Source organism: Synechococcus sp. HIMB2401 (genome assembly GCF_042883245.1).
In the GTDB taxonomy this organism is placed as follows: Bacteria; Cyanobacteriota; Cyanobacteriia; order PCC-6307; family Cyanobiaceae; genus Parasynechococcus.
The window spans coordinates 110597-220840 of the sequence record NZ_JBDJKK010000004.1; the positions used below are offsets into that span (position 1 = coordinate 110597).

At 61.7% G+C, this 110244-nt stretch carries 124 protein-coding genes and 2 tRNA genes (2 of these 126 only partly in view); 61 read left to right on the forward strand and 65 right to left on the reverse strand.

All coding sequences use genetic code 11. The features are described from left to right. Positions 1-684, reverse strand: partial view of a glucosamine-6-phosphate deaminase gene (locus tag AAXE93_RS10005; RefSeq protein ID WP_390130448.1) — the 5' portion only. It extends 84 nt beyond the left edge of the window; only the first 684 of its 768 coding nucleotides appear in the window; its start codon is at positions 682-684; its stop codon lies beyond the left edge, outside the window. Next, positions 644-2131, reverse strand: a complete 1488-nt coding sequence (locus tag AAXE93_RS10010; protein WP_390130450.1) for a SpoIID/LytB domain-containing protein — start codon at positions 2129-2131, stop codon at positions 644-646. Before AAXE93_RS10010 ends, AAXE93_RS10005 begins: the two co-directional genes overlap by 41 nt. A gap of 5 nt (positions 2132-2136) precedes the next feature. Here AAXE93_RS10010 and rnz point away from each other — a divergent pair, with 5 nt between their 5' ends. Then, on the forward strand, positions 2137-3096 hold the full coding sequence (rnz, locus tag AAXE93_RS10015; protein ID WP_390130452.1) for a ribonuclease Z: 960 nt from the start codon (positions 2137-2139) through the stop codon (positions 3094-3096). 73 nt (positions 3097-3169) lie between these two features. Continuing rightward, on the forward strand, positions 3170-3682 hold the full coding sequence (psbV, locus tag AAXE93_RS10020) for a photosystem II cytochrome c-550 (RefSeq protein ID WP_222929014.1): 513 nt from the start codon (positions 3170-3172) through the stop codon (positions 3680-3682). A gap of 49 nt (positions 3683-3731) precedes the next feature. Here psbV and AAXE93_RS10025 read toward each other — a convergent pair whose 3' ends face one another. From AAXE93_RS10025 to serA, 4 genes are all read right to left on the reverse strand, one after another. Next, a complete protein-coding gene (locus AAXE93_RS10025) occupies positions 3732-4118 on the reverse strand; it encodes a hypothetical protein (protein WP_115010139.1) in 387 nt (128 codons plus the stop codon). A 99-nt stretch (positions 4119-4217) separates the two neighbouring features. Beyond that, positions 4218-4517: a ferredoxin gene (locus tag AAXE93_RS10030; RefSeq protein ID WP_006043345.1), complete on the reverse strand. Its 300-nt coding sequence runs from the start codon at positions 4515-4517 to the stop codon at positions 4218-4220. A 155-nt stretch (positions 4518-4672) separates the two neighbouring features. Continuing rightward, positions 4673-5560 (reverse strand): 50S ribosomal protein L11 methyltransferase, encoded by an 888-nt coding sequence (gene prmA, locus AAXE93_RS10035; RefSeq protein WP_390130456.1) that lies wholly within the window; start codon positions 5558-5560, stop codon positions 4673-4675. Further along, positions 5560-7146: a phosphoglycerate dehydrogenase gene (gene serA / locus AAXE93_RS10040; protein ID WP_390130458.1), complete on the reverse strand. Its 1587-nt coding sequence runs from the start codon at positions 7144-7146 to the stop codon at positions 5560-5562. The genes prmA and serA overlap by 1 nt, the downstream gene beginning before the upstream one ends. 106 nt (positions 7147-7252) lie before the next feature. Between serA and AAXE93_RS10045 the strand changes: the two genes are divergently transcribed. From AAXE93_RS10045 to AAXE93_RS10070, 6 genes are all read left to right on the forward strand, one after another. Next, positions 7253-7753 (forward strand): hypothetical protein, encoded by a 501-nt coding sequence (locus AAXE93_RS10045; protein ID WP_390130460.1) that lies wholly within the window; start codon positions 7253-7255, stop codon positions 7751-7753. Further along, positions 7753-8529, forward strand: coding sequence for a photosystem II S4 domain protein (locus AAXE93_RS10050; RefSeq protein ID WP_390130462.1), 777 nt, complete (start codon positions 7753-7755; stop codon positions 8527-8529). The genes AAXE93_RS10045 and AAXE93_RS10050 overlap by 1 nt, the downstream gene beginning before the upstream one ends. 72 nt (positions 8530-8601) lie before the next feature. Further along, positions 8602-8673: transfer RNA gene (locus AAXE93_RS10055), tRNA-Val, on the forward strand. A 42-nt stretch (positions 8674-8715) separates the two neighbouring features. Continuing rightward, the gene (gene murD / locus AAXE93_RS10060) at positions 8716-10101 is read left to right on the forward strand and encodes a UDP-N-acetylmuramoyl-L-alanine--D-glutamate ligase (RefSeq protein ID WP_390130464.1); all 1386 of its coding nucleotides are present in this window, start codon (positions 8716-8718) and stop codon (positions 10099-10101) included. A gap of 85 nt (positions 10102-10186) precedes the next feature. Continuing rightward, the gene (locus AAXE93_RS10065) at positions 10187-10633 is read left to right on the forward strand and encodes an EVE domain-containing protein (RefSeq protein ID WP_390130466.1); all 447 of its coding nucleotides are present in this window, start codon (positions 10187-10189) and stop codon (positions 10631-10633) included. After that, a complete protein-coding gene (locus tag AAXE93_RS10070; RefSeq protein ID WP_390130468.1) occupies positions 10617-11345 on the forward strand; it encodes a hypothetical protein in 729 nt (242 codons plus the stop codon). The genes AAXE93_RS10065 and AAXE93_RS10070 overlap by 17 nt, the downstream gene beginning before the upstream one ends. On the opposite strand, the gene AAXE93_RS10075 is transcribed toward AAXE93_RS10070, so the two are convergent. From AAXE93_RS10075 to AAXE93_RS10090, 4 genes are all read right to left on the reverse strand, one after another. Next, positions 11297-11542 carry a DUF2811 domain-containing protein gene (locus AAXE93_RS10075; protein ID WP_390130470.1) on the reverse strand — a complete coding sequence of 82 codons (246 nt, stop codon included), beginning with the start codon at positions 11540-11542 and terminating at the stop codon, positions 11297-11299. The two genes, AAXE93_RS10070 and AAXE93_RS10075, sit on opposite strands and share 49 nt — an antisense overlap. A 313-nt stretch (positions 11543-11855) precedes the next feature. Further along, positions 11856-12227: a DUF1818 family protein gene (locus tag AAXE93_RS10080; protein ID WP_390130472.1), complete on the reverse strand. Its 372-nt coding sequence runs from the start codon at positions 12225-12227 to the stop codon at positions 11856-11858. A 10-nt stretch (positions 12228-12237) separates the two neighbouring features. Beyond that, positions 12238-12465 carry a DNA-directed RNA polymerase subunit omega gene (locus AAXE93_RS10085; protein ID WP_025362489.1) on the reverse strand — a complete coding sequence of 76 codons (228 nt, stop codon included), beginning with the start codon at positions 12463-12465 and terminating at the stop codon, positions 12238-12240. Positions 12466-12507: 42 nt separating this feature from the next. Continuing rightward, a complete protein-coding gene (locus tag AAXE93_RS10090) occupies positions 12508-12792 on the reverse strand; it encodes a hypothetical protein (protein ID WP_114989486.1) in 285 nt (94 codons plus the stop codon). A 62-nt stretch (positions 12793-12854) separates the two neighbouring features. On the opposite strand from AAXE93_RS10090, the gene AAXE93_RS10095 reads away from it, so the two are divergent. The 3 genes from AAXE93_RS10095 to AAXE93_RS10105 all read left to right on the forward strand — a co-directional run bounded on the left by AAXE93_RS10095 (position 12855) and on the right by AAXE93_RS10105 (position 15628). After that, entirely contained in the window at positions 12855-14429 is a 1575-nt protein-coding gene (locus AAXE93_RS10095; RefSeq protein ID WP_390130475.1) for an Hsp70 family protein, read from the forward strand. Between the two features lie 101 nt (positions 14430-14530). After that, positions 14531-15376, forward strand: coding sequence for a hypothetical protein (locus AAXE93_RS10100; protein WP_390130477.1), 846 nt, complete (start codon positions 14531-14533; stop codon positions 15374-15376). 30 nt (positions 15377-15406) lie between these two features. After that, positions 15407-15628 carry a ferredoxin-thioredoxin reductase variable chain gene (locus AAXE93_RS10105; protein ID WP_115010087.1) on the forward strand — a complete coding sequence of 74 codons (222 nt, stop codon included), beginning with the start codon at positions 15407-15409 and terminating at the stop codon, positions 15626-15628. Here AAXE93_RS10105 and pyrR read toward each other — a convergent pair. Continuing rightward, positions 15612-16163, reverse strand: a complete 552-nt coding sequence (pyrR, locus tag AAXE93_RS10110) for a bifunctional pyr operon transcriptional regulator/uracil phosphoribosyltransferase PyrR (RefSeq protein WP_114989567.1) — start codon at positions 16161-16163, stop codon at positions 15612-15614. The genes AAXE93_RS10105 and pyrR overlap by 17 nt on opposite strands. A 107-nt stretch (positions 16164-16270) precedes the next feature. On the opposite strand from pyrR, the gene gpmI reads away from it, so the two are divergent. Together gpmI and secG are read left to right on the forward strand one after the other, a co-directional pair. Next, positions 16271-17908 carry a 2,3-bisphosphoglycerate-independent phosphoglycerate mutase gene (gene gpmI, locus AAXE93_RS10115; protein ID WP_390130478.1) on the forward strand — a complete coding sequence of 546 codons (1638 nt, stop codon included), beginning with the start codon at positions 16271-16273 and terminating at the stop codon, positions 17906-17908. Beyond that, the gene (secG, locus tag AAXE93_RS10120) at positions 17908-18138 is read left to right on the forward strand and encodes a preprotein translocase subunit SecG (RefSeq protein WP_006849683.1); all 231 of its coding nucleotides are present in this window, start codon (positions 17908-17910) and stop codon (positions 18136-18138) included. Before gpmI ends, secG begins: the two co-directional genes overlap by 1 nt. 277 nt (positions 18139-18415) lie before the next feature. Here secG and AAXE93_RS10125 read toward each other — a convergent pair whose 3' ends face one another. The 3 genes from AAXE93_RS10125 to groES form a co-directional block, all read right to left on the reverse strand. Further along, entirely contained in the window at positions 18416-18796 is a 381-nt protein-coding gene (locus AAXE93_RS10125; protein WP_390130480.1) for a hypothetical protein, read from the reverse strand. A gap of 194 nt (positions 18797-18990) precedes the next feature. Next, positions 18991-20625, reverse strand: a complete 1635-nt coding sequence (gene groL / locus AAXE93_RS10130) for a chaperonin GroEL (protein ID WP_006851861.1) — start codon at positions 20623-20625, stop codon at positions 18991-18993. A 77-nt stretch (positions 20626-20702) separates the two neighbouring features. Next, on the reverse strand, positions 20703-21014 hold the full coding sequence (gene groES / locus AAXE93_RS10135) for a co-chaperone GroES (protein WP_006850452.1): 312 nt from the start codon (positions 21012-21014) through the stop codon (positions 20703-20705). A 223-nt stretch (positions 21015-21237) separates the two neighbouring features. On the opposite strand from groES, the gene atpD reads away from it, so the two are divergent. Beyond that, on the forward strand, positions 21238-22701 hold the full coding sequence (gene atpD, locus AAXE93_RS10140; RefSeq protein ID WP_115010090.1) for a F0F1 ATP synthase subunit beta: 1464 nt from the start codon (positions 21238-21240) through the stop codon (positions 22699-22701). A 74-nt stretch (positions 22702-22775) separates the two neighbouring features. Continuing rightward, positions 22776-23186, forward strand: a complete 411-nt coding sequence (gene atpC, locus AAXE93_RS10145) for an ATP synthase F1 subunit epsilon (protein WP_115010091.1) — start codon at positions 22776-22778, stop codon at positions 23184-23186. Between the two features lie 169 nt (positions 23187-23355). Here the strand turns inward: atpC and AAXE93_RS10150 are convergent, their stop codons facing one another. Then, complete coding sequence (locus AAXE93_RS10150; RefSeq protein WP_390130484.1) at positions 23356-23871, reverse strand: 30S ribosomal protein PSRP-3; 516 nt, start codon at positions 23869-23871, stop codon at positions 23356-23358. 54 nt (positions 23872-23925) lie between these two features. Here AAXE93_RS10150 and AAXE93_RS10155 point away from each other — a divergent pair, with 54 nt between their 5' ends. After that, positions 23926-24696 carry a TIGR01548 family HAD-type hydrolase gene (locus tag AAXE93_RS10155; RefSeq protein WP_390130486.1) on the forward strand — a complete coding sequence of 257 codons (771 nt, stop codon included), beginning with the start codon at positions 23926-23928 and terminating at the stop codon, positions 24694-24696. A 41-nt stretch (positions 24697-24737) separates the two neighbouring features. Here AAXE93_RS10155 and AAXE93_RS10160 read toward each other — a convergent pair whose 3' ends face one another. Next, positions 24738-26063 carry an aminopeptidase P N-terminal domain-containing protein gene (locus tag AAXE93_RS10160; protein ID WP_390130488.1) on the reverse strand — a complete coding sequence of 442 codons (1326 nt, stop codon included), beginning with the start codon at positions 26061-26063 and terminating at the stop codon, positions 24738-24740. 87 nt (positions 26064-26150) lie between these two features. Between AAXE93_RS10160 and AAXE93_RS10165 the strand changes: the two genes are divergently transcribed. From AAXE93_RS10165 to ald, 5 genes are all read left to right on the forward strand, one after another. Then, positions 26151-27149: a CNNM domain-containing protein gene (locus AAXE93_RS10165; RefSeq protein WP_390130490.1), complete on the forward strand. Its 999-nt coding sequence runs from the start codon at positions 26151-26153 to the stop codon at positions 27147-27149. Beyond that, entirely contained in the window at positions 27146-28441 is a 1296-nt protein-coding gene (locus AAXE93_RS10170) for a GTP-binding protein (RefSeq protein WP_115131911.1), read from the forward strand. The genes AAXE93_RS10165 and AAXE93_RS10170 overlap by 4 nt, the downstream gene beginning before the upstream one ends. A 1-nt stretch (position 28442) precedes the next feature. Further along, positions 28443-29024, forward strand: coding sequence for a nicotinate-nucleotide adenylyltransferase (locus tag AAXE93_RS10175; RefSeq protein WP_186513894.1), 582 nt, complete (start codon positions 28443-28445; stop codon positions 29022-29024). After that, positions 29024-30709: an NAD+ synthase gene (locus AAXE93_RS10180; RefSeq protein WP_390130493.1), complete on the forward strand. Its 1686-nt coding sequence runs from the start codon at positions 29024-29026 to the stop codon at positions 30707-30709. Before AAXE93_RS10175 ends, AAXE93_RS10180 begins: the two co-directional genes overlap by 1 nt. Before the next feature lie 71 nt (positions 30710-30780). Beyond that, a complete protein-coding gene (gene ald, locus AAXE93_RS10185) occupies positions 30781-31920 on the forward strand; it encodes an alanine dehydrogenase (protein WP_114989499.1) in 1140 nt (379 codons plus the stop codon). Here ald and AAXE93_RS10190 read toward each other — a convergent pair. The 14 genes from AAXE93_RS10190 to AAXE93_RS10255 all read right to left on the reverse strand — a co-directional run bounded on the left by AAXE93_RS10190 (position 31917) and on the right by AAXE93_RS10255 (position 41582). Then, positions 31917-32345, reverse strand: a complete 429-nt coding sequence (locus tag AAXE93_RS10190; RefSeq protein ID WP_390130496.1) for a YchJ family protein — start codon at positions 32343-32345, stop codon at positions 31917-31919. The two genes, ald and AAXE93_RS10190, sit on opposite strands and share 4 nt — an antisense overlap. After that, a complete protein-coding gene (locus AAXE93_RS10195) occupies positions 32345-33397 on the reverse strand; it encodes a DUF3326 domain-containing protein (RefSeq protein ID WP_390130498.1) in 1053 nt (350 codons plus the stop codon). Before AAXE93_RS10195 ends, AAXE93_RS10190 begins: the two co-directional genes overlap by 1 nt. After that, entirely contained in the window at positions 33394-33519 is a 126-nt protein-coding gene (locus tag AAXE93_RS10200; RefSeq protein WP_390130500.1) for a hypothetical protein, read from the reverse strand. Before AAXE93_RS10200 ends, AAXE93_RS10195 begins: the two co-directional genes overlap by 4 nt. Positions 33520-33575: 56 nt before the next feature. Next, on the reverse strand, positions 33576-33905 hold the full coding sequence (locus tag AAXE93_RS10205) for a 2Fe-2S iron-sulfur cluster-binding protein (protein ID WP_114989502.1): 330 nt from the start codon (positions 33903-33905) through the stop codon (positions 33576-33578). A 32-nt stretch (positions 33906-33937) separates the two neighbouring features. Beyond that, a complete protein-coding gene (locus AAXE93_RS10210; protein WP_390130503.1) occupies positions 33938-34648 on the reverse strand; it encodes a TIGR02466 family protein in 711 nt (236 codons plus the stop codon). Positions 34649-34751: 103 nt separating this feature from the next. Beyond that, a complete protein-coding gene (locus tag AAXE93_RS10215; RefSeq protein ID WP_390130505.1) occupies positions 34752-35702 on the reverse strand; it encodes a F0F1 ATP synthase subunit gamma in 951 nt (316 codons plus the stop codon). A gap of 13 nt (positions 35703-35715) precedes the next feature. Continuing rightward, entirely contained in the window at positions 35716-37236 is a 1521-nt protein-coding gene (atpA, locus tag AAXE93_RS10220) for a F0F1 ATP synthase subunit alpha (RefSeq protein WP_114989504.1), read from the reverse strand. A gap of 58 nt (positions 37237-37294) precedes the next feature. Then, positions 37295-37843, reverse strand: coding sequence for an ATP synthase F1 subunit delta (gene atpH, locus AAXE93_RS10225; RefSeq protein ID WP_115131801.1), 549 nt, complete (start codon positions 37841-37843; stop codon positions 37295-37297). Continuing rightward, positions 37843-38325: a F0F1 ATP synthase subunit B gene (locus tag AAXE93_RS10230; RefSeq protein WP_390130508.1), complete on the reverse strand. Its 483-nt coding sequence runs from the start codon at positions 38323-38325 to the stop codon at positions 37843-37845. Before AAXE93_RS10230 ends, atpH begins: the two co-directional genes overlap by 1 nt. Beyond that, complete coding sequence (locus AAXE93_RS10235; RefSeq protein WP_390130510.1) at positions 38325-38789, reverse strand: F0F1 ATP synthase subunit B'; 465 nt, start codon at positions 38787-38789, stop codon at positions 38325-38327. Before AAXE93_RS10235 ends, AAXE93_RS10230 begins: the two co-directional genes overlap by 1 nt. Positions 38790-38858: 69 nt before the next feature. Then, positions 38859-39107: an ATP synthase F0 subunit C gene (gene atpE, locus AAXE93_RS10240; protein ID WP_006851467.1), complete on the reverse strand. Its 249-nt coding sequence runs from the start codon at positions 39105-39107 to the stop codon at positions 38859-38861. A 170-nt stretch (positions 39108-39277) separates the two neighbouring features. Then, positions 39278-40003, reverse strand: a complete 726-nt coding sequence (gene atpB / locus AAXE93_RS10245) for a F0F1 ATP synthase subunit A (RefSeq protein WP_006852023.1) — start codon at positions 40001-40003, stop codon at positions 39278-39280. Positions 40004-40027: 24 nt separating this feature from the next. Then, positions 40028-40366 (reverse strand): hypothetical protein, encoded by a 339-nt coding sequence (locus AAXE93_RS10250; protein WP_114989508.1) that lies wholly within the window; start codon positions 40364-40366, stop codon positions 40028-40030. A gap of 46 nt (positions 40367-40412) precedes the next feature. Continuing rightward, on the reverse strand, positions 40413-41582 hold the full coding sequence (locus AAXE93_RS10255) for a class I SAM-dependent methyltransferase (RefSeq protein ID WP_390130514.1): 1170 nt from the start codon (positions 41580-41582) through the stop codon (positions 40413-40415). Positions 41583-41728: 146 nt separating this feature from the next. On the opposite strand from AAXE93_RS10255, the gene AAXE93_RS10260 reads away from it, so the two are divergent. From AAXE93_RS10260 to AAXE93_RS10275, 4 genes are all read left to right on the forward strand, one after another. Continuing rightward, positions 41729-44680 carry a phycobilisome rod-core linker polypeptide gene (locus tag AAXE93_RS10260; RefSeq protein ID WP_390130515.1) on the forward strand — a complete coding sequence of 984 codons (2952 nt, stop codon included), beginning with the start codon at positions 41729-41731 and terminating at the stop codon, positions 44678-44680. A gap of 406 nt (positions 44681-45086) precedes the next feature. Beyond that, a complete protein-coding gene (locus AAXE93_RS10265; protein ID WP_114989510.1) occupies positions 45087-45572 on the forward strand; it encodes an allophycocyanin in 486 nt (161 codons plus the stop codon). A 39-nt stretch (positions 45573-45611) separates the two neighbouring features. Continuing rightward, positions 45612-46100 carry an allophycocyanin subunit beta gene (gene apcB / locus AAXE93_RS10270; protein ID WP_114989511.1) on the forward strand — a complete coding sequence of 163 codons (489 nt, stop codon included), beginning with the start codon at positions 45612-45614 and terminating at the stop codon, positions 46098-46100. A 5-nt stretch (positions 46101-46105) separates the two neighbouring features. Beyond that, positions 46106-46306, forward strand: a complete 201-nt coding sequence (locus AAXE93_RS10275) for a phycobilisome linker polypeptide (RefSeq protein WP_006851140.1) — start codon at positions 46106-46108, stop codon at positions 46304-46306. A 57-nt stretch (positions 46307-46363) separates the two neighbouring features. Here AAXE93_RS10275 and AAXE93_RS10280 read toward each other — a convergent pair whose 3' ends face one another. Beyond that, positions 46364-47170: a TlyA family RNA methyltransferase gene (locus tag AAXE93_RS10280; protein ID WP_390130519.1), complete on the reverse strand. Its 807-nt coding sequence runs from the start codon at positions 47168-47170 to the stop codon at positions 46364-46366. A 96-nt stretch (positions 47171-47266) separates the two neighbouring features. On the opposite strand from AAXE93_RS10280, the gene AAXE93_RS10285 reads away from it, so the two are divergent. The 4 genes from AAXE93_RS10285 to AAXE93_RS10300 all read left to right on the forward strand — a co-directional run bounded on the left by AAXE93_RS10285 (position 47267) and on the right by AAXE93_RS10300 (position 50887). Then, on the forward strand, positions 47267-47467 hold the full coding sequence (locus tag AAXE93_RS10285) for a hypothetical protein (protein ID WP_390130521.1): 201 nt from the start codon (positions 47267-47269) through the stop codon (positions 47465-47467). Positions 47468-47651: 184 nt separating this feature from the next. Further along, on the forward strand, positions 47652-48815 hold the full coding sequence (locus AAXE93_RS10290) for an FtsW/RodA/SpoVE family cell cycle protein (protein ID WP_390130523.1): 1164 nt from the start codon (positions 47652-47654) through the stop codon (positions 48813-48815). A 54-nt stretch (positions 48816-48869) separates the two neighbouring features. After that, complete coding sequence (locus tag AAXE93_RS10295) at positions 48870-49583, forward strand: cytochrome c biogenesis CcdA family protein (RefSeq protein WP_390130525.1); 714 nt, start codon at positions 48870-48872, stop codon at positions 49581-49583. Between the two features lie 5 nt (positions 49584-49588). Then, entirely contained in the window at positions 49589-50887 is a 1299-nt protein-coding gene (locus tag AAXE93_RS10300; protein WP_390130527.1) for a cytochrome c biogenesis protein ResB, read from the forward strand. On the opposite strand, the gene queF is transcribed toward AAXE93_RS10300, so the two are convergent. After that, on the reverse strand, positions 50875-51264 hold the full coding sequence (queF, locus tag AAXE93_RS10305; RefSeq protein WP_390130529.1) for a preQ(1) synthase: 390 nt from the start codon (positions 51262-51264) through the stop codon (positions 50875-50877). The two genes, AAXE93_RS10300 and queF, sit on opposite strands and share 13 nt — an antisense overlap. A 125-nt stretch (positions 51265-51389) precedes the next feature. Here queF and AAXE93_RS10310 point away from each other — a divergent pair, with 125 nt between their 5' ends. Next, positions 51390-51728, forward strand: coding sequence for a P-II family nitrogen regulator (locus AAXE93_RS10310; RefSeq protein WP_006851285.1), 339 nt, complete (start codon positions 51390-51392; stop codon positions 51726-51728). 224 nt (positions 51729-51952) lie between these two features. Then, positions 51953-53248, forward strand: a complete 1296-nt coding sequence (gene purB, locus AAXE93_RS10315) for an adenylosuccinate lyase (RefSeq protein ID WP_390130532.1) — start codon at positions 51953-51955, stop codon at positions 53246-53248. On the opposite strand, the gene AAXE93_RS10320 is transcribed toward purB, so the two are convergent. Beyond that, positions 53206-53922, reverse strand: coding sequence for an SDR family oxidoreductase (locus tag AAXE93_RS10320; protein WP_390130534.1), 717 nt, complete (start codon positions 53920-53922; stop codon positions 53206-53208). The two genes, purB and AAXE93_RS10320, sit on opposite strands and share 43 nt — an antisense overlap. Positions 53923-54005: 83 nt before the next feature. On the opposite strand from AAXE93_RS10320, the gene AAXE93_RS10325 reads away from it, so the two are divergent. After that, positions 54006-54221: a Nif11-like leader peptide family natural product precursor gene (locus AAXE93_RS10325; RefSeq protein ID WP_226413585.1), complete on the forward strand. Its 216-nt coding sequence runs from the start codon at positions 54006-54008 to the stop codon at positions 54219-54221. 118 nt (positions 54222-54339) lie between these two features. Continuing rightward, entirely contained in the window at positions 54340-54474 is a 135-nt protein-coding gene (locus tag AAXE93_RS10330; RefSeq protein WP_255441776.1) for a hypothetical protein, read from the forward strand. A gap of 10 nt (positions 54475-54484) precedes the next feature. Here the strand turns inward: AAXE93_RS10330 and AAXE93_RS10335 are convergent, their stop codons facing one another. Further along, the gene (locus tag AAXE93_RS10335) at positions 54485-54904 is read right to left on the reverse strand and encodes a DUF2808 domain-containing protein (RefSeq protein ID WP_390130536.1); all 420 of its coding nucleotides are present in this window, start codon (positions 54902-54904) and stop codon (positions 54485-54487) included. A 19-nt stretch (positions 54905-54923) separates the two neighbouring features. Beyond that, positions 54924-55193, reverse strand: a complete 270-nt coding sequence (locus AAXE93_RS10340) for a hypothetical protein (RefSeq protein WP_390130538.1) — start codon at positions 55191-55193, stop codon at positions 54924-54926. Positions 55194-55399: 206 nt separating this feature from the next. Here AAXE93_RS10340 and AAXE93_RS10345 point away from each other — a divergent pair, with 206 nt between their 5' ends. Then, the gene (locus AAXE93_RS10345) at positions 55400-56122 is read left to right on the forward strand and encodes a glycosyltransferase (RefSeq protein WP_390130540.1); all 723 of its coding nucleotides are present in this window, start codon (positions 55400-55402) and stop codon (positions 56120-56122) included. Positions 56123-56475: 353 nt separating this feature from the next. On the opposite strand, the gene AAXE93_RS10350 is transcribed toward AAXE93_RS10345, so the two are convergent. The 4 genes from AAXE93_RS10350 to AAXE93_RS10365 all read right to left on the reverse strand — a co-directional run bounded on the left by AAXE93_RS10350 (position 56476) and on the right by AAXE93_RS10365 (position 59575). Next, positions 56476-57885, reverse strand: a complete 1410-nt coding sequence (locus AAXE93_RS10350; protein WP_390130542.1) for a hypothetical protein — start codon at positions 57883-57885, stop codon at positions 56476-56478. A gap of 493 nt (positions 57886-58378) precedes the next feature. Then, a complete protein-coding gene (locus AAXE93_RS10355) occupies positions 58379-58843 on the reverse strand; it encodes a hypothetical protein (protein WP_390130544.1) in 465 nt (154 codons plus the stop codon). Between the two features lie 89 nt (positions 58844-58932). Then, entirely contained in the window at positions 58933-59190 is a 258-nt protein-coding gene (locus AAXE93_RS10360) for a hypothetical protein (RefSeq protein WP_390130546.1), read from the reverse strand. A gap of 19 nt (positions 59191-59209) precedes the next feature. After that, a complete protein-coding gene (locus AAXE93_RS10365) occupies positions 59210-59575 on the reverse strand; it encodes a hypothetical protein (protein WP_390130548.1) in 366 nt (121 codons plus the stop codon). A 948-nt stretch (positions 59576-60523) separates the two neighbouring features. Between AAXE93_RS10365 and AAXE93_RS10370 the strand changes: the two genes are divergently transcribed. Together AAXE93_RS10370 and AAXE93_RS10375 are read left to right on the forward strand one after the other, a co-directional pair. Further along, positions 60524-60997 (forward strand): hypothetical protein, encoded by a 474-nt coding sequence (locus AAXE93_RS10370; protein WP_390130550.1) that lies wholly within the window; start codon positions 60524-60526, stop codon positions 60995-60997. After that, complete coding sequence (locus tag AAXE93_RS10375; RefSeq protein ID WP_115131790.1) at positions 60997-61224, forward strand: hypothetical protein; 228 nt, start codon at positions 60997-60999, stop codon at positions 61222-61224. The genes AAXE93_RS10370 and AAXE93_RS10375 overlap by 1 nt, the downstream gene beginning before the upstream one ends. A 512-nt stretch (positions 61225-61736) precedes the next feature. Here the strand turns inward: AAXE93_RS10375 and AAXE93_RS10380 are convergent. The 4 genes from AAXE93_RS10380 to AAXE93_RS10395 all read right to left on the reverse strand — a co-directional run bounded on the left by AAXE93_RS10380 (position 61737) and on the right by AAXE93_RS10395 (position 67641). Next, positions 61737-64523 (reverse strand): Ig-like domain-containing protein, encoded by a 2787-nt coding sequence (locus AAXE93_RS10380; RefSeq protein WP_390130553.1) that lies wholly within the window; start codon positions 64521-64523, stop codon positions 61737-61739. A 184-nt stretch (positions 64524-64707) separates the two neighbouring features. Further along, positions 64708-65064 carry a hypothetical protein gene (locus AAXE93_RS10385; protein ID WP_390130555.1) on the reverse strand — a complete coding sequence of 119 codons (357 nt, stop codon included), beginning with the start codon at positions 65062-65064 and terminating at the stop codon, positions 64708-64710. Between the two features lie 360 nt (positions 65065-65424). Continuing rightward, entirely contained in the window at positions 65425-65856 is a 432-nt protein-coding gene (locus tag AAXE93_RS10390; RefSeq protein WP_390130557.1) for a cupin domain-containing protein, read from the reverse strand. Between the two features lie 825 nt (positions 65857-66681). Next, positions 66682-67641, reverse strand: coding sequence for a tyrosine-type recombinase/integrase (locus AAXE93_RS10395; RefSeq protein ID WP_390130559.1), 960 nt, complete (start codon positions 67639-67641; stop codon positions 66682-66684). Between the two features lie 438 nt (positions 67642-68079). Between AAXE93_RS10395 and AAXE93_RS10400 the strand changes: the two genes are divergently transcribed. Next, positions 68080-69222: a class I SAM-dependent RNA methyltransferase gene (locus AAXE93_RS10400; RefSeq protein ID WP_390130561.1), complete on the forward strand. Its 1143-nt coding sequence runs from the start codon at positions 68080-68082 to the stop codon at positions 69220-69222. Here the strand turns inward: AAXE93_RS10400 and AAXE93_RS10405 are convergent, their stop codons facing one another. After that, entirely contained in the window at positions 69223-69609 is a 387-nt protein-coding gene (locus AAXE93_RS10405; RefSeq protein ID WP_390130562.1) for a phage holin family protein, read from the reverse strand. Continuing rightward, positions 69609-70031, reverse strand: coding sequence for a YqjD family protein (locus tag AAXE93_RS10410; protein WP_115131782.1), 423 nt, complete (start codon positions 70029-70031; stop codon positions 69609-69611). The genes AAXE93_RS10405 and AAXE93_RS10410 overlap by 1 nt, the downstream gene beginning before the upstream one ends. Positions 70032-70090: 59 nt before the next feature. Between AAXE93_RS10410 and AAXE93_RS10415 the strand changes: the two genes are divergently transcribed. The 3 genes from AAXE93_RS10415 to AAXE93_RS10425 all read left to right on the forward strand — a co-directional run bounded on the left by AAXE93_RS10415 (position 70091) and on the right by AAXE93_RS10425 (position 75213). Continuing rightward, on the forward strand, positions 70091-70447 hold the full coding sequence (locus AAXE93_RS10415) for a hypothetical protein (RefSeq protein WP_115131781.1): 357 nt from the start codon (positions 70091-70093) through the stop codon (positions 70445-70447). A 50-nt stretch (positions 70448-70497) separates the two neighbouring features. Next, positions 70498-74106 (forward strand): chromosome segregation protein SMC, encoded by a 3609-nt coding sequence (gene smc / locus AAXE93_RS10420; protein ID WP_390130564.1) that lies wholly within the window; start codon positions 70498-70500, stop codon positions 74104-74106. A 90-nt stretch (positions 74107-74196) separates the two neighbouring features. Further along, a complete protein-coding gene (locus AAXE93_RS10425) occupies positions 74197-75213 on the forward strand; it encodes a PRC-barrel domain-containing protein (RefSeq protein ID WP_390130566.1) in 1017 nt (338 codons plus the stop codon). Positions 75214-75238: 25 nt separating this feature from the next. Here AAXE93_RS10425 and msrB read toward each other — a convergent pair whose 3' ends face one another. The 3 genes from msrB to AAXE93_RS10440 all read right to left on the reverse strand — a co-directional run bounded on the left by msrB (position 75239) and on the right by AAXE93_RS10440 (position 77043). Next, the gene (gene msrB / locus AAXE93_RS10430; protein WP_390130568.1) at positions 75239-75640 is read right to left on the reverse strand and encodes a peptide-methionine (R)-S-oxide reductase MsrB; all 402 of its coding nucleotides are present in this window, start codon (positions 75638-75640) and stop codon (positions 75239-75241) included. Positions 75641-75668: 28 nt separating this feature from the next. Beyond that, positions 75669-76952, reverse strand: a complete 1284-nt coding sequence (locus AAXE93_RS10435; RefSeq protein WP_390130570.1) for a glycosyl transferase — start codon at positions 76950-76952, stop codon at positions 75669-75671. A 9-nt stretch (positions 76953-76961) separates the two neighbouring features. Continuing rightward, positions 76962-77043 (reverse strand) — tRNA-Leu (locus tag AAXE93_RS10440). Between the two features lie 119 nt (positions 77044-77162). On the opposite strand from AAXE93_RS10440, the gene accC reads away from it, so the two are divergent. Then, a complete protein-coding gene (gene accC / locus AAXE93_RS10445; protein WP_390130572.1) occupies positions 77163-78509 on the forward strand; it encodes an acetyl-CoA carboxylase biotin carboxylase subunit in 1347 nt (448 codons plus the stop codon). A gap of 2 nt (positions 78510-78511) precedes the next feature. Here the strand turns inward: accC and AAXE93_RS10450 are convergent, their stop codons facing one another. Then, a complete protein-coding gene (locus AAXE93_RS10450) occupies positions 78512-78832 on the reverse strand; it encodes a YggT family protein (protein ID WP_244275843.1) in 321 nt (106 codons plus the stop codon). A gap of 89 nt (positions 78833-78921) precedes the next feature. On the opposite strand from AAXE93_RS10450, the gene psbX reads away from it, so the two are divergent. The 4 genes from psbX to AAXE93_RS10470 are packed head-to-tail and all read left to right on the forward strand — an operon-like array spanning position 78922 to position 81035. Beyond that, on the forward strand, positions 78922-79044 hold the full coding sequence (gene psbX, locus AAXE93_RS10455) for a photosystem II reaction center X protein (RefSeq protein WP_006851281.1): 123 nt from the start codon (positions 78922-78924) through the stop codon (positions 79042-79044). A 49-nt stretch (positions 79045-79093) separates the two neighbouring features. Then, positions 79094-80026 carry a Ycf66 family protein gene (locus tag AAXE93_RS10460; RefSeq protein ID WP_390130575.1) on the forward strand — a complete coding sequence of 311 codons (933 nt, stop codon included), beginning with the start codon at positions 79094-79096 and terminating at the stop codon, positions 80024-80026. Positions 80027-80031: 5 nt separating this feature from the next. Next, positions 80032-80562: a TolB family protein gene (locus tag AAXE93_RS10465; protein WP_390130577.1), complete on the forward strand. Its 531-nt coding sequence runs from the start codon at positions 80032-80034 to the stop codon at positions 80560-80562. After that, positions 80559-81035, forward strand: a complete 477-nt coding sequence (locus AAXE93_RS10470) for a TolB family protein (protein ID WP_390130579.1) — start codon at positions 80559-80561, stop codon at positions 81033-81035. Before AAXE93_RS10465 ends, AAXE93_RS10470 begins: the two co-directional genes overlap by 4 nt. On the opposite strand, the gene AAXE93_RS10475 is transcribed toward AAXE93_RS10470, so the two are convergent. Genes AAXE93_RS10475 through AAXE93_RS10485 form a run of 3 tightly spaced genes read right to left on the reverse strand, consistent with a single transcriptional unit; the run spans position 81036 to position 83617 of the window. Further along, on the reverse strand, positions 81036-81236 hold the full coding sequence (locus AAXE93_RS10475) for a chlorophyll a/b-binding protein (protein ID WP_114988677.1): 201 nt from the start codon (positions 81234-81236) through the stop codon (positions 81036-81038). A gap of 9 nt (positions 81237-81245) precedes the next feature. Further along, positions 81246-83222 carry an ABC transporter ATP-binding protein/permease gene (locus AAXE93_RS10480; protein WP_390130581.1) on the reverse strand — a complete coding sequence of 659 codons (1977 nt, stop codon included), beginning with the start codon at positions 83220-83222 and terminating at the stop codon, positions 81246-81248. Between the two features lie 53 nt (positions 83223-83275). Continuing rightward, positions 83276-83617 (reverse strand): histidine triad nucleotide-binding protein, encoded by a 342-nt coding sequence (locus tag AAXE93_RS10485; RefSeq protein WP_390130583.1) that lies wholly within the window; start codon positions 83615-83617, stop codon positions 83276-83278. Positions 83618-83693: 76 nt separating this feature from the next. Here AAXE93_RS10485 and AAXE93_RS10490 point away from each other — a divergent pair, with 76 nt between their 5' ends. Further along, positions 83694-85241 (forward strand): YifB family Mg chelatase-like AAA ATPase, encoded by a 1548-nt coding sequence (locus AAXE93_RS10490; RefSeq protein WP_390130585.1) that lies wholly within the window; start codon positions 83694-83696, stop codon positions 85239-85241. Here AAXE93_RS10490 and AAXE93_RS10495 read toward each other — a convergent pair. The 4 genes from AAXE93_RS10495 to def form a co-directional block, all read right to left on the reverse strand. Beyond that, complete coding sequence (locus tag AAXE93_RS10495) at positions 85235-85384, reverse strand: hypothetical protein (protein WP_006851286.1); 150 nt, start codon at positions 85382-85384, stop codon at positions 85235-85237. The two genes, AAXE93_RS10490 and AAXE93_RS10495, sit on opposite strands and share 7 nt — an antisense overlap. A gap of 80 nt (positions 85385-85464) precedes the next feature. After that, positions 85465-86094 (reverse strand): DUF3747 domain-containing protein, encoded by a 630-nt coding sequence (locus AAXE93_RS10500; RefSeq protein WP_390130588.1) that lies wholly within the window; start codon positions 86092-86094, stop codon positions 85465-85467. Between the two features lie 50 nt (positions 86095-86144). After that, positions 86145-86342, reverse strand: a complete 198-nt coding sequence (locus tag AAXE93_RS10505) for a hypothetical protein (protein WP_006850702.1) — start codon at positions 86340-86342, stop codon at positions 86145-86147. 3 nt (positions 86343-86345) lie between these two features. Beyond that, complete coding sequence (gene def, locus AAXE93_RS10510; RefSeq protein WP_115009393.1) at positions 86346-86951, reverse strand: peptide deformylase; 606 nt, start codon at positions 86949-86951, stop codon at positions 86346-86348. A gap of 49 nt (positions 86952-87000) precedes the next feature. On the opposite strand from def, the gene AAXE93_RS10515 reads away from it, so the two are divergent. Beyond that, the gene (locus AAXE93_RS10515; RefSeq protein ID WP_390130591.1) at positions 87001-88938 is read left to right on the forward strand and encodes a S9 family peptidase; all 1938 of its coding nucleotides are present in this window, start codon (positions 87001-87003) and stop codon (positions 88936-88938) included. 101 nt (positions 88939-89039) lie between these two features. Then, positions 89040-89213, forward strand: a complete 174-nt coding sequence (locus tag AAXE93_RS10520) for a hypothetical protein (protein ID WP_390130593.1) — start codon at positions 89040-89042, stop codon at positions 89211-89213. A gap of 6 nt (positions 89214-89219) precedes the next feature. On the opposite strand, the gene AAXE93_RS10525 is transcribed toward AAXE93_RS10520, so the two are convergent. Genes AAXE93_RS10525 through AAXE93_RS10545 form a run of 5 tightly spaced genes read right to left on the reverse strand, consistent with a single transcriptional unit; the run spans position 89220 to position 94310 of the window. Further along, entirely contained in the window at positions 89220-90500 is a 1281-nt protein-coding gene (locus AAXE93_RS10525; protein ID WP_390130595.1) for a SufS family cysteine desulfurase, read from the reverse strand. Beyond that, on the reverse strand, positions 90497-91675 hold the full coding sequence (sufD, locus tag AAXE93_RS10530) for a Fe-S cluster assembly protein SufD (RefSeq protein WP_390130597.1): 1179 nt from the start codon (positions 91673-91675) through the stop codon (positions 90497-90499). Before sufD ends, AAXE93_RS10525 begins: the two co-directional genes overlap by 4 nt. A 2-nt stretch (positions 91676-91677) precedes the next feature. Beyond that, positions 91678-92466 carry a Fe-S cluster assembly ATPase SufC gene (gene sufC / locus AAXE93_RS10535; protein WP_115080608.1) on the reverse strand — a complete coding sequence of 263 codons (789 nt, stop codon included), beginning with the start codon at positions 92464-92466 and terminating at the stop codon, positions 91678-91680. Between the two features lie 42 nt (positions 92467-92508). Beyond that, positions 92509-93948 carry a Fe-S cluster assembly protein SufB gene (gene sufB, locus AAXE93_RS10540; protein ID WP_114988686.1) on the reverse strand — a complete coding sequence of 480 codons (1440 nt, stop codon included), beginning with the start codon at positions 93946-93948 and terminating at the stop codon, positions 92509-92511. A gap of 5 nt (positions 93949-93953) precedes the next feature. After that, positions 93954-94310: a ferredoxin-thioredoxin reductase catalytic domain-containing protein gene (locus tag AAXE93_RS10545; RefSeq protein ID WP_038553034.1), complete on the reverse strand. Its 357-nt coding sequence runs from the start codon at positions 94308-94310 to the stop codon at positions 93954-93956. Positions 94311-94468: 158 nt separating this feature from the next. Here AAXE93_RS10545 and AAXE93_RS10550 point away from each other — a divergent pair, with 158 nt between their 5' ends. The 8 genes from AAXE93_RS10550 (at position 94469) to AAXE93_RS10585 (ending at position 100874) form a co-directional block, all read left to right on the forward strand. Then, positions 94469-95113 carry a helix-turn-helix transcriptional regulator gene (locus tag AAXE93_RS10550; RefSeq protein WP_390130600.1) on the forward strand — a complete coding sequence of 215 codons (645 nt, stop codon included), beginning with the start codon at positions 94469-94471 and terminating at the stop codon, positions 95111-95113. Continuing rightward, the gene (locus AAXE93_RS10555; RefSeq protein ID WP_390130602.1) at positions 95113-95451 is read left to right on the forward strand and encodes a hypothetical protein; all 339 of its coding nucleotides are present in this window, start codon (positions 95113-95115) and stop codon (positions 95449-95451) included. Before AAXE93_RS10550 ends, AAXE93_RS10555 begins: the two co-directional genes overlap by 1 nt. A gap of 80 nt (positions 95452-95531) precedes the next feature. Then, positions 95532-96125 carry a phycobiliprotein lyase gene (locus AAXE93_RS10560; RefSeq protein WP_115160754.1) on the forward strand — a complete coding sequence of 198 codons (594 nt, stop codon included), beginning with the start codon at positions 95532-95534 and terminating at the stop codon, positions 96123-96125. A gap of 108 nt (positions 96126-96233) precedes the next feature. Then, positions 96234-97004 (forward strand): phycobilisome rod-core linker polypeptide, encoded by a 771-nt coding sequence (locus AAXE93_RS10565; RefSeq protein ID WP_390130605.1) that lies wholly within the window; start codon positions 96234-96236, stop codon positions 97002-97004. A 184-nt stretch (positions 97005-97188) separates the two neighbouring features. Continuing rightward, on the forward strand, positions 97189-98262 hold the full coding sequence (locus tag AAXE93_RS10570; protein WP_390130607.1) for a DUF4912 domain-containing protein: 1074 nt from the start codon (positions 97189-97191) through the stop codon (positions 98260-98262). Next, the gene (locus AAXE93_RS10575) at positions 98253-98459 is read left to right on the forward strand and encodes a hypothetical protein (protein ID WP_390130609.1); all 207 of its coding nucleotides are present in this window, start codon (positions 98253-98255) and stop codon (positions 98457-98459) included. The genes AAXE93_RS10570 and AAXE93_RS10575 overlap by 10 nt, the downstream gene beginning before the upstream one ends. Before the next feature lie 179 nt (positions 98460-98638). Further along, on the forward strand, positions 98639-99013 hold the full coding sequence (locus AAXE93_RS10580) for a hypothetical protein (RefSeq protein ID WP_390130611.1): 375 nt from the start codon (positions 98639-98641) through the stop codon (positions 99011-99013). Positions 99014-99215: 202 nt separating this feature from the next. Then, the gene (locus tag AAXE93_RS10585; RefSeq protein ID WP_390130613.1) at positions 99216-100874 is read left to right on the forward strand and encodes an alpha-D-glucose phosphate-specific phosphoglucomutase; all 1659 of its coding nucleotides are present in this window, start codon (positions 99216-99218) and stop codon (positions 100872-100874) included. 160 nt (positions 100875-101034) lie between these two features. Here AAXE93_RS10585 and AAXE93_RS10590 read toward each other — a convergent pair whose 3' ends face one another. Then, positions 101035-102111 (reverse strand): efflux RND transporter periplasmic adaptor subunit, encoded by a 1077-nt coding sequence (locus AAXE93_RS10590; protein WP_390130615.1) that lies wholly within the window; start codon positions 102109-102111, stop codon positions 101035-101037. A gap of 163 nt (positions 102112-102274) precedes the next feature. On the opposite strand from AAXE93_RS10590, the gene AAXE93_RS10595 reads away from it, so the two are divergent. Beyond that, positions 102275-104488 carry an AAA family ATPase gene (locus AAXE93_RS10595; RefSeq protein ID WP_390130617.1) on the forward strand — a complete coding sequence of 738 codons (2214 nt, stop codon included), beginning with the start codon at positions 102275-102277 and terminating at the stop codon, positions 104486-104488. Here AAXE93_RS10595 and AAXE93_RS10600 read toward each other — a convergent pair. Next, positions 104477-105088, reverse strand: coding sequence for an alpha/beta hydrolase (locus AAXE93_RS10600; RefSeq protein WP_390130619.1), 612 nt, complete (start codon positions 105086-105088; stop codon positions 104477-104479). The two genes, AAXE93_RS10595 and AAXE93_RS10600, sit on opposite strands and share 12 nt — an antisense overlap. A 92-nt stretch (positions 105089-105180) precedes the next feature. On the opposite strand from AAXE93_RS10600, the gene bcp reads away from it, so the two are divergent. Then, the gene (gene bcp, locus AAXE93_RS10605) at positions 105181-105648 is read left to right on the forward strand and encodes a thioredoxin-dependent thiol peroxidase (protein WP_390130621.1); all 468 of its coding nucleotides are present in this window, start codon (positions 105181-105183) and stop codon (positions 105646-105648) included. On the opposite strand, the gene AAXE93_RS10610 is transcribed toward bcp, so the two are convergent. Beyond that, the gene (locus AAXE93_RS10610; protein WP_390130623.1) at positions 105626-106351 is read right to left on the reverse strand and encodes a type III pantothenate kinase; all 726 of its coding nucleotides are present in this window, start codon (positions 106349-106351) and stop codon (positions 105626-105628) included. The genes bcp and AAXE93_RS10610 overlap by 23 nt on opposite strands. Further along, the gene (locus tag AAXE93_RS10615; protein WP_390130625.1) at positions 106352-107119 is read right to left on the reverse strand and encodes a phosphoadenylyl-sulfate reductase; all 768 of its coding nucleotides are present in this window, start codon (positions 107117-107119) and stop codon (positions 106352-106354) included. It abuts the gene before it with no gap. Positions 107120-107186: 67 nt separating this feature from the next. Here AAXE93_RS10615 and AAXE93_RS10620 point away from each other — a divergent pair, with 67 nt between their 5' ends. The 3 genes in view from AAXE93_RS10620 to AAXE93_RS10630 are tightly spaced (each overlapping or abutting the next) and all read left to right on the forward strand, a layout consistent with a single transcriptional unit that may run on beyond the window. Beyond that, positions 107187-108332 carry an NAD(P)/FAD-dependent oxidoreductase gene (locus tag AAXE93_RS10620; protein WP_390130627.1) on the forward strand — a complete coding sequence of 382 codons (1146 nt, stop codon included), beginning with the start codon at positions 107187-107189 and terminating at the stop codon, positions 108330-108332. Then, the gene (gene hflX, locus AAXE93_RS10625) at positions 108329-110005 is read left to right on the forward strand and encodes a GTPase HflX (protein ID WP_390130629.1); all 1677 of its coding nucleotides are present in this window, start codon (positions 108329-108331) and stop codon (positions 110003-110005) included. Before AAXE93_RS10620 ends, hflX begins: the two co-directional genes overlap by 4 nt. Continuing rightward, a protein-coding gene (locus AAXE93_RS10630) for an SLC13 family permease (RefSeq protein WP_390130631.1) crosses the window boundary here: on the forward strand, positions 109993-110244 show its 5' portion. The gene runs 1566 nt beyond the window's last position; the window shows 252 of its 1818 coding nt (coding positions 1-252); it begins with the start codon at positions 109993-109995; its stop codon lies off the right edge, out of view. The genes hflX and AAXE93_RS10630 overlap by 13 nt, the downstream gene beginning before the upstream one ends.

Consider the following 110244-nt stretch of genomic DNA (forward strand, 5'->3'; position numbering starts at 1 on the left):
CCTTAAGTCCAACAACCGCTTGAGGATGCCGGCCTTGGCGGCGCCGGTCACCACCAGATGAATCTCAGCAGCCTCGAGGATCTCCCACAGGCCCAGGGTGATGGCCCGCTGCGGCACAGCCTCAACGCAACCATCGAAGAGCACCGCGTTCTGCTGCCGGGTTGCAGGGGTCAGCTCGACCTCATGGCAGTGCTGATCAGGGGGACAAGGCGGCTCGTTGAAACCCACATGACCATTGCTGCCGAGCCCCAGAAGCTGCAGGCCGATGCCCCCGCAGCCGCTGAGCTGCTCGCCGTAGCGCCGCGCGGCAACCGCTCCGTCAGCGGCAGTGCTGTCGGGCAGGTGCACCGCTGAGGCGGGCAAACCCAGGGGTGCAGCGAGGTGGTGGGTCATGTAGGCCCTGTAGCCCCGGGGATCGTCCGCCGAAAGTCCGAGGTATTCGTCCAGATTGAAGCTGCACCATCGGGCCCGCAGGGCCTCCAGCTCATCGGCAGACCACGACAGCAGCCGTTCCACCAGGGTGCGATAGAGCGGCTCCATCGTGCGTCCCGTGGCGAGGCCCAAGGGCTTCAGGGGATCAGGCCCCTGCCAACTGCACAGATGACGCTCCAGATGGGCCGCCAGAACAGCGCAGAGATCCGTGTCACTGGAATGGCGTTGCAGACGACAGGGAAACCGTGCCAAAGGGCGAAACCGGCATGTCTCTCCAGAGTGGCTTCGTTGGGGGCTTCAGCGCCAGCGATGGGTCGTGGTGCGGCTGGTAGGGAACAACCTCAGCCCCGCGGTAGTAGTGCCGAAGAATCGAGCGGAAGTGAGCCCCCTGCTCCGCCAGACCATGGGCTCCCCACTGACTCATGCCAACGCCATGGCCATAGCCCTGGCCCTTCACCAGCAGCTGGAGTCCGCCAGCGGACCAACGACGCACCGACGTCTTGCTGACCAGCACCGGAGGAGGGGCCACCAATAGGGGCAGCCGTGCTCCCCGCTGGCGAGCCGCCGATGCGGTGATCCGATCAATGCGGGAGCCCGGGCGAGCGGTTGCAGTCACCCGCCGCACCGGAAGCTCCACGGGAGAACGCTGCCCCCCCGCCACCATCTCAAAGTTCACCAGGGTGCTTTTGAGTCCCAACCGCTTGCGCAGCTCGCCGCCGCTGAGCACCAGCGATCCGCGGGGCCCGCGCAAGCGGGCCTCACGCACCCGTCCGCTGGCGGAACGACTCAGCACCTCAACGTCCTGGAGCCCACCGGTTTCGGGCAGCCGCTGACGCAGCCCAGCCGAATCAAACCATTGTTCCCAGCGGTGCACCGGGCTGTGCTGATCGTGATCGGGGACGCTGACCAGATAGGGATGCTGGCGGCGCCAGACCATCCCACTCGCCTCGGTCACCCCGCCAGAACTGCTGTGGAAGACGGCATCGATCAGGCGACCGCCGTGCACGAGCACCAGCGAACGGGTGCTCGCCACCGCCTTGCGTGTGCTCGGCGTTTCCGACTCCACGCCGCGGTACACCTGACTCGCCACCGTGGCCTTCACCTCCCAGGCACCACCGCGACTGCGCTGTTTCAACGCATAGGTGCGCGCGGCCACGGCCTGGGCCTGCAGGGCAGCCAGGGGCCAGCGGTGGGGCATTTCGCTGCCGACAACACTGGCGAGATAGGTCTCAACGCCCAGGCTGTTGACCACCCGCAAGGTGCCGCCGCGGCCGCTGACGCGCAACACACCCCGGTAGCGACGCCCTCCCAACCAGATGCCCCGTGGATCGTCGTTCTGCACCGTCACCAAGGTGCTGGGGGCCAGCCGCATCGATCGGCCATCCACACTGGCGCTCAGGCGGGCCCCTTGAAGGCTGAGCTGCAGCCGCTGTGGCCGTCGCTCGCCGCCGGGGAGTCCCTGCACCCGCAGCGGCAGTGCGCCATCGGAGCGCAGGCTGACCCGGTTGCTCTCCTGCAGCAGCACGCGCATCTGCGGCTCGCGGCCGCGGGCCAGCGCCACCGGTGATGGAGCGATCACAGCGACGAGCACCAGACCGACGGCAACGGAGGCGCGGCGCACGCTGGAGATCAACAGGCGCCCCAGTGTGCCGCCTGTTCCTGGGTTCAGCCAGATGGCAGCATGAGTCCTGAGGAGCACCGGCCTTGCAGGTCACATTTCTCGGTACGAGTTCTGGGGTACCCACCCGGGCCCGCAACGTTTCAGCCGTGGCTCTGCGCTTGCCGCAGCGCTCGGAGATGTGGCTGTTCGACTGCGGCGAGGGAACCCAACATCAGTTTTTACGCAGTGATCTGCGGCTCTCGCAGCTGCGCCGGGTGTTCATCACCCACATGCATGGCGACCACGTGTTCGGCCTGCCTGGTCTGCTCGCCAGCCTCGGGCTCGCCGGCAGCAGCGCCGCAGGGGTGGATCTCTACGGGCCGGACCCGCTGGAGAGTTATCTCAATGGTGTTTTGCGCACCAGCTCCACCCGGATCGGCTATCCCCTCGCTGTCCACAGGGTCCGGAATGCAGCCGAGCAGGGCACGCTGCTGTTCGAGGACGACGACTTCACGGTGCGCTGCACCCCGCTCACCCACCGAGTGCCGGCCTACGCCTACCGGATCGAACAGAAGCCCCTGGCAGGTCGCTTCGACATTGAGAAAGCACGGGAACTGAACATCCCACCCGGCCCCGTGTACGCCCAGTTGAAGCGGGGTGAAACGGTGACCCTGGAGGACGGTCGCAGCATCGACGGCACCAGCCTCTGCGGTGAGGAGCGGCCCGGTGTGAGCGTCGTCTATTGCACCGACACCGTGTTCTGCGAAGCGGCCGTCGAGCTTGCGCGCAGCGCGGATCTGCTGATCCATGAATCCACCTTTGCCCATGGCGAGGCGGAGATGGCGTTCCAGAAACAGCACTCCACCAGCACCATGGCTGCCCAGACGGCCGCCGAAGCGGGTGTGGGGCAGCTGGTGCTCACCCACCTCAGCCCGCGCTACGTGCCGGGCAACCCGGTCACGCCTCAAGACCTGTTGAACGAGGCCAAGGCGATCTTCCCCAACACGCTGCTGGCCAAGGACTTCCTCAGCATTGACGTCAAACCACGCTGCAACAGTTCGTGATCCGGCCACAGAGGGTCACTTCCCCGTGATACAAGAGCTTGGTGCGGTGAATGCGTCACACCCCCTTACCTTCATGGCCTCTGTGTTCTCTTCCTTGCGACGGTCCCTGAAGGGCCTTCTGGTCCTCATCCCGGTGCTGATCGGTTTGGCCGTTATCTCTCCGGCTCAGGCGGCCCAGTGGGACGCTGAGACCCTGACGGTTCCGGCAGATCCCTCCGGCACAGAGGTGACCTTCAGCGATCGTGAAATCGATGCTGGCCGCAAGGTGTTCAACACCAGCTGCGGCACCTGCCACGCCGGCGGCATCACCAAGACCAACCACAACGTGGGCTTGGATCCTGAGACCCTGGCCCTGGCCACCCCGGCCCGCGACAACGTTGAGGCCCTGGTCGACTACATGAAGGACCCCACCTCCTACGACGGTGAGTACAGCATTGCTGACCTGCACCCGAGCATGCGCGACGCTGAGCTCTACCCCGCCATGCGCGATCTCGATGATGAGGATCTGCGCCTGATGGCTGGCTACATCCTGGTGTCGCCCAAAGTCCAGGGCAGTGCCTGGGGTGGCGGCAAGATCTACTTCTGATTAGCTTCTGCCGATCAACTCCAATCAAAATCGTTTGTCCCCGGCGGCCTCAGGTCGTCGGGGCTTTTTGTTGGGGACTCACCTGCTCAGGGGCCATGGAGCTGGGATGGCGGCTGTACCACCACTCCTGCAGATCCCGGCTGAAACGAACGGAGAACAGGGTCAGCACGGTGGGTGTGGGTCGTCCTCCCGGCTGCAGCAGTTCCACGGCGTAGGAGGGGCAACGCCGGGCCGCCAGGTCGGGCACAAACCGCCGTCCGATCCGTCGCCAGCTCGGCTCCTTGCTGCGCCAGGCCAGACGACAGCAGGGCCAAGGCAGTTCTTCGCGATCAAACAACCGGCAACAGGGCCCGATGACGCGAAAGCTGTACTGACCGCCGGGGCTGGTATGAACGCTGCCGGGCTCCAGAAGATCGTCGACTTCGGGGCGGCTCACGGCAGGAGAAGACAAGGGACACGCATGGAAGACGACCAGACCAAAAAAAACCACCCCCGAAGGGGTGGTTGAGGACACGTCCAGTTGAAGGACAGAGGCTCAGTAGAGCTCTTCTTCGGCGTGGGTCTTGATGGTGCAGTCGCTGGTGGGGTAGGCGACGCAGGTCAGCACGAAACCAGCTTCGATCTGGTCGTCGTCCAGGAAGCTCTGGTCGGACTGGTCGACGGTGCCAGCGGTGATCTTGCCGGCGCAGGTGGAGCAAGCGCCAGCGCGGCAGGAGTAGGGGAGGTCGATGCCCTGCTCTTCAGCAGCGTCGAGGATGTACTGGTCGTCGGGCACTTCGATGGTCTTGTTCAGACCTTCGCTCTCGGAGACCAGGGTGACCTTGTAAGAAGCCATGATTGATGAATGCGTACAGGGTTCCGGAAAACCCGGTCCTGCAGAACGCCACATTTTTACTTCAAATAGGTGCTCAACCTGACGATTCCGGGGCCACTGGGGAGGAGGACCAATCGGAGACCCCACTCTGATAAGCCCGGCTTATAGGGCTAGGGCTAGCGGCGGCGGATCTCCAGCAGCCCCCAGCGGCCCTGTGCCGCCTCGGCGGTGACCGACCAGCCCAAGCCCCCCAGCACCTCCTTCAGGCGCGGTGCCTGATCCACCAGGAGCCCACTGAGCAGAGCGCGCCCATCGGGCTGAAGCAGCCCCTCGAAACCCGGGGAGAGGGCTTCAATCACCGGGGCCAGGATGTTGCAGAGCAGCAGATCAGCGCGGCGGGGCGCGAGCAGATCGCTCAGGGTCTCCACAGAACCGAGAGCCACCTGAAGCTCAGCCTCCGATCGGTCGTTGAGGCCGCGGTTGTCTGTTGTGGCACGCACCGCCAGGGAATCGGTGTCAGCGGCCACCACCGACTCCGCCCCCAGACCCAGCGCAGCGAGGCCCAGCACCCCGCTGCCGCAGCCCAGATCAGCCACAAGCGCCCCCAGCAGAGGCGACTGTTCCAACGCCTCCAGGCAGAGCCGGGTGGTGGGGTGACTTCCGGTGCCGAAGGCACTTCCGGGGTCCATCTTGATCACCAGCCGATCGGCATGCTCCGGCGGCACCTCCAGCCAGGCCGGCAGGATCAACATCCCCGTACCGACAGGATCGGCCTGCCAATGTTGTTTCCAGCTGAGGCTCCAATCCTCGTCGGCCACATCGTCCCAGTGCCCATCGGGCAGGCTGAGTCCAAAGGGCTCCGCCAGCGGCTGCAGGCTGGCGACCAGCTCCCGCCGCTGAGGCTCCGGCCACTCCGGCTTCGGGAGCCAGACCAACAGCGTCTTGCGATCAGGCGTTTCCGGCGCATGCTGCACCGCATGGCGATGCAGCCCCAGATCCGTCAGCTTCCACACCAGCGACTCCTCCAGCTCCGGAGGACACGGGAGTGTGAGACGCCACCACATCAGAGCGTGACCGGGTGTGCTTCCTGGATGCCATCGATGTCCGTGATCGTCTGCAGCAGATCTGCTGGGATCGGATCATCGATGCTGAGCACCATCACCGCATCGCCGCGCACGATTTTGCGGCCCACCTGCATGGAGGCGATGTTGACGTTGTGTTCGCCCAGCAGAGAGCCCAGGTGACCAATGATTCCGGGCATGTCCCGGTGCCGGGTGAACAGCATGTGGCTGCTGGGGGTCACATTCACCGGGAAGGCATCGATGCTGGTGATGCGCAGATCGCCGTCGGCAAAGACGGCACCGGTGACGCTGCGGCTGCCCTGATCACCACGGGTGGTGATTTGCAGTGAGCCTCCGGCGAAGTCGCGGCTGCTCTCATCCTTCACCTCCAGCACCTGAATGCCGCGGGCCTTGGCCTCGAGCGAGGCATTCACGAAGTTGATGCTGTCACCCAGGCCAGCGCTGAGCAGACCCTTCAGAGCAGCAATCACCAGAGGCTGGGAGGGATGGCTGGCGAATTCACCCTGCAGGCGCAGTTCCATCTCCTTCACATGACCGCCAGACAGCTGACTGACGAGCAGACCGACCGTCTCGGCGAGCTGGAGATGGGGCTTGAGCCGCTCCATGATCTCGGCGCTGAGGCCGGGAATGTTGACCGCACTGCGGGCCGGCAGACCCAGCAGCACATCACGGATCTGCTCCGCCACATCGATCGCCACATTCTCCTGGGCTTCTTCCGTCGATGCACCGAGGTGGGGCGTCAGCACCAGACCACGCTCCACCGCCCGCAGGGGGGAGTCTTCCGCCAGGGGCTCACTGGCGTAAACATCCAGGCCCGCACCGGCGATCACACCGTTGTTGATGGCTTCAGCGATCGCCGCCTCATTCACCACGCCGCCGCGGGCACAGTTCACGATCCGCGCCGTGGGCTTCATCGTGCGCAGCAGCTCCGCATTCACCAGGTTCTCGGTGTCCTTGGTGCGCGGGATGTGCAGGGTGATGTAGTCGGCGGTGCGGAACAGCTCATCCAGCTCCAGCAGCTTCACCTGCATCCGTTGAGCCCGGTCAGCAGCAATGAAGGGGTCGTAGGCGATCACCTCCATGCCCATGGCCTGGGCAACCCGAGCGACGTGGGATCCGATCTTGCCGAGACCGACCACCCCCAGAGTCTTTTTGTAGAGCTCGTTGCCGACGTATTTCTTGCGGTCCCACTTGCCGGCCCGCATGCCGCCATGGGCCTGAGGGATGTGCCGCGAGAGGGTCAGCATCATCGCCAGAGCGTGCTCCGCTGCAGCGATGGTGTTGCCCTCCGGCGAGTTCACCACCAGCACACCCCGCTGGGTGGCGGCAGGCACATCAACGTTGTCGACGCCGACGCCGGCGCGGCCGATGATCTTGAGCCGGCTCGCCGCCGCGATCACCGCTGCGGTCACCTGGGTGCCGGAACGGATCATCAATCCGTCGTACTCACCGATGATCCCGATCAGCTCCTCCTCCGAGAGGCCGGTGCGCTGATCCACCTGCGCCACTTGGCCAAGGATGTCGATCCCGGCCTGGTCGATCGGATCGGAGACAAGAACTTTCGTCATCGAAAGGCGCAGAACTGCCGCGGTGAACTGTAGAGATCGACATCCTCCACCCCCTCCAGTTCGAAGCACAGGGTTCAGAATTCAGCGCATTGGATCTGAATGCCCCATGCCCGTCTGTGTGATGGTGATGGCCGATGCCCCTGCCGCGGAAGGCCTGACCCAGCGGCTCCGGGCCACCGATCTGCCGCTGCTGAAGTGTCTGACCATCCCCCCTGATGGGGATGCCATCGACAAGGTTGCCCTGCTGAACCCCAACCTCACGCGCCAACAGCGGCAGCGAGGCATGGCCCGCTGGCTGATGCCCTTCGGTTTCCTGGCAGGGGTCACCTTCACCAAGATCACCACCCTCACCACCTTCGCCAGCTTTGGCCCCTGGGGCGAAACCCTGATCGGCGGCCTGCTGGGCATGGGCTCCGGCCTGATGGGGAGCTACGCCGCAGCCGCCAGCGTGGATTCAGACAACGATGCAGGCGTGCGGATCCTGCGCAACCGCCGCGACGAAGGACGCTGGCTGGTGCTGCTGGAAACACCCAATGGCATCGAAGCCCCCTGGCAGGTGATTCAAAAGTCGCGGCCGCAGCAGGTGGTTCGCCTCGACGACCTGTGATGCTGCCCCGGGAGGAGCTGCTGGCAGGGGCCCAGAACCCGGAAGAGCTGACGGTGCTGGTCGATCTCGCGGAGCAGGTGTTGCGCACCTGGCAACCGGCCTGGAGTCCCTTTCTCAGCGCACCGCTGCGGGAGGAAGCCTTGGCACGCCTGGGCAGCCTCAGTGAATTGACCTGGATCAGTGATGGCGGCTATCCAGGCGCCGAACGCCAACGGCTGCTCTGCCACCGTCGCGACGACAGCCCTGATCCAGCAGCCCCGGTTCAAGGCCTGCTGATTGAAGGCAATTTCCTCTTCGACCCCCTTTCCCCCGAGGACCTGCGCGAAGCGTTGAAGGCCATGGGCGTCGACGCAGACCAGATCGGCGATCTCTGGGTGCGCGGCGATCGCGGCGGGCAAGGGATCTGCACCCCCAGTGCTGCCGAAGCACTGCATGCCCGCCTGGGGGCCGTGCGCGAGGTGGAGATTCGCTGCGAATCTCGTCCTGTGGAGCAGTTGCAGCAGCCTGTGCAACGCAGCGTCCGCACCCTGCAGACGGTGGAGGCCTCCTGTCGCCTGGATGCGATTGCATCGGCTGGATTCGGGCTGTCCCGAGCCAAGATCGTGACCCACGTCAAAGCTGGGCGCCTACGGCTCAACTGGGGCAACGTGCATCAAGCGAGCCGTGAACTGGTGGTGGGCGACCGGCTGCAGCTGCAGGATCGCGGCTCGGTGGAGGTGCTCTCACTCACGCGCACCAAACGGGAGCGCTGGCGCGTTGAACTGCGCCGCAGTTGAGTTGAGCTGCCCACCAACTGCTACTGTTCAGCCTCGGTCGATGAAATCACGAGATTTCAAATGATCGATGTCGGGCGATTAGCTCAGGGGTAGAGCACTACATTGACATTGTAGGAGTCACTGGTTCAAATCCAGTATCGCCCACTTTCCCTGTCGGGACTGCGTTTTCGAACTTCAGACCTCGCGATGACACGCACGATTGTCGTTGGCTTGGGTCGCTCAGGTTTGGGAGCTGCGCGTCTACTCAAGCAGCAGAATCGCGACGTTGTTGTGTTCGAACGGGGCGATAACGAACCCCTCCAAAACACCTCGAAAACCCTCGCCGAAGAGGGCATTCAGGTGGTGCTGGGGCAGCCCCTGACCCTGGAGAGCTTTCACGCCTGGCGCGACAACCTGGACGCAGTGGTGATCGGCCCCGGCATCCCCTGGGATCATCCAACCCTGGTTGAGCTGCGATCCGAGGGCATCGAGGTGCGCGGCGAGATGGATCTGGCCTGGGATGCCCTTCAACAGATCCCCTGGATCGGCATCACAGGAACCAACGGCAAAACCACGGTCACCCATCTGCTTAACCACGTGCTGGAAGCCTCAGGCCTTACGGCACCGATGGGGGGAAACATGGGCCTCTCCGCCGCTGAACTGGCCTGCCAGATCAGCTCAGGGGCCACACCGCGGCCGGATTGGCTCGTGATGGAACTGAGCAGCTACCAGATTGAGGCGGCGCCCGCCGTGGCCCCCAAGATCGGCATCTGGACCACGCTGACCCCAGACCATCTCGAACGCCACGGCAGCCTGGAGGCCTACCGGGCCATCAAACGCGGGCTGCTTGAACGCTCGGCGTGCGCCCTCTTTAATGCTGATGATCCAGACCTGCGCCAGCAGCGCAGCAGCTGGAACCGCGGCACCTGGGTGAGCAGTGAGGGCGCGCGTCCTGACAACCAGCCCGCCGACCTCTGGATTGATGACGAGGGCATGGTGCGCAACACCACCACCCGCTTGTTTGCGGCTGATGCCCTGGCGATGCCGGGCTGCCACAACCGCCAAAACCTTTTGCTGGTGACCGCTGCCGCGCTCGAGGTCGGCCTCTCCCCCCAGCAAATCGCCGACGCCTTGCGCACATTTCCGGGCGTACCGCACCGGCTTGAGCAACTGGGCACGTTGGCAGGAGCCAGCGTGTTCAACGACAGCAAAGCCACCAATTACGACGCAGCCGAGGTTGGCTTGCGCGCCGTGCAGGGGCCCGTCGTGGTGCTGGCCGGGGGGCAGACCAAACAGGGCGATGCCAGTGGCTGGCTCGAGCAGCTGCACACCAAGGCCTGCAGCCTGATCCTGTTCGGTGCGGGGGCCGATGAGCTGGCCAGCCTGGCCAAAACGGCTGGATACCCCGGCGAACTGTTGCAGTGCCCGGAGCTCGAGAGCGCTGTAAACCTGGCTGAAACGGCCGTACAGCGGCATCAAGCCTCATCGCTGCTGCTGTCACCGGCCTGCGCCAGCTTTGATCAATACAGGGATTTCGAGGCCAGAGGAGACCACTTCCGCACCCTGATCACCCCCCTGCTGGACGTCGCCTGAGACCAAACGAACGCAATGGGATTCATCTAGGCCTAACGGTCCGATGATGGTGTGAAACAAGCCTTGCGACGTGGCCTTCTGGTTGATGAAAAGCGAACCCGACGCCTACGGGATCGATGATCTGCGGCGCGAGGGCACCACGCTGTGGGACGGCATTCGCAACTACCAGGCCCGCAATTTCATGCGCAGCATGGAGGTGGGAGACCAAGCGTTTTTCTATCACTCCAATTGCAAACCACCCGGGATCATTGGGCTGATGGAAGTGATGGAGACCGGCCTGGTGGACCCGACGCAATTTGATCCCACGGCCAAGTACTACGACCCCAAATCAAGCCCCGAGAAACCACGCTGGGACTGCGCACGCCTGCGATTCCTCGGCGAATTCGACGCTCTACTCAGCCTCGACCAGCTGCGGGAGCTCTACAGCGAAGAGCAGCTGCCCGTGATCAAACGCGGCAACAGGCTCTCGATCCTTCCGGTCCCCACCAATACCGCCAACGACCTCCTTTCACGGCTTGGCCAGCTCCACTGAGATCCCACTGGTCACGCTGCTGCCACGGGCCTGGATCGGCTTCAGCCGGGGGCCCTGGCGCTGTGTTGGCTTGGCGGCGTTGGTGTTGATCAGTGCCAGCGGCCCTGCAGTGATCGGCCACGACCTGCGCCTGGCGGGATCCCCATGGCTGAATCGGCTGGGGGACCTCTCGGTGTTGATCAGCTTGGTGCTTCCGCTGCTGCCTCTCCTGGGCCTGCTGCAACTGACGGATGGTCTGCTCCCCGACCGACGCGACGACCGCCCCCAACAGAGCTGGAGACAGCTGCTGGGCCAGGCCTTCACCCTGGTGCTGCTTGAGCTGGTGCTGGTGCTGGGGGGCGTCGGATTGATTCAGTCGTTGAGCTGGGCGCTCGGACGCTGGAGCACGGCCTTGGCAGGTCTGAGCGTGCTGCTGGGGGGAGTGGTGCTGCTGAGCTGGCTGTTCAGCCAAACCCTGGCCCTGCCCCTGCTCGTGCACGAGCGCTGCCGAGCACTTCAGGCGATGGACCACAGCCGACAGCTGGTGCACCGCAATGGGCTCAAGGTGCTGGCGCTGCTGGGGATGCTGCTCGGCCTCAATCTTCTGGGGCTGATCGGGGCCACCCTGGGGCTGCTGCTCAGCCTCCCCTTCAGCGCCCTGGTGCTGATGGCCTGCTGCCGGCCTCAGACGCCATTGATCAGCGATTCCCGGCGGAACATGTTTCCGACGTAAACCCGGGTGATCTCCCGCGATGCCTGGCCGTTCTGCACCAGGAAGCCGGCAAGCGCCGCCTGAACCAAACGGTATTGATCCCAGTTCGGATGTCCTTCGATGAACTGGGTCATGGCCTGCTGGAGGGATTGCGGCACTTCCGATTGGAAACTCACAACACTGATCTCAGCCGCGGCTTGCTCAAGGCCTTCCGGCATCTTTTCTCTTCGAAACGAACACTAGTTCTCCACACCACGACGCCGCCGTCAAGAACCCCCAACACGGGACCATTCCCACGAATCTCCAAGCGAGATCCCTGCCAGAAAGCCACTCCTGCACTGGTCGAAGCGCCGGCCTAGACGGAACTGCGCAGCCCGCCGCCATCGTCAAGCAAAAACAACGACAAACGGGGGATTTCCACAGAAACCTGCCAGGGCGGCGTTAACGGCCCATGACCTGTGGAAAAACTGTGCAGAGCAACAGGGAAAGGGCGGGGGAAATCAATGATTCAAAAACGATTAGCTGGATTAATCAATGCTGCGAGTCCCACAACGTTCTCAAGGCCGCTACGGCCGCCGCCGCCGCGGGGGCCGGCCACTCCCCCTGCGCCGAACGTCCCTCCAGCGGGGTGAGCAGGATGCGCAACTCCCATTGGCTGCGATCACCGCTCAAGCATCCCCACCACACGCCACGATCCAGCTCTAGCTCGATCGATTCCTCGGGCATCAGTTGGTCAACCAGACCCCTGTGCTGCTGCTCCAGGGTTGCCACAAGATCCACCAGATCCCGCCACTCCGGCTCGGTCAACTCAAACGCCCAGCGCTCTCCCCCCACAAGAACGCAAAATTCGCCGCGGGAGGGGTCGTGCGACACCCGCCATCCGTCCCCCTCCTGCTGAATCACAGCCGATGGATCAACCCGGCAGCAGATCGGGCTGGTCTTGCTCGTCGCTCAATTCCACGATGGCCCGTTGCACCGGCTTGACGCTGGACTCCTCCAGCAGACCGTCGAAGTCGTCAAAGCGGCGCTGCTTGGCCCGGAAGGCGATCCGCACCGTCGTCAGATAGCGGTTACTTGATTGACGAATCAAGCTTTCGCCACGCTTGGCGAGATCCTTGGAATCCACTCCGGCCGAAAGCACAGGCTTCTTGATCAAACAAGTTCAGATTAATTGGTGACCGTCTCAGGCCAGCTGATCGGTGTGAAAGGGCACGTGCATGGGGTAAGCCCGCTGACGGGAGCCTGGAACCCGCAACACGATCTGGCGCCCCATCCCCAAAGCCGCCAGGGGCAAGCGCAGATCAGCGACCAAACCACTCAATTCCTCGAGATGCGCATCATCGATGCACTCGATGCGGATGCTGCCCCAGCTGCGACGCATGCGACAGCTCCGCAGCGGCTCCAACCTCTCCTGCAGTTCAGGATCTTCCCGGTAGAAGGAGAAGATCAGCTGTTGCAATCGATCCATCGCCGCCAGTCCCCCTAGTCTCATCCTGACTTCACCGTGCCCTGAGCACGGTCAGAGATCGCGTGGGCGAAGAAAAGCTTCAGCATTCAGACCAACGGGGCGGAACACTCGCCATCGATTTGGGCAGCACCACCACGGTGGTGGCCTATCAGGGACCGACCTCCACAAGGGCCGATCTGCTGAACTTGCCGGCCATCTGCAGCCGGGCCGGTGAAATTCCCAGCCTGGTGTGGGAGGCATCCCAACGGCCTCTGATTGGCCGGCAGGTGCTCGAGTCAGGCCTCAATGACTCCGTGGACAGCCGTCTACATCGCGACTTCAAGGGCCACATCGGTCAAGCGGATGCCCCAGAACAGGACGCAGCCCGCTGGGCAGGAGAACAGCTGCTTCAACAGATCTGGGGCCGGCTCCCCAGCGATCTCCCGGTGGAGCGGCTGGTGCTGACCGCCCCAGTGGAGTGCTATCGGACGTATCGCAGCTGGTTGCTGCAGGCCTGCACCACGCTGCCGGTGGCCGAGATCGCCCTGGTGGATGAACCCACGGCAGCCGCCATGGGTGCAGGGCTTCCCGCTGGTTCCACTCTGCTGGTGGTGGACCTGGGCGGAAGCACCCTGGATCTAGCCCTGGTGGCTCTGGAGGGAGGAGAAGGTCGTGCCGCACCGATCGCCCAACTGCTGCGGCTGGGGGGGCGCAGCCTGGGGGACAACAGCCGCCAGATGCTGCGCACAGCAAAGGTTCTGGGCAAAGCCGGGCTGCGCCTCGGGGGCCGTGACATCGATCGCTGGATTGTGGACCGCTGTTGCCCGGGTCAACCCGCCAGCACCCCCCTGCTCAATGCCGCCGAACGGCTCAAATGCCGGCTGAGCGACACCGCCCTGGCCGAACGCGAGCCCCTGATGGAGTTGGCCATGGATGAGCAGGAGCATGTGCTCCGCCTGTCGCGCAGCGAACTCAACGCGCTTCTGCTGGAGCGCGGCTTCGGAGACGCCCTCGAACAATTGCTGGAGACCTGTCTCGCCGGCGGTCGCCGCAACAACTGCAGCCTTGAAGATCTGGAGGGCGTAGTGGCCGTCGGCGGCGGTGCCCAGCTGCCCCTCCTGCGCCAGTGGCTCTCCGAGCACACGGCGCCAGCACCCTTGCTCACCCCGCCACCAGTGGAGGCCGTGGCCCTGGGTGCGCTTCAACTCACGCCAGGGGTTGCCATTCGGGATGTGCTGCAACACGGCGTTTCCCTCCGTTTCTGGGATCAGCGCAGCAACAGCCACCGCTGGCATCCCCTCTTCGTGGCCGGTCAACCCTGGCCGAGCCCCGCCCCACTCGAGCTGGTGCTGGCCGCCAGCCGGACCGGCCAACGCAGCTTGGAGCTGGTGCTGGGGGAGCCCATCCCCCAGGGGAGCCACAGCGTGGTCTTCATTGATGGTTTGCCGACCCTGCAGGAGCAGACCGCCGGGGAGGTCTCCCACCAGCCTTGGCCGGGCACCGAGCTGGTGCTACCTCTAGAACCCGCCGGAGAGCAGGGCGAAGACTGCCTGCGGCTGCGCTGGAGCATTGATCAAGAAGCGCAGCTTCAGCTGGAGATCAACGATCTGCGTTCAGGTCGGACGTGGTCCCAGCCAACGCTGGGGGCTGTCCGATAAGACTGACCCATAAAGACCGTCCGATAAGACGTCCGTCCACAGGCCCTTGGAACGGGAGCCGACACTCCATAGAACAGAACCAACGTTCAGCTCCACCCTTCGTGGCGGCACCGCGTCAACTGCTGCTGCGGCTCTGGGGTGTTGGAACCCTGGGACTGGTGCTGACGATTGCGACAGGTGCCTATTGGTGGGAACAACAACTGCCGAAGCGGCTGCAGAGCGCCCTCGCTGCCAACGACTACGAGGCCTGCATCCGCACCAGTGAGCAACTCGCCTCCCTGCGCTGGTTGGGGGAGGGCGCACCGGAGGAGCAGGCCCTCTGCCGCCAGAAGCACGCCGAACATCTCTGGGACCAAGGCGATTCGATCGCTGCCCTCACGCTGCAGCAGCAACTGGTCGCCTCGGGCCATGGCGACCTTGCCCTCCATCGCAAGACCCTCGAACGCTGGCGCCAGGCTCTGATGGATCAGGCGATTGCTCTGTTTCATGAGGGAGACCTGCAGCAGGCACTCGAGTTGCTGGATCCCCTCAAAGGCAGCGCGCGCAGCTCCATCAGCCAACTCAGTGCAACGCTGATGGAGAGCTGGAACCGCAACAAATTGGAACAGCGTCGGCTGGTTCAACTGGTGGAGCAAGAACGCTGGTGGGAGGCCTTGGACAGCCTCAACAAACTCGACCATCCCTTGTGGCAGCAGCGGGCAAGTGCCACCCGTCAAGAGGTGGAGAGTGCCATTCAGGCCCTCGATGAGGCTCAGCAACACCAACAGCACTCAGCGGTGCGTGCCGACGTCATCAGCGGTGATCGGCTGGATGCCGCTGTCGAGGATCAGTTGCTCCAAGGTCTGGACCCCTGGACGGCCTTTTCGATGGGCTGCAGGAGCCTTGGCGGTCGCGTCGAAGAGGACGGACCGGAAAGTTTCTGTCGACGCTCGTCCCCAAGCCCGTGACAAGATGAGCCCGTGGATCACTCAGGTGCAATGCAGGCGGGCGACAGGGTGACGGTGGAGGCATCCGTCGTTGTGTTCAACCATCCCGAACACCGGGGCAAAGCCTTTGACATGAAAGGGCAGACCGGAGAGGTGGCGAACGTTCTCAATGATTGGAAGGGTCGGGTGATCAGCCCAACGCTTCCTGTGATCGTTGCCTTCGGCCGCTACAAAGCCCATTTCCGCGCCGACGAACTCAAGCCTGCCGGCTGAGTCGGCTGAGGAACACCCCCTCCTCACCATCAACATCCCTGAGGCGGAGCTCGATGGTTTCGCTGCGTCGGGTCGGCACAACGCGACCACAGAAATCAGGCTGAATCGGAAGCTCCCGATGGCCTCGATCCACCATGGCCAGCAACATCACCCGCTGCGGCCGCCCCCAGCTCTGCATGGCCTCCAGGGCGGCACGCACCGTCCGCCCCGTGAAGATCACATCGTCCACCAGAATCACCTGGCGGTCCTCAATGCTGGTGGGGAGAGTCGTGAGCTGGGGCAGACGGGTGCCGATGCGCTCCAGATCATCGCGATGAAACGTGGGATCAATGGCCCCCTGGGAGATGGCATGACCCGTCAACCGCTCCAATTCCCGCGCCAAAACCCTGGACAACTGAACGCCGCGGGTGGGGATCCCCAACAGCATCAACCGACGGCTGTCTTCGGCGCTCTCCAACACCTGCGACGCCAAACGCGACAGCGTTAGACCAAGCTCACGCTCCGAGAGAATTTCGATCCGTTCAGGGTCGGCCATGGAGGATTGAGCGCTGCGGGGTGTGGGAATTGGCTGAAACTGCAGCTTGAGGGCTGGCGTGGCGTTAAGTTGATTCTGCAAGAGTCCTTAAGAACCGTCGGTCGCGGGTGAACGTGGGGAAAAGCACTACCAACGGTTCAGGACGCTCCGGGACAGTGGCACCGGTCGTTCTCGCCATTCTTGATGGCTGGGGTTACAGGAACGCAAGCGAGCACAACGCGATTCAGCAAGGCGGCACTCCTGTGATGGATGCCCTTTGGCATGCCTATCCACACACCTTGATTGAGGCCAGTGGCTCCCATGTGGGCCTCCCCGATCAACAGATGGGTAACTCTGAGGTGGGCCACCTCACCATCGGAGCCGGCCGCATCATTCGCCAGGAGTTGGTGCGAATCAGCGACACGGTGCGCAGCAACCAACTTGGCGACACGCAGGCACTCAAGGAATTGGCAGAGCGCACCCAAGGGCGGGGCGGCACCTTGCACCTGCTCGGCCTCTGCTCCGATGGGGGCGTCCACAGCCACGTGGACCATCTCTGTGGACTGATCCAGTGGGCAGCGGACAGCGGCATCTCTGATGTCGCCGTGCATGCCATCACCGATGGTCGCGACACACCGACCCAGAGCGCACCGGGATACATCAGCCAGGTGGAAGCGGCCCTGAGCCGAAGCGGCGTTGGCCAGCTCGCCAGCCTCTGTGGCCGGTACTGGGCCATGGACCGGGACCAGCGCTGGGAGCGGATCGAAAAGGCATACAACCTCTACACCGATCCCAACATCGCCGTCGACAGCCGAACGGCAGAGCAGGTGCTGGCGGAGAGTTATGCCGAGGACATCACCGATGAATTCCTCGAACCGGTGCGTCTTCAGAACAGCGTCATCAAAGACGGTGACAGCGTTCTGGTGTTCAACTTCCGACCCGATCGCGCCCGCCAGATCGTGCAAGCGCTCTGCCTCCCCGATTTCGAGGGCTTCGAGCGCAGCCACACGCCGGAATTGGATGTGGTCACCTTCACCCAGGTGGAACAAGACCTTCCCGTTCAAGTGGCCTTCCCCCCCGAGCCGCTCGACCAATTGTTGGGGCAGGTGGTGGCAGACGCCGGGCTGAAGCAGTACCGCACCGCTGAAACTGAGAAGTACCCCCACGTCACGTACTTCATGAACGGTGGCATCGAACAGCCACTGGCGGGAGAAGACCGTCACTTGGTGCCATCGCCGAGGGTCGCCACCTACGACCTCTCACCGGCGATGTCGGCGGAGCAACTCACCGACAGCTGTATTTCTGCCATTGAGAAGGCGGACTATTCGCTGATTGTGATCAACTACGCCAACCCCGACATGGTGGGGCACACCGGTGTGATGGAGGCCGCCAAGGAAGCCATCCAAACCGTGGATGCCTGCATTGGCCGGTTGTTGGATGCGGTGGGACGCCAAGGCGGAACCATGCTGATCACGGCTGATCACGGCAATGCCGAATTGATGAAGGGTCCGGATGGCCAAGCCTGGACAGCCCACACCACCAATCCTGTGCCTGCGATCCTGATCGAAGGTGAACGGCGCAAACTGCCTGGCCATGGCAACGCCATCACACTGCGCGATAACGGGGGGCTGGCCGATATCGCTCCGACGTTGCTGCAAATTCTTGACCTTCCGCAACCGGCTGCCATGACTGGCCAAAGCCTGATTGCCCCCATGTCCAACATGGACCCCACCCCCAAGACCGCTCGCCTTCCTCTTTCCGTTTGATGCTCACCTCAATTTTGTCCTGGAGCTGGATCGGCACCGGCCTTCTGTTGATCGTCTTGGTGCTGCTGCATAGCCCCAAAGGTGATGGCATGGGTGGCTTGGCAGCAAGCGGCAGCTCCATGTTCAGCAGCGCCAGCAGCGCCGAAGCAACGTTGAACCGTCTGACATGGACATGCCTGGCGTTGTTTTTGTCCTTGGCTGTGATCCTGAGTGCTGGCTGGTTGAACTAAACCAACCCGCTCACAAACTCAATTTCCAGCACACATATTTTGAAGGAAGCTTCAATCTGATGACTGGAATGCTGCTCATCAACTTGCCGCTCTGTTCCAATCAATTTTGCGAACAGAAGTTACACAAGAAAGCACATAGAGCACGAATCAAGAATACTGAGGCACAACTGAGGCGGTATTGCAAGATCACCAAACAAAGAATTCTTCAAGCAGCCTGAATTGATGTGATCCCTAGCGGCCTTGAACTTAAGCCGTGAGACTTCAGATTCCAGAAACATTACTCAGGGCTTTGCAACCCTGATTTCAGAAAAGCAATTTCCTTGTAGACCCGATCAAGCTCGTACAACGTTTTTGTTTCCTTCTTTTCAAGGATTTCAACCCGCTTCAACAGATCCTCCAACAACTTGTTTTGCAAAGATTCAACCTGAACTTGCCTTTTTTGCACGCCTTTTGAGGGAGCAGAAGCCGTGCTGGCCGGAGAAAGAATGCCTCCATCCGTTTCGACGTACAACAAGGCAAGACGCTCCAACACCTTGGAGTAGGCCTTGTCTTGTTGTCGGCAAAGGGCTTTGAAACGCTGCAGCGTCTCTGGAGCGAACTGGGCGGCGAAAGCTCCGGGGCGCTGGGGCATTTGTCCCGACACATCGATACGCAGCAAGACATTAGCCGGCACCTCTCCGCACTCCCCAATTCTTCATGACCGGCAACCAACGCCGGCCCCCAGGCGCCACATGTCTTGTAAAAACTAGTTCCCACAAGACAGTATCCGAACATAAAAAAGAGGCCCCGCAGGACCTCTTGGCATGACTTGAGTTGGGGTGATCGGGTGGCCTCCCGACCACCCGAAGTCAATCAGTAGTCGAAGTCGCCGCCGCCCATGCCGCCGCCGGCAGGAGCTGCTTCCTTCTTCTCGGGCAGATCAGCCACGATGCACTCGGTGGTGAGCACCATGCCAGCGATGGATGCGGCATTTTGCAGACCGGAGCGGGTCACCTTGGCGGGATCGACGATGCCGGCAGCCAGCATGTCGACGTACTCGCCGGAGGCAGCGTTGAAGCCTTCGGCACCAGCGCGAGCCTTGACGTTCTCAGCCACAACAGCGCCGTTGGCACCTGCGTTTTCAGCGATGCGCATCAGCGGAGCGGTAAGAGCAGCAGCCACGATGTTGGCGCCGATCAGTTCCTCGCCGGACAGGCTGGAGGCTGCCCACTGCTCCAGGGCCGGAGCCAGGTGAGCCAGGGTTGTGCCGCCGCCAGGAACGATGCCTTCCTCAACAGCCGCCTTGGTGGCGTTGATGGCGTCCTCGAGACGGAGTTTCTTGTCCTTCATCTCGGTTTCGGTGGCTGCACCCACCTTCACCACAGCCACGCCACCGGCCAGCTTGGCCAGGCGTTCCTGCAGCTTCTCCTTGTCGTAGGTGGAGTCGGTCTCGTCCATCTGCTTCTTGATCTGTTCGCAGCGGGCGCCGACAGCCGCCTCGTTGCCCTCGGCAACGATGGTGGTGGTGTCCTTATTGATGGTAATGCGACGGGCGGTGCCCAGCATCTCGAGCTTGGCGTTCTCCAGCTTGAGACCGGCATCTTCGGTGATCAGCTGACCGTTGGTCAGCACAGCCATGTCTTCCAACATGGCCTTGCGGCGATCACCAAAACCAGGAGCCTTCACAGCGGCCACGTTCAGCACACCGCGCAGACGGTTCACCACCAGAGTGGCCAGGGCTTCCTTCTCGATGTCCTCAGCAATGATCAGCAGAGGCTTGCCGGTGCGGGCGATTTGCTCCAGCACAGGCACCAGATCTTGCACCAGACCGATCTTCTTGTCGGTGAGAAGGATGTAAGGCTCGTCGAGGACGGCTTCCATCCGCTCGGTGTCGGTGGCGAAATAAGGGGAGATGTAGCCCTTATCGAAGCGCATGCCCTCGGTGACCTCGAGTTCGGTCTCCATGGACTTGCCCTCTTCGAGGGAAATCACACCTTCCTTGCCAACCTTGTCCATGGCATCGGCAATCATCTTGCCGACTTCTTCATCGTTGCCAGCGGAGATGGTGCCGACCTGAGCGATGGCATTGCTGTCAGCGATGGGCTTGGCCATTTCCTTGATCTTGCTGACCAGGAAATCGGACGCCTTGTCGATGCCCTTCTTCAGGGTGATGGCGTTGGCACCGGCAGCCACGTTGCGCAGACCCGCCTTGACCATGGCGTGGGCCAGAACGGTGGCCGTGGTGGTGCCGTCACCGGCAGCGTCGTTGGTTTTGGAGGCGGCCTGACGGATCAGAGCAACACCGGTGTTCTCGATGTGGTCTTCGAGCTCGATCTCCTTGGCGATGGTGACGCCGTCATTGATGATCTGGGGTGCACCGAACTTCTTCTCGAGCACCACGTTGCGGCCCTTGGGACCCAGGGTCACGGCAACGGCTTCGCAGAGGATGTCGATGCCTTTTTCGAGAGCGCGACGGGCGTTCTCGTTGTAGATGATGCGCTTTGCCATGGAAGGCGGTTCCTAATGAAGAGGATGGTTAAGGGAGGCTGAGTTGAGACTCAAGCCGCAATGCAGCAGGGCTGATCTCAGTTGACGACAGCCAGGATGTCCTTCTCGGACAGCAGCACGTATTCATCGCTGCCGAGCTTGATGTCGGTGCCGGCGTACTTGCTGTAGAGAACCTTGTCGCCCACACCAACTTCGGGAGCCTGACGGCTGCCGTCGTCGTTGCGCTTGCCGGGGCCCACCTGAACCACTTCACCCACCTGGGGCTTTTCTTTGGCGGTGTCAGGCAGAAGGATGCCGCCGGCAGTCTTCTCTTCGGATTCAGAGACTTTGACGAACACGCGGTCGCCGAGGGGTTTAACGGTCGAGACGCTGAGAGAAACAGCAGCCATGGGTACTTGCAGGAGCAGGGACAGGGCGCAATGCGCCACGCATCGACGCGAGTTGGCACTCGATGCCGATGAGTGCCAACGTATGCAAACGACCACCCCTCGGGCCATACCCCAAGCTGTGCGGGTGACCGAACCGGAGGGGGTGCAACCACAGCGGTGGTATGGTTGCGCCGCTCTGAATGGGTCCGAGCGCGCAGCGCCTGTTCCCGCAACTCTCCTTCCTATGGTCGCTTCTGCTCCTGCATCTGCTGGCACCAAGGGTGTGATCCGTCAGGTGATCGGCCCGGTTCTGGACGTGGAATTTCCCGCCGGGAAACTGCCCAAGATCTATAACGCCTTGCGCATCGAGGGGAAAAACCCCGCAGGTGACGACGTCGCCCTGACCGCTGAGGTTCAACAGCTTCTGGGTGATCACCGGGTTCGTGCCGTTGCCATGAGTGGCACCGACGGTCTAGTGCGCGGCATGGAAGCCGTTGACACCGGTGCACCGATCTCCGTGCCCGTGGGTGAAGGCACCCTCGGCCGCATCTTCAACGTGCTGGGCGAGCCCGTCGACGAGCAGGGCCCCGTCAACACCACTGCCACCGCTCCCATCCACCGAGATGCCCCCAACATCACCGAGCTTGAGACCAAGCCGAAGGTGTTCGAGACCGGCATTAAGGTGATCGACCTCCTGGCTCCCTATCGCCAGGGAGGCAAGGTCGGCCTGTTCGGCGGCGCCGGCGTGGGCAAGACCGTGCTGATTCAGGAGCTGATCAACAACATCGCCAAGGAGCACGGCGGTGTGTCTGTGTTCGGTGGTGTGGGTGAGCGCACCCGTGAGGGCAACGACCTCTACGAGGAATTCAAGGAATCCGGCGTGATCAACGCCGACGACCTTTCCAAGTCGAAGGTGGCCCTCTGCTACGGCCAGATGAACGAGCCCCCCGGCGCCCGGATGCGCGTGGGCCTCTCCGCTCTGACCATGGCTGAGCACTTCCGCGACGTGAACAAGCAGGACGTGCTGCTGTTCGTGGACAACATCTTCCGCTTCGTGCAGGCCGGTTCCGAGGTGTCCGCACTGCTGGGCCGCATGCCTTCCGCTGTGGGCTACCAGCCCACCCTGGGCACCGACGTGGGTGCCCTGCAGGAGCGTGTTGCATCCACCGTTGAAGGTTCGATCACCTCGATTCAGGCCGTTTACGTGCCTGCTGACGATCTGACCGACCCCGCACCGGCCACCACCTTCGCTCACCTCGACGCCACCACGGTGCTGAACCGTGCCCTGGCTTCCAAGGGCATCTACCCCGCTGTGGATCCTCTGGATTCCACCAGCACCATGCTCCAGCCAGCTGTGGTGGGTGACGAGCACTACCGCACCGCCCGCGCCGTGCAGTCCACCCTGCAGCGCTACAAGGAACTGCAGGACATCATCGCGATTCTGGGTCTCGACGAACTGTCGGAAGACGACCGTCGCACCGTGGACCGTGCCCGCAAGGTTGAGAAGTTCCTCTCCCAGCCTTTCTTCGTGGCTGAAATCTTCACCGGCATGCCCGGCAAGTACGTGAAGCTGGAGGAGACCATTGCTGGTTTCAACCAGATCCTTTCCGGTGAGCTGGACAGCCTCCCCGAAGCCGCCTTCTACCTGGTGGGCAACATCGAGGAAGTGAAAGCCAAGGCCGAGAAGATCGCCGCCGAAACCAAGTGATCCCTGCGGGGGTGTGATTCACACCCCCGATCACGTGTTTCTCGACAGTCCGTTCTCTTTTCGAACCAAGGTTCATGTCCCTCACCCTCCGCGTGCTGGCAACAGACCAGAACGTCTTTGATGGCAGCGCCGACGAGGTGATCCTGCCCAGTACCACCGGTCAACTCGGCATCCTGCCCGGCCACATCTCCCTGCTCACCGCCATCGACATCGGTGTACTGCGGGTGCGTGCCAACGGTGCATGGAACTCCATCGCTCTGATGGGTGGTTTCGCCGAAGTGGATGCTGATGAAGTCACCGTTCTGGTGAACAAGGCCGAACTTGGCAGCTCCATCGATGCCGCTGCCGCCGAAGCCGCTTTCCAGAAGGCCTCCACCGTGGTGGCTGGCATGGAAGGCCAACCTGCTTCGCCGGAAAAACTCAAGGCGCAGCAACAGCTGAATGAAGCCCGCGCTCGCCTTCAGGCCAGCAAAACCGCCGACTGATTCATCCCCCAATTTCAAGGATGACGTCGCCAAAGGCCAGGGGTTACCGCCCCTGGCCTTTTTCGTGGTGTGGTTTGTCCGTTCGTCATCCCAACACCAGGCAAGCCACGGGAAGGCATAAAAAAACCTGCCCGAAGGCAGGTTTGCATCATCAACTTGAAAAGCGGAATCAGGCGGTACCGCAGAAGGTGACGTCGGGGAACTTGGCCTTGGCCTCGTCGAGGCTCTTGCCTTTGCCCTCTTCCTGCCAGTAGTTGATCACCTCAGTGGCCTGGTTGAGCACTTCAACCCGCTCGTTGTCGGTGATCCAGCTCTTGCCTTCCAGCTCGGCCTTCAGGCTTTCCCAGGCATCCTCACGGGGCCAGAAGAAGTAGGAGGTGAGTGGGCTAGGGCCACCGCCAACGATCTGATCAACCGCAAGGGCCACGTTGTCGGGCAGCCAGAGGATCTTCAGCAGGAACCGGCCCTCATCAGCCTTGGGGGTGTAACCGGAAGGAACACCATCAGCATCGATGGTGGCCGTGGCCAGAGCCGCGGCGGCGCCCTTCAGCACAGGACGGCCTTCGCCTTCGCTGGCTGCAGGCTTTTCAGTGGTTTCAGCTGCCTGGGTGGCGCCTTCAGCCGCGTCGGCGGACGGAGTCGCGACCTCCTGGTCGGTAGGGGCAGCGCCTTCGGTGACCGTCATGGTGTCAGCGCTCAAGACAGAAATACAAACAACTAACCTACCAGCCGCTCCCCATTGGACGTTCTGGGATCCCCAACCATCCTGCTGTTCGACATCGATGGTGTGATCCGCGATGTCGCGGGCAGCTATCGACGGGCCCTTCAATGCACTGTGCAGCACTACTGCGGTTGGCAGCCCAGCGCTGATGTCATCGATGCGTTGAAGGCTGAAGGAGCCTGGAACAACGACTGGGACGCCAGCCTTGAACTGCTGCGGCGCCATGGTGCTGAGCTGCCGGATCGCGCCGCGCTGATCGATGTGTTCAGCGGCTTCTACTTCGGCGGAGATCCGAACGGAGACCCCAGCCAATGGACGGGCTTCATCGGTGATGAGCCTCTTCTGGTGGACGCCAGCTTTTTCGCCACGCTGTCGAAGCGCAAGTTGAGCTGGGGATTTGTGAGTGGAGCGGAACCACCCTCAGCCCGCTTCGTGCTTCAGCAGCGCCTGGGGCTCCAGGACCCGCCCCTGATCGCGATGGGAGATGCCCCCGACAAACCGGACCCCACAGGCTTGATCCGCCTGGCCAAAGCACTGGGGGCCAGTGCCGAGGGAGTTCAGGTGGCCTATCTCGGCGACACCGTGGCCGATGTGCACACCGTGATCCAGGCCCGGGAACGCTGGCCGGAACAACCATTCGTAAGCCTGGCGGTGGCACCGCCTCACCTGCAAACCCCAGAGCAGGCTGCGGCGCGCGACATCTATGAGCAACGGCTGCGGGAGGCGGGCGCCGATCAAGTGCTGACGACCACTGAAGCTGTCTTGCAGTGGGAAGGAGCTGCGGGATAAGGGCAACTGCGGTCCGCGAAACTCCCCGCTGATCGAGGCGATCAGCGCTCCATTGCAGCAACGCTCTTGAGGGCGCCGCCAGTGAGCACCTCATGGCCAGTCTCGGTGACGGCAACGTCGTCTTCGATGCGGATGCCGATGCCTTTCCAGCGATCGTCAATCTCAGGCTGTCCTTCCGGGACGCTGAGGCGATCGCTGACGTAAAGACCGGGCTCAACGGTGAGCACCATGCCTGGCTCCAGCGGCGCAGGTTGCTCACCGAGCCTGTAGGCCCCCACGTCATGCACATCCAGACCCAGCCAATGGCCGGTGCGGTGCATGTACAGGTGGCGGTAGTCGCCTCGCTCGATGATGCCGTCCACATCCCCGATCAGGAGGCCCAGGTCCACCAGGCCCTCCACCAGAATTCGCAGGGCGGTGTCGTGCACTGCCTCCGCCGTGCCGCCGGGAGCCACAACTGCAACCGCAGCTTCCTGAGCCTCCAGCACCAGGCTGTAGAGCTCCCGCTGTTCCGCCGTGAAGCGGCCATTCACCGGGAAGGTACGGGTGATGTCACCGTTGTAGTAATCCTCCAGCGAACAACCGGCATCGATCAGCAGCAGGTCGCCATCCTGAAGCGGGGCCGTGTTGGCGGTGTAGTGCAGCACGCAGGCGTTATCACCGCCAGCGACTATGGATCCGTAGGCAGGACCGCGGGCCCCGTTGCTGCGGAAGTGGGCCTCCATCGCCGCCTGCACCTCGGCTTCGTTCATGCCCGGGCGGGTGATCGATCGGGCCAGCTCGTGGGCTTCTGAGGAGATGCGGCAGGCCTCCCGCAAACGCTCCAACTCATGGGGCTCCTTGCGCAGCCGCAGGCGATGCAGGATCGGCGTTGGTGCCACCAGCCCCAGGGCCGCCGTCCCCGTGCGGGCATAGGTGTCCAGTTGCCGCCCCCAGGCCGAAAGCACCATCGATTCCACCGACGTGTTTCGGCCCACCCGGAAGGCGATGGCTTCGGCACCGGCGAGGTACTCGGGCAGTTTTTCGCTCAGCTGATCCAACGGATGGGCCAGGTCCGCGCCATAGCGCTCCACCGCGCCTTCGGTGCCCCAGCGGAAGCCGGTCCACACCTCTGCCGCCGGGTCCTTGGGCTGCACAAACAGCACGTAGCGCTCCCCTTCCGGTCGATGCGGCAGCAGCAGAGCCACCGCATCCGGTTCATCAAAACCGGTGAGATAAAAGAAATCGCTGTCCTGCCGGAAGGGCCATTCGCAGTCGGCGTGATGGGTCGCCAATGCCGCGGCCGGAATCACCGCAGCGGCAGCGCCGAGTTGCTCCATGAACAGGGCGCGACGACGCGCGTGGATGCCGGAGTCGAAACCGTTCACAGCAGCAGAGCGTTCAGGGGAACAGGATGGCAGTTGGCAAGGCCGAACTGGCCAGGGCCTCTACGATGCAAGGAGTTTCAGACGGCAATGAGCTCCGATCTCCTGGTGCTGTTGCTGCTGGTTTTGGTGGTGCTGCTGGGTTCGGCCCTCTGTTCCGGAGTGGAAGCCGCCCTGTTGACCGTGAGTCCAATCCGGGTGCACGAGCTGGCGGCCCGGGAACGTCCCGTGGCCGGGGCCCGACGGCTGGCGCAGTTGCGTCAACGGCTGGGGCGCACCCTGTCGGCTCTGGTGATCGCCAACAACGGCTTCAACATTTTCGGCAGCCTGATGCTGGGCGGTTATGCCGCCTGGGTGTTCGAGCAGCGCAACATCAGCGGTGTGGCACTGCCGATGTTCTCGGTGGGTCTGACTGTCCTGGTGATCCTGCTGGGTGAAATCCTGCCCAAAGCCCTCGGAAGCCGTCTGGCCCTGCCGGTGGCCCTGGCCAGCGCACCCCTGTTGCATTGGCTCGGCCTGGTGCTCAGGCCACTGGTGCTGCTGCTGGAACGGATGCTGCCGGCCATCACCGCCGAAGCGGAACTCAGCACCAATGAAGAGGAGATCCGTCTGCTGGCTCGCCTGGGCTCCCAGAAGGGAGAGATCGAAGCCGATGAAGCCGCGATGATCGGCAAGGTGTTTCAGCTCAACGACCTCACCGCCCGCGACCTGATGACGCCGCGGGTGGCGGCGCCCACCCTGGATGGGAGCCTCAGCATCGAAGCCCAGCGGGCCAAGCTGATGAGCACGAACGACCCCTGGTGGGTGGTACTGGGCGATCAAGTGGACAAGGTGCTTGGCGTGGCCAGCCGCGAGCGGGTGCTCACCGCCCTGTTGGAGAACCGCGGCCTGCTCACAGCCGTTGACCTCTGCGAACCGGTGGAATACGTGCCCGAGATGATCCGGGCTGATCGGCTGCTGACGGGCTTCCGGCGCGACAGCGGTGGTGTGCGCGTTGTGGTGGATGAATTCGGTGGCTTTGTCGGCGTGATCGGTGCCGAATCGGTGCTGGCAGTGCTGGCCGGCTGGTGGCGCAAGCCGGCAGCATGAGCTGGATGCAACCCACCCCGCCCCATACCGTTGAGCGCTGCCAGCTGCTGCTGGAGCACTGGCGCAGTCAGCTTCAGCTGAGCCCACGGGACCAGGGACTGCTGGGGGGTGAATTGCGGCTGCTGGATCGTCAGCTGCAACGGCTGCAGCAACGACGCCTGCGCATTGCTCTGTTTGGTCGGGTGGGGGTCGGCAAATCCAGCCTGATCAATGCCTTGATCCGCCGGCCACTGCTGGCAACGGATGTCGCCCACGGCAGCACCCGCCATCAGCAGGCGGTGGACTGGCCCGTGAAGATTGCCGGGCTGACCAGGGTGGAACTGGTGGACACCCCCGGCATTGATGAAATCGATGCCGCCGGGCGGGCTCGCTTGGCCTCCCGCGTGGCCATGGGGGCTGATCTGGTGCTGCTGGTGGTGGACAGCGACCTGACCCGGGCCGACCTGGAGGCCTTACAAACGCTGCTGGAGAGCGGCAAGCCCCTGCAGCTGGTGCTGAACCGGAGCGACCGCTGGCCAGAGCAGGAACGTGCCGAACTGCTGCGCAGCATTCGCGCCCGGCTGCCGGTGGATCTGCCGATCACCGCGGCAGCGGCAGCGCCCCGCAGCCCCCAAATCCAGGCCGATGGGCTGGTGCGCAGCACGATCACGACGCCGCAGGTGGAGGATCTGCAGAACCAGCTCTGCCGGCAGCTGGAGAACGAAGGCACCCTGCTGTTGGCGATTCAGTCGCTGCGCCAGGCCGACCGCTTCCAGAGGGCCTGCCAAGCACTGCGGCTGCAACAGCACCGCCGCACGGCCCAGAGCCTGATCGGTCGTTATGCAGCCGCCAAAGCCACCGGCGTGGCCGTCAACCCTGTGATGGCATTGGACATGGCCGGAGGCATGGCCTGCGACACCGCCCTGGTGCTGCAGCTCAGCCGTCTCTACAACCTGCCGATGACGCCAGCGGCGGCACGGCTGCTGCTCACCCGACTCTCCAGCCACAACGCCTTGTTGGGCGGGGTGCAGCTGGGGCTGGCGGCCCTCAAGCAGGCCCTGCTGCTGCTGGTGCCGGTGAGCGGCGGCGCCAGCATGGCCCCTGCAGCCCCGGTGGCCGTGGCCCAGGCCGCCCTGGCGGTGCATGCCAGCCGCCGAACGGGGCGTCTGGTGGCGCAGCAGTTGCTGCGACGGCGCGGTGGACAACCCGGTGCGCTGTTACGCCGCCTGGCCGAACGAGATCCCGTGGTGCACCACTGGCTGTTGCGCTGGCCCAAAGCCCTGGAGCAGGATCTGCAACCACTGCTGCCCTGAGATGACCGCTGCTGCCATCGCTTTGCTGGGCACCAGCGCCGATCCACCCACCCGCGGCCATCAGGTGCTGCTGGAGGGGCTGTTGAACCGCTACGGCCAGGTGGCGACATGGGCCAGCGACAATCCCCTGAAACAGCACGATGCCCCCCTGGAGTTGCGAGCGATGCTGCTCGGCCAGCTGGTGCAGCAACTGCAGGATGAACGTCTCGAACTGGCCCAGCATCTGAGCAGCCCTTACACCTTGATCACCTTGCAACGGGCCGCCCAGCATTGGCCTGATCGCAACCTTGTGTTTGTGGTGGGCAGCGATCTCGCTGGCCAGATTCCCCGCTGGAAACAGAGCGATTGCTGGCTGCCGCAGTGCCGCCTGGCCATCGCCCCCCGCAAGGGTTGGCCCCTCGAGGAGGCGACGCTGCAGGCCCTGCGCGATCTGGGCGGACAGGTGGAGCTGCTGGATCTGGAGGTTCCCGCCACCGCCAGTTCGCAACTGCGCCAGCAACCGAATCAAGCTCAGATCCCTGAAGCGGTGTGGCCGCTGTTGCTCCAGCACAATCTGTACGGCCTTTCGGGGAGCCTCTGCTGATGCGCATCGCTCTAGCGCAACTCAACCCCGTGGTCGGCGACTTCGAGGGCAACGCGAAGCGGATTCTGGAGGCCGTGCGCAGGGCAGAAGAGCAGGCTGTTGATCTGGTGCTCACCCCTGAACTCTCCCTCTGGGGGTATCCCCCTCGGGACCAGTTGCTCGAGCCCAGCCGCATCCAGCAACAGAACACGGTGCTGCAGTGGCTGGTGAACCAACTGAACAGCAGCGTCACCCTGTTGGTGGGAGCTGCGCTGCCCGCATCAGATGCCCGCAGTCCACGGCTGCACAACGGTGTGGTGCTGGTGAATCGCCTGGGCTGGCGGCCGATTGCCCAGAAACAACTGCTGCCCAGTTACGACGTCTTTGATGAGCGGCGCTACTTCCGCCCCGGTGATGGCCCCTGCCTGCTCAGCCTGCCCAACGGGAAGCGACTGGGCCTCACCATCTGCGAAGACCTCTGGGTGGATGACGGCCTGCAGCGCGAGCGCCTGGACGGACCGGATCCCATCGATCAACTGATCCCCGAACAGCCGGATCTGGTGATCAATCTGGCGGCTTCCCCCTTCGATGCCTCCAAGCCAGCCTTGCGCCAACAGCTGGCGGCGGCGGCGGCGCAACGCCTCAATTGCCCACTGATCTACCTCAATCAAGTGGGGGGCAACGACGAGCTGGTGTTCGACGGGGCCAGTTTTGTGGTGGAAGCCGATGGCGCCGTGCAGCTGGAGCTCCCCGTCTGTGAGGAGCACCTGGCGGTCTGGGACAGCGGTCATCCCACCCCTGTGCAGTCCCACGGCCAGATTCAACCCATGGATCCCCTGGAGCGGCTGTTCCGCGCCCTGGTGCTTGGGGTGCGTGACTACGCCCGGAAATGCGGGTTCAACAAGGCATTGCTGGGGTTGAGCGGCGGCATCGACTCAGCGCTGGTGGCCGTGATCGCCAGCGCAGCCCTTGGGAACGAGGCGGTCTCAGCGCTGTTGATGCCCTCCCCCTGGAGCTCGGCTGGATCCATCGACGACGCCTTGGCCTTGGCCGAACGGTTGGGACTGCAGACCAACACAGTGCCGATCGCCGGCCTGATGGAGGGCTACGACCAGGTCCTCACCGCACCGCTGGGGGAAACGCCCCAGGGCGTGACGGCGGAAAATCTGCAATCACGCATTCGCGGCACCCTGCTGATGGCCGTGGCCAACCAGCAGGGCCAACTGCTGCTCACCACCGGCAACAAATCCGAGCTGGCCGTGGGGTACTGCACCCTCTATGGCGACATGAACGGCGGGCTTGCGGTGATTGGCGATCTCTACAAAACCAGCGTGTTTGCCCTGTGCGACTGGCTCGACAGCGACGCAGCCCGGGGCTGCCGCCAGGCGCTGGGACTCCCGATCCACGGAGAGCTGGTGGGGGAGGCGATTCGACGCAAACCACCGAGCGCCGAGCTAAGGCCCAACCAGAAAGACAGCGACTCCCTGCCCGACTACGACGCTCTGGACGCCCTGCTCAAAGCCCTAATCCAGGAGCGCCAGTCTGGACCAACCCTGATGGCGGCCGGCCATGATCCCGCCCTGGTGGAGCGGGTGGAACGGCTGCTGAAACGGGCCGAGTTCAAGCGACGCCAGGCGGCACCGTTGCTCAAGGTGAGCCCCCAGGCCTTCGGCAGCGGCTGGCGGTTGCCCATTGCAGCGACCTAAACATCCCACCCTGGTGATGTGGCGGGTTGTGCGCAGCGGAGCCAGATTGAAGGGATCTCCTTGAAGCCGCCATGGCAGCCTCCGTTCTCTCGGCCCCGATGGCCAGCATCGGTGTGCCGAAGGAGATCAAGCTCGATGAGCAGCGCGTGGCGCTGACTCCCGATGCGGTGCGGGAACTGGTGAGCCAAGGCTTGGAGGTGCGCATCGAAACCGGAGCCGGGGCTGGAGCGGGAATCGGTGACGACGCCTTCGCCGCCGCCGGTGCCCAAATGGTGAGCCGCGACGAGGCCTGGGGCGCCCATTTGGTGGTGAAGGTGAAGGAACCGCAGGCGGAGGAATTTGTCTATCTGCGGAAGGACATGGTGCTGTTCACCTACCTGCACCTGGCCGCCTATCCCAGCGTTGGCGAGGCTCTGCTGGAGGCAGGCACCGCTGCCATCGCCTACGAAACCGTGCAGCTGGAGAACGGCAGCCTGCCGTTGCTGGCACCGATGAGCGAAATCGCGGGGCGCTTGGCGGCCCAGGTTGGAGCTCACCTGCTGGAGAAACCCCACGGCGGCCGCGGCGTGCTGATGGGGGGCTGCACCGGCGTGCAACCGGCCCGGGTGGTGGTGCTTGGCGCCGGCACCGTGGGATGGAATGCCGCACGAACGGCCGCCGCCATGGATGCCGAGGTGTTGCTGCTCGACCGCTCACCCCAGCGGTTGCGCAGCCTGGAGGCCGACCGGCGCGGCCGACTGATGAGTGTGGTGAGCAGCCGCGGGCTTCTGGAACGGTTGGTGCCAACGGCGGATCTGGTGATCGGAGCCGTACTTACCCCCGGTGGGCGCGCCCCCACCCTGGTGGACGAGCAGATGGTGAAGCAGATGCGGCCCGGTTCGGTGATCGTGGATGTGGCCATCGACCAAGGCGGCTGCATCGCCACCAGCCAGGAGACAACCCACCGCGATCCCACCGTGACCATCCACGGCGTGCAGCACTACGCCGTGGGCAACATGCCTGGGGCGGTGCCGTTCACCTCCACCGAAGCCCTGGTGAGCGTGACCCTCCCGTACATCCTGGGCATCGCCGGGCGGGGCCTGGAGGAAGCGGTGACGGAACGACCGGAACTCATCTCCGGCCTGAACACTGTGCAGGGATCGGTCTGCCACCCCGGCGTGGCCAAAGCACTTGGGGTGCCGCCGCGGCATCCGATGGCCTGCCTGCGTTAGCCCTCCAAGTGGAGTGCACCCACATAGAACCAAGGACCATCCCCCGCGCCGTCGCGCCGCTGAAACAGGGAGGTTTCCTTCAGCACCCCACCGCGGTAACGGGCTTCAAACTGCACCGTTCCCTCCAGATCCCGCGGGCCGCCGGCGCTGACAGCCAGCACCGTCAAGCCGAGCCAACGGGTCTGCCGGCAACTCCGCTCCAGGGAACGACGCCGCTGCTGTGCTGGAACATCCGGCTCGGGATGGGTGGCCAGCAGATAGTCGATCTCGCCACGCGCAAACGCTGAATATCTGGAGCGCATCAGCTGTTCAGCCGTTTCGGCACGCTGATCGCCGCGATGCAGGGGCCCGCAGCAGCTGCGATAAACACCACCCCCACAGGGGCAAGGGCTCTGATCGAGGGCACCACCAAAACCGCCAGGCATCAATCCAACCGTTGCAGCGCTGGTAGTGGCCGGCCCAGGGACGCCGGACTCAAGCCCTCCCGCAGCGCCAGCACCAACCCTGCTGCCTCGCTGTAACTGCTGGCCTGAAGAACGCCCTGGCTCAAGCCAAGGGCATCGGCCGTGACCGACAACACCGCGGGGTTCTCCACTGTGATCAGCGGAACATTCCGTTCCAAACAAGCCAGCACCGCTTCACCCCCCAGGGCGCCTGCGGGCACCACAACCGCCCCCAATTGCGTCGCATCAAGATCGCCAGGCTGCCGGGGGGCGCTCACCAGATCCGGTGCCCGGCTCAGCCCCACCAGCACGCAGGCCAGGAAGGTGTAGCCGAGCTCCTCACCCGCCGCCCTTGGATCCAGCTGCGGATCCAGGGGCAAGGGGTCCAAGGCCGGAGCGTGGGCACAGGGGATCTGCAGGTGCTGGACCAGCAGGTGGCTGATCACCGCTTCAGCACCGGCCAGAGCATCCACGCCACTGCCCTGGCGATACGCCGCCAACGCGTCACTCTCCGGATCCTCCGGGAAGCGGGCCACCACCGCAATCGCCGTCGCCCCGGCCTGCTTCAAGCGTTCACCGGCTCGCAACAAGGCATCAGGACACCCCAATCGCCCCCAGCTGGCGCCACTGGCACCACACTCAAGCGTCACCTCAAGCGGCGCATCCGTTGAAACCACCGGGCCGATCTCCAAACCCAGGCTGGCTCGGCAGCCCTCAGCCACCTGAATCTGGCGCTGGGCCAGCTCGGGCTCGATACCGGCATCCAGCAGCAAGCCGATCCGTTGCCTTCGCACCGGCCGCAGGGCCCAGTCACCCACGGCAAACCGATCGAGGCCATAGCCCTCTACGTAGAGCACGCGGGAATCGCTCCAATACAGCGAAGCCCCGTTCATCACATTGGGATGGGTGATCAGGCAGCCGCTCGCTGCAGCAAGCAAGCGGGCTGACGGCAAGGCGTCACCGGCAAAGCCACCGATGTCACAACCGATGCCCGTGGGCACCAGCATCAGCGTTGGCATCGGGGCCGAGCTCATGCGCTGATCACCGCCTCCAGCTGGATCATTCGGCCACCATCGGCACTGGAGTGCACTGCGGTAAGAGCCCAACGCAGCAGATCACCATCCTGAGCCAACTGCTGACGGATAAAGCTGCGCAACTCAACCAATGGCACATCAGCAGGCCAAGGAAACTGCCGTTGCAGGCTGATGAGCCTCACTTCTGGTATTGACCGAACTGGGCTTCGTAGAGCGCATCCTCTTGCCCCGCCTTGAGGGTGAGATCGGCCCGCGGGAAAGCCACACAGAGCAGGCTGTAGCCCTGCTGCTGAAGCTCACCTTTCACGCCCATGGCATCGGGCTGCTCAACACTGCCCTCGCTGATTACCGCAGCACAAGTGGTGCATACCCCGGAGCAGCAGGAGCTGGGGAGGGTGATGCCAGCAGCCTCAGCAGCATTCAGCACCGTCTGGTCAGCGCGGCAGGGAAAGCTGTGGGTTTCGCCTTCGAACTCGGCGCGGACGGTGTAGGTGGCCACGTCGGACATGCCGGGCTCAACAAGGAAGACGCCGCATTCTCTCAGGCAATGGGCTCGTCCAGCGAGTCCCAATGGCGGGGGTGGGGCGCCAGATATTCCGGCGAACCACCCTGCACGGGTGCTGTCAGCACGAAATCAAAACTGATGGAACAGCGCAGCTCGTCTGGGGCGTCGTTGGGCAGAACGCTGTGGTGCAGGCTCGACGGAAACAGCACCAGTAAACCGGGGCGTGGGGCCAGATCCCAGTGGGCCTGATTGAACGAGTGGCCTTCAGCAATCGGGCCGCCGTAACCCACCGCCAAACCCGCCACCAACTCATTGGGTTGATCGGACGCATGCAGCCGCAACATGCCTTCCTCTCCCGAGCCGTTACCCGTGAGGTACAGAACAGCACTGAGATGGGCATTGGGGTGATGGTGGCGGCCAACCGCTTGATCCCAATCACTGATCACCGGCCAGCAACGCTGCAGATGCAGGGCCACTTGGCTTCGCGCAAACCCAAGCGAATCGAGATAACTCCAGGCCTGCTGAACCACCAACTGAGCCAAGGCCTGAAAGGGCTGCTGTTGATGCAGCTGCCACACCCCATGCAGGTCCCCCGTCCAGGCGCAGCCTTCATTAGGGTTGCCCTCGGCCTCGCCGCGAAGGTCCAGCAGAGCCTGCATGCAGGACGCCTGCTGCAGAGGGTCGAGAGGAAGTTGCGTCGTTGCCACGACGGTGGGGAAGAGCTGATGAAGCTGAAGCACGCCCACGCCCTCAAACCGCTCCGCTTCACCGTAAACACAGCACAAAAAAGCCGGCCCCGAAGGACCAGCTGTCTATGAATCGATCGACCGAAAAGATCAGCCGAAATGGTTAGCCAACAGCGGCCGCACCGCCTGCAACTTCCAGGATCTCCTGGGTAATCGCAGCCTGACGGGCCTTGTTGTAGTCAAGGGTGAGGCTCTTGGCCAATTCCTTGGCGTTGTCGCTGGCGTTGTTCATGGCCGTCATCCGGCTAGCCAGCTCGGAGGCTGCCGATTCCTGCAAGGAACGCAGCATCTGGTTCTGCAGATACAGCGGAAGCAGTGCATTCAGCAACTGTTCAGGGGTCTGCTCAAACACGATGTCCGAAGGAATCTTCGGCTCGGTGTTGGCAGGGCCTGCACCAGGCTCCACCGTCAGAAGGCCGTCCTTGGTGGTGAGACGGAAGATCTCATCATCGGGATCAGCGATGTCCTGAGGATCCAAGGGCAGGAGGGTCTGAACCACGGGCTTGCAGCTCACCAGGTTGATGAACTTGGTGAAGATCAGCTCAACGCGGTCGGTGCTTTCGGCCAGGAACTCAGCCAGCAGATCCGTGGAGATCGTGTTGGCCTCATCGGCAGTGGGCACCTGTTCCAGACCGGAGAAGGTGGCCTGGATCGGGTAGTCCCGACGGGTGAAGTAGCCGATGGCTTTGGTGCCGATCAGCAGCAGCTTCACGTCGAAGCCCTTTCCCTTCAGCTCAGCAAAACGCTGTTCCGTGCGCTTGATGATGTTGGCGTTGTAGCCACCACACAGGCCGCGATCGCCAGTGACCGCCACCAGGGTGATGGTCTCCACATTGCGCTGCTGCATCAGGGGAGATGCCGCATCTTCGAAACCCATGCGGGACTGGAGGTTTTCCAGGATCCGGGCCAGCCGATCCGCGAAGGGACGGCTGCGGAGCACTTGCTCCTGGGCGCGGCGCACCTTGGCCGCAGCCACCAGGCGCATGGCCTCGGTGATCTTGCGGGTGTTTTTGACCGACTTAATTCGGTCTCGGATTTCCTTGAGATTCGCCATGTCGGCAGCTCCTTCAGGCCGCGGAGGCGACCATGGTGGACACGACTTCGGTGATGGCGTCCTTGAGGATCGCCTCAGCCTCAGGGCTCATCACTTTCTTCTCCTGGATTTCGGTGATGAACTCAGCCTTGTTGGACTTGAGGTACTCACGCAGTTCGCGGGAGAAATCAACAACCTTGTCGACGGGGACGTCGTCGATCAGGCCCTTCACGCCGGCGTAAACGATGGCGACCTGCTCAGCAAGGATCAGGGGGCTGAACTGAGGCTGCTTGAGCAGTTCACGCAGACGCTTGCCGCGCTCCAGCTGCTGCTGGGTGGAGGCATCCAGGTCAGAGGCGAACTGGGAGAAGGCGGCCAGCTCGTCGAACTGGGCCAGCTCCAGCTTGAGGGTGCCGGCAATCTTCTTGATGGCCTTGGTCTGGGCAGCACCGCCCACCCGGCTCACGGAGATACCCACGTTGATCGCAGGACGCAGACCGGAGTTGAACAGGTCGGAGCTGAGGAAGATCTGACCATCCGTGATCGAAATCACGTTGGTGGGGATGTAGGCCGAAACGTCACCGGCCTGGGTCTCAATGATCGGCAGGGCAGTCATGGAACCCTTGCCCATGGCGTCAGACAACTTGGCTGCACGCTCGAGCAGACGGCTGTGGCAGTAGAAGACGTCGCCGGGGTAGGCCTCACGACCGGGCGGACGACGCAGCAGGAGCGACATCTGGCGATAGGCAGCAGCCTGCTTGGAGAGATCGTCGTAGATCACAAGGGTGGCCTTGCCCTTGTACATGAAGTACTCGGCAATGGAGGCGCCCGTATAAGGAGCCAGGTACTGCAGCGCAGCGGGCTCGGACGCGTTGGCCGCCACGATCACGGTGTAGTCAAGGGCGCCGCGCTCACGCAGCACTTCAACGACGTTGGCCACGGAAGCAGCCTTCTGACCCACGGCGACGTAGACGCAGATCATGTCCTGATCCGCCTGGTTCAGGATCGTGTCGATCGCGATGGCGGTCTTGCCGGTCTGGCGGTCACCAATGATCAGCTCGCGCTGGCCACGGCCGACGGGGATCATCGCGTCGATGGCGGTGATGCCGGTCTGCATCGGCTCATGCACCGACTTGCGCTGAATGATGCCGGGCGCCATGGATTCGATCAGGCGCGTCTCGCTGGTGGCGATTTCACCCTTGCCGTCGATGGCACGGCCCAGGGAGTTCACCACCCGGCCCAGCATGGCCTCACCCACGGGCACAGCAGCAATCTTGCCGGTGGCCTTCACCGTGCTGCCTTCCTGGATGCCATATCCCTCACCCATGAGCACCGCGCCGACGTTGTCGTCTTCGAGGTTCAGGGCGATGCCTTCGGTGCCGTCCTCGAATTCGAGGAGCTCACCGGCCATGGCTTGCTGCAGGCCGTAAACGCGGGCGATGCCGTCGCCCACGGTGAGAACGGTACCGACATTGCTGACGGAAACCGACTTGTCGTAGTCCTCAATTTGCTGCTTGAGGATGGCGCTGATCTCGTCGGGACGGATGGAAACCATGGCGTGTGATCCCAGCTGGGAGTGGGGGGGGGAAGAAGCGGTGGAGGAAGAAGTGAGGTCAGCTCGCCTTGGCGAGTGCCAGACCGAGGCGACGAACCTGGCCAGACAGGCTGGCGTCGATCACCTGAGATCCGAGACTCACGACGAAACCGCCGATTAGGGACGGATCCACACTGAGGTCGATGTCGACCTTGTTGGTGCCGGCCATGGCCTGCACCTTCTTGGAGAGGGCCGCTTGCTGCTCTTCGCTGAGAGCCTGGGCTGAGCGGACCTGAGCCAGGGTGATGCCCTGCTGCTCGCGATAAAGCTCGAGGTAACGAAGCATCACCGCATCAAAGGCAAGGAGTCGCTGCCGATCCGCCAAGACCTTGAGAAGGTTGAGAACGGAAGGCGTGACCTGCTCACCCACGATGGCCTTAAGAGCCTGCTTTTTGGCATCCGGCTCAAGAACCGGAGACACCATGGCGTCGCGGAAGTCTTCGGAATCGTTCCAGATCTCAAGCAGTTGCTTGCATTGATCGGCAACGGTTTCAGACTCACCTCGGGCTTCGGTGACCTGAAGCAATGCTTCGGCGTAGGGGGTGGCCAGAGAGTTGAGGAGAGGCATCAGGCGATCTCCAGATTTTTGATGGTGGAATCGATCAACTTGGCCTGAGCACTGGCGTCGAGACGACCCGGAAGCTGGGCAATAACATTGTCGATTGCCGCCAGAGCAGCTTCACGACGGAGACTGTCCTTGATCCGGGCAGCATCGGCCTCTGCATCAGCATCGGCACCGGCCTTGACGGCAGCCATCGCAGAGATGGTGCGCTTCTCGCCTTCAGCACGAATGCCTGCGGCGCGGGCCTGACCATCAGCACGAATCTTCTCGGCTTTCTGCTGGGCAGCAGCCAACTCGGACTGAGCCTGGCTCAGGTTTTCGGTGGCGGTCTTCAGGCGGGACTCTGCGTCCTGCAGGTCCTGAAGGATGGCGGCGCGGCGGCGTTCCAGGATTCCTCCCAGGAAACCGCGCAGGAACCAAACCAGGAGACTGATCACAATGACCAGGTTGACCAGATTGGTTTCGAGCGGATTGAAATTGAGAGACATCACGCGGCCAGCAAACGGTTGATGATCGTGGTGCTCAGCTGATCCACCTGGCCCCTGAGTTGGGTTCGGGCAGACTCACGCTCGGCCTCGATGGCACGACGGCTTTCCTCTTTAGTGCGGTTGGCTTCAGCTTCCGCCTGGGCCAGTGCTTCGCGGTAAAGCCGGTCAACTTCTTGTTCCGCCTCGATGATCACGGCCTGAGCGGCCTGACGGGCACCTTTCAGCTGTTCAGCCAGATCAGCCTCCAGGCGTTCAACCTGGGCGAGCTTCTGCTTGGCATCAGCACGACTGGTGGAGATGTAGCCCTCGCGATCTTCCACGACCTTGCCGACCGGACGGAAGAAGAGGACATTGAGCAGGAAGGTGAGGAGAACCACCTGAACCGCCATCAGCGGAAGGGTGGCATCGAGGTCAAAAAGACCTCCCTCCGGAACACCTGCTTCAGCGAGCAGAAGCCAGGTCATGGAAAGGTGCGCTGGGAAGGAATCGAAACAAGAAGCTCAGGAGGGGGATCTGCGATCCCCCTGCACTGATCAGCCGGCGAAGGGGTTGGCGAACAGAAGCACCAGAGCCACCACCAGGCCGTAGATGGTCAGCGATTCCATGAATGCCAGGGACAGCAGCAGGGTGCCGCGGATCTTGCCTTCGGCTTCGGGCTGACGGGCGATGCCCTCAACAGCGCCGCCAGACGCGGTGCCCTGACCGATACCAGGGCCGATGGCGGCGAGGCCGACTGCCAGGCCAGCAGCCACAACGGAAGCGGCGGAGGTGATGGAATCCATGTTGGGTGGTGTAAGGGGAAGCGCTGGGAAGCGCTGTACGGAATGGACTTGGGGATCGGTTCCCCCCGCGCAGGGACATTCCCGAAGGAACGGGCCCGGGTGCAATGCCGGACCTGCGCGCGGATGTGTTTAGCAGATCGCCGTTCTCAGGCGATAGAGGAGGTCGGCTTTTAGTGGGCCTCGTGGAGGCCTTCGCCGATGTAAAAGGACGCCAGGGTCGCGAAGATCAGAGCCTGAATGGCACTGGTGAACAGACCCAGAAGCATCACAGGCAGAGGCACGATCAGCGGAACCAGGTACACCAGCACGCCCACAGCCAATTCGTCGGCAAGGATGTTTCCGAACAGACGGAAGGAGAGGGAAAGAGGCTTGGTGAATTCCTCAATGATCTTGAACGGGAGCATGATCGGGGTCGGCTCCACGTACAGCTCGAAGAAGCGCAGACCTTTACGGCTCAGGCCGGCATAGAAGTACGCCAGTGACACCAGCAGAGCCATCGCCACGGTGGTGTTTATGTCTGCGGTGGGAGCGCCGAGCTCACCCTCAGGGAGTTCGAAGATCTTCCAGGGGATCAGGGCTCCGCCCCAGTTGCTCACGAAGATGAACAGGAACAGGGTGCCGATGAATGGCAGCCAGTCGCGGTAGTACTTCTCGCCGATGTTGTCGCGGGCGATGTCGCGAATGAAATTCCAGAGGAATTCGAGCAGGTTCTGCAGACCGATCGGATCACGCTTCATCCCGCGGGTGCCGACAAGCACCACAGCCAGGAGGATGCCGATCAGGATCCAGGAGCTCAGGAACACCTGACCGTGCAGATACAGATCGCCGATCTGCCAGTACAGGTGGTGACCCACTTCCAGTTCAGCGAACGGGAGTGGTAAGGGCAACAAAGCCATGGGTGCAGAGAAAAGTGCTCAGACTCAGCGGTCGTCGAAGACGTGCTGAAGAATCAGGGCGGGCTTGTAGAGAAGGAATCCCAGGAAGGCCGGCAGCAGATCGAGCTGAGGCAGCTTGGCCGAACCAACCACAAGCAGTGTTGGAACGATGAGCTGAAAACGCCCCAGTCCACGGGACTGGTCACTGAGCCGGGCCACACTGCGAGCCAACAAGCGCACGTACAGAAGTCCGGCGCAGGAGCCCACAAGAACACTGCCGGCCACCGAGAGATTCATGGTGAGAGCCACGATCGGAACCGTGACGAGTGACACCAGAACGGTGGCCAACAGCAGGCGACGTTGAAGACGGTAAAAATCTTCCAAGCGCTGCCTGAAATGGCGCGCGGAATCTATCACGCGTTCGCTGCTGTTATTCCTGCAACAGAAGCAGCTGGCGATCCACAAGATCGCGGATCTGATCCGGAGACGCAAGGGCCCCCAGCCTCTGTTCCGGCTGCTCAGCGACAGTCCGCAGCAGGGAGCGGTCGGCATCCGTGAGCTGAATGGGCTCCATGTTGCGACCAAGAATCGGATCGGGTTCTCCCCAGAGGCAGGGCTGAACCAAACCCCTGGCCAGGCCAAGGGCCTCATCACTCCAGCGGGCTCGCTCCACTGGTGCCGCAGAGAGAAAGAACTCGAAGTGGCTGATGTCGGGATCCAGCTGCTCCACAAGCTCCCACTGCTGACGCGGTGGCAAGGCCTGGGCTCGCTCCAGCAGTTCTCCCTGCAGAAGGCGGGATGGATCCCAAACCTCCGGATTGGAGAAGCCGGCGAAATGCAGACCTGCCGTTTCGAGGAACGCGAAGAGACGCTCGAGGTTGTAACTGGTTTCCTGCGGGTGCAGGTACATGTCCGCGAAATTTGCGTCAGGTGCGCAGTCCACGGCCCAGCGTTCCCGGTGATGACGGGCAAGGCGGTTGCCCTCAGGCAGGGTCTCGAACAGCTCCCGCCCCAGATGCAGGCCCTCCGAGCCTGTGCCGGCATTCAGAAGACTCAGCGCTTTCTGGGTGCGGTGGATCTCCCAGCGACCGGCATCGGCATAAAGAAAGAGATGCAGCAGACCCGACGGAGCCAGGCGATCCGCCAGGGAGCGCAGCCCCGCTTCCGGCTGATCCAGGTGATGCAACACCCCCACCGAGTTGATGTAGTCGAAGGCCCCTTCGTCGGCCAGATCAAGAAGACTGCGCCGCTCCTGACGCAGGGAGGTCACTTGCTCAGGCGCCCCGGAGCGCTGGCAGCGTTCCCGCGCCACCGCCAGAGCCCCATCACTGATGTCCACCCCGAGCACGTCAGCACCCGGATTGAGATGGCAGAGGTAATCGGTGCTCACCCCGGTTCCGCAACCGGCATCGAGGATCCGCGGCGCCTCCATCCCTGCAGGGATCGAGCCGTGCACAGCGGCCAGAACGCTGCGATAACACCAACGCCAGTTGTATCCAGGTGGCGGGCCGTCCTGCAGTGGATCCCCCGGGAAGGGGAAGCGGTCATAAAACGCACTCACCACGGGAGTCGCAGCATCACTGGGCTTGGGGTGGGTCATGCAGCGCTGATTTCGCGCCTGCGAGCTTTTCACGTCAGACCCGTGGATCCCCTGCAGCACCGCAAGGCCTGCAAACATTTGTTCATGGGGCCACGGAGGGCCATCCCAGCAGCCGTAACGTGGCGCGATCCGGCTTGCTTTCGTCGATGACAGTGACCGCCAGCAGCGGCAGCCCGCGCGTGTCTCCCCAACTGTTCGACACGCTGCCGCTCTCCAGCGTCCGTCAGGCAGAGCAGCAGGACCGTTTCCCTGACAACGGGGAACTGGACAGTCTTGTGACCTTCTTCCGATCCGGTCAGGACCGGATCGAAGCGTCCCGGATCATTGCGGCCAACGCCGAGGCCATCGTGGCCCGCGCCGCCAACAGAATTTTTGTGGGAGGAACTCCCCTCTCCTTCCTTGAAGCGCCTCTAACAACGGGCGAAACCGCACGTTCAACAGGTCAGGAAGGCACTCCGCTGGCTGCTGACCAAGCCGCGTTTGAGCAGTCGGTGCGCACCTTCACCGGCGACAGCAACAGCACCAAGCGGGGCAACTTCCTCACCCGCCTGCTGGAAGGAGCTGGTGGCGATGCCGACGTGCGGGTTGTGCTCCCCACCGGTTTCAACGCCATCAGCGTGGCCAAGTACGGCCCGGCCTTCATGCGCAAGTCGGTGCGCGACATGGGTTGGTTCGTGCGCTATGTGGGCTATGCCCTGGTGGCAGGTGACCCCAGCATTCTTGCGGTGAACACCCGCGGCCTGCGGGACATCCTTCTGGAGAACTGCTCTCTGGCGGCCACCAACGTGGCTCTTCAGGAGATGCGGGCTGCTTCAGCGGAACTGCTGCGGGATCGTCCTGAAGCCCGTCAGATGACAATCGACTGCTTCAACGTGCTGTTGCAGGAGCTGGCCATCCCCACCCCCAGCACGAAGCAGCGCCAGGGGAGTGCAGTGCAGCAGGGCCTGCAGCTGCCGGCGATCTATGCACTGGCCTCAGAGGGACGCCAGCTGTTTGAAATGCGTCCCGGTCTGTCCGGAGCCGAGAAAGCTGAAATCATCCGCGCCGCCTATCGCCAGGTGTTTGAGCGCGACATCGCCAAGGGCTACTCCCAGACCCCCTGTGCGGACAAAGCCAGTGCCGTCGCCCAGGGACAGATCTCCATGCGTGAATTCGTTCGCGCCCTCGGCCGCAGCAAGGAATATCGCCAGCAGTTCCACGACGGTTTCGTCAACAGCCGCGTGGTGGAACTGGCTTACCGCCACTTCCTCGGCCGGGGCATCAGCTCCCTCGAGGAATTCCGCAAGTCGTTCGCGATCCTCAGCGACCAGGGCCTCAACGGTCTGGTGGATGTGCTGGTGAATTCCTCGGAATACGCCCAGGCCTTTGGTGAGGAAACCGTTCCCTACCTGCGGGATCTCGGCACTGAAGCTCAGGAGAGCGCAGGTTGGGGCTCCAATCGCAAGCTGTTCAAATTCAGCGCCCCCTTCGATGGCGCACCGCAATACGTCACCCTCTACGCCTCCTACCGCCAACCCTTTGCTGATCAGCACGTCTACGGCGGCGGCAATGATCCGGTGGCCAACCAGTACGGCGCCATCTTCCCCAGCGGAACCGCTTCGGTGGCCACACGGCCGGCGCCATACGGCTACGACAGCCGCCGCCTGCTGGTGAGCAACGGTCTCAACAGCCCCGGACAGCTGGACAGCGCCAGCTTCCGCGGCAGCCGCCCCCGCAAGGTGGGACCACGGGTGGTACGGCTTCAGCAGATCGCAACCGGGGGAACCGTCAATCCCCGTCGCGGCGGAAACCCCAGCGTTCGTACCACTGAAGCCAGCACCCAAGCCGTGATCAAAGCGGTGTACGTACAGGTGCTGGGCAACGGTGGCTATGCAGGAGAGCGCATGGGTTCAGCCGAAGCTCGGCTCGAGAACGGTGACATCTCCCTGAAGGATTTCGTGCGCGCAGTCGCCCGCTCTGATGCCTTCCGTCGCCGCTACTGGAGTGGCCTTTACATCGTGAAGGCGATCGAAGTGATGCACCGCCGTCTGTTGGGACGTCCCACCTTCGGACGCTGGGAAATTGATGCGATTTTTGACACCGCTGCCCGCCACGGCTTCTACGGGGTGGTGGACGCCCTGATCGACAGCCGTGAATACAGCGAAGCATTCGGATCCGACACGGTCCCCTTTGAGCGATTCATCACACCAGGCGATGTGAACGCCCGTCGTGCCCCCGGCTGGGCCCGCCCGCTCAATCTCGCCGCCGTGGCCGATCTCACCCAGAGCAACCGCCCGGAAGCACGGCCATCGGAAGGCTTCCGCAGCAGTGGCACCATCACACCCCGCAACCTGGTCGACACCAAGTCGGCATCGCAAGGAGCCTGGACGCCCACCAGTGGCGCCAGCGGTGCCGACTCCCGTTGGCTGTCGGTGGTGCGCCAGCAAAGCCTGGCCTCGAAGCAAATCGGCTTCCCGATGCGTCGGGCCAGCGGATCCGAGCCCAGCAAGCTTGATGGCCCCTCATGGACCGTCAAGAGCCGCTCCGTGGCGTCCGGCAAGACCCAGGCCCTCTCGACCATGGGGCAGGCACTGGCCAACGCCGATGCCTCTGGATTCCAGCTGCGGGAAGGGCTCCCGGCCATGCTGGAGCTGAAACAGCCCTGCAGCGAGTCTGAACTTCGCACCGTGCTCGATGCGACGTATCGGCAACTGCTGAACCGTGTCCCAACGGAAAGCGAGCGCCTGGTCTCCGCCGAGTCCCGACTGCGCAATCAGGACATCGACCTGCCTGATTTCATCGCTGAAGTGGCCATGAGCGAAGCGTTCCAGAACCGCATCGCCTCCATGGCTCCGCTTCGGGCCGCATCCGCCGCAGGCCTAGCTCTTCTGGGACGGGCCACCACCCCAGCAGAGACCAGTCGCTTCTTGATCACCCGCGCTCAAGCAGGTCAGGGTGCAGCTGTCACCGAACTGTTGGCGGAACGGATCAGCACAACCGTGCCCCGCATCGACGGCATGTCGACAGCCTCAGGGGTCAGCCAGGCCACCATCCAGCGCACGGCCTCGCTCTACCGCGGCAATGCCGGCCTGAATCCCCCCACGGGCGACGCGATCTGAGCCAAACGGCCATTTTCCTGACAAACAACCGCCCCAATTGCCAGCGGTTGTTCTCATTGGATCCCAGTGAAGTGCCGCTTCATCGGGATCATTTTGTGCGTCTTGGGAGCCTCTCGAACCATGACGCAAATCGCAGTCATGGCAACGGCTTTCCCGGCACGACCGATGCCGTGAAGAACTGTTACCCGGGCAAAAATCCCAGGCCGTCGCCAGCGCAGAATGCCTCAGCCGATCCCAACGGAGCGGGGCCACAACGATCAGTGTTGACCGTTGTGAACAAGTCTCACTCCCGACGCTTCGACCCCCTGTCTCAGCCTTTAGTCTGAGACGCGATCCCTCGGGATCACCCCTTATTCACCGGATACCGGTCTCCTACGGGCGGCCGCTTGTTTCGAGGCAGAACTGCATGAGCATCGTCTCCAACTCGATCATCAACGCGGACGCCGAAGCCCGCTACCTCAGCCCTGGCGAACTCGACCAGATCAAAGCCTTCGTCACCGGCGGTCAACGCCGTCTGCGCGTGGCCCAGGTCCTGTGCGAGAGCCGCGAGCGCATCGTCAAGCAGGCTGGTGGTCAGCTGTTCCAGAAGCGTCCCGACGTCATCTCCCCCGGCGGCAACGCCTACGGCGAAGAGATGACCGCAACATGTCTGCGTGACATGGACTACTACCTCCGCCTCGTCACCTACGGCATCGTCGCCGGTGACGTCACACCGATCGAAGAGATCGGTGTGATTGGCGCGAAAGAGCTCTACCGCTCCTTGGGCACTCCCCTGGAAGCCATGGCAGAAGCCGTGCGCGAGATGAAGATCGTCGCCATGGGCCTTCTCACCGGAGCCGACGCAGAGGAAGCCGGCACCTACTTCGATTACGTGGTTGGCGCCCTCGCCTGAACCGCTCGCTGAATTTCCCTCTCGTCTCCTCACGGATCCATGCAAGACGCCATCACCAACGTCATCAACAAGTCGGACGTCCAGGGCCTCTACCTGGACACGGCTTCGATGAGCAGCCTCGAGTCGTATTTCGCCAGTGGTGAACTGCGCGTGCGCGCTGCCGCCACCATCAGCGCCAATGCTTCGGCCATCATCCGCGATGCCGTAGCCAAGGCCCTGCTGTACTCGGACATCACCCGTCCCGGCGGCAACATGTACACCACCCGCCGCTACGCAGCCTGCATCCGCGACCTGGATTACTACCTGCGTTATTCCACCTACGCCATGCTGGCTGGCGACACCTCAATCCTCGATGAGCGTGTTCTGAACGGCCTCAAGGAGACCTACAACTCCCTGGGTGTGCCCATCGGCGCCACTGTTCAGGCCATCCAGGCCATGAAGGAAGTCACCGCAGGCCTGGTCGGCCCTGATGCCGGCAAGGAAATGGGTGTCTACTTCGACTACATCTGCTCCGGCCTCGGCAACTGAGCCCCATGCGGTTGTTCAAAGTCACCGCCTGCATTCCCAGCCCTGAAAAGGTTCGGACGCAGCGCGAATTGCAGAACACCTTCTTCACCAAGTGGGTGCCCTACGACAGCTGGTTCGCTGAACAGCAGCGCATCCAAAAGCAGGGTGGCCGCATCATCAAGGTGGAGCTCTGCACCGGGGGGCAGCAAGTCAACGTCGGCAACTGAACTCCGCTCCAAAGCGAATTCCAAGCCCGGTTCAACACCGGGCTTTTTTATTGGCCATCAACCGTTGAGGGTCTGCTCCACCAAAGCATCGAGATCCGGAAGAACAGCGGCATCTCCCTCCCCCAACCAAAGCACGTACTCGTGGTTACCGGCAGGTCCAGTGATCGGCGAAGCCACCAAGCCCTGGGGCTGCCACCCCGATTCTGCTGCCGCTGCAATCACGGATTCAATGGCATCCCGGTGGGCCGCTGGGCCACGCACGACGCCGCCCTTGCCGACGCGACTCTTGCCCACCTCAAACTGCGGCTTCACCAGCACCAGAGCATCGGTGTCGGGACCCCGCAACAACCGGCGCAACGCCGGAAGAATCAGCCGCAGGGAAATGAACGACACATCGGTGACCGCCAAACTGGGCCAGGGGTCGTCGGCCCCATAGAGATCGTCGGGCTGCAGATGGCGCAGGTTGGTGCGTTCCCGCAACACAACCCGTTCGTCGGTTCGCAGGCTCCAGGCCGTTTGGCCATAGCCCACATCAACGCCATAAACACGGGTAGCGCCGTGCTGCAGCAGGCAATCGGTGAAGCCGCCGGTGGAGATGCCGCCATCCAGGCAGACGCGCCCCTCCACCAGTACAGGGAAAGCCTTCAAGCCCGCCAACAGTTTTTCACCCCCTCGAGAGACAAAGCGGGGGGGCTGCTCCACCCGCAGTTCTCGCTGCGGCGTCACCTCCGTTCCAGGCTTGTCCAACAGGGTGCCGGCGCCATCCCGCACCTTTCCAGCACGAATCAATTGCTGCGCCTGTTGGCGTGAACTGACCAATCCACGGGTCAGGAGTTCCAGATCAAGACGCTGTTTGGACGCCATTGCGACATAAAAGCAGACCGATCCCGAAGAAAACCGGCGATCCAGCGGCTGGAGCCTGTTCTGCCAGGAGGATTGCCCCAATTCGCGTCGAGGGACGTGTCCAACCACCTCCCCCAACCCGCCAAGGTGGTGCCGCTGTTGCAGCCGGGCAGCTTTGTGCGAATCGACAACCAGCCCTGCGACCTGCCGCCCTTCCAGGTGCTTCACTGCCGCGGCGGACGCTGCTGGGTGCGCCAGCAATCCTGGGGATCCCACGTGCAATGGGAAGTTGAGCATGAGCGGTTGAACGTTGCATAAGCGAAACCGCTGCTCACCAAGCCCTGCAAAGACTCCCAGCCAACAATTCTCTTCAATCAGTGCCTTGGCAAGGCAAGCATTTCACGGCTCAATGGTGCATTGATGCTGGTTGAGCAAACGTTTGGGTCAGGCGACAGCCCTACAAAGAGCTTCGAGACGACGGGGTAAGCAAGAAACTCAGACGTTGGCTCTGATTCAGCGGCTGCTGCCCTTGCCGTGGCAGCTCTGGCCAGCAGAAGCTCGCCTGTTGATGGGGCTGGCGGGATTCTGGAGTGTGGCAGGGCTGGTGGTGTTGGCGTCCGCCAGTTGGTGGGTGGCCCTGCGGGAAATGGGCGATGGCGGTTTCTATCTGAAACGGCAGGCGATCTGGCTCTTGGCCAGCTGGAGTTTGCTGGGCATCACGATCTCCACCAACCTGCGGCGATGGCTGCGCTGGTCAGGCCCAGGGTTGTGGATGGGCTGCCTGCTGATCGCCGCCACCCTTGTGATGGGCACCACGGTGAACGGCGCCAGCCGCTGGCTGGTGCTGGGTCCGCTGCAGATGCAGCCCTCGGAGCTGGTAAAACCCTTCGTGGTGCTGCAGGCCGCCAACCTGTTCGCCCCCTGGAGCCGTATGAGCCTCGACCAGAAGCTCCTCTGGCTGGGGAGCTTCGGAGGGCTGCTGCTGATGATCCTCAAGCAACCCAACCTCTCCACAGCGGCCCTGATGGGACTCACCCTCTGGATGGTGGCCCTAGGGGCCGGCCTGCGCTGGCGCAGCCTGTTGGGCACCGCCCTGGCGGGATCGCTGCTTGGCACAGCAAGCATTCTGATCAATGAATACCAGCGGATCCGGGTGGTGTCGTTTCTGGATCCCTGGAACGACCCGATGGGAGATGGCTATCAGCTGGTGCAGAGCCTGCTGGCGATCGGATCGGGCGGTTGGATGGGGCAGGGCTATGGCCTCTCCACCCAGAAGCTCCAATACCTGCCGATCCAGAGCACCGACTTCATCTACGCGGTGTTCGCCGAGGAATTTGGATTCGTGGGTTCAGTGCTGCTGCTGCTGTTCCTGATGCTGGTGGCCTGGGTGGGGCTGCGGGTGGCCCTGCGCTGCCGAAGCAACCAGGCCCGGCTCGTGGCCATCGGCTGCACGACGATCCTGGTGGGCCAGTCGATCCTGAACATCGCAGTGGCATCTGGGGCAATGCCCACCACAGGTCTGCCACTGCCCTTGATCAGCTATGGCGGCAACTCGCTGATGTCGAGCCTGGTGATCCTGGGTCTGCTGATCCGCTGTTCACTGGAATCCACCGGCTTGATCGGGGGACGATCCAACGGACGCCAACGGTCGTTGCGTCAACGCTGAGCCTGGTCTGTTGAGAAGCTTGCCTGGATAGGCTTTGCACACTCAAGGGCACCTGTGGATCTGCTGCTGCTCTCCGATTTGGCCCAGAGCAGCGAGCAGCTGCTGCAGCGCGCCCTGGCGGATCCAGGCCCACTGACGCTGGCACTGGTGTTCGGTGGCGGCGCCCTCACCAGTCTTGGGCCGTGTTCCCTGTCCTTGCTGCCGGTGACGCTGGCCTACCTGGCGGGCTTTGACGGTGGCCAACCGGCCTGGCAGCGCAGCCTCGCCTTTTGCGGCGGCATCGTCGGTGCCCTGGTGGTGCTGGGAAGCATCAGCGGACTGCTGGGCCGGATCTACGGCCAGGTGCCGGCACTGATCCCCACATTGGTGGCGATCCTGGCGGTAGCGATGGGGCTCAACCTGCTGGGGGTGCTTCGGATTCCACTGCCCAGCGGTCCAGACCCGGAGCAATGGCGTCAGAAGGTGCCGGCCCCGCTGGCGCCGGTTGCAGCAGGACTGGCCTTCGGGCTGGCGGCCTCACCCTGCACCACCCCCGTGTTGGCGGTGCTGCTGGGCTGGATTGCCCAGAGCGGACGTCCCCTGGCAGGGGTGGCCCTGCTCAGCAGCTTCGGCTTCGGCCAGGTGCTGCCCCTGCTGCTGGCGGGCACCTTTGCAGCAGCCATCCCCAAACTGCTCGCCCTGCGGGGCATCAGTCGCTGGGTGCCGCCAGCCAGTGGAGTGGTGCTGCTCACCAGCGGCCTGCTCACCCTGCTGGCCCGCTGGAGCTGATGGGAATGACGAACGGGATAGGCCCACTGAAACGCCTGGCCGCCTGGCTCAGCGATCTGCGGCTGGCGATCGTGCTGCTGCTGCTGATTGCCCTGGCCAGTGCCGTGGGCACCGGCATCCCCCAGGGGGATCCGCCCTCCAGCTACATCGATGCCTACGCCGATACCCCCTGGCTGGGGCTGCTCCACGGCGAACAGGTGCTGCAGTTGCAGCTCGATCATGTGTATTCCAGCGGCTGGTTTCTGGCCCTGTTGGCCTGGCTGGGTCTCGCCCTGATCCTCTGCAGTTGGCGCCGTCAGTGGCCAGCGCTGATGGCGGCCCGGCGCTGGATCGACTACCGCACCACACGCCAGCTGAGCAAATTGGCCATCGCCGAAAGCCAGCCCTGCGCTGACCCCAGCCGGGCTCTGACGCAGCTGGAGACGGTGCTGCGGGCCGGCGGATGGGAGGTGCAACGCAAGCCACAACGGCTGGCGGCCCGACGCGGCGCCATTGGCCGGGTGGGGCCCTTGCTCGTGCACACCGGCCTGGTGCTGCTGATGCTTGGCGCAGCCTGGGGGGCACTGGCGGGGAACCGCTTGGAGCGCTTCCTGGCCCCCGGCCGCAGCCTCGATCTCCTGGATCGCGATGGCACAACCCAACTGACCATCACCCTGGACCGCTTCGCCATTGATCGAGATCCGGCGGGCCGCACGGAACAATTTCGCTCCGCTCTTCAGCTGCAGGGCCCTTACCAAAGCTTGGATGCAGAGATCAGCGTGAATCACCCGCTGCGGCACCGGGGCATCACCATTTACCAGGCCGATTGGTCACTGGCGACGATCAGCTTGCAGATCGGGCGTAGCCCCGTGCTGGAGCTGCCGCTACAGACCTATCCGGAGCTGGGTGATCAGATCTGGGGCCTGGTGCTGCCGACACGCCCCGATGGAACCGAACCGGTGTTTCTGAGCCTGGAGAGCGAACAGGGACCTGCCACGGTGTTCGATGCGGACGGTCAACAGCTCGCCCGACTGCGACCGGGTGGTCCCGCCGCTGAGGTGAAGGGCTTGCCGATGCGGGTGGACGCGGTGCTGCCGGCCAGCGGACTTTTGCTCAAGCGGGATCCAGGCGTACCGCTGGTGTATCTGGGCTTCGCGGTGCTGTTGGTGGGCGGTGGGTTGAGCCTCGTGGCCACCCGGCAGCTGTGGGCCATCTCAGCCGATGGAACCCTCAGCGTGGGTGGCCTCTGCAACCGCAACCTCGCCGCCTTCGCCACTGAATTGCCTCAGTTGGTGCAGCAGGGGGTGGTCGATCAGCAGGGCTGACGGGTGCCGTGACTCACCCGCACCACGGTGTGCACGTTGCCGCGGGGGTTGAAATCGGCTTCCAGCTGCATCCACAACGGATCAGTGGCCGCCACCAGATCATCAAGGATGCGGTTGGTGACCTCCTCATGGGAGATCGACTGGTCGCGGTAGCTGTTCACATACAGCTTGATCGCCTTCAGCTCCACCACCCGCGGCCCGGGTTGATAGATCAGGCGCAGCACCGCGAAATCGGGATAGCCGGAGAAGGGGCATTTGCAGGTGAATTCCGGCAGTTCGATCGAAACCTCGTAGGGGCGCCCAGGCCGGGGGTTGTCGAAGCAGATCAGCTCGGCTTCGGCGATGGCGCGTTCGCCGTAGAGGGGGGTCTGGGTCAAAGGGCTGTAGGGGCCAGTTCTGATCAGCGACCCTAGGAAGTCAAGCTTCGGCAGCGTTCTGTAACAGCGGCCACGCACGGCTCTGAGAACCGCGGCATCCTTGAAACCAGATCCGTATTCCCCCCATGAAAAAGGTCGAAGCAATCATTCGTCCTTTCAAGCTGGAAGACGTCAAGGTGGCGCTGGTTGAGGCCGGCATCATCGGCATGACTGTGAGCGAGGTGCGGGGCTTCGGCCGCCAGAAAGGTCAGGTGGAGCGCTACCGCGGCTCGGAATTCACCGTTGAGTTTCTACAGAAACTGAAGATCGAAGTGGTGGTCGAGGACGACCGCGTCGAAGAGGTGGTCAAGTCGATCGCCGATGCCGCCCGTACTGGTGAAATCGGTGACGGCAAGATCTTCATCAGCCCTGTGGAATCAGTGGTTCGCATCCGCACCGGCGACCGCGACAGCACGGCTCTCTGAGCTCAGAACGCCAGATCCCTGTTCAGGATTGGCCCGGTCCCCATCGGTTCCGGGCCGGTGAATTCTTAGGAGCATTTTTGAGAGCTCAACACTGAACATCCAGGAGCGGGTTCCAAGACAAGGCAGATCCCGAGAGGAACGCGACTCATTGAGGCCCAGCGCTGAAAGCAAGTCGCGCGGAGGCGGCCCCATAGATTTGTCGTGTTGTTCAACCGAGCGCGCCGGTGATTGAGCGTTACACCCTTCCTGAGATGGGAGCCGTCTGGAGTGAGCAGGCGAAATTCCAAAGCTGGCTTGATGTGGAGATCGCTGCCACAGAAGCGAACTGCAGGCTCGGCCGTGTGCCCCAAGAGGCCCTCGACACAATCAAAGCCAAAGCCAGCTTCGAGGTCGAGCGCATCCTCGAAATCGAAGCTGAGGTGCGCCACGACGTGATCGCCTTCCTCACCAACGTGAATGAGCACGTTGGTGATGCCGGACGACACATCCATGTGGGCATGACCAGCAGCGACGTGCTGGACACGGGCGTGGCCCTGCAGCTGAAACGTTCCGTGGCCCTGCTGCGCACCGAACTCGATGCCCTGGCCGACGCCCTGCGCGAACTGGCCCAGGCCCACAAGGGCACCGAAATGATCGGCCGCTCCCATGCCATCCACGGCGAACCGATCACCTTCGGGTTCAAGGTGGCCGGCTGGCTGGCGGAAACTGAACGCAACCGCATCCGGCTGGAACGGCTTGAGCAGGATGTGGCCGTGGGCCAGGTGAGCGGCGCCATGGGCACCTACGCCAACACCGATCCCCAGGTGGAAGCGATCGCCTGCGAGATCCTCGGGCTCACTCCCGACACTGCCAGCACCCAGGTGATCTCCCGGGATCGCCATGCCGACTACGTGCAGACCCTCGCCCTGGTGGGCGCCTCCCTGGAGCGCTTCTCCACCGAAATTCGCAACCTGCAGCGCACCGACGTGCTGGAAGTGGAGGAGAACTTCGCCAAGGGGCAGAAGGGAAGCTCTGCCATGCCCCACAAACGCAACCCCATCCGCAGCGAGCGGATCAGCGGTCTGGCCCGGGTGCTGCGCAGCTACACCATTGCTGCCCTTGAGAACGTGGCCCTCTGGCATGAGCGCGACATCAGCCACAGCTCCACGGAGCGAATGATGCTTCCCGATTGCTCAGTGACCCTGCACTTCATGCTGCGGGAAATGACCAGCGTGGTGAAGGGTCTTGGGATCTACCCCGAGAACATGCGCCGCAACATGAATGTGTATGGCGGCGTGGTGTTCAGCCAGCGGGTGCTGCTGGCTCTTGTGGGCACTGGCATGAGCCGAGAGGAGGCATACCGGGTCGTCCAACGCAATGCCCACACCGCCTGGAACACCGCCGGCGGCGACTTCCGCGCCAACCTCGAATCGGATGGGGATGTCACCAGCCGCCTCTCCGCGGAGGAGCTGGCGGACTGCTTCAGCACCGCATTGCATCAGGAGAATCTGGGCGTGATCTGGGAGCGGCTGGGAATCTGATCCAGGCACTGGCCCAGGGTCTGCTGGGGCTGGGCCGGGGAGCTGGTGATTTCGAGGATGCGACCACAGGCCTGAGGCTGCTCCAGAGCATCCAGGCAGACCTGAGCCACAAGGCGGCGAGGAATGCTGTTGCTCTGTTGTTGATCGGCGTCGGTCACCAGCACACCTTCCTTGGTGCTGCGGCTGTCGTTCTCACTCAGGCCACCAGGCCGGATCACAGTCCAATCAAGACCGCTGCGCTCCAGGCAGCGCTCCCCCACCCGCTTCCAAACCAGGATCAGGCCGAACAGATTGAGGGGATGCAGCCAACGGCCAGCGCAGAGGGAGCTCACCAGCACCACGCGCTTCAGCCCCAGAGAGCGGCAGGCCTGCACCTGAGCCTGCACGCCCCAGGCGTCCACCTGCAAGGGACCGGCCAGGTTGATCGAAGGGCGAGCACCCGTGGCGATGACCAGTTCCGTGCAGCCCTGCAGCGCATGGAGCAACGCTTCCGCCGAGTCCAGCTCCAGGCGACGCACCTCCAAGCGCCCCTCCTGCTCGGCCTGAGCCAGGGCAGAGGGCAGCACGGAAGCAGGCCGAACAATGGCTCGGACCGATCGACCACGCTTTAGCCCCTCCTCCACCACGCGCCATCCGGTTTTGCCGGAGGCGCCAGACACCGCGAGTTGCGTCATCCCATCAGACCTGATCTGCGCACCAGTCAACAGGCAAAAGGAAACACCAGACCGGGCAGAATCGGCACGACATCCCCAACCGCATGAGCACGGACCAACTCCGGCAATTTTTTGCTCACATCTCCAGAGATCCTTCGCTCAGGGAGCAAGTGCTGCATGCCGTGAGCGCCGATGCTGCGGCCCTGATTGCCCAAGAACTGGGTTATGAAGTCTCCGGCGATGAACTGCTGCGGTTCTCCGGCAAGAGTTCCTCCGGCGTCAGCGTCACCAAGATTCAGCACCCCGGGGAATATCACTAAAGGGTCTGGAGCACAGCGTTCGTATCTGTCGAGCCCCCCGAAACGTATGAGGACTCGCATACAAGACTGGAATTTGCCCTCAAGCTGAGCCAGAACCGAAGGGCTTGCATTCCTTCTGATGGCACGCCTTCTTCAGCTTTTGCAAGGGTCCAGCAACAACGCCGATCTGGCGGCATGGACGGCCGTGATCTTTGCCTCGATCACCGCACTGGTGATCTGGGGACTCCTCAATGCCTACCCAAACTTGCTCTAGGAATCAAGAACTAACGGTACGGATCCTGCTGATAAACATTCAGACGCAAGGTGGGTCCGAGATAACGGACGGAGTCCTCACCATCCGCCAGTAGTTCTGTGGACCATTGATAAATACTGGACTGAGGATTAAAGCCACGGAGCACAACATTCACGGTGTGCCCCGGCTCAACCGCTGGATTGAATTCGATTCTCAAATCCTCTTCAGGGCCTGAGACAACAGCCCTGGCCAATCCTCTTGCTCCTTTGCCGCGAAGGGAATAATCGCCGAGATAAACCCGAGGCTCCAGGCGGCCCCAATCCCACTGATCAAGATTGGGCAACTGCCGCAAAACAATCGCGCCCAAGGAATTACCAGCATCCTCAGGAACCACAACCGAAATCGTGGTGCGATTGCGCAAGCCTTCGGTTGCTTCAGGGTTATGAATCATCACCCGGGTTGGTGGACGATCAAACAACGATTGTGCGAACGAGGAGGACGCCTGCAGCCACATCAGTGGAGCCCACAAAAGCATCGCAATCCACCGGTGCTTCACCCGACTGTTCCAACGAATCAATCAGGGCCGCAGCGACGACATCACGCGCCTGTCTCCGGGAGCACCCCCATGTTTCGGCAGTAAAGGCGGTTAATTCGCTGAGACCCATTCCGGCATCTATCTGCCGCACCGCCCATTCATGGCGTTGTTTCTTCTCGCTGGCGGTGACTCTCTTGCGCGTCATAGCTACTTAGAAGGCAGTGAGCGACTCTTGATCGAACTGCTTTTTACTTCAAAGGCGAGTAGGAGCATAGAAACGACAAAACCTTTTTATGTATCTTTGGGTGAAATGCCAAAGCAAATAGACAGCAAGGTCAAATCTCGCATAATCTGAACGACAGGAGAAACCTGTAGCACCCACCAATGAAAGAACATATCTCGCAAATATTCTTGGACGACGAGGAATCCCCATTGCCAGACCAAATCGCCAGGGCAAGCTCTACCGTCCACAAATTGTTCCGGCACCATCATCATAATATTTACAGAAACAAGCAACTTGAAAATTTCATCGAAAAATATTTTGAGCCAGACGTTTTAGATGCTTATAAATCCCTTGTTCCATATGCCTACAAGGCCGACCTCGGGCGTTACTGCTTGATATACAAACTTGGAGGATGGTACATAGATATCTCAATTATGCCAATTCGACATATAGTGCTTCCAGGCGAAATAGATTTCTTCTACTTTTACGACCTAGGGCACAATATATTGCTGCCAGAATGCCAAATGTCTGACTGTCAAAATGGCTTTTTTTATGCAAAGCAAGGTCATCCCATCCTGAAAAATGCCATTAATATGATTGTTGAAAACTGCAAAAAAAGAAACAAAGGGATAACGCCTCTGTGCCTGAGCGGACCTAGCCTTTTTGGAAGAGTAATTGCAAACTATGTACCCAGCAGAGGCATAATGCATGGCCACTTCATGCCCTTAACTCCATATCATCGGCGCAAGAATATGGCGTATGTCACGCCGTCCGGCGACCTCGCAGCTTGGCACAAATCCGCTTGGCTTCCTGAAAAAGAAGCAGCAAAGCCTGGACTAGAGGGCCTTGGAGTCAACAGTGGCAACAACTACATGCAACTCTGGCAAGAGGGAAAAATATTTCACACTTAAGAAGTAAAGCAGTTAATTTGCTGAGACCCATTCCGGCGTCTATCTGCAGCATCGCTCATTAATGGTGTTGCTTCTTCTCGCTGTCAGTAAAGCGATTACGGGTGAAAGCAGGCCAGCTCCGAGGAACGCCTTCTCGACTTCAACCGAGGCGACAGGGTCCAAGTCCATCTCGGCGATGGTCTACTAAATCAACTGACGAGTGATCCGGAAGGACTCCTTTCGCGTTGCTGACCAAAGCCAATGATTTTCTTGGCCGATGAAGTCCAGCAGCGGAACATCGGGACAGATACCATCAAGGACATTCACCACTATCAACCAAGCCCAAAAATCCTTATTGGTAATTTACCAACAATTCAAGCCTGTAGAGGGGGAACAGTGTTGTCGCCCCAGTAGCTCCACATCTGATTATTCATGGCTGTAGTTGAGCCATCTCCAGTCGTCATATTTTGGATCTGACTGGTGCTCAGGTTGCCTCCGGTGTAGACCGCCTCAAGGGTGCCTTTAGCATAAATGCCAATGCCAGTGACACCTCTGGCGGTGACGTTGTCGACCACTGAGATGTCGGGAGTGAAGACACCAATGATCTTGATCTCATCAGTGGCATCCAAGCCTTCAATAAAGTCAGCCTTCTCCCCGTTAGGGCTGTTACCAGCCTTTCCATACCACCAATTACTCAAGTGCTGATCGGACTTAATAGCTATGAGATCCTTTGAGCCATCCTGCTGATCCTTGAAAGTGTTCCAGCCAAAATCACCATGGAGTTCGTCTGAACCAGCTCCACCATCAATAATGTCCCTTCCATTGCCGCCATGAATCAAATCAGCTCCACCCCCACTCTCTAAAATATCCCAACCAGCGAGACCACGAAGAGTATTTTTATACTCATTACCTACAAGAATTGACGTGTCAATCGAAATATCCTGAGACGAAGGAAGACCCGTGGAGTCAAAAGAAAGCTGCCTTGCCTGGAGAAAACTGTCAGTCGAGCCATGGTCTGCCTTATTGATACGATTAACGGAAACCTCCCGCATCCAAGTATTACTGGCAGTATTAATAAACAGCTCGTTTGATGTCGGATCAAATTTCCCGGAGGCTTGATTCAAGCCTGTTCTGATCCACGATTCAGCTATATGGCCTACGCTTGAATTTGACCAATAATTTAATTTTTTTGGCGCAGGATTACTAGAGGACCAGTCATTCTGCCGCCCCCAATGGCTTTCAAGTGCTTGCCAATCGTTATCAGTTAAACTGTTAGGCCAAATATCACCCAGAGGCGAGCGATAAGACATTACTGTTTCCTCTGGATAAGTGCTAGACCAAGCATCATTATTATCACCATATAGATCTCCATCGTCAGCCGAGAATGGATGCTCCATACCCAGAGCATGGGCTATTTCGTGGATTAGACCATAGCGAAAATATCTTTGACTCCCAAAATCATCTCTATCCAAAAATATTTCCCAAAAATAACCTGTCTCATCTGAAAAATTGGATACTGCTAAGCCGAGAGACCGCCCATCACTACCCAAATCAATTTCCTTATCAATGTAAATATTAATATCTGAAATCGAACGGTCGAAGGTTAAAGCAAAATCAATACCCAAGCGATAGTCGAGGTCATCAATCAAAGATCGCGCAAAGCGAATATCGTCATCGCTCCAAGCCAAAGCATCAATAATTTGCGACCCATAAGGACCACCGGAAACAGAAGTTGCCCCCTGAGAATTGTGGAGATAAATATCTATTACTTGATCTTTGCTCAAGGCCTGATCAGTAACAGACACGAATCTTGGATCTATTAAATATCGAGAGTCAATGCTTTTCACTTGGCATCTTATGCAAAAAGAACGACTGTGCGACTATTCTACCCGAGAAGCAAAGATGTCGTCATCTTGCAAATAACAGTTCTCCCAAGTGATGCCCGGGAGCCTTTCTTGCCATCACTCCATTTTAGAGAGATTCAACCCACAGGCACGACTGAATCGATAACTGCAGACTTTTAGCTAACCAACCCGAAGAGAAGAACTATCCCGAGGGTTACTAGCGACGTAATGACCGGTTACGTCAAACCGGTGAGGGCTCACTGACCTGTTGATTCACAACAACCCAAGGTCCTCACCATTGGCCACAGGGTTGGATGGCCCCGCCGCAAGGCGGGGTTTTTTATCGATGAAGTGGATGCTGCTTCTGGTGCTTGTAGTGATTGGGATCGGGACCCTGATGGGCACGACGGCGCTGCCGGTGCTGTGAGCACTACTACTGCTGCTGTTGCTGCTGTTGCTTCTTCCAGGCTTTGAAGACGGGAGTCCCATAGAACTCCTGAAGCAGGAGAGTCGGCAGGAAACCAGGGTTCCCGGTGTCCATCGCCACCTTCATGTAGGCAGGCGGATCCTCGTAGCCAATCCGTTTAATCCTGTCGGCGCACCATTCCCTGAACCCGGGGAAATCGTTTGGGTAACGGCCTGGAGATTGGCGAGCAGGTTTCACCGTTGGAGTGGGCTGTACCGCTGGAACGTTGTTCGCAGCTTCCCTGCGGTCCAAGACGAAGATGACGATCAGGCAAATCCAGGTCACCCCGAAGGTGAAGAACCCCATGACGATGAGCATCCACACCAGGACGTTGGATCGCACCCGACGACCCAGCTCGGTGGTTGGTTCTTGGTAGTAGCGATACCAGCGGCCCATGGCTTTGACGTAAGCGCACTTACGAAGCGCGCGCATGAAAAAGGCGGGTTCTTCACGCCCGCCTCATCCGTCTTTTTTTCTTGAGGTATCACGCACAAGAATCCGCAGCTCTGCGGAGCGAGACCCTAAAGCTCCTGGGCATGGTTCTGGCAGACAGCGTCCCAGGCTTCGTGAAGGCGATCGCGCTTTTCCTGGATGTGCGTCAACTCGGCCTTTGAGGCTCCAGCATCTCTCCGGTCAGCTCCTTCGACGGAGTTCTCGTAAAGAGCGTCGTTGATTGCAAGACAGACCTTCATGGTTGTGCGCATCTCCACGGGAACGTTGTGCGCGCCAACGGGCATAGAGAAAAACACCACCCCCAAGGTCAGCAATAAACCTTTCATCCCAACAGTGTGACGCCGCTCAGTGGACGCGCCTGTGAAACCCGTAACCACGGTGGGAGTTGTATCCGGTGCCGGTCATGTGATCGAGCTGCCGGATGCAAGCCACCACAGCGCCGGGGTTCTTCTGCTTCATGGCTTGGCCGCTGGCGGTGATGAGCGTCTGTATGGCCCAGCTCAACAGCTCTTGCCGATCAATGCCGGTCTCGTCGATGTCGTCTTTGATCTGGGCCCAAGCCTTCTTAAGCAACCGGTAGCCCTGAGACCGGGACACCCCCCATGTTTGTCGCGCATAGGTGAGACAAGCGGTGTTGGGCTCACCAGCCAGGATCATTCCCTGGAGGTGATCGACTCGCTCGGCAGTGGCTTTGGCGTTGGCTTTTGCCATGGCCAATCAGGTTCCGTGTTGAGCAGGTGGGCGATCAGTTCGCATTAGGTGATGAGCACGATCCCGGCGAACAACGGCAACACGTCGGGGTATTGCCGGTGAGTGGACGCAAGGGCTCTTACGTCCAATCAGAAGCTGCGGAGGCTGCTGCGCTAATCAACCCTGAGACAGCTTCCGGTGAGCCTTGTCTGCCTTCCTCAAAATTTTCTGCGCCTCTTCTCGTGTCAAGCACTCTTGAGCCCGGCAAGCGAGCTTGCGTAATTTTTTGTGCTGCTTGTCCGGATTCACTGGGAAGAACAAATATTTGTTAACCAGAAGTTAACCAAAGCTGGAGTGCTCAAGGGCCATCCGGTGAGGGCTCACGGACCTTTTGATCCACTCCTCCCCGCCGTCCTCACCATGTGAACTCGGACGTATCAGCTCCCCCACCAGGGGGCTTTTTGTGGTTTTTTCGATGAAGTGGATACTGCTTCTGGTGCTTGTGGTGATTAGCGTCGGGACCCTTATGGGTATGACGGCGACGCCAGTGATGTGAGCTGACCAGCTCCACCCGCATGGGGTTGGTCAGCTCAGAACCACAAGGGAATGCTTAAGGGTCAGCTGCGGAGGGTGATTCGGGAACATTCCGGCTCAGATAAAGAGCATTGGAAAGGCCCATCACAACGGTGCAGCCCGCAGGGCCACAAACCCGATAAAAGTGATTGCCAAGGGACTCAATGGTTCCGCGCCCTTGAACCGAATAAGGGAGTTTCAGCGCTTCAGTCATAACGACAGCTTGAAGGCGCAAATGATTCTCATTTCTCAGGGGGCGACCTGGTCTGCGACGGTCGCTACCGGTTTTACCTTTCTTTGCGCTTCGACACTCAGCGCAACAGCCTCCGCGGCGTTTTGGCGACGCAATCTGAGTTACGTAGCCAAACTGAAGACAACTGAAGACGACGGCTCCCCATGCCGAAGATCCTCAAAACGGTTACCGCCGAAAAGATCTACTCATTCCCCGCTTATGCGCGGTTCGTAGCGTCGGGGAAGTACTTCGGGAAGTACAACTCGCTGGCCGACAACGGTGAGATTTTCATCATTCGGGGCGATTCCGAAAGCAAGGAGTGGTTCGCCTGGCGCTGTCATTCCCCCCAGGTCGCGGACAAAAGCGACTTCAAGAAAATGCTTATGGGTTACGAGCCCACAGGAGATGTCAGCGACACGTTCAAAACCAAGAAGGCTTTGACGACAGCACTGGAAGCAGACACAGCAGGATTCAAGCCATGGGACGAGCCTCCCTACGACTTTGTGCGATGCGGTCAGATCAAAACCGCTCGGCGCAGCACGGCTGATGATGACAGCGCGGTGAAACTCCCAAGCTGGATCTGGTACTTGGCCGCAGCAGTGGTTGTCGCTGTTGGGATCTCAATCCTGGCCGGTTGATGGAAGTCATTTACCTGATCTTTTTCTTCGTTACGAGGGGGGCCGCCTTTACCGATCAGGTGCCCCAGGCATCGATGGAGCAGTGCGAAGAAAACGGCGCTGCGCTGCAAAAGCTTTACCGCGAGATCAAGTTCAAATGCATCCCCGGACTCGCGGAGGGGTCGGGCACACCGATCTCCACCGAGGAACTCATGAATCGCTACGGCTTCAAGGATTCCACCTACTGATTGGACGTAATTCCGCTTTCGACGCATGAAACGCCTACTGCTACTACTTCCGCTTCTGGTAGGCAGCCCTGCAATTGCAGACCTTGGCCCCGCGGAGACCGAGGTCATAGAAACATTTGATGCATATTGCGGCAAGAGAGGAAATGATTGTCGAGTCACATTTGAAAGCGGTCGAATGCGAGTCAATGACGGGAAGGGAATTGGCCGTGACCAATTAGTAAGTTTTAAATACACAGGTCCTGATCTTTGTGTGTTCAGCTGTCCTGACCTGCCATGGGTTGTGAGCTACAGAAATTCCAGTGGAGAGGTAAAAACCGCAAAATTCATTTTCAGACATGGCCCCACTAATATTCGCTTTGGCAAAGCACTAGAGGTATTCGCGGGACCGACCCGAAAACTAGGCCCGAGCATTGAGGTCGAGATCAAGAACTGACGCAAGTCCAGTTACGATCGAATTGCCATCCGCTTCGCCCCTTCTTTTCAGCAAACAATAGGCCATCATTCATATGAGTTCATGGAGATACAGTCAGCACCTTTTGCCTATTGAACACTGATTTATTGCTCAGACCTAATGCTCGTCTGACTAAATATTTGTAGTCTTCTTTGATGTCATAAATGGATGTAAATCTTGGCAAATCTAGTTTTTTTGTACATTGATCTGGATCTCCCTCGTAATCCGACCAATTACAAAAGCCTCTTCTGTTAAACCAGCAATAGTATGATCCGCTCCAGCATGAATTTGATTTAACAAGTTGCTCTTCTCCAAGGTCAATATGCCAATAGCAAACACCATTCTCAAGCAAATCTGGGTCGACTCTTATTATATTTATTCCATTAACCAGACATCCAGCGGCTATAAGCTTACTGTTTATATGAAAATAGTGCCCCTCGGATACGTAAAGAGTTTTAGCTGGGATATTGTCTCCTAGTGAATTTTCAAGAAAAGCAATTGGGGAATTACGTCTGTTTAACTTCAGTTGACTTTGGCTGAAATGCTTTCTTCCGATCCAAAAAATTTCTCTAATCCCTGAATGCGTTATAACCTTGTCACCCTGCCTAAGATTCTGAACTAATTGCTCGACGCCATTTGCAAGCAGGATGCAACAACCGGAAGCAAAGCAGGGCGCACCAGATGATTTATTCGTCGTGTCGATTGAGAGGGTTACAGAGTTATTGGCGTCACTGCCATCGTTATTGTTGTTACCAGCGGAATCGGAAAATTTCGAACTGGCAATGGAGATAACACCATCGGTGGTGCTGTCAGCTGTTGGGGTAAAGGTTGCGGTGTAAACGGTGCTGGAGACGGTGGTCCAGTTGGAGAGGGGTCCACCGGAGACGGCCACATCGGCCTCTACGAAATCTGTGGCGGCTTCTGAGAGGGTGAAGGTGAGGGTGGCCGTTTCTCCGGCGCTTAGGGATGAGACATCGGATGTAACGGCAACGGTGGGTGGCGTGTTGTCAATCGTGATCGCGAGGGTCTGCATCACGTCAACGCTGCGGTAATCGGTGGAGCGCGAGAAAGATGTGGCCTCATTTGAGTAACTCGCCCGAACAATGACGTCGTAGGTGTTATCTGTATTGCTGTCGGTTGGATTGTCGAAATCTGGCGCAGTAACAAAGCTCAGTGCACCTGTTGTTTCATTAATACCGAACAAGCTCTCATCATCTCCACCAACAATGGCCCAGTAAGTCGTCTTCGATGCGGCTGTTGACCCATTGGTAAATGTGTGGACATCTACATCTCCATCTTGCATGGAGTAGCTAACAGTATTGTCACCGCTGTCCCCACTCGGGCCTTTGATTCGGATCGGTAGCTCACGCAAGCTCTCGCTTGGATCAGCAACCATGTCGGCTGGTTCTGATGAAGAACTGCTATCTAACCCTGCGTCATCAAAGCTAAGGACTAAGAAATTCGTGTTATTGGTATTAAAGAAGCTCTCTGATTTGGCGTTGTATAGAACAAGAAAGTCCTTGTCTGCAGCGTCTTCCCCGGCGGTAAAGCTTCCTGAAAAGTTGCTGGCTTGATATGCAGACAGCGCTTCTGCGGAGGTGCTGACGGACCAGGTTCCTTGGATAAAGTAATTGGAGCCAATGGTTAAATTATTGAGACTATCTCCCCCGTTGATGACATTAAAAGTGGTTCCAGGAAGATAGAGCTGGTCGTCGCTGTGATGGAAGCCATAAATGACATCAGTGCCGTTGGCGAATGTAATTGTTTCGCCATTGATCAATGTTGAGCTGCCTGTTAAAGAAGCTGCACCGGTCCAAATAGTCGAGTGACCATCATGCTGATAGTAATAATCTGTCCGTCCTGATTTTGCGTCCCCTGTTGGTCCTGCTTTGATGATGTCTGAGCCAGGACCGCCATCCAAGTAATCATCTCCTTGACCACCGGATAAGAAATCATTGCCGTCTCCGCCTGTAATTAGATCGTGGCCATTGCCCCCAGACAATTCATCATTACCAGAATTACTGGGAACTTCTAGGCCCTGTTGATTGCCATCTCCACGTAGGACATCTTGCTTTTTACCGCCATAAATGAGGTCATCTCCCTCGCCGCCAAATAAGCCATTGCGGGTTGCATCGCCAAGACCGCCGACTGATCCTGCATAAATCTCGTCGGCACCACCTCCTCCATAGATCCAGTCAAAGCCTGATCCACCCGCAAGCGTGTCGGCACCTCCTAGGCCATAGATCTTGTCACCGGTGGCATGCTTGCCTTCATTGCCGCCGGTGATTGTGTCGGCATCGGCTGTGCCGGTGAGGGTTTCCGCTGCATTTGTTCCTGTGATAACTGCAAATTCAACACTCTTTCTGCCGCCAGGTGTTTCTATAAACCCTTGATCTTGTTCCGTCCTGATTGCCTTGAGTTGATCTAAATTGAGACTTTCTAGAGTCTCTTTGGATAGCAATATTGCAAACAGTTCGCCTTCATCACCGGCTATATCGCTGTTATTGAGTAGTGCATCAAGGTGGTGGCCGAGTTCTTCATTGAGAACCGAAACAACTTGATTCTTACTCGCGCTTTTCAGCCAATTAGCGTTGAGGTAAATCGTGTTATTGCTGCTGGCATAGGCGCCGGCTGCCCCAGGCATGGCGCCGCCTGGCAATACCTCAATGGGTGGAAGATCTCGTGTCTCACCCTCCGCGAGCCGATTGGCAATTTGCTTCAGCTGATCGGTCGCTTGACCTGGCTTGAGCTGAAGTGCGTCAACGCCTGCTGAGAAGAAGCGCCCATCCGCTGCCCAGGTCTGCAGTTGGAGCAGCCAACTTTGATAGAACCGATCGTGCAGCGACACCCTCTGAGGCAACTCTCAGTTCCTGCGTCGAATTATGAGTGATTTTGACTGAATTTCATGGGCAAAAAAGTACGAAGAGTCTGCGACAAATAGAGCTGATCAACTCCTCCCGGAATCGGCTCTAAGAGCTTGGACTTCTTCTACTGCTCTCCGTTCTATCGTCAGCTGGTTTCGACGACGCATATCAACGGCGTACTCCATGGCCGCGGTGGGAGTTGTATCCGGTGCCGGTCATGTGATCGAGTTGGCGAATGCATGCCACCACAGCGCCGGGGTTCCCCTGCTTCATCCCCTGCCCAGCTGCTGCCATCAACGTTTGGATTGACCAGGACAGCAGCTCCTGCCGGTCGATGCCGCTCTCATCGATGTCGTCTTTGATCTGGGCCCAAGCCTTCTTAAGCAACCGGTAGCCCTGAGACCGGGACACCCCCCATGTTTGTCGCGCATAGGTGAGACAAGCGGTGTTGGGCTCACCAGCCAGGATCATTCCCTGGAGGTGATCGACTCGCTCGGCAGTGGCTTTGGCGTTGGCTTTTGCCATGGCCAATCAGGTTCCGTGTTGAGCAGGTGGGCGATCAGTTCGCAGTAGGTGATGAGCACGATCCCGGCGAACAACGGCAACACGTCGGGCAACGCGTCGGGGTATTGCCGGTGAGTGGACGCAAGAACACTTGCGACATTCCGAAGCTCGGGGGAGATCATTCATAAGGGGATGATTCCCCAAGCAACAACCCAAAAAAAAACAACAATCCGTACTAAGATGTAAATGCGAGGGGTGCCCTAGCAATCGAAAGAGGGGGGCTGGTGAATAACCGTTCCCCTCTTTATATTTTTCAGTTTTTAAAGCGACTTTACGCGACTCATCCCGATCAAAATCTGACAAATCGCGTAAGCACTCTGCCTAAGGTTGAGCCATAACAACAGTTTCCATCCCTTCAACCGAAACAACGCTAACCATCATTACGGCTTGGCCCAACCCCATATTTTCCATGGTGTGTGCAGGCGTCTTGTCTGCAATTACAAAAGTATCGCCAGGCATAAAGACATGGGTTTTGCCGTTTGGCTTAACAAGGCCAATCTTGCCCTGCTGAATAAAAATGAGCAGTGGTGACGGGTGAGTATGGAGAGGGAATGACGTGCCCTCAGGGAAGGCAACGCGGAAAAGTCGCATTTCAGAAGCACCATCCGGATACTCAAAAGAGTCACCCTCAAGTGTTTTTGTCGTGCTGAAAAGCATTTTGACATCTGGGGCAGCACCCGCAGCGGGAGCACCATGCCCGCCAGCCAAGGCACCCGTCCCAGCAAGGAGAACGGCAGACGCAGATGCAATCAAAGACCTGACGAACATTGAGATTCGGAATCGCAAGCCAGACACTACTGACGCATTTCCAAAATGGAGAATTCTTTACACTGCGTACGTATTGACTTATACCTAAAATCACCCAATCGCACTAATTAACAGCGAAGGGTTCATCAAACCGCCTAGAAGAATCAACGCATACAAGAATTAGGCGGCAGGCTTATCATCAATACAAGAAAGCTCTTTCATATTTTCCTCTATTTTACTTATGAGAGGTCCGGAGTGCTTGCAAGCTTTGGGGTCTAAGGTCAAAAACTCATCCCTGTAAAGCATCAATCGAAGAATCTCAATTTCTTCGCTTAGACAATCGCGGTAGGAATATTCCATTACATCACCCCTAGTCGTAAAGGACATAGTCTCGAGATGGCCTGCGAAGATCACGCTGTTCCTTCTCGTATTGAATCCTCTGAAGTCGGTAATACGCAGAGGCACAGCGAGGGCACTCGCAAGGAACTCCACACTCCTCAAGCTGACGCATTGCAATGTCCGCCTGATAATTTTCTGACCAGGTATACGTAGTCACCAAATTTACGGCTGAGTTCCTAAGAACAATGCACGAATTTCAAAAAAGCTGTGGTCCAAATGAATCAATGTGCTGAACTCAACAACACAAACTGTGTGCTGAGTTACACATCCAGGGAAAGATATTCGTCAAACGTCGATCTCGTTTGGCATTAGCCCTCCTCAGCCAGCTCAATCAGGTTCCGTAGCGTTACTCACCACAGCTCCCCGACACGGTGGCGGCCCACATTGCGGCAGGTCCAGATACCCGTTGGCGACCTAAGTCAGAAAGGGCCATCAACCCAATTTGAGAGATGAACTCTCACCAGGCTCAGCAAGAACGTAATGAGATGTGGTTCCCGTCGAGCTGTGGCCGAGCGTCGCCGAGAGCGTGAAAACATCCACCCCCCGCCGAATTGCATGAGTCGCATGGGTGTGCCGGCAGCGATGGGGATGGAGCCGGACGTTTGCTTCCTGGCCCCACATCGCCATGCGAGCGGCCACCGCCTGACGGGTCAATGGGCCATTCCTTTTATTACTTGGGAAAAGCCAGTCGCCGGGCTCGCCGCGGCCAAGGGACTCGAACAGCTTCAGGGTGTCGGTGCTGACGCGGATGGTGCGGGGTTTGCTCCCCTTGCCGAGGAGGCGAACGTTGCCGCCTTCATCCAGCGGTTCGATGTCCTCCCAGCGCAGCCGAGACAGCTCGGAGACCCGGCAGCCCAGCAAGTAGGAACCGCGGACCATGACGTAGTCCCGCGCTGCGATGGCTGACCCCCTTAGCTTCGCGGCACTGATGACATCGAGAACTGATTTCAGATCCGACTCAGCCAGCGGTTTGGCCAACTTTGGTGCCGACATTCCTGTTCTTCGGGGGATTGGGTTGCGCGGCACTCCTGTCACAGCTGCTCTCGTAGGTTCCGACGCCCATCGGTAGAGGGCGCTCACCGCGCTGACCCGGCGGTTGAAGGAGCGGGGCATCAGCTCGCCCGCCGCCACTTGTTCCCGCAGTTGGGACACCCAGTCCTGGCAGAACGCCGCGTTGATCTCGCGTAAGTGCAGATGCGGATGATTGCGATCCCGCCAACGCGTGAACTCACGCGGCTCGCGCTTGTAGCCGCGAACGGTCTCAGCACTGCCAGAGCGACTGCACTGGCTCAGAAACCGCTTCATCAGCAGCGCGTCGCCCCAAAGGACGGCTCCGGCTGCTGCTGTGTCGAACATTCGACTGACAAAGGCCAGCGCCTCAGCCTTGTCCATGCCGACAAGAACAGGCGGAAGCGACTTGTCAGCACTTTTGTCAGCACTGAGTTTTAAAGCTTCCGTCGTAACTAAAACTGCTCCGCTGGAATCACTTCCAGCAGAGTCATTTTGAGGAATGTTGAGGGGGCCTTCCAGCCCCCGCGAGTCATTTGGGTGATAAGGCTGACTTCACCCCATCTCCCTAAATGGGTCAGGCAGCAACAGGGGCTGCTTGACGGGAGAAACGAACGATGTTGTTCGCAGTTACGGGTTTGCTCTCACCGAGCAGGCTTCAGTCACCCTCCTCATGCCCCGTCGAAACCATTGCAGCCCCGTGAGGGGGAATGGAGCTGAGCGGAATCGAACCGCTGTCCGAAACACTGGTGTGGATCACCTAGTCCGACGAAGCCGGACCCTGTCATTCTGACAGGAGTGGTGACCTGGAGCACAACGCCCTTGGGTCGAATCAACCGGCTATCCGCCGTGGCCGTTGTGCCACAAGGCCTGGAAGCAGCCGCTGGCGACGAACTCAGCACCCTTGGAGCCCATGCCGTAAGGCCCGGCAGGCGTGCCGTGGGCTTCCAGGCAGACATGGCCTGCCTCTACCGGCTGCACCTGCAGGCTCGACTTCCCTTCCGGCTGTTGCGCCAGGTGGCGCGCTTCCCCTGCCAAGGCCGGGACGACCTCTATGACGGCATCCGCGAAGCGCTCGACTGGGAGCGCTGGCTGCATCCCTCGATGACCTTCCGGGTGGATGTGACTGGAACAGCACCAGGACTGAACCACAGCCATTTCACGGCGTTGCAGGTGAAAAACGCCCTTGTTGACGCACAACGGGATCTCTGGGGCGAGCGATCCTCGATTGATCTGGACGACCCCGATCTCTCCCTGCACCTGCACCTCGGCCGTGGGGAAGCCCAGCTAAGTCTCGATGGCAGTGGGGGCAGCCTGCACCGTCGTGGCTACAGGGCCGCCATGGGAGCAGCACCGCTGAAAGAAAATCTGGCCGCCGGGCTGATCCGCCTGACGGGCTGGGATGGAAGCCAACCCCTTGTTGATCCGTGCTGTGGATCCGGAGTGCTCCTGATCGAAGCGGCCCTGGCCGCCTTGCAGCAGGCCCCGGGGTTGGAGCGCCACTTTGCACTCGAAGGATGGGCCGATTTCCAGCCGGAGCTCTGGGACAGAGAAGCTGATCGCGCCCGGCAACGGCGCAGGGGGGACCTCACCCTCCCGCCGCTCCTGGGGATTGAAGCGGATCCCGCCATTGCTGATCAGGCCCGGGCCAATGTGGAAGCCGCTGGGCTGAGTGGAGTCATCCGCATCTGCACGGGCACTTTCAGCGATCACCCCCTCCCGGAGGGGCCGGGGGTGTTGGTGTGCAATCCCCCTTACGGCCAACGGATCGGCGATGAAGGGGAGCTGGAGGCGTTGTATCGAGAACTTGGCAACTACGCCAAAGGCCAGGCCAAGGGTTGGAAGCTCTGGTTGCTCAGTGGAAATCGCAACCTGACGGGAGCCCTGCGTCTGAAGGCCGAGCAACGGATTCCCGTGAGCAACGGCGGCATTGACTGCCGCTGGCTGCACTACGACATCCGCTGATCACACCCGTCCCATCACCGCCCGCACCGTTTTCATCAGTCCCTCCAACGTCTGAGGCAGGAACGGGCCCTTAAGCACCTGGCCGCCAATACGCAAGCTGATGCCCGCCAGCACCAGGTTGGCCACAGCGAGACTCAACAGTGCGCGCATCCAATCCAGAGCCCACTGGGCCTGAATCCAAAGCAGCAACGACGCTTCGCCTGCCAGCAAGGCCAGGAACATGGCCATGCCTCCGATGGCGAGGAACAGGCCACCGCTGATCAGTCGGCGTTTTTCCCGATCCACCTCCTGCAGGGCAATCCGCACGTGCAGATCCATCACTGACGCCGCCAGTGCGGTCACCCGAGCTGCCGCTCCAAATCCGCGGGGAGAGTTCTGATCGGCCATCAGGAACGCCGCCCCCCGCGAAGCATGCTGCCCAGCAGCAACCCAACACCAAGGGCAACACCCACAGCCAGCAGTGGCCGCTGACGCACAGGCGCCTCGATCTTCGGCCGCAGGGTGCTGTTCAACTCATCCAGCAACTGTTCCAGTTGCTCTTCGAGGGGATCCAGGCTGTCGGCCCAGTCGCGGCTGCGATCACCGGCGCTATGGAGAAGCTCCTCCAGTTGATCCCGAACCCCTTGGGGCGTCAGGCCTGTGTTCTGTTCAATCAAACGAACCAACTCATCCACACTCCCCCGTGTGGCTTCAAGCGTGTGCTCAGCCAGATCCGGCCAGCGCTCCTGGATCGTCGGCAGCAGGCTTTCAAAGCGCTCACGGAAGTGGTGCTCGAATCTGCCGTTGGACTGCGGCGATGGCGAGGCCATGAAGACCGTTGGCAGGACGCTTTAGAAGGGTAGGGAGACTGAAGGCTGAGGGAAAGTCTTTGCCGCGATACGCCCTGCTGCGTCACACCGGAGCACCGGACGACCCCAGCGGATGCCACATCGATCTGCTGCTTGAGGACGGAGACAGCTGCCGAACCTGGCGACTGGCCACAGTGCCGCAGCTCAATGCAGCAGCCCAACCAGCGGTTCCCCTGCCTGCCCATCGAAAGATCTGGCTGGAACCCCGCAGTGCTGCCGTTTCGGGCAATCGGGGCTGGGCCGAACGCATCCATGCCGGCAGCTACTGCGGCGTGCTCCCCAACGCCACGGATGCAGACGTCACCCTGCAGCTCGAGGGCGACCTCCACGGCTGCCTGCGCATCACATCCGGGCACTGCTCGTTATCGCACCCTTGAGCTTTTCGTGGGTTCCGCTAGTTTCGACTCGCTGACAGCCCCAGATCCTGTTGGTTCATATCAATCAGGTTGGGCTTACGCACTTCAAGTCGTTCGGCGGAGCGATGACCATCCCTCTTGAAGAGGGATTCACCGTCGTGACGGGACCCAATGGCTCCGGCAAGAGCAACATTCTTGATGGCGTTCTGTTCTGCCTGGGCCTGGCCACCAGCCGTGGCATGCGGGCTGACCGCCTGCCGGACCTGGTCAACAGCGGCATGCTCAAGGCCGGCAAGGCCGCTGAAACAACCGTCAGCGTCCGCTTTGACCTGAGCGACTGGACACCCGATGCCGCCGAGGAAGGCCTGGAGGCACCAGCGGAGGGGCCATGGATTCAATCGGGACAAACGGAATGGACGGTGACCCGCAAACTGCGGGTGATGCCGGGGGGCTCCTACAGCTCCAGCTACAGCGCGGACGGGGTGCCCTGCAACCTGCAGCAGCTGCAGACCCAGCTGCGCCGCCTTCGGATTGATCCCGAGGGCAGCAACGTGGTGATGCAGGGGGACGTCACCCGCATCGTCTCGATGAGCAACCGCGACCGCCGCGGCCTGATCGATGAACTGGCCGGTGTTGCCCTGTTCGACACCCGGATCGAACAGACCCGCCGCAAGCTCGATGACGTGCAGGAGCGCCAGGAGCGCTGCGGGATCATTGAGCAGGAACTGCTGGCCAGCCGCCAACGGTTGGAGAAGGACTGCGCCAAGGCCCGGCAATACCAGGACTTGCGGGAACGGCTGCAACTGGGACGCCGCCAGGAGATGGTGCTGGCCTACGAAGCCGCCCAGCAGGCCCTCAAGGATCTGGCTACGCGCCAACAGGCGCTGGAAGCCCAGGAACAGAGAGACGCCGCGGCCATTGCCAGCGGCCGAGAGCAGCTGAACAAGGCCGTGGCCGAACTGGACTTGCTCCAGGAGCAGGTGAAAGCTCTTGGGGAAGACCAACTGCTGGCGGTTCAGGCGGAACTGGCTGGCCTCGACACCAGCAGCCGTGAACTGGAGCGCCAGGCCAGCCTCCACCAGGACGAAGGCCAGAAACTGCAGGCGCAGCGTCAGGACCTCTCCACCCGTCGCCAGCAGTGGCAGCTGCAATCACGGGAACTGGAACGCGATCCCCATCAGGACGCCCTCAGCGCCGCAGACGACAACTGCAAAACCGCTGAAGCCGCGGTGGACATGTCCCGCCGCCGGCTGGCAGATGTGGCGGGCCGCTCCGGCGCCTGGGTGGAGGAACAGAAGCGCCGCAGCGGTCGCCGGCAGGAGTTGCAAAGCAGCGTCGCTCCCTTACTCGAGGAGCAGCAGCAGTTGCAGGAACGACTGCGCCAGGAACGGGAACGGCTGGAAGAGCTCACCCAGGAGCAGCACCAGGACGGCGCCGACGGCGACGCCGTGCAGCAACAGCTCGCAACCCTGGAGGAGACCTGGCAAACCCTGCTGCAAGCCATTGCCGACGGCAAGCAGGAGCTCCAGCAAACCGCCGAATCACTGGCCATCCAACAGCGCACCCGCAGCCGGCTGGAGCAGGAGCAGGCCCGCTTGGAACGGGAGATCGCTCGGCTGGAGAGCCGGCGGGATGCCCTTCAGGAAAGCCGCGGCACCGGAGCCCTGCGCCTGCTGCTGGAGGCCGGCCTCGATGGCATCCACGGCCCTGTGGCCCAGCTGGGAGAGGTGGAGGATCGCCATCGCCTCGCCCTGGAAGTGGCCGCGGGGGCCCGTCTCGGCCAGGTGGTGGTCGACGACGACCGCATCGCCGCCCGCGCCATCGAACTGCTCAAGAGCCGCCGTGCTGGCCGGCTCACCTTCCTGCCCCTGAACAAGATCCGCGCGCCAGGGGGCGGGGGCTCTTCAGCCGCCTTTGCCCGGGGTGCACGCCCCGGTGGAGACAGCGGTGCCGGACTGATCGGCCGGGCCGTGGAACTTGTGCGCTTCGAACCGGTCTATGACCAGGTGTTTGCTTACGTCTTCGGCGACACCCTTGTGTTCTCCGACCTGGCCAGCGCCCGTCAACAACTGGGCCGCTCCAGGGCGGTGACACTGGATGGGGAGCTGCTGGAGAAGAGCGGCGCCATGACCGGCGGCAGCTTCTCCCAGCGCAGCAGCAGCCTCAGCTTCGGCCGCAGCAGCGATCAGGACGAAGCTGAACCCCTGCGGCGGCGCCTGCTGGAACTGGGGGAATCCCTGGTGGCCTGCCGGCGGGAGGAGTCGAAGCTGGCCCAACTGATCGAACAGCAGAAACCCCAGCTGCGCGAACTGGAAAAGCAACAGGCGGCCTTGATCGCAGAGCGCAATGCCGCTCGGCGCAACCACGGCCCCCTGCTCGAGCGCAGCCGCCAGCGGGCCGAACGGCTCAGCAAATTGCAGCAGGACCAGACCGAGCAACAGCAGCGGCTCGAAGCCATCAGCACTGCGCTCACACCACTTACCGCGGAACTGCAGGCCTTGGATGAGGCGGAGCGCAACAGCGGCAACAACGACGATGCCGCCGCCTGGGCCCAACTTCAGACGGAACAGGAAGCCGCCGACCAACGGCTGGAGGCGGCCCGCCGCGAGCGCGACCAGCTGCTGAATGCCCGCCGCGAGCGGCAGCTGGCGATTGAACGCCTGGGTGACCAGGAGAAGGCTCTGGCCGCCGAAGAAACCCGCTTGCAGGAGGCGGTGAAGGCCCTCGCCAGTGCCCATGGGGCCTGGCGCCAGCAGCAGAGCGACCTCCAGGAGAAGCGCAAAGAGCTCGAGCAACAGCAGACCGACCTTCAGGAGCGCTTCGGCAGCCAGCGCCGGGCCCGGGACGCCGCGGAAGCCGAGGTGGGCCGCCAGCGTCAGGCCCTGCAGCAGGCCGAATGGAATCTGGAGCGGCTCAAGGAAGACCGCGAAGGATTGATCGAAGAACAGCGCAGCGGTGCGGTGCGCCTCCAGGAGATGGAACAGGCCCTCCCGGACCCGAGGCCGGAGATCCCGGAAGCCCTGCGGCTGGCGGGCTTGGAAGCCTTGCAGACCGATCTGCAGGCCATCCAGCAACGCATGGAAGCGCTGGAACCCGTGAACATGCTGGCGCTGGAGGAACTCGAGGCCCTCGAAGAGCGGCTCAACGAACTCAACGAACGGCTCGACGTACTCAACAGCGAGCGGGAGGAACTGCTGCTGCGGATCGAAACCGTGGCCACCCTGCGCCAGGACGCCTTCATGGAAGCCTTCACCGCCGTGGATGGCCATTTCCGCGAGATCTTTGCCTCGCTCTCCGATGGTGATGGCCACCTGCAACTGGAGAACCCGGAGGAGCCGTTGGAAGGTGGCCTCACCCTGGTGGCCCATCCCAAGGGCAAAACCGTGCGGCGCCTGGCCTCGATGTCGGGGGGAGAGAAATCACTCACCGCCTTGAGCTTCCTGTTCGCCCTGCAGCGCTTCCGGCCGTCGCCGTTCTATGCCCTCGACGAGGTGGACAGCTTCCTCGACGGCGTCAATGTGGAGCGCCTGGCGGCTCTGATCGCCCGTCAGGCCGAGGCAGCCCAGTTCATGGTGGTCAGCCACCGCCGCCCGATGATCGGCGCAGCCCAGCGCACGATCGGGGTGACCCAGGCCCGCGGCGCCCACACCCAGGTGGTGGGTTTACCGGATGCCGCCTGAACGATCGGAGTTTTCGCTGTGCAATCTGAACGTGACAGGCGGAACCCCTGCGCCACAATGGTCTGAATGTCCATGGCCGAGGGCCCGCGCTTGACCCCGACCCCTACCCCAAACGACGCCATCACCACTGGCGTACCCAGCGATCGCCTCTGGTTGCGCTCCGAACTGATGGGCACCCAGGTGATCACCCGTGACACCGGCCGCCGTCTTGGGGTGGTGGGTGAAGTGATCGTCGATATCGACCGCCGTGAAGTGGTGGCTGTGGGGCTGCGGGACAACCCCCTGACCCGTTTCCTGCCCGGCCTGCCGCGCTGGATGCCGCTGGACCGGATCCGTCAGGTGGGCGACGTGATCCTGGTGGATTCGGCCGACTCCCTCAGCGAAAACTTCAACCCTGAGCGCTACAGCCGGGTAATCAACTGCCAGGTGATCACCGAGTCCGGTGAACAGCTGGGGCGGGTGCTCGGCTTTGCCTTCGACATCGAGACCGGCGAGCTCACCACCCTGGTGATGGGCGCCCTTGGCGTGCCCCTGCTGGGGGAAGGGGTGCTGAGCACCTGGGAAATGCCGGTGGAGGAGATCGTCAGCAGCGGGCCGGACCGGATCATTGTTTACGAGGGAGCCGAAGACAAGCTCAAACAGCTGAACAGCGGCGTTCTGGAAAAACTGGGCGTCGGTGGCCCCAGCTGGGAAGAGCAGGAGCGGGAGCGCTACCGGGTCAAACTGGTGCCCGTGGAAAATCAGCTCACCTCCGGACAATCCCAGGAGCAGGAGCAACGGCGTCTCCAGGCTTCAGAAGCCGAGCGGTTTGAGGCTGATGCAGAACTGGAATATGTGGAGCTGGAGGACCGGCGGCAGGAGTCCATGCAGCAGCGCCGCTACCTCGATGAGCCCCAGAGGTACGACGAGCGGCCGGCTGAGCGAGCACAGACCTACAACGAGCCCGCACCCTACGAGCAGCAGCCTGCCTACGAGGAACAGCCTCCGCGGCGTGCGATGCCAGCCTCCCGCCGCGCGATTCAGCAGTCGGGCGAACCCCTGGATGTGGAACCGATGGAGGATGCAGCGCCCCAGCGCCGGAGCCAGGATCTCGACGATCCCTGGTGATCTGGCCTGAGGCGCTGAACGGTGTTCAGGACGCCTTGAAGTTCAACGATGCGCTGTTGACGCAGTAACGCTGGCCCGTGGGGGCGGGACCATCAGGGAAGACGTGCCCGAGGTGGGCATCACATTGAGCGCAGTTGATTTCGGTGCGCACCATCCCGTGGGCCAGATCCTCTTTGGTGGTGATCGCCTCGGCACTCACACCGTCCCAGAAACTGGGCCAACCCGTGCCCGAATCGAACTTGGTCTCAGAGCTGAACAGCGGCGCACCACAGCAGACGCAGTGGTACATCCCCGTGGCCTTGTTGTTCCAGTAAGCCCCGGTGAACGCCCGCTCCGTGCCGCCGCAGCGGGCCACCTGGAACTGCTCCGGCGTCAGGGATTGCTTCCACTCCTCGGCACTGCGTTCGACCGGATTGGACGGGGACATGGTCGTCGGAACCAGAGTGGGGAGCAGCCTAGGAAGCGTTGAGCTCTCGGGGAAGCAACCCCCTCACCTCGGCGGCCAATGCGGCCACCGCCCCTGGTTCTCCCCGCAACGCCTGGAGGTCCTGGCGCTGGCCCTCAAGCCGCTCGGGGGCGTTCAGCCAATCGCAGGCCTCCTTCGCAATCTCCTCCGGGGTGATCGCCCCCACCCGCTCCGGCACCACAGCACGGCCTGCACTGATGTTGGGCCAGGCCATCAACCCGTTGTTGCGCAAACGCCAGAGGGTCAGCAGAACCCCGATCAGACGCCGCAGACCCGGCAGACGCGCCAGCAGGCCCAGCCCGCCGTCCCAGGCTTGCATCACCTCCAGGTGCTGGGTAGGAACAATCACGATCATCGGCACCGCAAGGGCGCCAAGTTCGGCCGTGTTGGCGCCGACCGTGGTCAGGGCCAGGGCGCACTGGCTCAGGGGGCCATGGGCCGGATGCTGCTCCAGCAGAAGAATCCGTGTGCCCGCACCTGTCACCAACTCCGTCACCGACTCCCCCTGCTCTACCGAAGCAACGGTGGCGCTGTAGCGGGCAGCAATCGGGTTGGATGCGCCGGCGAAACGCAGCAGTTCATCAACGCTGGTGGTGGGAGCCAGCGGCAGCAAAAAACGGCATCCGGGTTGCAATCGGGCCAAACGATCGGCGGTATCGAGCAGAAACGGCATGCCGACGCTCAACTTGGCCGGCTTCGATCCCGGCAACAGGGCAACCCACTGGCCCTCGGGGAGAGGCTCCTCGCGACGAGCAAAGGACGACAGATCCGCCATCAGATCACCGACCACCCGGCACCGGGACTGGTAACGGACCGGCAGCTGGCGCCGCACCGCGTCCGACATCGCCGCAATCCGATCGTTCCAGCCCGGCCAACGCGTCACCCACTCGGCATAGGTGATGTGGCGGTAGCCGAGACGAGCCGAAAGCAGAACGGTCCAGAACTGATCACCGCCCAGGAACACCACCACACCCTTCGGCGGCCATGGGCCGTAGCGATGGGGACGCAGCAGCAGCGACCAGAAGCGTCCTGCCGGCACGATGCGATCAAACAAGCCCCAGGGCTCTGCGGCCGCACGCTCATGGCCTGTGGCATTGGGGCAGGGCACCAACACCAGCTGCAGGGACGCTGATGCGCTCTGAGACCGGGGGCGCAGAGGAAGGCTGGCGTGCAGCCGTTCCGCCAGGGGACGAACCCAGGTGGTCAGTTCACCGGGACCGTTTGAAACAAGAACAACGGCCGGTCTTGGTTCTACAGCGCGGGGACGGGCCAAAGAAAAAAATGCGGATGGCGAGACTTGAACTCGCAAGGCCGAAGCCACACGCCCCTCAAACGTGCGTGTCTACCAATTCCACCACATCCGCGTGGTCGACTTCACCGCTCGGGTGCTGTCAAGTTCAGATCATACCGGGCGGGGTCTTCGCTCTCGGCAACTTCGGTCGGCGCTGATACGATCCGGCGTCAGGCCTGAACATGCTGCGGGATGCCCATCGGCAAAGTGCTGATCGCCAACCGCGGCGAGATTGCCCTCCGGATCATTCGAAGCTGCCGCGAGCTCGGCATCGCCACCGTGGCGGTTTACAGCTCTGTCGATAAGGATGCGCTCCATGTGCAGCTCGCCGATGAAGCGGTCTGCGTGGGCGAAGCCCTGAGCAGCAAGAGCTACCTCAACATTCCAAACATCCTGGCGGCCGCCACCTCCCGCGGTGCTGACGCCATCCATCCCGGTTACGGCTTCCTGGCGGAGAACGACAAGTTCGCCGAGATGTGCCGTGATCACGGCCTCACCTTCGTTGGGCCTTCCCCCCACGCGATTCGCTCGATGGGGGACAAGTCGACCGCCAAATCGACGATGCAATCGGTGGGTGTTCCCACGGTGCCCGGCAGCGAGGGTCTGCTCAGCAGCACCAGCCAGGCGGCCGCCCTGGCCGAGGAGATGGGCTATCCCGTGATGATCAAAGCCACCGCCGGCGGCGGTGGTCGCGGCATGCGCCTCGTACCGGACGCCAGCCAGCTGGAAAGCCTTTACAAAGCAGCCCAGGGGGAGGCGGAAGCCGCCTTCGGCAACCCCGGCCTCTACATGGAGAAATTCATCGATCGGCCCCGCCACGTGGAAGTGCAGGTGCTGGCTGACCGCCACGGCAACGTCGTTCACCTGGGTGAACGGGACTGCTCGATCCAGCGCCGTCACCAGAAACTGCTGGAGGAGGCCCCCAGCCCAGCCCTGGATCCTGACCTGCGCCGCCGAATGGGCGAAGCCGCCGTTGCTGCCGCCCGAAGCATCAATTACGAAGGCGCCGGAACGGTGGAATTCCTGCTGGATCGCAGCGGTGGCTTCTACTTCATGGAGATGAACACCCGGATCCAGGTGGAGCATCCGGTGACTGAAATGGTGACGGGTGTGGATCTGATCGCTGAACAGTTGCGCATCGCCGGGGGCGAACCCATCAGCGTGCGCCAGGAGGACATCCAGCTCACTGGCCATGCGATCGAATGCCGAATCAACGCTGAGGATGCCCGGCACAACTTCCGTCCCGCCCCCGGACGCATCACGGGATGGCTGCCCCCCGGCGGACCAGGTGTGCGCGTCGACAGCCACGTCTACACGGGCTACGACATCCCGCCCTTCTACGACTCCCTGATCGGCAAGCTGATCGTGTGGGGCAAGGACCGCGACCACGCCATGACCCGGATGAAGCGGGCCCTGAATGAATGTGCCGTCACCGGGATTCCAACCACGGTGGAATTCCATCTGGAGATGCTGGATCGGCCGGAGTTCATCAACGGCGACGTGCACACGAAATTCGTGGAGCAGGAGATGCTCACCTGAGCTCAGGCCACTGCCTGGGCGTGCATCAGGATTTGAGAAAGCAACCCCTGCTGGCCAACCAGCAACTCACGCACGAGGCTGATCAAGCCCACCCAGATCACTGGAGTGACATCGACTCCACCGATCGGCGCGATCACGCGGCGGCTCACCGAGAGCACAGGTTCCGTTGGCCATGCCACCAGGGGCCAGGCGCCCTTGCTCAGATCGACCTGGGGGTACCAGGTGAGCACGATGCGCAGCAGAAACGCCAGGGTCCAGGCCGCTAGCAGCAAGCCCAGAAGCAAATGGAGGACTGGCAGGGCCTGCAGCAGCAGCGGCGTCACAAAGCTCAAAGCAAATCGTCCCCTCATCGTAGAAAGACGGCATCGCTTCTTAAGATCGGCGCGGCTATGAAGCAGACGGCAGCAACCCCATGACTCCCTCCCTCTCCAACTTCTTGAGCAGCCTCCTTTGGGGAGGTGTGATCGTCGTGATTCCTGCCTCCATCGCCCTGTTCCTGCTGAGCCAGACCGACCAGGTCGACCGCAAGCTCTGATCCGCCCCTGGCGCCCCTCGTAGACTGACTCTCAAGCGGGAGCAGAGCTTTGGTTAACGCCAGTCTGAATTGGGCCAGCATCGTCGGCATCGTTTTGGCCGTCGGCGGCGCTCTGCTCTATTTCATGCGGTCGTTCAAGCCCGCCCTGGCGCGGGACTACGACGTGTTCTTTGCAGCCATCGGGCTGCTATGCGGCGGCATCCTGTTCTTCCAGGGGTGGCGCCTCGACCCGATTCTTCAGTTCGGCCAGTTCCTGCTGGCGGGAACCACCGTTTTCTTCGCCTACGAAAGCGTGCGACTGCGCGGCGTGGCCACCGAACAAGCTCGGCGTTCCGCCTATTTCGATGACGAACCAGCACCGGCCCGGGGTGAAGGCCCAGGGGGCCTGCGGGGCGGCTGGGATGACGGCGGTTACGACCGTTTTGATGAGCCCCAGCCGGTGCGGCGGCGCTTCTCAGGCCGTGACGATGACACCGAAGAACGGCCTGAAGAGGAGTTCTACCGGCCGCGGCGCGCCAGCCGTGCCGCCATTCCTGAGGAAGCCGCCAGTCGTCGCTCGGCAGACCGTGATCAGGGCGATTCCGGCTGGGACCAAAAGGACGAGCGCTCCCGCCGCATGGCTCGCTTCCGCGCCGGCGAAGCCCGGGAAGAGCAACGTCCTGACTTTGGCTCCAGGCGAACGGATCGAGAGGAACAACGCCGTGGCAGCCGTCCCATGGGGCGGCCTGAGCGTCCTTCCGGCGCACCTGCCCCGTCAGGAGCCGAGGATGCCGCCTTCACCCCCAGCCGTCGTTCAGCGCCGAGCAGTGCGGCCCCGAACCGGGGACGCCCCAGCTCCAACCCGAACGCCGCGAGCGACTCCAGGCGATCCGCTGAACCGCCCCTGGCCTCGAACCGGCCCAGCAGCAACCGCCAACCCCCCCGCAGCTCACGGCCCTCGTCCGGCAGACCACGGGACAACAGCTCCCGCTTCGACGACTGAGCCAGTTGCCTCGCTCGCTGCTGATCCTGCTCGCCAGCCTGGCGCTGGTGGGCTGCAACGGTCGCAGTGAACGGGCCGGTGGTGGCTTGCTCGCCACCAGCCAGCAGGCCCCAGCCCTGAGTGGCAGTGGTGAGTGGCTGGCGGTCGTCAGCGATCGCGGCGGCCGACCCACGGTGCAGCTGCGCCGCCTGAGCGACGGATCGGTTGTCTCCGTTCCCCAGCTGAGCCGACATCAGCCCCACAGCTCGCCCTCCCTGAGCTGGAACGGCCGTTACCTGGCAGCGATCACCCAGCGGGGGCGCCGCCGACTCGCGGTGGTGACCGACCGCCTGAACGGACGCATGCACCCTCTGCCGCTGCCGGGGGGGAGGGACCCGGTGCAGCTCAGCCTGGCGCCGGATGCCCAGCAGATCGCCCTGCAGGTGACGGATCAGGGCCGGTGGCGCGTGGAACTGCTGGATCTGAGTGATCTGCTCGAGCCGGATCGTCCCCCGGGGCAGAGCCTCTCCACACCGGCGCTGTCGTCAGAGCCATGATCCGCGTCGCTCTGCTTTTCAGCCTGGTGTTAGTGAGCGGGTGCAACAGCCCCAGGCCCACTCCCCGGCCCGACCTCAACGGCCTGCTGCGTCAATCCGTGAACAGCCGTCGGGATCCCTCCCTGGGCGGACGCTGGCTGGCCAGCCTGGGCCAACGCAATGGGCGGGAGCGGGTCGAACTGATCGACCTGCGCAGCCGTAGCCCCGTCCCGTTGCCGGGCCTCAACCGTGCTGATGCCCAACCGATCAGCGTCAGCGTCAGTGCCGATGGACAACGCCTGGCCGTGGTCCATCAACGGGAGGACCGCACGGAACTGGTGCTCTACCGGCGCAACGTCGGGGCGACGCAACGGCTGCCCCTGGACCCACCGGGGGTGCCCCGCAGCGTCAGTCTGGATGGCTCGGGCCGGCGGCTGGCGGTGCAGGTGAGCCGGAACGGACGCTGGGATGTGGATCTGATCCGCCTGCCCTGATCAGGGCAGCAGCCCCGCCCAGTGCAGAAAGGTGTCGCCGCTGAGCACCTCGATCAGCAGCACCGCCACAAAACCCACCATGGCGAAGCGGCCATTCACCCGCTCGGCATAGCCACTCCAGCCGAAGGCAGGCACATCGTTGGTGGTGGCGGACGTCTCCGGAACGGACGTGGTGTCAGGGGTCTCGCTGGTGGAGGTCATCCGGCCGGTTCAAGAACGCCCGAAGTCATAGCTGGTCGCCGGGATCAGCCGCCAGTCGTGATCACCGCTGAGTTCCAGAACGGTGTCATGGAAGTCCTTCAGGGTTGGCCGGTGGCCCACGCTGATGAACGCCACATCCCGATCCCGCAACAGGGAATAGAGGCGGGATTCGGTCTCAACATCCAGGGCACTGGTGGCTTCATCCAGCACCACGACCTTGGGCGAATTGAGCAGCAGCCGCGCAAAGGCCAGTCGCTGCTGTTCACCCAAAGAGAGCAGCCGCGGCCAGTCCTGCTTGATGTCGAGGTCGGGATAGCGCTGCAGAAGTTTGCCCAACATCACCTGATCCAAAACCGCCCGTAGCTGTTCATCGCTGAAACGGGCCTGATCAAGCGGATAACAGAGCTGTTCGCGCAGAGATCCCAGTGCCATGTAGGGCTTCTGGGGGATGAAAAGGAGATCGCCCTGCCCCGGGGAATAAACGGTGCCCGTCGGCGAGCCCCACAGGCCACTCACCACCCGCAGCAGTGAGGTCTTGCCACAACCGGAGGGTCCCACCACCAACAACCCCTCAGCGTTGCCCAGGGAAAAACTGAGGTCGCGCACCAGCACGTTGTCGGTGCGCGGTGTTTTAACCGTCACTCCTTGCAGCGCCAGGCGCTCAGAGGGAACGATCCGCGGCACGTAATCACTCCACTCCTCCGGATCGAGGTTGGAGATGTTGGATTGAAAGCCTTCCAGCCGGTTGATCGATGCCGAGAACCGGGCCAGGGCTTCGATGTTGTAGATGATGAAAAACAACGATCCCTCAACCAGGTTGTAGGCGACGTTCGCCTGGGCGAAGCCGCCGTAATCCATCTCCCCGGCAAGAATCGGTGCCGCAAGGATCAGATAGGGGATGAAATTGCTGGCGTAAATGCTGGAGCGCTGCAGCACCCGCAGCAGCACTTCCCAGACAATCAGCAGATTGAAGTTTTCAACGACGGTGGTCAGTCGACGCGTCACCTCCTTGGCTTCCTGCTGCTCTCCGGCGTAGAAGGCAATCGATTCGGCGTTGTCGCGCACCCGCACGAGGCCATAGCGGTAATCCGCCTCAAAACGCAACTGGAAGTTGTTCAACCGCACCAACTTGCGGCCAGCCACAATCATCAGAACAGACACCCCGGATGCATAGGCCAGAAGGGCAAGGGTGAGCCCCTCACTCACCGAATAAAGGATGAGGATGTTGAGGGAAAAGGTGAGGATCGAATCAAAAATATTCAGCGCAAAACCAAGGGCCTGTGCCGTGAAATCACGCACATCCTCGGAAATCCGTTGATCGGGGTTATCAACATTGGTGGCCGCTTCATCATTGGGATTGAGCACGTAATAGGCCCTATCCCGCAGGTAATCGTCCACCAGGCTCAGCGACAACCATTCGCGCCAGAACAGCCCCAGTTTCTGGGTGAAATAAAACTGCAGGCTGCGAATCGGCAGTGCCACAGCAAAACAGGCGCCGTAGATCCAGAGGTTGCGATACGACGCATCGCCATCCCTGGCGATCAACGCATTGGTCAGATCCCTGGCGAGGAATGTGATGCCGGCGTTGATGCCGTTCACGCTCAACAGCATCAGGATGATCAGGCCGAGAAACAGCCAAGGCAACCAGCGGCGATGCCTGAGTTGGCCCCGCACGGAGGCAAACACCACAGCCCCCAGCACGAACAGGGCACTGATGCCCGCCCCCCATCCACGGGACCAGAGCATGGCCAGGGACGACTGGACGCCACCGAGGTACTGGCCGGACAACTCCGGAAACAGCCACGACAGGCCGTTCATCAACCCGGTGACCAGGAACAGCACGATCCCGGCCACACAGAAGAGCAGGCTCACCAGCAGTCCAAGGAACTGCCAGCCGTTGTCTTCGGTGTAGGGGAAGAAGTAAGGCTGCGAAAGCCGACGCAGCTTGGCGGCCTGATTGCGCAGGTTCTGAAGCTGGTGGGTCATGCCACTGCTGAACTGTGCTCAGTCTGGCTGTCGGCGCCGCTTCGCCGCTGACCTCAACCGGGAGGCCACGCCAGAGGACGTCCACCGATCACGTGCACATGGAGGTGAAACACCGTTTGGCCAGCACCGGCGCCGCTGTTGATCACCGTGCGGAAATCGTCCAGACCCTCCTGTTTGGCCACGCGGGCAGCCACCAGCAAGAGGTGGCCCAGCAGGGCAGCATCCTCAGTAGCACCGGAGCGCAGGCTCTCGATCGGCTTGCGCGGAATCACCAGCACATGAACGGGTGCCTGGGGCGCGACATCGCGAAATGCCAGACACTGCTCATCGCTGTAGACCTCATCGCACGGGATCTCGCCACGAAGGATTTTCCCGAAGATCGTGTCGTCTGCCATGGGCCTTGAAAACGAGGGAACAGCCGGACCGGTGTGACAGCAGGGGGCATGAATCTCCTGCGTCACCCACTCCAGAATGCTGGCACGTTGTATCAGTGCATCCCTGCATGGTCTGGAGGCCAGACCCGTGGTGGTGGAAGTGGATCTCGCCCCGGGCCTGCCGGGCGTTCAGCTGGTGGGTCTACCGGACAAGGCCATTCAGGAATCCCGGGAGCGGGTCCGATCCGCCCTGCGCAACAGCGGATTCCGCGGCCCCCTGGTGCGCGTGGTGATCAACCTGGCTCCGGCCGATCTGCGTACAGAAGGTCCCTCATTTGAGCTCCCCATCGCCCTGGCCCTGTTGGTGGCCAGCGGGCAACTCGCCCGCCCTCAGCTGGAGGGCCTCTGGTGTGCAGGCGAGTTGGGGCTCGACGGCAGCCTCATGCCCTGTCGCGGGGTGATTGCCCTTGCTGAAAAGGCCCAGCAGCACAAGGCCCAAGCCCTGGTGGTTCCCCCTGAGAACGCCCAGGAGGCCAGCCTGATTGAGGGGCTCACCATCCGCACCGCAGCCAACCTGCGCACGCTGGTGGAGCAGCTGAAAGGCGAGCGCCCCTGGCCGGCGACCGGTAGCAGCAGCACCCGATCCTCAAGCCGGTCAACCAAGCCGGCGTCTTGGCCCTGCCTGGACAGCAGCCTCGCCTCCCGCGCCCTGTCCCTCTCGGCAGCCGGCGGCCACCATCTGCTGCTCGTGGGTCCCCCCGGCTGCGGCAAGACCCGCCTGGCCCATCAACTGCCGCTGCTGCTGCCGGCCCTGAGCCGCAAGGAAGCGCTCTCCATCACGCGCATCCATTCCGTCGCCGGCCAACTGCATAGCATCGAACACCTGCAGCAGCAGCGCCCCTTTCGATCGCCGCACCACAGCTGCTCAGCAGCCGCCCTGCTCGGCTGCGGACGCTCACCCCGTCCTGGGGAGGTAAGTCTGGCCCACGGTGGCGTGCTTTTCCTCGATGAGCTGGCGGAATTTCCGCGGGCGGTCCTGGATCAATTGCGGCAGCCCTTAGAAAACGGCGCTGTGCGGATCAGCCGTTCTCAGCAGAGCACGGTGTTCCCGGCCCTGGTCACCCTGGTGGCCGCCACCAATCCCTGCCCCTGCGGCTGGCATGGCGACCGCGACCATGGCTGTCGCTGCAGCATCAGCCAGCGCCAGCGCTACTGGCAGCGGCTCTCCGGCCCGCTCTTGGATCGGCTCGATCTGCAACTGCGGCTGGAACGGCGCTCCGCCAAGGAGGTGGCAGCGGTGCTGAAGCAGCCCAGCCCCACGCAAGCTGCAGCATCCTGGTGCACCCCCGCACAAATTGAACGAGCCCGGCAGCGGATGCAGAGGCGCAATCCGGGTGGAGACAGCAACGGGCGGCTGTCGGCAGCAGCGCTGCGGCAGACCGGAGCCATCGAAGCGGCGGCGCTCGAGCTCTGGGAACAGCTGATCAACCAGCGTGGGCTGAGCACACGCAGCAGCCTTCAACTGTTGTGCGTGGCGCGCACCATTGCCGATCTCAACGACCGGGCCAACGTCGATCGAAACGCCGTGGCGGAAGCGAGTTGCTTCCGCTGCACTGATCTGCTCAAGCAACCTGGTGCTCAGTAGTCGCGGGCACGCTTGTCGGGCGTGTCCCGGTAGGGCTGGGTGCCGATCGGCGGGGGCTGGAGATGGCGGTCGTTGAACGAACCCAGGGCATGGGTCATCGCTTCACCGAACCACTGGAACCACTGAACAACCGTTGTTTTCATCACGTCCTCCGGGGTCTGTCTTCAGTGTGAAATCACTGACAGAGGACGACAACAGGTGTTTTCACCGGTTCTGGGCCAGCTCAGTAGGACGGAGCTACGGAACTCTCACTCTGTTCAGTCTCAACCGGCTCGCTAGCCGGGCTGGATCCGGCCACTGGCGCACTGTCCCGATAGACATAGAGATGGCCGAGGCTCTTCTTGCCGTAGGCCCTTCGCTTCAAGGTCCAGCCTGGCTCAAGCTTGAGCTGAACGAATCCGCTGGCGGCACCACCGGCCCGGGCCACGAGCATGGTCGGTTGGGAGGGATTCTTGGTGGGCGTGGCCAGCAATTCAATATCCCGACCGGTGTTCACCACGCTGAGCCGGTAGCGGGTGCCGAGGTCGTCGCCACCGATCCGCAGGGAATAGCCGTTGCCATCGATGTAGCGGTTGCAGACCCCGCTGAAATCAAACGTGGACAACAAGGGATCGACCCTGGCCGGTGATCCCGCAGCCACAGCGAAACAGGGGCGTTTTGTGGTGCGCTGCTCGTAGATGTTCAACTGAGAACGCTCGCCCTGGCCAATCGGGGCCGACACCAAAACGAAATTGCTCAACTCCACGGGCACCGCCGTGAACAGCGAACCCTGGGCCAGGGCCACCGGTGCAGAGGTCGCTGCGAGAGCGAGGCCGGCAGCGGCCACGGTTCGAAAGCGTGCCATCACGTCCATGGAGGAACTGAGCGGACCGTAAAAGTGATGCCTGGATCGGTCGCCCCCGATCAGGCCGGTTTGTTCAGGCGAATGGCGAACAGAAGGGTCCCCACGGTTCCAGGGGCCGCCAGAGCGAGGATCCAGCTGGTGGTTTTGACCCCGAGGTCGGGATCGCCGTAGGCCAGTTCAAACACACATCCGGTGCTGGCGATACCCAGAACACAGGCGAGGGCCAGAAAAACGCCGGCCAGGGGTTTCATCGGCATAACTCAGGCGACGCTCCGCACATCTTGGCGCTCGAAGCCCTTCTCCTTGAGCTCCTTCTGCAGACCGTCTTCATCAGTGACGCGATCGACGAACAACACGCCATTGAGATGATCCATCTCGTGCTGAATGCAACGGGCCATCAGGCCATCGGCCTTCATCTTCCGGGGCCGACCCATCTCATCGCGGAAGCTCAGTTCAATCGCGGTGGGGCGCACCACATCGAGATACACCCCAGGGATGCTGAGACAGCCCTCTTCGTAGGTGTCGAGCCCGGCGCTGGCCGCCGTGATCTCCGGATTGATCAGCACCAGGGGCGGCGTGGCTGCATTCTCCAGATCCAGATCAATCACCAGGAGCTGCTGGTGAATCCCCACCTGAGGAGCCGCCAGGCCAATGCCCTTGGCGGTGTACATGCTGCGCAGCATGTCGCGGGCCAGCTCCCGCACCTGCTCGTTCACCTTGCCGATGCGGCGCGCGGGCTGCCGCAACACCTCATCGCCCAGGGTGTGAATCTCCAGCGGCGGGGTTTCCAGGGCCGTCTTGGGCACCAGCATCGTGTCCCGCGACTTATCGGCCTGACGGGCCAACTCTGCAAAGCTTCCTGCCAAGACCAACGCCGCGTTGATCCAGCATGGTAAGCGGCCTGAATCAGCCGCTATGGGAGCCGCTCCGTTATCCGCGCAACATGCCGTCGGCCGTTTGCCTGGTCTCAAGGAACCGGCCCTGGTCAGTGGCCCCGATGCAACGCTGTGGCTGATCTGGCTGGAACAGCGCCCCCAGGAGCGCGGCCGCACCACTGCCTTGATCCGGCGTTTCGGTGATTCCGAGGCAGAACCACAGGAGCTGACGCCGGCCCCCAGCAATCTGCGCAGCCGCGTGCATGACTACGGCGGCGGGGTGCTCGCCACCGCGGTGGAGCAGGACAGGCTGATCCTGGCCTGGATCGAGCGCGGCTGCCTCTGGCGTCAGGACTGGCGCCTGCCGCAGACCAGCCCCCAGCAACCCACCCCCCTCGCTGCACCCCAACGGCTCAGCAGGGAAGGGGACTGGGAGCTGGCGGATGGCGTTCTCGATCTGCCCCGGCAGCGCTGGATCGGCATCCGTGAAATCGAAGGCCGTGACGAGCTGGTGAGCCTGGCGCTGAACGCAACGGATCAGACGCCGCTGCTGCTGCAACAGCCGACGGACTTTGCCGGCTATGGCTGCTTGAGCCCCGATGGCCAGCGCTTCGCCTGGGTGGAGTGGCAGCAACCCGCCATGCCCTGGGACAGCAGCCGTCTCTGGTGCGCGGAGTTCAGCGACACGGGCGGGCTGGTCGAGCCCCGTCAGCTGGCCGGAGGCGATGGCATCTCAGTGTTTCAACCCCAATGGCTGCCCGACGGGCAGTTGCTTGTGGCGGAAGACAGCTCCGGTTGGTGGAACCTGATGCTCCAGCCCAGTGCCGACGCCGCCTGGGAGAGGCCCTGGCCGATGGCTGCCGAAACGGCCATGCCCCAGTGGATCTATGGGATGAGCACCACGGCCTGGGATGGCGAGCAGCTGATCGCCGCCGTCTGCAGCCGCGGGGCGTGGTCGTTGCAACGGCTCAGCCTGGATGGAGCGGTGCAGCCATTGCCGCAACCGTTTGACGACCTTGCGGGATTAAGCGCCTGCAATGGCCGCGCCGTGGCCGTAGCCAGCAACAGCACCAGCGTGGCCGGGCTGCTTGAAATCGATTTGCGACCGGCCACCCCGATCTGGAGCCACAGCCCCGCCATCACGTCACCGTTGTCGGTTGAGGCGATCAGCGTGGCCGAACCGCTGTGGTTCAACGGTCACCAAGGTGAACGCACCCATGCCTGGTACTACCCCCCCAGCGGCAAACCACCAGGGCCTGCGCCACTGCTGGTGAAAAGCCACAGCGGACCAACGGCCATGGCTCGCCGCGGCCTCAGCCTGGCGATTCAGTACTGGACCTCCCGGGGCTGGGGCGTGGTGGATGTGAATTACGGCGGCTCAACGGGGTTTGGCCGGGACTACCGGGAGCGCCTCAACGGGGGCTGGGGCCTGGTGGATGTGGCCGACTGCGCCGCCGCAGCGCAGGCCCTGATCGAGGCCGGTCGCGCCGATCCCGGCCAGATCGCCATCGAAGGCGGCAGTGCCGGCGGCTTCACCACCCTGGCGGCGCTGTGCTTCACCGAGGTGTTCAGGGCCGGCGCCTGCCGCTATGCGGTCTGTGATCTCACAGCCATGGCCGAAGACACGCACCGGTTTGAGGCGCGCTACGTGGATGGTCTGGTGGGGGAATGGCCCGCAGCGCGGGCTTTGTATGAGCAACGGTCGCCACTGCTGCATGCCGATCAAATCCGCTGTCCGGTGCTGTTCTTCCAGGGTTTGCAAGACAAGGTGGTGCCTCCAGAGCAGACCGAACGCATGGCCGAGGCGCTGCGCAGCAACGGCATCCCGGTGGAGGTGCGGCTGTTCGAGGAGGAAGGCCACGGCTTCCGCAGCCAAGCCACCCAGATCGAGGTGCTCGAGCAAACCGAGGCCTTTTTCAGGAGGGAATTGGGACTAACAGACGGTTACAAAGCAGACAACCCCGTTCAGCAGATGTGATGGGTAGAGCCAGCAACCAGCAGGAACCATCAACCTGTGCTCTACGGAACCCATCAAGAAGCGGTAAGCCTGAAAAGCTGACGGCTGTTTCGACAGCACCGATGCGGATCCTGCGTTATCGCGGCAACAGCTATGCCAGCCCTGAACCGATCAACGCGGCTCCCCGTCCCGGCGCACGCTCCTACCGCTGGGTGAAGTACGCCATCGACACCAACAAGGTTGTTCCCCTGCGTCAACGCGAGGCCGCATCAAGCAACGATCAACTGGCGGCATGAGCCAGCTCAGCTGTGCTCGCGCAGGAAAGCGACCGTGGAAGCGAGCTCTTCGCTGAAGCGGTCGATCTCTTCAAAGGTGCTGGTGAAGCTCAGGCTGGCCCGCGCTGAAGCCGTCACGTCATAAATACGGTGCAGGGGCTGACAGCAGTGGTGACCACTGCGAATGCAGATCCCGGACGCATCGATCAGAGCGGCAATGTCGTTGGCATGCACGCCATCCACAAGGAATGTGGCGAGGGCACCACGCTCGGGCTGCTGATCCGGCGTCGGCCCCAGGACCCTCACACCATCAATGACCTGCAACCGGGTGAACAGATGCCGGGTGAGCTGAGCCTCCCAGGCCTGAATCGCCTCCAGACCCACCGCCTGCAGGTAGCGAATCGCGGCACCCATGCCCACCGCCTCGCCAATGGCAGGGGTGCCCGCTTCGAACTTGTGGGGCAACACCGCCCAGGTGCTGTGGTCCAGATAAACGTCCTGAATCATCTCGCCGCCGCCAAGAAAGGGAGGCATCGCCTCCAGCAGCGACTCCCGCGCCCAGAGGAAACCCATGCCGGTGGGGCCACAGAGCTTGTGGGAGGAGCCGACCAGGAAGTCGGCATCCAGGGCCGCCACGTCAATCGGCTTGTGGGCGAGGCTCTGGCAGGCATCCACGAGCACGCAGGCGCCAACGGCATGGGCTGCGGGGATGACCTGATCCAGGGGATTGCAGCAACCGAGGGAATTGCTGATATGCACCAGACTCACCAACCGGGTGCGCTCATTGAGCTGGGCCCGGAGATCCTCCAGATCCAGCTCACCGGATTCGGTGATGCCCACATGGCGCAGCACGCAGCCGGTGCGCTGAGCCAACATCTGCCAGGGCACCAGGTTGCTGTGGTGCTCCATCACCGTGAGGAGGATTTCGTCCCCCTGCTTGAGGTTGGCGTCACCCCAGGTGCGCGCCACCAGATTGATGGCTTCGCTGGCATTACGGGTGAAGACAATCTCGCGGGAACTGGCCGCACCCACGAAGGCCGCCGTCGTGCTGCGGGCCGCCTCAAAGGCATCGGTGGCACGGGCACTGAGCTGGTGCGCACCGCGATGCACGTTGGCGTTGTCGCAGCTGTAGTACTGCTGCAGCGCTTCGAGCACCTGACGGGGCTTCTGGCTGGTGGCAGCGTGATCGAGGTAGATCAGCGGGCGGCCATCCGGAGCCAGCTGCTCGAGAATCGGGAAATCGGCACGATGTCGAGACGATAAATTCACGAAATCAGCACTGGATCGTGCTTCGGCGGCGATCGTCATCGGGCGAGGCTCTCCATCACGCGCTCTAGGGGGCGCCACGCCTGCGCGGCAGCAGGAAGCTGGGCGATCACCTCCTGGCAGGCCCCGCGCAGCAGCAGCGCCGTTGCATCCGCCGCAGCGATGCCCCGGCTCTGGAGATAGAACAGCTCATCGTCCTGAAGCTGCGACACGGTGGCGCCATGGGCGCAACGCACATCGTCCGCCACGATCTCCAGCTCGGGCTTGGTGTCCACCCGGGCCCGATCAGACAGCAGCAGGTTGCGGCTCAATTGGGCGGCGTTGGTGCGCTGAGCATCGCGGGGAACACTGATGGCGCCGTTAAAAATCGCGTGGGACTGGCCGCCGGCCAGGCATTTCTGCAACTGATCCAGCTCCCCCTCCGGCCCGTCGAAGCGCACCGCGGTGTGGGTGGCCAGCTGCTGCTCGGCGCCGGTGACGGCCAGACCTTTAAGCACGGTCTCTGCCTGGCCATCCACCTGCACCACCCGGGGCTCCACCCGTCCCAAATTCCAGCCCTGAACCACCGAAGTGAGGGCATAGGAGCTGCGCGGCTCCTGCTCCACAGCCAAATGGGCCATCAGCGATGACGCGCCATCCGCCGTCGCCAGCACGCCATGGCGCAGCTGGGCCTCCTGTCCCAGGTGCACTTCCAGCACATGGCTATGGGCCGACGCCCCCTCAGCCAGCAGCACCTGCATCAGCTCCAGCTCAGCCTTTTCCTCCAGCAGTAGCAACACCCGCGTGGCGTTCAACCCGACACCGGCCGCCAGCACCAGCTCCAACGGACCAACCCGTCCCCGCACCCTGAGGGCAAGGATCTGCTGGGCTTTGGCGTGGTTGAACTCCACGGGCCAGACCTGGGCACAACCGCAGCGATCGAGGGTGTGGCCGAGGGCCTGCTGCAGCTCTTCAGCATTCAGCGCCGTGATTCCTTCCGGAAGCACCTGGCCGGCCAAGGGATCATCAAAACCATTGAGCACCAGACGGGTCACCCCATCCAGACTGGTCGGCAGAGACGTGGACAGTGGCGTAGCACTGGCCGGCAATTCCGAGATCGCCGCAAGCCGTTTGAGGTCGGTGAGGCGCCAGGGCTCCTGGCGACGGTTGGGCAGACCAAGCTGTTCAAGCGCGGCTCGACCGCGCTCCTGCACTGGCGCCAGCACACTGCTCGCCATGGTCAAGCGGCTCCTTGAGCGGCCAGCTCCTGATCCACCCAGTCGTATCCGGTCTGCTCCAGCTCAAGGGCCAGCTCCCGTCCACCGGTGCGCAGGATCCGGCCTGCCGCCATCACATGCACATAGTCCGGGGTGATCTCGTCGAGAAGACGTTGGTAGTGGGTGATCAGAAGAGTGGCGTTGTCTTCCGTCGCCAGCTGGTTTACACCACCGGCCACGATGCGCAGGGCATCGATATCCAGGCCGGAATCGGTTTCATCCAGGATCGCCACCACGGGCTCCAGCAGCGCCATCTGGAGAATCTCGTTGCGCTTTTTCTCGCCCCCGGAGAAGCCTTCATTCACGCTGCGCTCAAGGAAGGCAGGGTCCATCTGCACCACCTTCAGCTTGTCGTGCACGTGATCCTCGAAGGCAAAGGTGTCGAGCTCCTCTTCCCCCTGTTTTTCCCGCCGGGCATTGGTGGACACCCGCAGGAATTCCAGGTTGCTGACACCAGGGATTTCAACGGGGTACTGAAATCCGAGAAACACCCCCAGACGGGCCCGCTCTTCAGGCTCCAGCTCAAAGAGATCCTGGCCGCGATAACGAACGCTGCCGCCCGTGACCCGGTAGGCCGGATGCCCGGCCAACACCTTGGAGAGCGTGCTCTTGCCACTGCCGTTGCGACCCATCACGGCATGGACTTCACCAGCCCGCACCTGCAGATTCACCCCCTTGAGGATGGGCTTGTCCTCGACGGAGGCATGCAGGTCTTGGATGTCGAGCAGCAGCTCAGCGTCAGGGCGAATCACGGAAAGCGTCGTTAAAAAACAGAGACAAGGTGGGGGAGGGGATCAGCCCACGGACCCCTCAAGCTTGAGGGCCAGCAATTTGTCGGCCTCAGCGGCAAACTCCATCGGCAGCTGATTGAAGACGTCGCGGCAGAAGCCGCTGACCATCATCGAGACGGCCTCTTCAAACCCGATGCCACGGCTCTGCAGGTAGAAGAGCTGGTCTTCGGAGATGCGACAGGTGCTGGCCTCGTGCTCGATGGCCGCCTGCGGCTGCTGCGAACGGATGTAGGGATAGGTGTTCGCAGCGGCTTGATCGCCGATCAGCATCGAATCGCACTGGCTGTAGTTGCGGGCGCCCTTGGCATTGGGCCCCATCTGCACGAGACCGCGATAGCTGTTGCTGGAGCGGCCTGCACTGATGCCCTTGCTCACAATCGTGGAGCGGGTGCGCGGTCCGACATGGACCATCTTCGTGCCAGTGTCGGCCTGCTGGCAGTTGTTGGTGAGAGCCACGGAATAGAACTCACCCACCGAATCAGCACCCTGCAGCACACAACTGGGGTACTTCCAGGTGATGGCTGAACCGGTCTCCACCTGGGTCCAGCTGATGCGGCTGCGATCACCGCGGCACTGACCCCGCTTGGTCACAAAGTTGTAGATCCCGCCGACGCCGTTTTCATCACCGGCGTACCAGTTCTGAACCGTGGAATATTTGATTGAAGCGTCGTCGAGGGCCACCAGCTCCACCACCGCCGCATGCAGCTGGTTGGTGTCGAACATCGGTGCCGTGCAGCCTTCGAGATAACTCACCGAGGCACCCTCTTCAGCCACGATCAAGGTGCGCTCGAACTGTCCGGTGTCGCCGGAATTGATCCGGAAGTAGGTGGAGAGCTCCATCGGGCACTCAACGCCCTTCGGAATGAAGACGAAGGATCCGTCGCTGAACACAGCTGAGTTCAGGGCAGCGAAATAGTTGTCGTTGCTGGAGACAACCGTGCCGAGGTAGCGCTCGATCAGCTCTGGATGCTCCTTGACCGCCTCACTGAAGGAGCAGAACACCACCCCGTGTTCGGCCAGCTTCTCCTTGTAGGTGGTGGCAATCGAAACGCTGTCGAAAACAGCGTCCACCGCCACGTTGCTGAGGCGCTTCTGCTCGCTCAGCGGGATGCCGAGCTTGTCGAAGGTTTCCAGCAGCTTCGGATCCACCTCATCGAGGCTGGCCTTCTTCTCCTGCTGCTTGGGAGCCGCGTAATAAACGATGTCTTGGTAATCGATCTCGGGATAACCCAGAGCTGCCCAGTCGGGCTCTTCGAGGGTGAGCCAGTGGCGAAACGCCTTGAGCCGGAACTGCAGCAGGAAATCCGGCTCTTCCTTCTTGGCCGAGATCAGGCGAACGACCTCTTCACTGAGACCCTTGGCGATCTTGTCGGTCTCGATCTCGGTGACGAAGCCGTACTTGTACGGCTGGCTGACGAGATCCCGTGTGGAGGTACTGGTCATTCAGCTCAGCCGGCGGTGGCGTTAATCGTTTCGGTGGTGATGGTCTGCGTCTTCTCAGGGCAAGCGAAGGGGTTGTCCTCGGTGAGGAAGAGCATGCAGTGGCATTCCTTGCGCTCGCGCATCGGTACGCAGGGGCAGTTCCAGAAGGCCTGCGAGACCTCGGCCTCTTTGTCCTCGTAGTGGCGGCAAGGACACAGCGCTCCCCCTAGATCGTCCTTGTGACGCGCTAGACCCTTCAAGACAACAGCGGTGACGCTGGGGTCGGCACAAAAATACGTGCCGGTGCGCTGGGCGTAGGTTTCAGCGAACTTGCGGATGACCTCCAGGCTTTCTGCTGTCGGCTCTTGAGGGGCGTCGGACATGGAAGTGGAGGGAGCGGCGAATTACGAAACCCCGCGGTTTCCTTACTGGAAGCCTAGGCCAACAGGCCTCCGGTCAGCGGGCTCCCCATTGTGACCCTCAACACGGCCAACATGACGCGGCAATTCGATGGCATCGTGTGGGGAGGTTTCGCCTCCTCATGAGCGCCTCGGCCCCCGCCAGCACCCGCGACGCCGTGCTCTCCCTGCTGCTGGAGCGCGGGGAGGAGGATGCTGGCACCCTTGCCGAAGCCGTGGGCATTTCCGTTCAGGCCATGCGGCGGCACCTGCGCTCCCTTGCCGACAGCGGCCTGGTCTGCGCCAGTAGCAATGCCAGCGGCCCGGGGCGTCCCACCAACCGCTGGTGCCTCACCGACGAAGGACGGGCCCAGTTCCCTGATGGCAGCGGCCGCTTCGCCCTTGGCCTGCTGGATTCGATGCGCAGCCATCTCCCCGAAGCGACCGTGCGCCAGCTGCTCAATCAGCAGGCGGAGTCGAAGGCCAGTCAGTACCGGCAAAGCCTTGGCGAAGCCTCTTTGGAAGCTCGCCTCGAACACCTGGCACGGCTGCGGCGCGACGAGGGCTATGTGACCGTCTGCAGCCGGGACGACGACGGCGTGAGCTGGCGGCTCGAGGAGGCCCACTGCTCCGTGCAGCGCATTGCTGAAGAATTTCCAGCGGTCTGCGACCAGGAATTGCTGCTGATTCGCCGCACCGTGCCGGACTGCCGGGTGGAACGGGTGCATTGGCGGCTCGAGGGCGGCCACGCTTGCGGCTTTCGCATCACGCCGTTGGCGCAGGGCTGATGGCCATCGACCGAGCCGCGATTGAACGCATCGACTCCACCCTGCTGCCCCAGCTCGATCGCCATCACCTGCGGGTGCTGAGCCACTGCCTGGACAGTTTTCAATCCATGGCCGCTCCAGGAAGCACTGGTGCAATCCCCGACGAAAACCAACGGCGCCGCTGGTGCCAGCAGCAACCCGTGGTCGCTGACGATCCAGCATTCCTAGACACCTTGCTGCTACAGCTCAATGCTGCCGCCGATCAACTGGATCAACTGGCGCTTGAACTGGGCAAGCCTCCATTGGCGCTGACCCTCGACGATCTCATCAGCGCCGCCGAAGCCCGCTGCCGTGGCTGACATGGCCGTCGGGGGTGACCTGGCTGCCGTGACTGACCTGGTCGGGCTGCCATCATCGACTCACTTCCTCAACGCCGGCGATGCTTGAGATCTCGGACGCCCTCAGCTTCTTTCGTCTGAGCTGTGGCCGCTGGACCTCACAGCGCAGCCAGCACCACCTTCTGCATCGCCGCGCCGAAGCCGGCGCCTCCTTCATCGTTGTGGAGGAACTTTTCAAGGGCGACGAACGCCTTGCGGAGATCGCCGAACGCAACAACGCCAGCATTGAGCAGATCGTGGGGGGCTGCTGGGTGCGCTGGAGCGGATCGATGGCCTGGGATCGGGCCGGTGAATCCCATGAAGACCAGACCATGTTCGGACTGATCCCCGAAGACGAAACGGGGCGACGGGGACTGCTGCTGCGGGATCGCGGTTACGCCGAGAAAGCGCCGGTGGCGGGTCAGTTCCGCATGGATGACGAAAACGGCCTGATCCTCACGACCGACTACGAAATGATGAGTTCACTGGAGCGCTTCTGGTTCGCCAGCGAGAACGTGCGCCTGCGCACCAGCACAGTTCAGGGGCTCTCCAACAACGCCTCCTTCTGCATCGAGACCCGGCAGCTTGACGATGTTGATCAGCCCAGCCCAGCCATAGCTACGAGTGGGGCCGCTCTCGCCCCCTTCGGCTGGTAAGCAGAAGTACTTAGAGAAAGTATTACGGCATGTAATCGCTGCAACAGCAGCTGAAGGGGGCAAGACCCAGCACTTCTACGATCGCCAGCAGTGGATGCTGTAGCTCGCGTGGCCATTCCTCTTCTGGAGTACGCACCGATCACCCAGAACTCCTTGAGAGCGGGTGTTCCGAACCTCCGTGTCGGCTCCGACGAGGGATCACGGGCTTACTCCCTGGAAATTGCAGACGACCGGGACAACCTCGACACCGTTGTGGAAGCCGCCTACCGGCAGATCTTCTTCCACGCCTTCAAAACAGACCGGGACGTCAACCTTGAGTCCCAGCTGAAGGATGGCCAGATCACGGTTCGCGACTTCATTCGTGGCCTGGTGCTCTCTGACACCTTCAAGCGCACCTTCTACGGCTTCAACAGCAACTACAAGGTTGTTCGCCACCTCTGCGAACGGATCCTTGGCCGCAAGGTGAACGGCAAGGGAGAAGAGCTCTCCTGGTCGATCGTGATTGCGACCAAAGGCCTGGAAGGCCTTGTCGATGTGTTGCTCGACAGCTCCGAGTACCTCGACGCCTTTGGCTACGACACGGTTCCTTACCAACGCAACCGCGTGCTTCCCGGCCGGGAGCTGGGCGATACGCCGTTCAACATCACAACCCCCCGCTACGACGAGTACTACCGGGGAATCCTGGGCTTCCCCCAGATCGTCTTCACCGGCGGCCCCGCCAAGAAAGTTCCTGCCCGCGCCAAAATCCGCAAGGGTGGCTCACCTCAGGACTACTTGGCCTGGGTGGCAGAAATGGGCGGCCCCCGTGGAGTCGCCCCCAGCGGTGGCGCCGACATGGACTACATGTCGAAGGTTCCCTATCGCAGCATCGGCCGCTGATCCCGGCCTCGACCATGTTCAAAAAAGCGGGGCTTCGGCTCCGCTTTTTTTGTGTCTCTGACTGTGATCCCCGGGATCGACGTTCACCCAGCGGTCAGCATCCACTGACCCTTGACCGCTTCACGCTTCGAAAAGGAATTTTTCAGATCACAATGATCCCAAACGAAACCTGGAGTTTTTGGACGTGTCCCAAACCCTTTCATCCCTGGCACGTCTCACCCTTCGTCAACTGCGTCAGATCGCCAGCGACCTGGGGGTGCCGCTCTACAGCCGCAAAAGCAAGGAGACCCTGGTCGACGAGGTTGCCCAGCGTCAGCAAAAGCGTGGTGGAGATCTGAAGGCCATCGAGGCGGAACTCAACGCGCCGGCCATGGGCAGCAGCGACAGCCGCGTGGTGTTCCTGCCTCGCGACCCCCAGTGGGCCTACGTGTTCTGGGAAATTTCCGACGCCGATCGCAAGGTGGCCCAGAAGGACGGCGCCAGCCGACTTTGCCTGCGCCTGGCTGACTTGACGGGCATGCAGGACGGCAATGCCCATCCCCACACCCTCCAGGAAGTCCCCGTCGACAGTCACAGCACCGAGTGGTATCTACCCGTACCCCTCTGTGACAGGGATTACCGGGTTGAGTTGGGCTATCGCATCGGCGCCAGCTGGATGTCTCTGGCCTTCTCTTCCGTGGCACGCGTGCCTGCTCTTCACCCAAGCGAGCAGATCCTTGATCAGTTCGTCCCCTTCAGCCTCGATGCTGCACCGGCCGAATCCGCTCCAGCTCCCATCACTCCGATCGAGTCAAGCAACAGTGGCCTGCACGAGCGGCTCTACCAAAGCGCCACGGTTCAGTTCCGCCGCCGTCGGGTTGGCTCGGAAGAATTCCAGGAGGGCTTTGACGTTTCCGGCGACAGCAGTGGCTTGAACGACTCTGGGGCTGGCCTCTGGGCCAGCGGCCGTAACGAGTCTGGCCTTGGGGGCGTGGCTCCCCGCCAACGCTCCTTCTGGCTGGTGGCTGACGCCGAACTGATCGTCTACGGGGCCACCGATCCTTCCGCTCGCCTCACTATCGGTGGCGAAGAAGTGCCTCTCTCCACCGACGGTACTTTCCGGATTCAGGTGCCCTTCCGCGATGGCGAGCAGATGTACGCGATCGAAGCCACGGCTTCCGATGGAGAACAGAAGCGCAACATCACGCTCAATTTCAAGCGTGAGACCCCTGAAGACAACAGCAACCCTGCCAGCGAAGCCCGCGCCGAGTGGTTCTGAACCCTTCCGATTCCGAAGCACCAGCATCCCTGCGCTGGTTCGTGGCCATCACCCCCCTCGCGGGGGCGATGGTCTTTCCATTGGTGGTGCCTTTGGTGATGGCCCGGGTGGGCATCGGAGCCGGCGTGGGCGTCGCCCTCGTTTTGAGTGGGCTTTGGTTTATCGCGATGCTGAAGACTTCAGAGATGCCCCACTAAACATCAGGGAACTCTGATTACGCCAAGTTAGTTCTTCATCTGAACATGGAGCGGCTCTGGGACAGCACTGGGCTGGGGGTCCCAGCAAATGTCCAATGAAATTCGATCGTCAAAAAGTCCGTACGAGTCGGAGTATCTAATAACTGAAAAACCAGATCAAATGAAAGATAATGAGCTCCATGAACTTCCCTGCCCTGATTCGCATCTTCATGGTGTTATCAATGACAGCCCCGTCTATGGCTGCTGAGCCCTATTTGGCTTGGCCCAGCAAAGAGCAATTGCGAGGCATCGAACATGCCGCCTACGCATGTTCCCGAGCCAACTCAACAGAGGCCTGCAAGCGAGTAAGGCAACTCGCTGATCCTTTGATGGATCACTCCAGGTTGCCCGAGCGCTGCAAAGACGTGTTGTGGATGTTGATGGACGAAGCCAAGGTCGCCAACAACAACGACTTCAGGCGCAAAGACACCATTACGAACACAGCCCGTCGTATCCCAAGGTTCTGCGCAAAGCCGGTGACCAAAAACGAGAAACTCAAATCGCGTCAGGCTTGAGAGTGATCCAAAACGTGTGGCAGTCAATGCCTCCCAAAAAGGCACCGCCAAGCGAATGGCTCGCTTCAAGCTCTGCGTTGCATAGTCCTCAGGTTTGGTGCGGGCCACAGGGGTAACGACAAACGACATCAACTGGTCGCGACCGACGCATTACAAATGGATTTCCATGTTTAGGTTCCGCATATAGCCCACATCCGTTGTGATGACCATCTCGGCCCCTGCGGAACCGACCCAACGCCAGGTGCGCCTGGCCACCCCTTTCACCGACCAAAAGCCAGGGACCTCCGGCCTGCGCAAGAGCAGTCGCCAGTTTGAGGAGCCCCACTACCTCGAAAGTTTCATCGAAGCGTCGCTTCGCACGCTGCCAGGTGTACAGGGCGGCACCCTTGTGGTGGGGGGCGACGGCCGTTACGGCAACCGCCGTGCCATCGACGTGATCCTGCGGATGGGCACCGCCCACGGCCTCAGCAAGGTGATTGTCCCCACCGGCGGGATCCTCTCGACGCCTGCCGCCTCCAATCTGATCCGGCAACGTCAGGCCATTGGGGGCATCATCCTTTCCGCCAGCCACAACCCGGGTGGTGAGAACGGTGACTTCGGTGTCAAGGTCAACGGTGCCAACGGTGGCCCCACCCCCGCCTCCTTCACAGATGCGGTATTCGAGTGCACCAAGACCCTGGAGCAATACACGATTGTTGAGGCTCCAGAAATCCCACTAGATGCCACTGGTCTTCACAGCATCGGCGCGATGCAGGTTGAGGTTATCGACGGCGTCGATGATTTCGTTGCCCTGATGCAGGAGCTGTTCAACTTCGATCAGATCCGCGATCTGATTCGCAGCGACTTCCCCCTGGCCTTTGACGCAATGCATGCCGTCACCGGACCCTACGCCACTCGCTTGTTCGAGGGGCTGCTGGGTGCACCGGCGGGAAGCGTGCGGAACGGCACACCCCTGGAAGACTTCGGCAATGGTCACCCCGACCCCAACCTCACCTACGCCCACGATCTGGCTGAACTGCTGCTCGAGGGAGATGAGTATCGCTTCGGCGCTGCCTGCGACGGCGATGGCGATCGCAACATGATCCTGGGCCAGCGCTGCTTTGTGAATCCCAGCGACAGCCTCGCCGTGCTCACTGCTAACGCCACGCTGGCTCCGGCCTACGCCGAAGGCCTGGCCGGGGTGGCGCGTTCAATGCCCACCAGCGCTGCAGTGGATGTGGTGGCCAAGGAGCTGGGGATTGACTGCTTCGAAACCCCCACAGGCTGGAAGTTCTTCGGCAACCTGCTGGACGCAGGCAAGATCACCCTCTGCGGTGAAGAGAGCTTCGGCACCGGTAGCAACCACGTGCGCGAAAAAGATGGCCTCTGGGCCGTGCTGTTCTGGCTGCAGATCCTGGCCGTGCGCCGCTGCAGCGTCGCCGAGATCATGGCCGAACACTGGAAGCGCTTTGGACGCCATTACTACTCGCGTCACGACTATGAGGCCGTCGCCAGCGACGCCGCCCATGGCCTCTACGACCGCCTCGAATCCATGCTGCCCAGCCTGGTGGGCCAGGCCTTTGCCGGAAGCACCATCAGCACCGCAGACAACTTCAGCTACACCGACCCCGTCGATGGTTCCGTGACGTCAGGCCAGGGTCTGCGGATCCTGTTGGACGACGGCAGCCGCGTTGTGATTCGCCTCTCCGGCACCGGCACAAAGGGAGCAACGATTCGCGTCTACCTGGAGAGCTATGTGCCCAGCAGCGGCGACCTCGACCAGGATCCCCAGGTCGCCCTGGCCGAGATGATCAGCGCTATCAATGACCTGGCGGAGATCAAGCAACGCACGGGCATGGATCAACCCACCGTGATCACCTGATCCGGGTCCGTCACTCCTGACATGCCAAAGCCACCCCTCTGGGTGGCTTATTGATTGCTGTGGATAAACACCCAGCGACCACGACCGTGATCGAAAGACTGCAAACCGTGCTGAGAACCGGTTTGGTGATGAAGTTATTGGAAGCAGACATCGATCAACCTCAGTTCGCCTTGGCGGGTTGCACCTGCACAGGCATCCCGTGTCTGAGGTTCAGCAGGTTGGTGGTGGCCACCTTCTGATTCAGTTTCAGGCCCTTAGTGATTGGGTACAGGTTGTTCTCCAGTTCGCCCACCATGACCGGCGTCTGTAAGGCGAACTGCGCGTTCGCGGGAAGCTTGCCGGCCTTAATTCCCAGCTCCAGCCTCTTTAAATCCGCCTTGCCAGGGTTCGCCCTTAGCTCATCGAAACTTCCGAGGCGGAAGACAAAGCTCTGACCCGAGGTCTGGGTGACAGCGGCAAAGGGAACGGCCAGTTCTTCCTCGGCCTTGATCTGCACTCGCGTATGCAGTCGCAAACCATCCCGAAGTTTTCTGTCGGTATTTGGGAAAACTGCCGTAACGAGCAGCCCTTGAGTGTTGGGGTTGATGCGTGGATCAATTGATTCCACTGCGCCTGTGGCAATTATTTCTTCACTGCCAGGGGCCATCAGCAAAACAGGCTGGCCCTCCTGCAGCCGGGCCGAGAAGATCGCCGGCACTTCCACCCTTGCTTCCAGTTCATTGTTCTGGACCAGGCTGGTGAAGACCTGGCCCTGCTGGATCACATCACCCACTTTCACCTTCACGTCAGCGACCGTGCCGGCGGAGGGTGAAGTGAGATTGCTGTAACTGAGCTTGGCCTTCGCTTCGATGTACTGAGTCCGGTAGCGATCCAACTCCTTCTGCGACGTTGCTCCCACTTCAGCCAGGTAGGCATAACGCTCGTAATTGGCTTTAGCAGTGTCGGCGTTGGCCTTTTCCTTGTCTTGATCAAGCACCAGCAGAAGCTGACCGGCATCCACCTCATCACCTTGGCGAATCTTCAGCTGCTCAATTCGTCCACCCGATTGAGCAGCCAACTCCACAAGGTTGCTTGCCTCGAGCGTGCTGACGGTATCAATTCCCTCGGTGAATTCCACCAGCCGAGCAGCAGCAGCCTGAACCTTCGGCGGCGGCGGCAGCTTTGGTGCTTCGCTCCTGCAGGAACTAACCGTGATCAGAGCCGCGACGGTAAGCAGGAGGCGCTGCAGATGAGGCACGACAAAAAGGCTTTGAAATGGATTATGAGGTGGTCATAAGGTAAGAAACGGGCCGGCAAGATTTGCAAGCCTGGAAACAGGCAGACTCAAAAAGCGTCCGATTTGGACCAGCTCAAGCACTGATTGAGAACTTCAGGGACACTGGGGTATCGCCGATGGTGTGTTGGCTCAGGACCTCTTCGCTTTTCACGGTGAGCAACAACGACGGCGGCTGGCCCCCCTGGCCGACCGCATGCGGCCGCGCACACTGGAGGAATTTGAAGGTCAGAGCGGAATCCTGGCCGACGGACGGCTCCTACGCCGTGCCATCAAGGCCGATCGGGTCGGCAACCTGATCCTGCATGGCCCGCCCGGGGTCGGCAAAACCACCCTGGCGCGGATCATTGCCAACCACACCCGCGCCCACTTCAGCAGCCTCAACGCCGTGCTGGCCGGCGTCAAAGACCTACGGATCGAGGTGGATGCTGCACGCCAACGCCTTGAACGGCATGGCCTGCGCACGATCCTGTTCATCGACGAAGTGCACCGCTTTAACAGTGCCCAGCAGGATGCGCTGCTGCCATGGGTGGAGAACGGCACCGTCACTCTGATAGGTGCCACCACAGAAAACCCCTATTTCGAAGTCAACAAAGCGCTGGTCAGCCGCTCTCGGCTGTTTCGTTTACTGCCACTAGAGCCGGATGATTTGCAGCGGCTGCTGCAACGGGCTCTGGCGGACGCTGAGCGGGGCTATGGCGACCACGCCATCGTCATCAACAGCGATGCCGCCAAACATCTCGTTGATGTGGCGGGAGGAGACGCCCGCAGCCTGCTCAATGCCCTTGAACTGGCGGTGGAGAGTTCCGAACCCGATGGCGACGGAGTGATTCAGATCAACCTGGCCATCGCCGAGGAATCGATTCAGCAGCGGGCTGTGCTCTACGACAAACACGGCGATGCCCACTACGACACGATCAGCGCTTTCATCAAATCGCTGCGGGGCTCCGATGCCGATGCGGCGCTGTTCTGGCTTGCACGCATGGTGGAAGCCGGTGAAAACCCCCGCTTCATTTTTCGGCGGATGCTGATTGCAGCGGGGGAAGACATCGGCCTGGCCGATCCGCAGGCCATCGTTGTGGTGGAGGCCTGTGCCGCAGCCTTCGAACGGGTGGGGCTGCCCGAAGGCCTGTATCCCTTGGCCCAGGCAGCGTTGTACTTAGCAGGCACCGAAAAGAGCAACAGCCTTCTGGGCTTCTTTGATGCCCTCAAAACCGTGCGCGATGCGCAAAAACAGGACGTGCCCGGGCATTTGCGCGATGCCAACCGGGATGGAGCCGCCTTCGGCGATGGCGTGGGCTACCGCTACCCCCATGCCTACGCAGAACACTGGGTGGAGCAGCAATACCTCCCCATACCCCTGCAAGGCGAGGTGTTCTGGCAGCCCGGCCAACTCGGTTGGGAGGGGGAACGACGCGAGCGGATGGCGGAACGCCGGGCAGCCCAACTCGCCGCGGCCGCGGAACTGGCGGCCGACCAGCCTTTGCTGTTGAGCAGCGGGCCCCAACGTCCGGGCGTGGAACGCTGGGTGCAGCGCCAACTAGGGCAGGAGGGGGAGCGACTGCAGCGCCTGCGCGAGCGGCTCTGGCGGGAGATCCCCTGGACCCGTCGAGATCGGGTACTGCTGCTGGGGATGCGCTCGCTGATATGGGCCCTCGATCCATTGAGGGCCACCCCGGAAGGAGGCGTGACCGTGCTTTGCGAGAACGAAGCCGACCGCAGCCGGCTGGAAGCGCAGATGGATCTGCTCGAGCCGGAGCATCGACCAGAGCTGTTAACCGGCAACCTCGATGCTCTGCCCGAAAGCCAAGCCTTCGATTGGATCGGAGGACGACTCGCCGCAGCCGATCTTCAAAGGCAGAACTGGACGGAGCTGCTGGAGACAATCAACCAACATGCCGAGCCCACTACGGGGTTACGGCTGCTGATCAGCCGCGCCGAACTGGGGCCTGCCGGTGCATTGCTGCAAGACGGCGATCCAACAGAGCTCTTCAGCGATCTTGTGGCTCAAGAACAGCAATGGCTTGAGCGGCAGCAGCGTCCGGACGAGTTATTTACAAACGCCGGCTGGCAGCTCCGTTGTGAAGAGTGGCTGGAAAATCTCACGCTTCCAGGGGGCAACGAACTGGCTGAGCGATGGCTTGCCGAAGGGTCGCCCTACCGGCAGGCCATGGGGGAGATCAGCAAGGAGGTGATGACGCAGCTGCGCCAATCGTTGAACGACTTGGGCGAGGTCGGCCTGCGACTGCCGATGCGCCATCTATTGATCCAAGGCGAGCGCGGCACGCCATCAAAAAAAACCGCCGAAGCCTGGGCTGAAACAAAGAGATCAGAGCTCTGAATTGGCTTTGATGCAAGCAGGCAGGAAGACGTACCAGGACAGCAGAGAAGTGGACTGAGCTCCGCTCACCTTGTCAGGAGCACAAACCCTCTGCCTGCCGTCATTCGGTCCTTTATCGGATATACGGAAGGCGACGGGCAGCTGTTTCATGATGCCAATTGAGCTAATAAGCCCATCCTTGGCATCCGCGATGATGGCGGCCCGTAGAGCCGTTGCCGCCGTCGCCTTTTGGCGCCAATAAGGGACATAAGACCTTGTTTGATCATCCAGGAAGGCTTTACCAGAGTCGGAATAAAGGAACCGGGATACACCGGCGAGGTCAACTGCATAGGTCTTGTTCAAACCAAAACGGAGCTCTTCAGCAGTCCAGCCAGACATCCGAATGGCGTCCTCAAGAGCACGGTCTGTGACCTCGCCGTCAACAAGAAAGGATTCGAGCTCGCTGTAAGTGGTTGTGCTAACTGAGCCACCCGTGTTCCAGCGCACCGGTTGCTGAATACCTGCTTTTGAAAACGGTCCAGGAATGACCGCGAGGTACGTACAAAAAACAAGAGATGCCAGGGAACCTGCGATTTGCTCAACCCGGATCCGCGACGCCATGGCCCAACAGCTGCAGGTTGATTGCAACGTAGGCAGCACGGACAGTCTTGTCCTGAGGGCCGTACGCTGCCGCCACTGACCAAGCCCTTTCCGTGAGTCTGCAAATCGGCGACGCCGCCCCCGACTTCACCCTTCCCGATCAAAACGGTGATCCCATCAGCCTCGCTTCACTGCGCGGAAAGAAGGTTATTCTGTACTTCTATCCCAAGGACGACACCCCGGGCTGCACCAAAGAAGCCTGTAACTTCCGCGATCGCTGGGAGCAACTGAAAGCCAACAACATCACCGTTTTGGGTGTCAGCAAGGACGGAGCCACCTCCCACAACAAATTCATTAACAAGCACGAACTTCCCTTCACCCTGCTCACCGATGAGGAGCCCTGTGCCGTGGCCAGCCTCTATGAGAGCTATGGGCTGAAGAAGTTCATGGGGCGCGAATACATGGGCATGATGCGCCACACCTTCCTGATCGATGAAGAAGGAAAACTCGAGCGGATTTATCTCAAGGTAAAAGCGGCCACCATGGCCGACACCCTGATCAGCGATCTCGGGCTGAGCTGAGCCCAGCCCCCAGGCTCAGCAGTGCTTGTAACTGAAGATCACCCTCCAGCTGCAATAGCTCCGTTGCACCGGACCAATGACGCTTCAACAGGGCAGCGTCCCCACCGCAGATCCACAGCAAGCCTTGGGAATGCTGCTGAGCCGCCGCAATGGAGGCCAACATCGCCTCCAGAACACCGCGCTGCATGGCGGCCACGGTTTGCCGTGGGAAGAGCTCTTGCAGAGCGTCGTTGTCGAGATCCTCAGGGGTTGATGGCAAGCCGAGGGTTCCATCGGCCATGGCCTGGAGCTGGAGCCGATAGCCAGGGATCAGCTGTCCGCCTCCAAAACAGCCGTCTGCCGTCACCCGGGTGAGGCTCAACACGGTGCCGGCATCCACCAGAAGCAACCCCCTGGAACAGTCGAGCTGTTGCTCCTGACTGCAACGCCAGGCCATCCAAGCCCCGAGAGCGCGATCCACCCCCAACCAAGGAGGAGCCTGAGGCAAGGGCACATCCTCAAGGCGAATGCGCAGATCCTGGTGGGCCATGAGCGGCTCCGGCACCGGCCCCACCGCCGCCCAGACCGGAGGGTTGGTCCCGATGCGACCAGGGTCAGGAGGACCATGCTCAATGCGGACAGTGTTGCCTTGGCGCTGGGCCCAATGCCAACGGCTGTTACCAATCAGCAGGGCGCGGCCGACGTCCTGTACAGACCCTGTCACTCAGATGCCTTCACCCATCAGCCCTTCATTCACCTCCTGTGGCAGATGAATTCCACACTCCTGCTTCAATCCACCGAAGCGGGTGTCGCGGCCACTCAGATCGCCAACATCAGGACCACTGGAATGCCAGTCGCCGACCGTGGAATAACCCTGTTCAAACAATGGATGCTGGGGAAGGTCGTTGTCCTGCATGTAGTAGTACACATCGCGCTTGGTCCACTCGAGCAGGGGGCGCAATGACCAACGCTCCCGAATCGGATCCAAAGCGGTCATTGCGCGGCGGTGATCGGTCTGGCCACGCCGCACGCCGCTGGCCCAGCAGCGTGTGTTCAGGTCGTTGAGGGATCGCTCCAGGGGTTCAACCTTGCGGATCCGGTGATAGGTCTCCAGGTCTTCCACACGACCGGACTCCCAAAGCCGCCCGTGCAGGGCCTCCATCCGAGCCGGGGACATCTCGCTCTGACTCACCACCAGACGAATCCTGAGCTGCTGGGTGAGTTGATCGGCATAGGTGTAGGTCTCTGGAGGCAGATAACCGGTATCGATCCAGATCACCGGCACAGCATCACCGCCGGGGAGGGTCCTCAGCATGTGCAGGAGAACAGCCGATTGGATCCCGAAACTCGTGGTGAGAGCAAAATTCTCACCGAACTGTTCCAACCCCCAGGCCAGACGCTGCTGCGGCTCCATCGACTCCAGCAGCTTGCGTCCTTCGAGCAACTCGTTTTGCACCGCCATGGGCACCATGACCTCAGGAGCCTCCGTCATCACGCCATCTTCCCTTGTCGCGGGACCGGGTGTGGTTCCTATCGTTTGAGAACCGGCAGATCCCTTCATGCGTTCACCCTCGTCCCCATCGGATGCCGTGGTGATCGTTGGCGGTGGATTCGGAGGCCTGTTCACAGCACTTGCTCTTCAGCGACGGCAGCCCAACTGCCCCATTGTTCTGGTCGAACCGCGGGATCGCTTCCTCTTTCAACCGCTGCTGTACGAACTGCTCAGCGATGAACTTCAAAGCTGGGAGGTGGCCCCCCGCTACGACCAACTGCTGAACAACGGCATCTGCTGGATCAAAGACAGCGTTGTTGGCATCGATCAAACCAGCCAAAGCATCGAACTGGCCTCCGGAGACCGCTTGGGATGGTCACAACTGGTGCTGGCGACGGGCTCGAAAGCCAATGATTTCGGCATTCCAGGCGTCAAGGAACACAGCTCCGGCTTCCGTGACCTCAGCGATGTGAGCCGCCTCAAGCAATGGCTCAACACCCTGCACCAGCAACGGGATGGAGAGGCCGGGCTGATCATTGTTGGCGCGGGACCCACCGGCGTGGAACTGGCCTGCAAGCTGGCGGATCTGATCGACGGTGCTGCCAGCGTTCGCCTGGTGGAGATGGGCGATGAAATCCTTCCCGGCAGCACAGCATTCAATCGCGAGCGGGCCCAGGCAGCACTGGAACGCAAAGGGGTGGTGGTCCAGCTCAACACCAGCGTGAGTGAAGTGAAATCCAACACTGCTGTTCTTGCCAACGGTGCTGTTCTGCCTCACTCAGGCCTGATCTGGACCGCAGGAAGCAGTCCCACCATCCCCTCCATCTCACCCACACCCGTGCTGGAACGGGGGCGCCTGGCCGTTGACGATGACCTGCGCCTGGTGGGCTGCACCAACACGTTCGCCCTCGGGGATCTCTCAGCCCGGCCTGGCAGCCCATGGCCCGCCAGCGCCCAGGTGGCGATGCAACAGGGCGATGCCACGGCCGCAGCCATCGCGCAGCTGCGGATGGAGGAGGAGCCACAACCCTTCCAGTTCGAGGACCGAGGCGAAATGCTCAGCCTCGGTGTCGGTGAGGCCACCCTCACCGGCATGGGGCTCACCTTGGCCGGCCCCTTGGCCTTCCAGTTGCGACGGGCCACCTATCTCACGCGTCTGCCAGGGATCTCTCTGGGTCTGCGCTCTGCAGGTGCCTGGTTTTTGAACCGGTGAAGCAATCTCACCTCGGCGGGCGTTGCCGTGGTCTGCGCCCGAGCCAGCAACGGCAGCTGGAGCGGTTGAGTCATCGCCGTCATCCCGAAGACTGCGGCGCCGATCTCCTGAGCCTCGAACGCTTGGCCGAGCTGGTGCTGGATCTGGAGATGGCATTGCACCTGGTGCTGGATGGCCGTGGCCTCTGTCGCCTGCTCTGGCTGGGGCCTCTCACCGGCAGCGATTCGCTGCAGCAGCATCTGCCGGGGACGCCGCGGCGGAGCAGCGGGGGTTGGCGACTGATCAGCTGCCCTTTCGCCCGCAAAGGGCTGAATTCAGATCCCCGCGACGCCGTGGTCGCCCTTGATATCGCTCCTCGGCACTGGCTGCGCTTTGCACCCTGCCCAGGGGCCGATGGAGCTCGCCCGGCCGAACTCTTGATTCCAGACCCGTCTCAAGCCGATGGCTGGAGACTGTTTGAACAGGGCGACTTGAGGGATCTTTGCGTCCTCACACCGGACGAACCCCATCCCGAAAGCAATAGTGCCGCAACCGGAGACGAGCGGGTGCTTCTGCTCACGCTCACCAGTGGCGATGAACAGCGCGACCAGCGGGATCTGGCTGAGCTGGAAGGCCTGGTGCGCAGTGCCGGTGCCGAGCCAGTGGCCCGGACCAGCCAGCGCCGGGGCCAAACCAATCCCCAGACGCTCTGGGGTTCCGGAAAACTTCAGGAAGCCGCCCTCGAGATCCGCCGCTGCCAGGCCTCCCTTGTCATCACCGACAGGGAGCTCACCCCCGTGCAGGCCCGCAATCTGGAACGGCTGCTCAGCTGCCCGGTCTCCGACCGCAGTGAGCTGATCCTCGACATCTTTGCCCAGCGGGCCGGCAGTGCTGCAGGGAGACTTCAGGTGGAACTGGCTCAGCTGCGCTACCGGCTGCCGCGCCTGCTGGGACGGGGCAGCAGCCTGTCGCGGCAGGGCGGCGGCATCGGCACGCGCGGCCCTGGAGAAACACAGCTGGAAAAGGACCGTCGAGCCATCAGCCGACGCATCGAACGACTGCTTCGAGATCAACGCCAACTTCAATCCCACCGCAGCCGCTTGCGGGATCAGCGGCGTGGTCTGCCGCGGGTGGCTCTTGTGGGCTACACCAACGCGGGCAAATCCAGCCTGCTCAATGCCTTGTGCGGCAAACGAGCCAGTGATCGCGTTCTGGCGGAAAACAAATTGTTCGCGACCCTTGACCCCACCACCCGCAAACTCGACCTTCCCTGCCCTGGGGCACGCCCCGAACGGTTACTGCTCACCGACACGGTGGGCTTCATCCGCAATCTCCCCGCCCCACTAGTAGAGGCCTTCCGCGCCACGCTGGAGGAGGCGCTGGATGCCGATGTGCTCCTGCTGGTGGTCGACCTTGCTGACCCCGACTGGCAAGGCCACCTGGACACGGTGCATCGGCTGCTCGACGACCTTGGCAGCACCGCCCTGCGACGGGTGATCGCCAATCAGATCGACCGCTGTAAAGCAACTGAGATCGAGATGATTCATCAGCGGGAACCCGACGCCCTGTTCCTGTCGGCGGTGCGGGGCGATGGGCTGCAGGGCCTGAAACAGTGGCTGCGGGAGCAATTTTTTGATCCCGGGGCAGAATCGCCACAATTGATGACTGGCGACTCGCCGCCATGGCTGAGCTGAGCAGCGCTCTTCAAAACCCTCAGGCCTTGATCACCCTGGGCGTGTTGGCTCTGGCAGTGGTGCTGTTTATCACCGGGTTGATTGCACCGGAGCTCACCGGCTTGCTGAGTTTGAGCCTGCTGATCGCTACCGGGGTGCTCAATCCCCAGGAGGCTCTGGCGGGGTTCGGTAGTCCTGCACTGATCACCCTGTTAGGCCTGTTCCCGGTCTCCGCGGCACTGTTCAAGAGCGGTGCCCTG

Coding starts and splice junctions, on each gene's coding strand:
- AAXE93_RS10330 (WP_255441776.1), top strand. CDS start 54,340: ATGGCACGCCTTCTTCAGCTTTTGCAAGGGTCCAGCAACAACGCCGAT.
- AAXE93_RS10355 (WP_390130544.1), bottom strand. CDS start 58,843: ATGCGCGCGCTTCGTAAGTGCGCTTACGTCAAAGCCATGGGCCGCTGG.
- msrB (WP_390130568.1), bottom strand. CDS start 75,640: ATGTCCCCGTCCAATCCGGTCGAACGCAGTGCCGAGGAGTGGAAGCAA.
- murD (WP_390130464.1), top strand. CDS start 8,716: ATGACACGCACGATTGTCGTTGGCTTGGGTCGCTCAGGTTTGGGAGCT.
- accC (WP_390130572.1), top strand. CDS start 77,163: ATGCCCATCGGCAAAGTGCTGATCGCCAACCGCGGCGAGATTGCCCTC.
- AAXE93_RS10310 (WP_006851285.1), top strand. CDS start 51,390: ATGAAAAAGGTCGAAGCAATCATTCGTCCTTTCAAGCTGGAAGACGTC.
- AAXE93_RS10500 (WP_390130588.1), bottom strand. CDS start 86,094: ATGGACGTGATGGCACGCTTTCGAACCGTGGCCGCTGCCGGCCTCGCT.
- AAXE93_RS10195 (WP_390130498.1), bottom strand. CDS start 33,397: ATGAGCTCGGCCCCGATGCCAACGCTGATGCTGGTGCCCACGGGCATC.
- AAXE93_RS10515 (WP_390130591.1), top strand. CDS start 87,001: ATGGGAGCCGCTCCGTTATCCGCGCAACATGCCGTCGGCCGTTTGCCT.
- AAXE93_RS10105 (WP_115010087.1), top strand. CDS start 15,407: ATGCAGGCGGGCGACAGGGTGACGGTGGAGGCATCCGTCGTTGTGTTC.
- psbX (WP_006851281.1), top strand. CDS start 78,922: ATGACTCCCTCCCTCTCCAACTTCTTGAGCAGCCTCCTTTGGGGAGGT.
- AAXE93_RS10280 (WP_390130519.1), bottom strand. CDS start 47,170: ATGGCGTCCAAACAGCGTCTTGATCTGGAACTCCTGACCCGTGGATTG.
- AAXE93_RS10370 (WP_390130550.1), top strand. CDS start 60,524: ATGCCGAAGATCCTCAAAACGGTTACCGCCGAAAAGATCTACTCATTC.
- AAXE93_RS10255 (WP_390130514.1), bottom strand. CDS start 41,582: ATGACCCACCCCAAGCCCAGTGATGCTGCGACTCCCGTGGTGAGTGCG.
- AAXE93_RS10075 (WP_390130470.1), bottom strand. CDS start 11,542: ATGCCGGAAGGCCTTGAGCAAGCCGCGGCTGAGATCAGTGTTGTGAGT.
- AAXE93_RS10365 (WP_390130548.1), bottom strand. CDS start 59,575: ATGGCAAAAGCCAACGCCAAAGCCACTGCCGAGCGAGTCGATCACCTC.
- apcB (WP_114989511.1), top strand. CDS start 45,612: ATGCAAGACGCCATCACCAACGTCATCAACAAGTCGGACGTCCAGGGC.
- AAXE93_RS10480 (WP_390130581.1), bottom strand. CDS start 83,222: ATGACCCACCAGCTTCAGAACCTGCGCAATCAGGCCGCCAAGCTGCGT.
- AAXE93_RS10235 (WP_390130510.1), bottom strand. CDS start 38,789: ATGACCTGGCTTCTGCTCGCTGAAGCAGGTGTTCCGGAGGGAGGTCTT.
- AAXE93_RS10265 (WP_114989510.1), top strand. CDS start 45,087: ATGAGCATCGTCTCCAACTCGATCATCAACGCGGACGCCGAAGCCCGC.
- AAXE93_RS10030 (WP_006043345.1), bottom strand. CDS start 4,517: ATGGCTTCTTACAAGGTCACCCTGGTCTCCGAGAGCGAAGGTCTGAAC.
- AAXE93_RS10385 (WP_390130555.1), bottom strand. CDS start 65,064: ATGGCAAAAGCCAACGCCAAAGCCACTGCCGAGCGAGTCGATCACCTC.
- atpH (WP_115131801.1), bottom strand. CDS start 37,843: ATGCCTCTCCTCAACTCTCTGGCCACCCCCTACGCCGAAGCATTGCTT.
- AAXE93_RS10230 (WP_390130508.1), bottom strand. CDS start 38,325: ATGTCTCTCAATTTCAATCCGCTCGAAACCAATCTGGTCAACCTGGTC.
- atpA (WP_114989504.1), bottom strand. CDS start 37,236: ATGGTTTCCATCCGTCCCGACGAGATCAGCGCCATCCTCAAGCAGCAA.
- AAXE93_RS10560 (WP_115160754.1), top strand. CDS start 95,532: ATGCTTGAGATCTCGGACGCCCTCAGCTTCTTTCGTCTGAGCTGTGGC.
- AAXE93_RS10555 (WP_390130602.1), top strand. CDS start 95,113: ATGGCCATCGACCGAGCCGCGATTGAACGCATCGACTCCACCCTGCTG.
- AAXE93_RS10395 (WP_390130559.1), bottom strand. CDS start 67,641: ATGGACAAGGCTGAGGCGCTGGCCTTTGTCAGTCGAATGTTCGACACA.
- AAXE93_RS10165 (WP_390130490.1), top strand. CDS start 26,151: ATGAGCTCCGATCTCCTGGTGCTGTTGCTGCTGGTTTTGGTGGTGCTG.
- AAXE93_RS10600 (WP_390130619.1), bottom strand. CDS start 105,088: ATGGCGTCGCGGATCCGGGTTGAGCAAATCGCAGGTTCCCTGGCATCT.
- atpC (WP_115010091.1), top strand. CDS start 22,776: ATGTCCCTCACCCTCCGCGTGCTGGCAACAGACCAGAACGTCTTTGAT.
- ald (WP_114989499.1), top strand. CDS start 30,781: ATGGCAGCCTCCGTTCTCTCGGCCCCGATGGCCAGCATCGGTGTGCCG.
- psbV (WP_222929014.1), top strand. CDS start 3,170: ATGGCCTCTGTGTTCTCTTCCTTGCGACGGTCCCTGAAGGGCCTTCTG.
- AAXE93_RS10175 (WP_186513894.1), top strand. CDS start 28,443: ATGACCGCTGCTGCCATCGCTTTGCTGGGCACCAGCGCCGATCCACCC.
- AAXE93_RS10090 (WP_114989486.1), bottom strand. CDS start 12,792: ATGGATCGATTGCAACAGCTGATCTTCTCCTTCTACCGGGAAGATCCT.
- AAXE93_RS10615 (WP_390130625.1), bottom strand. CDS start 107,119: ATGACGGAGGCTCCTGAGGTCATGGTGCCCATGGCGGTGCAAAACGAG.
- prmA (WP_390130456.1), bottom strand. CDS start 5,560: ATGTGGTGGCGTCTCACACTCCCGTGTCCTCCGGAGCTGGAGGAGTCG.
- AAXE93_RS10320 (WP_390130534.1), bottom strand. CDS start 53,922: ATGACGCAACTCGCGGTGTCTGGCGCCTCCGGCAAAACCGGATGGCGC.
- AAXE93_RS10260 (WP_390130515.1), top strand. CDS start 41,729: ATGACAGTGACCGCCAGCAGCGGCAGCCCGCGCGTGTCTCCCCAACTG.
- AAXE93_RS10300 (WP_390130527.1), top strand. CDS start 49,589: ATGACGAACGGGATAGGCCCACTGAAACGCCTGGCCGCCTGGCTCAGC.
- AAXE93_RS10050 (WP_390130462.1), top strand. CDS start 7,753: ATGCTGCCCCGGGAGGAGCTGCTGGCAGGGGCCCAGAACCCGGAAGAG.
- AAXE93_RS10475 (WP_114988677.1), bottom strand. CDS start 81,236: ATGACCTCCACCAGCGAGACCCCTGACACCACGTCCGTTCCGGAGACG.
- serA (WP_390130458.1), bottom strand. CDS start 7,146: ATGACGAAAGTTCTTGTCTCCGATCCGATCGACCAGGCCGGGATCGAC.
- AAXE93_RS10405 (WP_390130562.1), bottom strand. CDS start 69,609: ATGGCCGATCAGAACTCTCCCCGCGGATTTGGAGCGGCAGCTCGGGTG.
- AAXE93_RS10505 (WP_006850702.1), bottom strand. CDS start 86,342: ATGCCGATGAAACCCCTGGCCGGCGTTTTTCTGGCCCTCGCCTGTGTT.
- AAXE93_RS10150 (WP_390130484.1), bottom strand. CDS start 23,871: ATGACGGTCACCGAAGGCGCTGCCCCTACCGACCAGGAGGTCGCGACT.
- AAXE93_RS10375 (WP_115131790.1), top strand. CDS start 60,997: ATGGAAGTCATTTACCTGATCTTTTTCTTCGTTACGAGGGGGGCCGCC.
- AAXE93_RS10490 (WP_390130585.1), top strand. CDS start 83,694: ATGCTGGCACGTTGTATCAGTGCATCCCTGCATGGTCTGGAGGCCAGA.
- AAXE93_RS10580 (WP_390130611.1), top strand. CDS start 98,639: ATGAACTTCCCTGCCCTGATTCGCATCTTCATGGTGTTATCAATGACA.
- pyrR (WP_114989567.1), bottom strand. CDS start 16,163: ATGGCCGACCCTGAACGGATCGAAATTCTCTCGGAGCGTGAGCTTGGT.
- sufD (WP_390130597.1), bottom strand. CDS start 91,675: ATGGCGAGCAGTGTGCTGGCGCCAGTGCAGGAGCGCGGTCGAGCCGCG.
- AAXE93_RS10485 (WP_390130583.1), bottom strand. CDS start 83,617: ATGGCAGACGACACGATCTTCGGGAAAATCCTTCGTGGCGAGATCCCG.
- AAXE93_RS10215 (WP_390130505.1), bottom strand. CDS start 35,702: ATGGCGAATCTCAAGGAAATCCGAGACCGAATTAAGTCGGTCAAAAAC.
- AAXE93_RS10360 (WP_390130546.1), bottom strand. CDS start 59,190: ATGAAAGGTTTATTGCTGACCTTGGGGGTGGTGTTTTTCTCTATGCCC.
- atpD (WP_115010090.1), top strand. CDS start 21,238: ATGGTCGCTTCTGCTCCTGCATCTGCTGGCACCAAGGGTGTGATCCGT.
- atpE (WP_006851467.1), bottom strand. CDS start 39,107: ATGGATTCCATCACCTCCGCCGCTTCCGTTGTGGCTGCTGGCCTGGCA.
- sufB (WP_114988686.1), bottom strand. CDS start 93,948: ATGACCAGTACCTCCACACGGGATCTCGTCAGCCAGCCGTACAAGTAC.
- AAXE93_RS10470 (WP_390130579.1), top strand. CDS start 80,559: ATGATCCGCGTCGCTCTGCTTTTCAGCCTGGTGTTAGTGAGCGGGTGC.
- AAXE93_RS10205 (WP_114989502.1), bottom strand. CDS start 33,905: ATGTCCGACGTGGCCACCTACACCGTCCGCGCCGAGTTCGAAGGCGAA.
- groES (WP_006850452.1), bottom strand. CDS start 21,014: ATGGCTGCTGTTTCTCTCAGCGTCTCGACCGTTAAACCCCTCGGCGAC.
- AAXE93_RS10170 (WP_115131911.1), top strand. CDS start 27,146: ATGAGCTGGATGCAACCCACCCCGCCCCATACCGTTGAGCGCTGCCAG.
- AAXE93_RS10045 (WP_390130460.1), top strand. CDS start 7,253: ATGCCCGTCTGTGTGATGGTGATGGCCGATGCCCCTGCCGCGGAAGGC.
- AAXE93_RS10545 (WP_038553034.1), bottom strand. CDS start 94,310: ATGTCCGACGCCCCTCAAGAGCCGACAGCAGAAAGCCTGGAGGTCATC.
- groL (WP_006851861.1), bottom strand. CDS start 20,625: ATGGCAAAGCGCATCATCTACAACGAGAACGCCCGTCGCGCTCTCGAA.
- AAXE93_RS10335 (WP_390130536.1), bottom strand. CDS start 54,904: ATGATTCATAACCCTGAAGCAACCGAAGGCTTGCGCAATCGCACCACG.
- AAXE93_RS10190 (WP_390130496.1), bottom strand. CDS start 32,345: ATGCCTGGCGGTTTTGGTGGTGCCCTCGATCAGAGCCCTTGCCCCTGT.
- AAXE93_RS10525 (WP_390130595.1), bottom strand. CDS start 90,500: ATGACGATCGCCGCCGAAGCACGATCCAGTGCTGATTTCGTGAATTTA.
- AAXE93_RS10180 (WP_390130493.1), top strand. CDS start 29,024: ATGCGCATCGCTCTAGCGCAACTCAACCCCGTGGTCGGCGACTTCGAG.
- AAXE93_RS10620 (WP_390130627.1), top strand. CDS start 107,187: ATGCGTTCACCCTCGTCCCCATCGGATGCCGTGGTGATCGTTGGCGGT.
- AAXE93_RS10325 (WP_226413585.1), top strand. CDS start 54,006: ATGAGCACGGACCAACTCCGGCAATTTTTTGCTCACATCTCCAGAGAT.
- AAXE93_RS10585 (WP_390130613.1), top strand. CDS start 99,216: ATGACCATCTCGGCCCCTGCGGAACCGACCCAACGCCAGGTGCGCCTG.
- AAXE93_RS10065 (WP_390130466.1), top strand. CDS start 10,187: ATGAAAAGCGAACCCGACGCCTACGGGATCGATGATCTGCGGCGCGAG.
- secG (WP_006849683.1), top strand. CDS start 17,908: ATGCTCACCTCAATTTTGTCCTGGAGCTGGATCGGCACCGGCCTTCTG.
- AAXE93_RS10495 (WP_006851286.1), bottom strand. CDS start 85,384: ATGAAAACAACGGTTGTTCAGTGGTTCCAGTGGTTCGGTGAAGCGATG.
- AAXE93_RS10340 (WP_390130538.1), bottom strand. CDS start 55,193: ATGACGCGCAAGAGAGTCACCGCCAGCGAGAAGAAACAACGCCATGAA.
- atpB (WP_006852023.1), bottom strand. CDS start 40,003: ATGGCTTTGTTGCCCTTACCACTCCCGTTCGCTGAACTGGAAGTGGGT.
- AAXE93_RS10275 (WP_006851140.1), top strand. CDS start 46,106: ATGCGGTTGTTCAAAGTCACCGCCTGCATTCCCAGCCCTGAAAAGGTT.
- AAXE93_RS10410 (WP_115131782.1), bottom strand. CDS start 70,031: ATGGCCTCGCCATCGCCGCAGTCCAACGGCAGATTCGAGCACCACTTC.
- AAXE93_RS10520 (WP_390130593.1), top strand. CDS start 89,040: ATGCGGATCCTGCGTTATCGCGGCAACAGCTATGCCAGCCCTGAACCG.
- AAXE93_RS10550 (WP_390130600.1), top strand. CDS start 94,469: ATGAGCGCCTCGGCCCCCGCCAGCACCCGCGACGCCGTGCTCTCCCTG.